At 48.3% G+C, this 115343-nt stretch carries 114 protein-coding genes and 3 riboswitches (2 of these 117 only partly in view); of the genes, 83 read left to right on the top strand and 31 right to left on the bottom strand.

Annotated features, from left to right (window positions below; all coding sequences use genetic code 11):
• Positions 1-188, top strand: the final stretch of a protein-coding gene (gene mgtE / locus N7U64_RS07315; RefSeq protein WP_012371611.1) for a magnesium transporter. It extends 1165 nt beyond the left edge of the window; 188 of the gene's 1353 nt are visible here — the last part of the coding sequence; its start codon lies off the left edge, out of view; the stop codon is at positions 186-188.
• Between the two features lie 87 nt (positions 189-275).
• On the opposite strand, the gene N7U64_RS07310 is transcribed toward mgtE, so the two are convergent.
• The 4 genes from N7U64_RS07310 to N7U64_RS07295 all read right to left on the bottom strand — a co-directional run bounded on the left by N7U64_RS07310 (position 276) and on the right by N7U64_RS07295 (position 3761).
• On the bottom strand, positions 276-908 hold the full coding sequence (locus N7U64_RS07310; RefSeq protein ID WP_012371610.1) for a hypothetical protein: 633 nt from the start codon (positions 906-908) through the stop codon (positions 276-278).
• A 14-nt stretch (positions 909-922) separates the two neighbouring features.
• Positions 923-1249, bottom strand: a complete 327-nt coding sequence (locus N7U64_RS07305; protein WP_290828485.1) for a potassium channel family protein — start codon at positions 1247-1249, stop codon at positions 923-925.
• Positions 1246-2829 (bottom strand): diguanylate cyclase domain-containing protein, encoded by a 1584-nt coding sequence (locus tag N7U64_RS07300; protein WP_318929082.1) that lies wholly within the window; start codon positions 2827-2829, stop codon positions 1246-1248. The genes N7U64_RS07305 and N7U64_RS07300 overlap by 4 nt, the downstream gene beginning before the upstream one ends.
• 92 nt (positions 2830-2921) lie before the next feature.
• Complete coding sequence (locus N7U64_RS07295) at positions 2922-3761, bottom strand: SDR family NAD(P)-dependent oxidoreductase (protein ID WP_318929081.1); 840 nt, start codon at positions 3759-3761, stop codon at positions 2922-2924.
• A gap of 131 nt (positions 3762-3892) precedes the next feature.
• Here N7U64_RS07295 and N7U64_RS07290 point away from each other — a divergent pair, with 131 nt between their 5' ends.
• Genes N7U64_RS07290 through N7U64_RS07280 form a run of 3 tightly spaced genes read left to right on the top strand, consistent with a single transcriptional unit; the run spans position 3893 to position 6152 of the window.
• Positions 3893-4654: a DeoR/GlpR family DNA-binding transcription regulator gene (locus tag N7U64_RS07290; RefSeq protein ID WP_318929080.1), complete on the top strand. Its 762-nt coding sequence runs from the start codon at positions 3893-3895 to the stop codon at positions 4652-4654.
• Positions 4651-5691: a Gfo/Idh/MocA family oxidoreductase gene (locus N7U64_RS07285; RefSeq protein WP_318929079.1), complete on the top strand. Its 1041-nt coding sequence runs from the start codon at positions 4651-4653 to the stop codon at positions 5689-5691. Before N7U64_RS07290 ends, N7U64_RS07285 begins: the two co-directional genes overlap by 4 nt.
• Entirely contained in the window at positions 5688-6152 is a 465-nt protein-coding gene (locus tag N7U64_RS07280; protein ID WP_318929078.1) for a heme-degrading domain-containing protein, read from the top strand. The genes N7U64_RS07285 and N7U64_RS07280 overlap by 4 nt, the downstream gene beginning before the upstream one ends.
• A gap of 251 nt (positions 6153-6403) precedes the next feature.
• On the opposite strand, the gene N7U64_RS07275 is transcribed toward N7U64_RS07280, so the two are convergent.
• From N7U64_RS07275 to N7U64_RS07260, 4 genes are all read right to left on the bottom strand, one after another.
• On the bottom strand, positions 6404-6883 hold the full coding sequence (locus N7U64_RS07275) for a DMT family transporter (RefSeq protein WP_012371603.1): 480 nt from the start codon (positions 6881-6883) through the stop codon (positions 6404-6406).
• A gap of 15 nt (positions 6884-6898) precedes the next feature.
• Positions 6899-7327, bottom strand: a complete 429-nt coding sequence (locus tag N7U64_RS07270; RefSeq protein ID WP_188004808.1) for a DMT family transporter — start codon at positions 7325-7327, stop codon at positions 6899-6901.
• A 70-nt stretch (positions 7328-7397) separates the two neighbouring features.
• A complete protein-coding gene (locus N7U64_RS07265; RefSeq protein ID WP_012371601.1) occupies positions 7398-7715 on the bottom strand; it encodes an ArsR/SmtB family transcription factor in 318 nt (105 codons plus the stop codon).
• 36 nt (positions 7716-7751) lie between these two features.
• Positions 7752-8201, bottom strand: a complete 450-nt coding sequence (locus N7U64_RS07260) for a GNAT family N-acetyltransferase (protein WP_012371600.1) — start codon at positions 8199-8201, stop codon at positions 7752-7754.
• Positions 8202-8371: 170 nt separating this feature from the next.
• Between N7U64_RS07260 and rpoE the strand changes: the two genes are divergently transcribed.
• Both rpoE and N7U64_RS07250 read left to right on the top strand, forming a co-directional pair.
• Positions 8372-8896 carry a DNA-directed RNA polymerase subunit delta gene (gene rpoE, locus N7U64_RS07255; RefSeq protein ID WP_012371599.1) on the top strand — a complete coding sequence of 175 codons (525 nt, stop codon included), beginning with the start codon at positions 8372-8374 and terminating at the stop codon, positions 8894-8896.
• A gap of 254 nt (positions 8897-9150) precedes the next feature.
• Entirely contained in the window at positions 9151-10746 is a 1596-nt protein-coding gene (locus N7U64_RS07250; protein WP_290828470.1) for a CTP synthase, read from the top strand.
• 79 nt (positions 10747-10825) lie between these two features.
• Here the strand turns inward: N7U64_RS07250 and N7U64_RS07245 are convergent, their stop codons facing one another.
• The gene (locus N7U64_RS07245) at positions 10826-11335 is read right to left on the bottom strand and encodes a DUF2529 family protein (RefSeq protein WP_318929074.1); all 510 of its coding nucleotides are present in this window, start codon (positions 11333-11335) and stop codon (positions 10826-10828) included.
• 93 nt (positions 11336-11428) lie between these two features.
• On the opposite strand from N7U64_RS07245, the gene N7U64_RS07240 reads away from it, so the two are divergent.
• From N7U64_RS07240 to glpX, 5 genes are all read left to right on the top strand, one after another.
• A complete protein-coding gene (locus N7U64_RS07240; RefSeq protein WP_214765439.1) occupies positions 11429-11803 on the top strand; it encodes a response regulator in 375 nt (124 codons plus the stop codon).
• 132 nt (positions 11804-11935) lie between these two features.
• A complete protein-coding gene (gene fba, locus N7U64_RS07235; protein ID WP_012371595.1) occupies positions 11936-12790 on the top strand; it encodes a class II fructose-1,6-bisphosphate aldolase in 855 nt (284 codons plus the stop codon).
• Between the two features lie 164 nt (positions 12791-12954).
• The gene (gene fsa, locus N7U64_RS07230; RefSeq protein ID WP_012371594.1) at positions 12955-13602 is read left to right on the top strand and encodes a fructose-6-phosphate aldolase; all 648 of its coding nucleotides are present in this window, start codon (positions 12955-12957) and stop codon (positions 13600-13602) included.
• A 27-nt stretch (positions 13603-13629) separates the two neighbouring features.
• Complete coding sequence (gene murA, locus N7U64_RS07225) at positions 13630-14877, top strand: UDP-N-acetylglucosamine 1-carboxyvinyltransferase (protein ID WP_318929068.1); 1248 nt, start codon at positions 13630-13632, stop codon at positions 14875-14877.
• 31 nt (positions 14878-14908) lie between these two features.
• Entirely contained in the window at positions 14909-15874 is a 966-nt protein-coding gene (glpX, locus tag N7U64_RS07220; protein ID WP_041261747.1) for a class II fructose-bisphosphatase, read from the top strand.
• Positions 15875-16111: 237 nt separating this feature from the next.
• Here the strand turns inward: glpX and N7U64_RS07215 are convergent, their stop codons facing one another.
• Both N7U64_RS07215 and N7U64_RS07210 read right to left on the bottom strand, forming a co-directional pair.
• On the bottom strand, positions 16112-16885 hold the full coding sequence (locus N7U64_RS07215; RefSeq protein WP_318929066.1) for an SDR family oxidoreductase: 774 nt from the start codon (positions 16883-16885) through the stop codon (positions 16112-16114).
• Positions 16886-16957: 72 nt separating this feature from the next.
• A complete protein-coding gene (locus N7U64_RS07210) occupies positions 16958-17641 on the bottom strand; it encodes a C40 family peptidase (protein ID WP_012371590.1) in 684 nt (227 codons plus the stop codon).
• A gap of 361 nt (positions 17642-18002) precedes the next feature.
• On the opposite strand from N7U64_RS07210, the gene rho reads away from it, so the two are divergent.
• Together rho and N7U64_RS07200 are read left to right on the top strand one after the other, a co-directional pair.
• Positions 18003-19367, top strand: coding sequence for a transcription termination factor Rho (gene rho, locus N7U64_RS07205; protein WP_012371589.1), 1365 nt, complete (start codon positions 18003-18005; stop codon positions 19365-19367).
• Between the two features lie 97 nt (positions 19368-19464).
• Positions 19465-19710: a type B 50S ribosomal protein L31 gene (locus N7U64_RS07200; protein WP_012371588.1), complete on the top strand. Its 246-nt coding sequence runs from the start codon at positions 19465-19467 to the stop codon at positions 19708-19710.
• A 35-nt stretch (positions 19711-19745) separates the two neighbouring features.
• On the opposite strand, the gene N7U64_RS07195 is transcribed toward N7U64_RS07200, so the two are convergent.
• Positions 19746-20396, bottom strand: a complete 651-nt coding sequence (locus N7U64_RS07195) for a DedA family protein (RefSeq protein WP_012371587.1) — start codon at positions 20394-20396, stop codon at positions 19746-19748.
• 177 nt (positions 20397-20573) lie between these two features.
• Here N7U64_RS07195 and N7U64_RS07190 point away from each other — a divergent pair, with 177 nt between their 5' ends.
• On the top strand, positions 20574-21194 hold the full coding sequence (locus N7U64_RS07190; protein ID WP_012371586.1) for a thymidine kinase: 621 nt from the start codon (positions 20574-20576) through the stop codon (positions 21192-21194).
• Between the two features lie 65 nt (positions 21195-21259).
• Here N7U64_RS07190 and N7U64_RS07185 read toward each other — a convergent pair whose 3' ends face one another.
• Complete coding sequence (locus N7U64_RS07185; protein ID WP_318929063.1) at positions 21260-22018, bottom strand: alpha/beta hydrolase; 759 nt, start codon at positions 22016-22018, stop codon at positions 21260-21262.
• A gap of 62 nt (positions 22019-22080) precedes the next feature.
• A riboswitch (SAM riboswitch) is annotated at positions 22081-22184 on the bottom strand.
• Between the two features lie 248 nt (positions 22185-22432).
• A riboswitch (SAM riboswitch) is annotated at positions 22433-22536 on the top strand.
• A gap of 86 nt (positions 22537-22622) precedes the next feature.
• Here N7U64_RS07185 and N7U64_RS07180 point away from each other — a divergent pair.
• The 9 genes from N7U64_RS07180 (at position 22623) to N7U64_RS07140 (ending at position 32908) form a co-directional block, all read left to right on the top strand.
• Entirely contained in the window at positions 22623-23654 is a 1032-nt protein-coding gene (locus N7U64_RS07180; RefSeq protein WP_318929061.1) for a methionine ABC transporter ATP-binding protein, read from the top strand.
• Entirely contained in the window at positions 23644-24294 is a 651-nt protein-coding gene (locus N7U64_RS07175; protein ID WP_214855871.1) for a methionine ABC transporter permease, read from the top strand. The genes N7U64_RS07180 and N7U64_RS07175 overlap by 11 nt, the downstream gene beginning before the upstream one ends.
• A 30-nt stretch (positions 24295-24324) precedes the next feature.
• Positions 24325-25146: a MetQ/NlpA family ABC transporter substrate-binding protein gene (locus N7U64_RS07170; RefSeq protein ID WP_034770134.1), complete on the top strand. Its 822-nt coding sequence runs from the start codon at positions 24325-24327 to the stop codon at positions 25144-25146.
• Positions 25147-25173: 27 nt separating this feature from the next.
• Entirely contained in the window at positions 25174-26385 is a 1212-nt protein-coding gene (locus tag N7U64_RS07165) for a M20 family metallopeptidase (RefSeq protein ID WP_318929058.1), read from the top strand.
• Between the two features lie 156 nt (positions 26386-26541).
• Positions 26542-26686: riboswitch (FMN riboswitch) on the top strand.
• Positions 26687-26841: 155 nt separating this feature from the next.
• A complete protein-coding gene (gene ribD, locus N7U64_RS07160) occupies positions 26842-27888 on the top strand; it encodes a bifunctional diaminohydroxyphosphoribosylaminopyrimidine deaminase/5-amino-6-(5-phosphoribosylamino)uracil reductase RibD (RefSeq protein WP_318929057.1) in 1047 nt (348 codons plus the stop codon).
• On the top strand, positions 27873-28502 hold the full coding sequence (gene ribE, locus N7U64_RS07155; protein WP_318929055.1) for a riboflavin synthase: 630 nt from the start codon (positions 27873-27875) through the stop codon (positions 28500-28502). The genes ribD and ribE (N7U64_RS07155) overlap by 16 nt, the downstream gene beginning before the upstream one ends.
• Positions 28499-29683, top strand: coding sequence for a 3,4-dihydroxy-2-butanone-4-phosphate synthase (gene ribB, locus N7U64_RS07150; protein ID WP_318929053.1), 1185 nt, complete (start codon positions 28499-28501; stop codon positions 29681-29683). The genes ribE (N7U64_RS07155) and ribB overlap by 4 nt, the downstream gene beginning before the upstream one ends.
• Before the next feature lies 1 nt (position 29684).
• Positions 29685-30143 (top strand): 6,7-dimethyl-8-ribityllumazine synthase, encoded by a 459-nt coding sequence (ribE, locus tag N7U64_RS07145; RefSeq protein ID WP_012371577.1) that lies wholly within the window; start codon positions 29685-29687, stop codon positions 30141-30143.
• Between the two features lie 128 nt (positions 30144-30271).
• Positions 30272-32908 (top strand): EAL domain-containing protein, encoded by a 2637-nt coding sequence (locus N7U64_RS07140; protein WP_318929051.1) that lies wholly within the window; start codon positions 30272-30274, stop codon positions 32906-32908.
• Between the two features lie 58 nt (positions 32909-32966).
• On the opposite strand, the gene N7U64_RS07135 is transcribed toward N7U64_RS07140, so the two are convergent.
• Positions 32967-33617, bottom strand: a complete 651-nt coding sequence (locus N7U64_RS07135; RefSeq protein WP_318929050.1) for a DUF4352 domain-containing protein — start codon at positions 33615-33617, stop codon at positions 32967-32969.
• An 11-nt stretch (positions 33618-33628) separates the two neighbouring features.
• The gene (locus N7U64_RS07130) at positions 33629-34987 is read right to left on the bottom strand and encodes an alkaline phosphatase (protein WP_318929049.1); all 1359 of its coding nucleotides are present in this window, start codon (positions 34985-34987) and stop codon (positions 33629-33631) included.
• 259 nt (positions 34988-35246) lie between these two features.
• Here N7U64_RS07130 and N7U64_RS07125 point away from each other — a divergent pair, with 259 nt between their 5' ends.
• Together N7U64_RS07125 and N7U64_RS07120 are read left to right on the top strand one after the other, a co-directional pair.
• Positions 35247-36056, top strand: a complete 810-nt coding sequence (locus N7U64_RS07125) for a DUF6612 family protein (RefSeq protein WP_318929046.1) — start codon at positions 35247-35249, stop codon at positions 36054-36056.
• A 191-nt stretch (positions 36057-36247) separates the two neighbouring features.
• Complete coding sequence (locus N7U64_RS07120) at positions 36248-37606, top strand: sodium:alanine symporter family protein (protein ID WP_318929045.1); 1359 nt, start codon at positions 36248-36250, stop codon at positions 37604-37606.
• A gap of 61 nt (positions 37607-37667) precedes the next feature.
• Here the strand turns inward: N7U64_RS07120 and treC are convergent, their stop codons facing one another.
• From treC to N7U64_RS07085, 7 genes are all read right to left on the bottom strand, one after another.
• On the bottom strand, positions 37668-39311 hold the full coding sequence (gene treC, locus N7U64_RS07115) for an alpha,alpha-phosphotrehalase (RefSeq protein ID WP_318929044.1): 1644 nt from the start codon (positions 39309-39311) through the stop codon (positions 37668-37670).
• Positions 39312-39334: 23 nt separating this feature from the next.
• Positions 39335-40774, bottom strand: coding sequence for a PTS system trehalose-specific EIIBC component (gene treP / locus N7U64_RS07110; protein ID WP_318929042.1), 1440 nt, complete (start codon positions 40772-40774; stop codon positions 39335-39337).
• A gap of 223 nt (positions 40775-40997) precedes the next feature.
• Positions 40998-43784, bottom strand: coding sequence for an EAL domain-containing protein (locus N7U64_RS07105; protein ID WP_318929040.1), 2787 nt, complete (start codon positions 43782-43784; stop codon positions 40998-41000).
• A gap of 167 nt (positions 43785-43951) precedes the next feature.
• Positions 43952-44662, bottom strand: coding sequence for a trehalose operon repressor (gene treR, locus N7U64_RS07100; protein ID WP_413230429.1), 711 nt, complete (start codon positions 44660-44662; stop codon positions 43952-43954).
• A 46-nt stretch (positions 44663-44708) separates the two neighbouring features.
• A complete protein-coding gene (locus tag N7U64_RS07095; protein WP_318929038.1) occupies positions 44709-45671 on the bottom strand; it encodes a hypothetical protein in 963 nt (320 codons plus the stop codon).
• A complete protein-coding gene (locus tag N7U64_RS07090) occupies positions 45664-46530 on the bottom strand; it encodes an ABC transporter ATP-binding protein (RefSeq protein ID WP_318929036.1) in 867 nt (288 codons plus the stop codon). Before N7U64_RS07090 ends, N7U64_RS07095 begins: the two co-directional genes overlap by 8 nt.
• The gene (locus tag N7U64_RS07085; RefSeq protein WP_318929034.1) at positions 46524-46892 is read right to left on the bottom strand and encodes a GntR family transcriptional regulator; all 369 of its coding nucleotides are present in this window, start codon (positions 46890-46892) and stop codon (positions 46524-46526) included. Before N7U64_RS07085 ends, N7U64_RS07090 begins: the two co-directional genes overlap by 7 nt.
• Before the next feature lie 187 nt (positions 46893-47079).
• Here N7U64_RS07085 and prfA point away from each other — a divergent pair, with 187 nt between their 5' ends.
• From prfA to wecB, 14 genes are all read left to right on the top strand, one after another.
• Complete coding sequence (gene prfA, locus N7U64_RS07080) at positions 47080-48138, top strand: peptide chain release factor 1 (RefSeq protein ID WP_214765406.1); 1059 nt, start codon at positions 47080-47082, stop codon at positions 48136-48138.
• Positions 48138-48986: a peptide chain release factor N(5)-glutamine methyltransferase gene (prmC, locus tag N7U64_RS07075; protein ID WP_318929030.1), complete on the top strand. Its 849-nt coding sequence runs from the start codon at positions 48138-48140 to the stop codon at positions 48984-48986. The genes prfA and prmC overlap by 1 nt, the downstream gene beginning before the upstream one ends.
• Entirely contained in the window at positions 48983-49981 is a 999-nt protein-coding gene (locus tag N7U64_RS07070) for an L-threonylcarbamoyladenylate synthase (protein ID WP_318929028.1), read from the top strand. The genes prmC and N7U64_RS07070 overlap by 4 nt, the downstream gene beginning before the upstream one ends.
• A gap of 17 nt (positions 49982-49998) precedes the next feature.
• Entirely contained in the window at positions 49999-50514 is a 516-nt protein-coding gene (locus tag N7U64_RS07065; RefSeq protein WP_012371560.1) for a low molecular weight protein arginine phosphatase, read from the top strand.
• Positions 50515-50519: 5 nt separating this feature from the next.
• Complete coding sequence (gene rpiB, locus N7U64_RS07060) at positions 50520-50960, top strand: ribose 5-phosphate isomerase B (RefSeq protein ID WP_012371559.1); 441 nt, start codon at positions 50520-50522, stop codon at positions 50958-50960.
• Complete coding sequence (locus N7U64_RS07055) at positions 50961-51500, top strand: TIGR01440 family protein (RefSeq protein WP_012371558.1); 540 nt, start codon at positions 50961-50963, stop codon at positions 51498-51500.
• 110 nt (positions 51501-51610) lie between these two features.
• Entirely contained in the window at positions 51611-52870 is a 1260-nt protein-coding gene (gene glyA, locus N7U64_RS07050) for a serine hydroxymethyltransferase (protein WP_290828410.1), read from the top strand.
• A 101-nt stretch (positions 52871-52971) separates the two neighbouring features.
• Positions 52972-53640, top strand: coding sequence for a response regulator transcription factor (locus N7U64_RS07045; protein ID WP_318929026.1), 669 nt, complete (start codon positions 52972-52974; stop codon positions 53638-53640).
• Positions 53637-55001, top strand: coding sequence for a HAMP domain-containing sensor histidine kinase (locus N7U64_RS07040; RefSeq protein ID WP_318929025.1), 1365 nt, complete (start codon positions 53637-53639; stop codon positions 54999-55001). Before N7U64_RS07045 ends, N7U64_RS07040 begins: the two co-directional genes overlap by 4 nt.
• Positions 55002-55077: 76 nt before the next feature.
• Positions 55078-56109, top strand: coding sequence for an ABC transporter permease (locus N7U64_RS07035; RefSeq protein ID WP_318929024.1), 1032 nt, complete (start codon positions 55078-55080; stop codon positions 56107-56109).
• A complete protein-coding gene (locus tag N7U64_RS07030) occupies positions 56106-56750 on the top strand; it encodes an ABC transporter ATP-binding protein (RefSeq protein ID WP_318929023.1) in 645 nt (214 codons plus the stop codon). Before N7U64_RS07035 ends, N7U64_RS07030 begins: the two co-directional genes overlap by 4 nt.
• Positions 56751-56857: 107 nt before the next feature.
• On the top strand, positions 56858-57829 hold the full coding sequence (locus tag N7U64_RS07025) for a hypothetical protein (protein ID WP_318929021.1): 972 nt from the start codon (positions 56858-56860) through the stop codon (positions 57827-57829).
• A gap of 82 nt (positions 57830-57911) precedes the next feature.
• The gene (gene upp, locus N7U64_RS07020; protein WP_012371551.1) at positions 57912-58541 is read left to right on the top strand and encodes a uracil phosphoribosyltransferase; all 630 of its coding nucleotides are present in this window, start codon (positions 57912-57914) and stop codon (positions 58539-58541) included.
• A gap of 128 nt (positions 58542-58669) precedes the next feature.
• Positions 58670-59806, top strand: coding sequence for a non-hydrolyzing UDP-N-acetylglucosamine 2-epimerase (wecB, locus tag N7U64_RS07015; protein WP_318929019.1), 1137 nt, complete (start codon positions 58670-58672; stop codon positions 59804-59806).
• A 357-nt stretch (positions 59807-60163) separates the two neighbouring features.
• On the opposite strand, the gene N7U64_RS07010 is transcribed toward wecB, so the two are convergent.
• The gene (locus tag N7U64_RS07010; RefSeq protein WP_318929017.1) at positions 60164-60955 is read right to left on the bottom strand and encodes a pentapeptide repeat-containing protein; all 792 of its coding nucleotides are present in this window, start codon (positions 60953-60955) and stop codon (positions 60164-60166) included.
• A 647-nt stretch (positions 60956-61602) separates the two neighbouring features.
• On the opposite strand from N7U64_RS07010, the gene N7U64_RS07005 reads away from it, so the two are divergent.
• The 13 genes from N7U64_RS07005 to mreB all read left to right on the top strand — a co-directional run bounded on the left by N7U64_RS07005 (position 61603) and on the right by mreB (position 72025).
• Entirely contained in the window at positions 61603-61821 is a 219-nt protein-coding gene (locus tag N7U64_RS07005) for an AtpZ/AtpI family protein (protein WP_012371548.1), read from the top strand.
• Positions 61818-62204, top strand: coding sequence for an ATP synthase subunit I (locus tag N7U64_RS07000; protein WP_012371547.1), 387 nt, complete (start codon positions 61818-61820; stop codon positions 62202-62204). Before N7U64_RS07005 ends, N7U64_RS07000 begins: the two co-directional genes overlap by 4 nt.
• Before the next feature lie 8 nt (positions 62205-62212).
• Entirely contained in the window at positions 62213-62956 is a 744-nt protein-coding gene (atpB, locus tag N7U64_RS06995; protein ID WP_026827347.1) for a F0F1 ATP synthase subunit A, read from the top strand.
• Between the two features lie 75 nt (positions 62957-63031).
• A complete protein-coding gene (atpE, locus tag N7U64_RS06990) occupies positions 63032-63244 on the top strand; it encodes a F0F1 ATP synthase subunit C (RefSeq protein WP_012371545.1) in 213 nt (70 codons plus the stop codon).
• Positions 63245-63381: 137 nt separating this feature from the next.
• On the top strand, positions 63382-63915 hold the full coding sequence (atpF, locus tag N7U64_RS06985; RefSeq protein ID WP_131972087.1) for a F0F1 ATP synthase subunit B: 534 nt from the start codon (positions 63382-63384) through the stop codon (positions 63913-63915).
• Positions 63915-64448 carry a F0F1 ATP synthase subunit delta gene (locus N7U64_RS06980; RefSeq protein ID WP_114597334.1) on the top strand — a complete coding sequence of 178 codons (534 nt, stop codon included), beginning with the start codon at positions 63915-63917 and terminating at the stop codon, positions 64446-64448. The genes atpF and N7U64_RS06980 overlap by 1 nt, the downstream gene beginning before the upstream one ends.
• A 19-nt stretch (positions 64449-64467) precedes the next feature.
• Positions 64468-65976: a F0F1 ATP synthase subunit alpha gene (gene atpA / locus N7U64_RS06975; RefSeq protein ID WP_012371542.1), complete on the top strand. Its 1509-nt coding sequence runs from the start codon at positions 64468-64470 to the stop codon at positions 65974-65976.
• Between the two features lie 57 nt (positions 65977-66033).
• On the top strand, positions 66034-66885 hold the full coding sequence (gene atpG / locus N7U64_RS06970) for an ATP synthase F1 subunit gamma (RefSeq protein ID WP_012371541.1): 852 nt from the start codon (positions 66034-66036) through the stop codon (positions 66883-66885).
• A 35-nt stretch (positions 66886-66920) separates the two neighbouring features.
• Positions 66921-68339 carry a F0F1 ATP synthase subunit beta gene (atpD, locus tag N7U64_RS06965; RefSeq protein ID WP_012371540.1) on the top strand — a complete coding sequence of 473 codons (1419 nt, stop codon included), beginning with the start codon at positions 66921-66923 and terminating at the stop codon, positions 68337-68339.
• A 26-nt stretch (positions 68340-68365) separates the two neighbouring features.
• Positions 68366-68779, top strand: coding sequence for a F0F1 ATP synthase subunit epsilon (locus N7U64_RS06960; RefSeq protein ID WP_318929005.1), 414 nt, complete (start codon positions 68366-68368; stop codon positions 68777-68779).
• 319 nt (positions 68780-69098) lie between these two features.
• A complete protein-coding gene (locus tag N7U64_RS06955; RefSeq protein WP_012371538.1) occupies positions 69099-69332 on the top strand; it encodes a DUF1146 family protein in 234 nt (77 codons plus the stop codon).
• A gap of 235 nt (positions 69333-69567) precedes the next feature.
• Positions 69568-70872: a UDP-N-acetylglucosamine 1-carboxyvinyltransferase gene (gene murA, locus N7U64_RS06950; RefSeq protein ID WP_318929003.1), complete on the top strand. Its 1305-nt coding sequence runs from the start codon at positions 69568-69570 to the stop codon at positions 70870-70872.
• A gap of 169 nt (positions 70873-71041) precedes the next feature.
• On the top strand, positions 71042-72025 hold the full coding sequence (mreB, locus tag N7U64_RS06945; protein WP_318092253.1) for a rod shape-determining protein MreB: 984 nt from the start codon (positions 71042-71044) through the stop codon (positions 72023-72025).
• A gap of 278 nt (positions 72026-72303) precedes the next feature.
• Here mreB and N7U64_RS06940 read toward each other — a convergent pair whose 3' ends face one another.
• Positions 72304-73173, bottom strand: coding sequence for a hypothetical protein (locus N7U64_RS06940; protein ID WP_318928998.1), 870 nt, complete (start codon positions 73171-73173; stop codon positions 72304-72306).
• Between the two features lie 180 nt (positions 73174-73353).
• On the opposite strand from N7U64_RS06940, the gene N7U64_RS06935 reads away from it, so the two are divergent.
• Entirely contained in the window at positions 73354-74550 is a 1197-nt protein-coding gene (locus tag N7U64_RS06935; RefSeq protein ID WP_318928995.1) for a multidrug efflux MFS transporter, read from the top strand.
• Between the two features lie 58 nt (positions 74551-74608).
• On the opposite strand, the gene N7U64_RS06930 is transcribed toward N7U64_RS06935, so the two are convergent.
• The gene (locus tag N7U64_RS06930; protein WP_318928993.1) at positions 74609-77113 is read right to left on the bottom strand and encodes an EAL domain-containing protein; all 2505 of its coding nucleotides are present in this window, start codon (positions 77111-77113) and stop codon (positions 74609-74611) included.
• A 230-nt stretch (positions 77114-77343) separates the two neighbouring features.
• On the opposite strand from N7U64_RS06930, the gene N7U64_RS06925 reads away from it, so the two are divergent.
• A complete protein-coding gene (locus N7U64_RS06925; RefSeq protein ID WP_318928990.1) occupies positions 77344-78132 on the top strand; it encodes a flagellar hook-basal body protein in 789 nt (262 codons plus the stop codon).
• Positions 78133-78147: 15 nt separating this feature from the next.
• Positions 78148-78930: a flagellar hook-basal body protein gene (locus tag N7U64_RS06920; RefSeq protein ID WP_290828375.1), complete on the top strand. Its 783-nt coding sequence runs from the start codon at positions 78148-78150 to the stop codon at positions 78928-78930.
• A gap of 695 nt (positions 78931-79625) precedes the next feature.
• Here the strand turns inward: N7U64_RS06920 and N7U64_RS06915 are convergent.
• Positions 79626-80489 (bottom strand): NAD(P)-dependent oxidoreductase, encoded by an 864-nt coding sequence (locus tag N7U64_RS06915; RefSeq protein ID WP_318928987.1) that lies wholly within the window; start codon positions 80487-80489, stop codon positions 79626-79628.
• A 107-nt stretch (positions 80490-80596) separates the two neighbouring features.
• Complete coding sequence (locus N7U64_RS06910) at positions 80597-83140, bottom strand: ATP-binding protein (RefSeq protein ID WP_318928986.1); 2544 nt, start codon at positions 83138-83140, stop codon at positions 80597-80599.
• A 282-nt stretch (positions 83141-83422) separates the two neighbouring features.
• Here N7U64_RS06910 and N7U64_RS06905 point away from each other — a divergent pair, with 282 nt between their 5' ends.
• The 3 genes from N7U64_RS06905 to N7U64_RS06895 all read left to right on the top strand — a co-directional run bounded on the left by N7U64_RS06905 (position 83423) and on the right by N7U64_RS06895 (position 85706).
• Positions 83423-84580 (top strand): AI-2E family transporter, encoded by a 1158-nt coding sequence (locus N7U64_RS06905; RefSeq protein ID WP_290828369.1) that lies wholly within the window; start codon positions 83423-83425, stop codon positions 84578-84580.
• 73 nt (positions 84581-84653) lie between these two features.
• Positions 84654-84977 carry a winged helix-turn-helix transcriptional regulator gene (locus N7U64_RS06900; RefSeq protein WP_290828367.1) on the top strand — a complete coding sequence of 108 codons (324 nt, stop codon included), beginning with the start codon at positions 84654-84656 and terminating at the stop codon, positions 84975-84977.
• A 132-nt stretch (positions 84978-85109) separates the two neighbouring features.
• Complete coding sequence (locus tag N7U64_RS06895) at positions 85110-85706, top strand: hypothetical protein (protein ID WP_318928983.1); 597 nt, start codon at positions 85110-85112, stop codon at positions 85704-85706.
• 33 nt (positions 85707-85739) lie between these two features.
• On the opposite strand, the gene N7U64_RS06890 is transcribed toward N7U64_RS06895, so the two are convergent.
• Both N7U64_RS06890 and N7U64_RS06885 read right to left on the bottom strand, forming a co-directional pair.
• Positions 85740-86672, bottom strand: coding sequence for a class F sortase (locus N7U64_RS06890; RefSeq protein WP_318928982.1), 933 nt, complete (start codon positions 86670-86672; stop codon positions 85740-85742).
• 86 nt (positions 86673-86758) lie between these two features.
• On the bottom strand, positions 86759-88129 hold the full coding sequence (locus tag N7U64_RS06885) for a copper amine oxidase (RefSeq protein WP_188005036.1): 1371 nt from the start codon (positions 88127-88129) through the stop codon (positions 86759-86761).
• 307 nt (positions 88130-88436) lie between these two features.
• Between N7U64_RS06885 and N7U64_RS06880 the strand changes: the two genes are divergently transcribed.
• From N7U64_RS06880 to N7U64_RS06850, 7 genes are all read left to right on the top strand, one after another.
• Positions 88437-88733 (top strand): DNA-directed RNA polymerase subunit beta, encoded by a 297-nt coding sequence (locus tag N7U64_RS06880; protein ID WP_290828359.1) that lies wholly within the window; start codon positions 88437-88439, stop codon positions 88731-88733.
• Between the two features lie 27 nt (positions 88734-88760).
• Positions 88761-89183, top strand: a complete 423-nt coding sequence (fabZ, locus tag N7U64_RS06875) for a 3-hydroxyacyl-ACP dehydratase FabZ (RefSeq protein WP_012371522.1) — start codon at positions 88761-88763, stop codon at positions 89181-89183.
• A gap of 7 nt (positions 89184-89190) precedes the next feature.
• A complete protein-coding gene (locus tag N7U64_RS06870) occupies positions 89191-89613 on the top strand; it encodes a hypothetical protein (RefSeq protein ID WP_012371521.1) in 423 nt (140 codons plus the stop codon).
• A gap of 133 nt (positions 89614-89746) precedes the next feature.
• Complete coding sequence (locus N7U64_RS06865) at positions 89747-90070, top strand: four-helix bundle copper-binding protein (protein WP_290828355.1); 324 nt, start codon at positions 89747-89749, stop codon at positions 90068-90070.
• Between the two features lie 149 nt (positions 90071-90219).
• The gene (locus N7U64_RS06860) at positions 90220-91734 is read left to right on the top strand and encodes an SdrD B-like domain-containing protein (protein ID WP_318928980.1); all 1515 of its coding nucleotides are present in this window, start codon (positions 90220-90222) and stop codon (positions 91732-91734) included.
• A 118-nt stretch (positions 91735-91852) separates the two neighbouring features.
• Positions 91853-92284, top strand: a complete 432-nt coding sequence (locus N7U64_RS06855; RefSeq protein ID WP_012371518.1) for a helix-turn-helix domain-containing protein — start codon at positions 91853-91855, stop codon at positions 92282-92284.
• Between the two features lie 132 nt (positions 92285-92416).
• Positions 92417-93265: a pirin family protein gene (locus N7U64_RS06850; RefSeq protein ID WP_318928976.1), complete on the top strand. Its 849-nt coding sequence runs from the start codon at positions 92417-92419 to the stop codon at positions 93263-93265.
• A 67-nt stretch (positions 93266-93332) separates the two neighbouring features.
• On the opposite strand, the gene N7U64_RS06845 is transcribed toward N7U64_RS06850, so the two are convergent.
• Positions 93333-93578 (bottom strand): hypothetical protein, encoded by a 246-nt coding sequence (locus N7U64_RS06845; protein WP_376778098.1) that lies wholly within the window; start codon positions 93576-93578, stop codon positions 93333-93335.
• 165 nt (positions 93579-93743) lie between these two features.
• Between N7U64_RS06845 and N7U64_RS06840 the strand changes: the two genes are divergently transcribed.
• The 8 genes from N7U64_RS06840 (at position 93744) to N7U64_RS06805 (ending at position 104774) form a co-directional block, all read left to right on the top strand.
• Positions 93744-94157 carry a hypothetical protein gene (locus tag N7U64_RS06840; protein ID WP_290828347.1) on the top strand — a complete coding sequence of 138 codons (414 nt, stop codon included), beginning with the start codon at positions 93744-93746 and terminating at the stop codon, positions 94155-94157.
• Between the two features lie 533 nt (positions 94158-94690).
• A complete protein-coding gene (locus N7U64_RS06835) occupies positions 94691-97990 on the top strand; it encodes a hypothetical protein (protein ID WP_290828345.1) in 3300 nt (1099 codons plus the stop codon).
• Between the two features lie 163 nt (positions 97991-98153).
• Positions 98154-99764, top strand: coding sequence for a S8 family peptidase (locus N7U64_RS06830; RefSeq protein WP_318928972.1), 1611 nt, complete (start codon positions 98154-98156; stop codon positions 99762-99764).
• Between the two features lie 156 nt (positions 99765-99920).
• Positions 99921-101489, top strand: coding sequence for a S8 family peptidase (locus N7U64_RS06825; protein WP_318928970.1), 1569 nt, complete (start codon positions 99921-99923; stop codon positions 101487-101489).
• 16 nt (positions 101490-101505) lie between these two features.
• Positions 101506-102207: a hypothetical protein gene (locus N7U64_RS06820; RefSeq protein ID WP_318928969.1), complete on the top strand. Its 702-nt coding sequence runs from the start codon at positions 101506-101508 to the stop codon at positions 102205-102207.
• Positions 102208-102223: 16 nt separating this feature from the next.
• Positions 102224-102943 (top strand): hypothetical protein, encoded by a 720-nt coding sequence (locus tag N7U64_RS06815; protein ID WP_290828336.1) that lies wholly within the window; start codon positions 102224-102226, stop codon positions 102941-102943.
• 33 nt (positions 102944-102976) lie between these two features.
• The gene (locus N7U64_RS06810) at positions 102977-103666 is read left to right on the top strand and encodes a hypothetical protein (RefSeq protein WP_318928966.1); all 690 of its coding nucleotides are present in this window, start codon (positions 102977-102979) and stop codon (positions 103664-103666) included.
• 181 nt (positions 103667-103847) lie between these two features.
• Positions 103848-104774 carry an LCP family protein gene (locus N7U64_RS06805; protein WP_318928964.1) on the top strand — a complete coding sequence of 309 codons (927 nt, stop codon included), beginning with the start codon at positions 103848-103850 and terminating at the stop codon, positions 104772-104774.
• 49 nt (positions 104775-104823) lie between these two features.
• On the opposite strand, the gene N7U64_RS06800 is transcribed toward N7U64_RS06805, so the two are convergent.
• Positions 104824-105978 carry a hypothetical protein gene (locus N7U64_RS06800; protein WP_318928962.1) on the bottom strand — a complete coding sequence of 385 codons (1155 nt, stop codon included), beginning with the start codon at positions 105976-105978 and terminating at the stop codon, positions 104824-104826.
• Between the two features lie 198 nt (positions 105979-106176).
• Here N7U64_RS06800 and N7U64_RS06795 point away from each other — a divergent pair, with 198 nt between their 5' ends.
• The 10 genes from N7U64_RS06795 to N7U64_RS06750 all read left to right on the top strand — a co-directional run.
• Positions 106177-106908 (top strand): YveK family protein, encoded by a 732-nt coding sequence (locus N7U64_RS06795; protein WP_114597488.1) that lies wholly within the window; start codon positions 106177-106179, stop codon positions 106906-106908.
• Positions 106901-107596, top strand: coding sequence for a CpsD/CapB family tyrosine-protein kinase (locus N7U64_RS06790; protein WP_026830246.1), 696 nt, complete (start codon positions 106901-106903; stop codon positions 107594-107596). Before N7U64_RS06795 ends, N7U64_RS06790 begins: the two co-directional genes overlap by 8 nt.
• 11 nt (positions 107597-107607) lie before the next feature.
• Positions 107608-108372 carry a tyrosine-protein phosphatase gene (locus tag N7U64_RS06785; RefSeq protein ID WP_318928958.1) on the top strand — a complete coding sequence of 255 codons (765 nt, stop codon included), beginning with the start codon at positions 107608-107610 and terminating at the stop codon, positions 108370-108372.
• A gap of 190 nt (positions 108373-108562) precedes the next feature.
• On the top strand, positions 108563-109456 hold the full coding sequence (galU, locus tag N7U64_RS06780) for a UTP--glucose-1-phosphate uridylyltransferase GalU (protein WP_318928957.1): 894 nt from the start codon (positions 108563-108565) through the stop codon (positions 109454-109456).
• Positions 109457-109495: 39 nt separating this feature from the next.
• Complete coding sequence (locus N7U64_RS06775) at positions 109496-111346, top strand: nucleoside-diphosphate sugar epimerase/dehydratase (RefSeq protein ID WP_318928956.1); 1851 nt, start codon at positions 109496-109498, stop codon at positions 111344-111346.
• Between the two features lie 30 nt (positions 111347-111376).
• Positions 111377-112009 (top strand): sugar transferase, encoded by a 633-nt coding sequence (locus tag N7U64_RS06770; protein WP_318928955.1) that lies wholly within the window; start codon positions 111377-111379, stop codon positions 112007-112009.
• A complete protein-coding gene (locus N7U64_RS06765; protein WP_318928954.1) occupies positions 112009-112869 on the top strand; it encodes an NAD-dependent epimerase/dehydratase family protein in 861 nt (286 codons plus the stop codon). Before N7U64_RS06770 ends, N7U64_RS06765 begins: the two co-directional genes overlap by 1 nt.
• Positions 112870-112874: 5 nt before the next feature.
• Positions 112875-113975, top strand: coding sequence for a glycosyltransferase family 4 protein (locus N7U64_RS06760; RefSeq protein WP_318929158.1), 1101 nt, complete (start codon positions 112875-112877; stop codon positions 113973-113975).
• Positions 113976-113980: 5 nt separating this feature from the next.
• On the top strand, positions 113981-114868 hold the full coding sequence (locus N7U64_RS06755; protein WP_318928953.1) for an ATP-grasp fold amidoligase family protein: 888 nt from the start codon (positions 113981-113983) through the stop codon (positions 114866-114868).
• A gap of 26 nt (positions 114869-114894) precedes the next feature.
• On the top strand, positions 114895-115343 hold the 5' end (the start) of the coding sequence (locus N7U64_RS06750) for a glycosyltransferase family 4 protein (protein WP_318928952.1). Its footprint extends 724 nt past the window's final position; only the first 449 of its 1173 coding nucleotides appear in the window; it begins with the start codon at positions 114895-114897; the stop codon falls past the right edge of the window.

Below are 115343 nucleotides of genomic sequence, written 5' to 3'. Positions count from 1 at the left end.
TCGGCAGTTCACTGATCATTACATTGATTTTTGGAACATTAGCCGGAACGATTATTCCATTGATCCTGCACCGTCTGAATATCGACCCGGCCATCGCATCCGGCCCGCTCATCACGACGCTGAACGATATCCTGTCGCTGCTCGTCTATTTCGGGATTGCGACGGCCTTCATCAGCCGTTTGATGTAACACAAAAAAGTATCGTTCTGCCGAATCTGTCGATATCCGGTAAAACGATACTTTTTTTGACTTTCATTTAGAAAAGAAGTTCTCGGTTCAGCGGATCCAGACGGCAAGTGGTCCAATATCATCGAAGCCGGCTTCAAGTGCCGTGATCAATTGATCGCCATACTCATAGCCGACGAGAGGCTGTCCCGGGAAGTGAGCCGAACTGAGCCGGATGATATCATCCCAGAGTCGTTCATCGAGATAATCGGACGTCAAATGCGACAGTCCGGTCGTTTGACCGTTGGAATAGGCGATAAATCCGGTCTGCTGCGCATCCGAAAAGAACAGCCGGACATCGGTTCGTTCGAACAACGTATCCGGCAAGTCGTGCGTCTCGATGAAGGCGAAGAAACGTGCTGCTTCCTCGGAAGTCGTCACGACAGTCCAGTCTGGCGGGAGCGCACGCCGGTCGAGAATCGGCGGACGGACAATCCATTCCGCCGTGAACAGGTGTGTCAGACCGGCAAGTGAAAAATCATAGCTGGCGGTGCAATCCTTGATACTGTTGACACCGGTCAGATCGAGTTGCTGTTGATGCGCCCGGACCATCATTTCCGGATAGAGCGGCGGGACGTCGCCGGTCGCTTTCCAGTGATCCTCTGTTTCCGTGACGGTACATCCGTTCAGCTCGCAAATCAGACGACACCAGTCGAAGTTATTTTGAATGGCTGCTTGCCGCATGAAGGCATCTCCTTTCAGTCTTCCTGTTCCTTAATCAAGACATAGGCGAGTGTAGCAATCAATGTAAGGAACAAACCGCATCCGATCGTAATATAGGCCATCGTGAAGACTTTGCCGAGTGTCGTGACGGGAGCGAACGTCGGATGCCCGACCGTGCTCAGCGTCGTGATACAGAAATACAGCGCGTCGACGATGGTTAAGTTTTCTTGCGTGCTGTAAAAAATCGTTCCGGACAGCAGGGTCAACAGACACAGCATCAAGAGACCACGGAAGTAGGATAACTGAAAAGCATGGCGTAACCCTTTAAATAATCGTGAAAAAATCGCAAGCATGGAAATCATCGTGTGCCTCCTTCGGACGGTCGTTGAATCGAGTCGAGTGTATCATGAATCCGGTATCCGTTTTTACCATTGTATTTGATGTGATACATGGCCTGATCGGCATGATGAATCAATGTATCCAAGCTGATGCAGTGATCGGGTGAATAACTCAGTCCAATGCTCGTTCGAATCTCGATCAACTCTTCTGCGAGTATAAACGGATTGTCCTGGAAGGTCTCTAAGAGCGAAGCTGCGAACTGGTGCAACTGGTCCGGTGTCTGATTCGGCAACAGTAAAAAGAATTCATCGCCGCCGACCCGGGCAGCGAAACCGGGCGGCTTAACGGTCCGTTCAAGCAGCTGAGCCAAGTGAATCAAAAAAGCATCGCCGATTTGATGACCGTACGTATCGTTGATGCTTTTAAAGCCGTCGAGGTCAACGACGACGACCGTGACACTGTCCTGCTCGAGAATGGCTTGCCCGGCTCGTTCGTAAAAGTTACGCCGGTTGGGGATTTTCGTTAACGGGTCATGATAGGCGAAAAAGCGGATCGTCTGCTCGGCTTCCTTAAAGGACTGGATATCCCGAATCAGCAACATCCCGTGTAACTCCTGTTCGATGAAGACAAAGTCGGCGTCCATGACGACATACCGTTCCTGTTGTTCGAGCGTCAGGACCTTTGTTTCGTATTCGTTGAATTTACGTTGAGAAGCAAAGTGGACCTCATAATGCTGAAGCCAACCCTGTTGTTTTTTCTCCGGCAGGTAGTCGGCGAACGGCTGACCGGACAGTTTGTGTTCTTTCAACAATGTATGAGCCGCGGGATTCGCACTCTCGATTCGGCCGTGACGGTCGAGCAACAGAATCGCCGAAGGATTCAGATTGTACAGCGTCGCAAACCGTTTCTGGTAAGAGGCGAGATAATCAAACCGGCGCATGGCGATCGTCAGAGCACCGGCCCAAAACAGTCCGCCGTACATATAGGCGTAGGGCGGCATGACACCGTAGAACGAGTTGTATCCGAAGACGATATCCCAGACGAGAACAAGGAGCGCAACACTCAACAGGACATTGATGATTCCCCGGCGCGCATCCCGCAACTGGGTCCGTGCATAAAACAGTAAACCGATCACGAGAAGGTGGAAGACGTTCCCGACAGTCATCGTGATTAAGTACGAGGCATTGAACTCCGGATAGATGAAGGCGCCGATCCGTTCAAATTGCTGACTGTTGATGACGTTCGTCTGAAAGGTATACGTAATCAGAACGATGATCATTGGTACATAAAAGATGCCCGGGTAAAGGAGCCGCGGCATCTTTTTCCACAGATTCGAGACACGGAAGATAAAGTGGAGCGATGTACTGAAGACGAGTAGTCCGGCATTCCCAAACCAATACGTCACGAAAGCTGGACTCATCGAGACGGGCGCAGCGTTTCGGAAAAATTCACCGAGAAACAACATTCCGTAGGCGAAAGTAAAAAGACTCAGCAGCCGGTGTTGCGAACGTTTTGGATTGCGTAACAGGATATCGACGGCCATATAGAACATGATGAACGTCGGAATCAAATAGACGGCCGTATACAAAAATAAGGGAGTCATGAAAAACCGTCCTTCTGAATGAATTTAAAGTGTTTCTTTCATTATAGAAAGAAGAAAAGGACGAATCTGATATGTTTTGAACAAAAGGGGAATCAGTCTAAATTTAGTGTCAGTTGCCGGGTTTTGAGTGTCCCGACGAGACCGGACGGATCGTTTGCCGTTTTATGGGCGACGAAGGCTTCGTCTTCCGGAGCTGTCCGGACACGCAACGGCTTCTCATCGGCATGGACGAGTTCAAAGATCAACTCGGCGATCGTTTCCGGCGACTGGCGCTCGGCGTGCCGGACGCGGTACGTCCGTAAATAACTTTCGATGATCGGTTTGAAATCATCTTCGTGCAATCCGCCTGTCTGCTCGAGACGGTCGAGGACGCTTGCTGTGAAGTTCGTCTCGACGGCAGCCGGTTCGATCAACGTGACATCGATCGAGAAAAACGGTTTGTAATAAGTAGCTAAGCTTTCGAACAGTCCTTCAAGCGCAAACTTGCTGGCACAATAGATTTCGTTCATCGGCTGACCGACCAGTCCGCTGATGCTCGAGGTGGCTAATAAATGACTGCCGTTCGGAGCGGCTTTCAAAAGCGGCAGACAACATTCAATCGTCCGCATGACACCAAACACGTTGATATCAAACAGCTGAGTGATTTCATAACTCGTCGCTTGTCCGAGTGCGCGTAACAAGCCTTGTCCGGCGTTGCAGAATAAAGTATTCAAATGACCAACTTCTTGCTCAATGACGGAGACGGCCTGTTTTAAACTCATCAGGTCCGTGACATCGACTTCAAGGAAATGCAAATGCGGTAAGGCGGCTTGTTGAAGTGCCGGAGTCAGTTCACGGGTTCCGGCATATACCGTCCATCCTTCTTCAGCAAAACGTGTCGCCGTCGCGAGACCGATCCCGGACGAAGCACCGGTGATGAAAATCGTACGCATGCGTCATTCCTCCTCTTGAATTCCAGGCTATACCATTCTTTACCCGAATTTAGCGAAGTTATTTTAAGTAAAAATTGCATCATGTAATGTAAAAACTTAAAATGAAGAAAAAGAGCAGGAGGAAAAGGAAGATGGCTCAACAGAATCGACTTCAACAAATGCGTGAATGGATCAAGACGACACCTGAAATTTCACTTGATCAGCTGATGGAAGAGTACCGGATTTCCAGGGACACAGCCCGGCGTGATTTGATTCAGCTCGAGCGGGAAGGGAAAATCATCCGGGTCAAAAACGGTTTGATCCGTGTCGGGACAAATACGACCGTTCAGTATGACCGGCGGACCGAACAGCCGGAAAAGAACCGGATTGCGAAACACGCCGTCCGGTACGTTCAGCCGGACCAAACAATCATCCTCGATGCAGCTTCGACGGTCGCCCGGATGACGGTTCATCTGCCGGCGCAACCAATCCAAATCATTACGAATGCACTAGCTGTCGTCGAACAACTGGAGGCCCGTCCGGAAATTGATTTGTATGTGACCGGAGGAAAATGGGACCGGCATGCACGCAGTTTAGTCGGGATTAAGACAGCGGATGATATTTTGAATTATCAGGTCGACCGTGTATTTCTTGGAGCGTGTGGACTGACGGAACAGGGGGTATTCGCGGAAAATCTGGAAGAAGCCATCGTGAAAAAGGCGATGATCCGTAGTAGCGCGGAAGTGATCGTACTGGCGGACCATACGAAGTTCGAGAAACGTTTTTTGCACAAAGTATGTGATCTGGATCAGATCGATGTCCTGATTACGGATGAACACCCGACCGAACAATGGCAAAAGTGGCTGCAAGAAGCCCATATCTTGCTCGAAACAGCAGAGGAGGAACAAACATGACGACGATTCAAACGACATTAGTCGGATTCGGATTTTCAGCCGTAACGTTTCACGCCCCATTGATTCAAGCGTTGCCCGAATATACGGTCCGGCAAGTCGTATCTAGCCAAGCCGATAAAGTGGCAGCTGTTTTCCCGGAAGCCGATGTGATTGAAACACTCGAAGAGGCCTTACAGGATGAACAGACGGAACTTGTCATCATTACGACACCGACAGCTTTACATTTTGAGATGGCGAAACAAGCCATCGAAGCTAAAAAACATGTCCTGCTCGAAAAACCGGCCGTCGTGACGATGGAAGAGGCAATCGAACTGCAACGTCTCGCAATGCAACACGGCGTCTCTGTCGCCGTCTATCAAAACCGCCGTTACGACGGTGATTTCCTGACGGTCGAACAGTTGGTCGAGATGAATGAAATCGGAGATTGGCAATTGTTCGAATCACGGTTTGATCGCTATCGTCCGGTTGTACGGGATCGCTGGCGGGAAAAAGCAGGACCGGGTTCCGGTATTTTATTTGACCTCGGTTCACACTTGATCGATCAGGCGCTCGCTTTGTTCGGGGAACCGGATGCAGTCGTCGGGGATGTTTTATCCCAGCGCGAAGGAGCGGAGACGGATGATGGATTCCACATTACGTTATTTTACGGAAAGCGTCGCGTCATCCTGCGGTCCAATTCCTTTATCCAAGGGGCAACGCCGCGGTTTGAATTGCATGCGACACGCGGAAGTTATCTCAAATACGGAATGGATCCGCAGGAAACGCGCCTTGCGTCCGGACAAACAATTGATGCCGCAATTGGTCAGGAGGAAGCCGTGAATTACGGATATCTGCAACTTGCGGATCATCCGGCAGAACGATTGGCGACACTTCCGGGGAATTACCTTGGTTTTTACAAAGCACTTGCTGAAGGTTTGAAGACGGGTGACGTGCCGGTCGATTTGACGGATGCACTCAAGACGATGCAAATCATCGAAGCCGTTCGTTTGAGCAGCGAGAAGGGACGGAAGATTTTCCGGAAGGAGTGGGAGCAATGAATCTGACGGAATTGTTGGTACAGGAAGAAACGCTGACGTTACGTCAGTTTACGAATCACGATGCCCTGCGTGCCGGACGATATGTCATCGACCGGGCAATCGAGGAGCAACTCAGCGTCGCCGTCGAGCTGAAACGGAACGGACAACGGCTGTTTTATGCGGCCCTCGACGGAACGGCACCGGATCAGGAAGAGTGGATCCGGCGGAAATCGAACGTCGTCCTCCGTCACGGACACAGCTCGCTCTACATGCGACTGTATAACGAAAGTAAAAACCGGTCCTACCACACGATGTATGCGGTCAATCCGGCCGACTATGCCGACGCCGGCGGATCGTTTCCGGTCCGGGTCGCGGGTGTCGGTGTCATCGGAACGATTACCGTATCGGGCTTATCGCAGGAAGCGGATCATCAGCTCGCGGTGGAAGCGCTGACGTATTTAAACGAAAGCAGGGCGGACTGAAAAGTGGATGTTATACAAATCAGGGGGTGACAGATTTCAAGTCTGTCACCCCCATGGGCGTGTTCAAAAGGAATCACTCTTTCATGCGACTCCTACAGGAAAAAGCGCAGGTTGTCTTGCGCTGTCAGAGACAGACAAGACCCACTTTCACGCCTCATTGAGGCGGAGAAGTTGGCTTGTGTCTCGCCTGAGGAAAGCGCGTGAAAGGAGTAGTGATTCCTTTTAGATCAGTCATGTTTTGGATATCATAATCAAGAAGCCATCGAGTCGGAAGCAGGCGCTTCGACCCGTCGTTTGTTCCCGCGGTAAATAAAGAACAAGGCGGCTAACATAAACAACAGACCGGCAAAACGTTTCAAATCAAACGCGACTTCGACGCCGCCGAATGTTCCGAAGTGGTCAAGCACCATTCCGGCGGACAACTGTCCGATGACGGTTGCGATACTGGCTGCCGTCACCCCGATTTTCGGGACGGAGAGAATGGTCAGAAACAGATAACTGACACCGAACCAGACGGCACTGAGCTGCCACCGGGGTGCATCAAGAATTAACAGGACATCTCCTTGTCCGAAAAAGAGGACGGCGAGTGCAAGCAGGAGCATGCCGGTGAAAAAAGTTAAAAATGTACTTTCCAGTGCGCCGGCTTTTTGACCGAAGGCACCGTTGATTGAAGACTGGGCACTGAGGAGAATTCCTCCGAGCAGTGTCATGCCGAGTAATGCGATATTCATCAAGTTTCCTCCTTCTTAGAAAATCAAAAATAGCGCGATGACCATCAGGCCGGATGCGATTAATTTGTCTTTGTTGATGGCAACGCGGGGACTTCCGAGCCATCCTTTATGTTCAATGACCATGCTGGCGATCATCTGACCGATGATGACGCTGATCATGGCGAGACCGACACCGACGAGCGGGATGCTGATGATCAGAATCGTCAAATAAATACTTCCGAGTAATCCGCCGAGCAACGTCCATTTCGGAGCTTTGAATGTATAGCCAAGCGAACCTTTTCCAAAGAAAAGGGTGATGATGCCGATGATGATCGTACCGGCAAAGAAATTATAAAAGCTGCTTTCGAGTTTACCGATACTGTTACCAAGCTCCCCGTAGATGGCGCCTTCAATACTGAGCGCAATCCCGGCAAGTAAAGCCAACAGGTAATAAATGAATTTCACAATCCGTTCCTTCTTTCTTTTCCGAATCTACATATCGAGAATTGTCGATATATGAACAAAGGAAAACCCCTTAGAGTTCTCCTTTTAGATACTCTGCCAACTCGTTAATCTTTTCTTCATTTCGACGGTAATACGTCCACTTGCCGTGACGTTCGGATTCGAGCAATCCGACTTTTTGTAACATCGCCAAGTACTGGGATACCGTGGATTGGGACAGGTTGGCCTTCTCCTGGATATCACCGACACAGACGCCTCCTTTTTCAGCGAGATTCGTTGACAAGTGAGCAGCCGGTTTGTTGAAATGAGTCTCTGGATCCTTGAGCCAGCGTAAGATGTCGAGACGGACTTCGTTCGACAACGCTTTAAAAAGATCTACTTGTTGTGTCATGCCATCAATCTAATCGATACTTTCCGATATGTCAATTCATCGGTTTGAGTCGGCAAAAGCGGTTTTATCCAAAGTGTGCGTGATTTTTTCACCGGAAACGAGTTGAAATCCGAGACCTTGATAAAACGGATCGGCCTGTTCGCTGTATAAGACGAGTCGGTCATACGTCAAAAAGGCTTCAGACATGATTTTTTCAAGCAATGCCGTCCCGATTCCATGTGACCGGGCTTCCGGCAAGACATAGACATGACGGATCCGGCCGGTTCGGGCTTGACCGGATTGTTTCATATATCCGCCGCACGCGAGGACTTGATTGGTTGTCGACAGGGCGACGAACATCGCTTCCCCGTCTTCTTGAAACGATTCCTCCCGACGGTTGCGTAACATTCGCTCGACGAGTTGGAATCCTTCCTGCGAACTTTTAGCGAGCAACGGAAGCCAGTTGTATCCATCAAAGTCGTTTACCCGTTCAATTGTCACATCCATCCGTGATTCCTCCTTCTTTTCTCTTGGATTATTCCTTTTTCAGGCCCCTCAAAAACCCAATTTTCTTTTTCGATGAATCTTTTTTTACGAGAGACTGGATTTTTAAAAGCCCTTTTGCGTATAATGAGAAGTAATGGATTGAACGCAAATGAAAGGAAGTGGCCGTCACAATGAGCCTCAGCCGTTTAAGTAAAGAAGAAATTACTGATCTTTCACTGATTAACTTCGTCAATGAAATGCTGCAAGAAGCGGGCGAACAGCCTATTACTTTCGATGACATCACAAAAGAAATCGAAAAATATCATACGTTTAAAAATGAAGAGGATAAGTTCGAGAAACTTGCCCAACTTTATACGGACATGAACATCGACGGAAACTTCGTTAACGTCGGAGCTAACCGTTGGTCGCTTCGTGCATGGTATCCGTTCGATAAATCGGACGAGGACTTGGTCATCGAAGCGCGTCAACGCGGTGAACTCGATGAGTTCGAAGAAGAGTTTAACTACGATGCAGAAGAAGATGAGTTCGAGACAATCGAAGATGATCTCGATACATTCGCGAAAACTGCTGATTATGATGCAGCAGATGACAGCGAAGAAGATACATTCAAAAAAGTTGCGGTCATTGATGACCTCGAAGACGATTTGGATGAAGAAGACCTCGAAGATTTCGAGGAAGATGACGAAGAAGTTTAACAACCGCAACCTGCCATTTTTGAACATGAAAATGGTAGTTTTTTCGTTGACGGCTGACACAGGTACGTGTGATTTTTGTCTTTAAAAAATCTGCTTGACGAAGTTTTCGGAATGACGTAAGTTAGTCATGGGCTTCTTTAAGCAACGTGCTTAATTTCAGCAAAAGTGTCTCCTGTGAATGGGGGCACTTTTGCTTTTTTATTTTTTAACGACCTCTGACAGATTTCTGGACTCGAGAAGGGAGCAATTTAATCATGACAAAGTATATTTTCGTAACCGGTGGGGTAGTATCTTCGCTCGGTAAAGGGATCACGGCAGCATCACTCGCTCGTCTCTTGAAAAACCGTGGCCTGAACGTCACGATCCAAAAATTCGACCCGTACATCAACATCGACCCGGGAACGATGAGCCCGTACCAGCACGGCGAAGTGTTCGTCACGGATGACGGTGCTGAAACGGACCTTGACCTTGGTCACTACGAACGGTTCATCGACATTAACCTTAGCCAAAATGCAAACGTGACATCCGGCCGGATCTACTCGACGGTTCTGAAAAAAGAACGTCGCGGGGATTACAACGGTGGAACGGTTCAGGTCATTCCGCACATCACGAATGAAATCAAAGACCGTGTCTTCCGTGCCGGAAAAGAAACGGGCGCAGATGTCGTCATAACAGAGATTGGTGGAACAGTAGGGGATATCGAATCGCTTCCGTTCATCGAAGCCATTCGTCAGGTGAAAAACGATATTGGGAAAGAAAACGTCATGTACGTTCACTGTACACTCGTTCCGTATCTTGCCGCTGCAGGCGAGCTGAAGACGAAACCGACACAACACAGTGTTAAAGAACTCCGCAGCTACGGAATTCAGCCGGATATCATCGTTCTTCGTGCAGAACATGATGTACCGCAAGAAATGAAAGATAAAATTGCCCTCTTCTGTGACACACGTCCGGAAGCGGTCATTGAAGCAAAAGATGCGTCGACACTTTACGAAGTGCCGCTTAATCTGCAACGTCAAGGCATGGACCAACTCGTCTGTGACTACTTCAAATTCGATACACCGGCTGCTGACATGACTGCTTGGAAGCAACTTGTCCACACAGTGACACACCTCGAGAAGAAAACGAAAATCGCTCTCGTCGGGAAATATGTCGAACTCCGTGATGCGTACATCTCGGTTGCAGAAGCTTTGAAACACGCCGGTTTTGCCTTTAACAGCGACATCGAAATCGACTGGATCAATGCAGAAGACGTCACGCGTGACAACGTTCAGGAATTACTCGGTTCAGCAAATGGAATCCTTGTCCCGGGCGGATTCGGAGAACGTGGAATCGAAGGGAAAATCGAAGCGACACGTTTTGCCCGTGAAAACAACGTCCCGTTCTTCGGAATTTGCCTCGGTATGCAACTGGCTACAGTTGAGTTCGCCCGTAACGTCTTGAATCTTGAAGGTGCCCACTCGGCGGAAATCGATCCGGCGACACCGTATCCGATCATCGACTTGCTGCCGGAACAAAAAGACATCGAAGACCTCGGCGGAACACTTCGTCTTGGTCTGTATCCGTGTAAGCTTGAAGACGGTACGAAAGCACATGCTGCGTACTCAAGCGAGCTTGTCTACGAACGTCACCGTCACCGTTATGAGTTCGGCAACGAATTCCGTGAGCAGTTCGAAGCGAACGGTATGGTCTTCTCAGGTACGAGCCCGGATGGCCGTCTTGTTGAAATCATCGAGATCCCGGAACACAAATGGTTCGTCGCTTGTCAGTTCCACCCGGAATTGATTTCGCGTCCGGAACGTCCGCAAGCCTTGTTCCATGACTTCATCCAGGCATCACTTGGTGAGTAAGAATTAAAGTGAACGACCAACAACCCTGTTTCCAAATCGGAGACAGGGTTGTTTAGTTTATTACTATAGAAGAAAAGCGTCATTCCCACTCTTCCGTCATCTCTTGTAACTGTGTCAAAATATGCGTCAACAGGAAGGCACCCAGTGCCAGACTCGGCAAACCGTGACGGGAACCGTCCTCAGCCGGAAGCAATCCTTTATCGAATTTCAGAGCGAGCGGTGCAATCGACCGTTCGAGTGTTTCCGTCACATCAGCAAGTGTGATGATTGAATAGGGCGTATGCCATGCATCATAGCGGGCAAGTGACGCGAGTAGATCGGACCGTTCCGTATCCGGTGTGAAAATCAACACCCGGTCGACGGCATGCAACGTTTTATGATCCTTAATTTTCGTGACACGCTTCATCTGGTCCGGACCGTCGGACAGCATCGGATACAGTCCTTCAAACTCGCCGTAGGCATCGAGATAGACTTTTCCTTGACCGACGAGTGCCTGCGCAAGCAGACGGACGACATCGAATAATTCGTCTTCCTGTTTTGTAAGCGTTTGTAGTTTTCCGTTGAATTGTGTCGCTAAAATTTTCAGCATTTCTAACATCCTTTCTAAATTTCTCTCACACACAGTATATAGCAAGTTTTGCTTTCATGTAGAATGGAAATAACTAGAGGAGGAGTGTGGGAGATGAAAGGAAGATTACTCATCGCGGAAGATGAACCGGGGATTCGGAATTTACTGGCACAATTGTTTCGGGCGCAAGGATATACGACCGATGTCGCCGTCGATGGTCTTGAGACGATTGAACGGCTCAAGGAGACGGAATACGATTTGTTATTGATGGATGTCAACATGCCGGGGCGGACCGGTCTTGAAGTCCTGCGTCATCAGGATGAGGTCGGACGACGGATCCGCACGATTCTGATGACCGCTTTAGACGAAAAAGAAGCGATGGATGAAGCGAAACGACTCGGTGTCGTTGCCTTCTTCGGCAAGCCGTTCGACATCTTTGAATTAAAAAAAGAAGTGACTGTGCAAATTTCGAACGATGTAAGCGGTTAATCCTTCACGTCGTCGTCACAATCCTAAATTCGGAGTGAAATGCTGTACGTTCCGGTGAATCAGTGTGTTATAATCAGTCTGAAAATGCACGTTTACGTGTAAGTAGCGATCAAAACAGAGGAGGATGTCATTATGCCATTAGTATCTATGACAGACATGTTAAACAAAGCTCTCGAAGGTAAGTACGCAGTAGGTCAATTCAACATCAACAACCTCGAGTGGACTCAAGCAGTACTCGGTGCGGCTCAAGAAGAGCAGTCACCAGTTATTCTTGGAGTATCTGAAGGTGCAGCACGTCACATGGGCGGATTCTACACTGTTGTTAAAATGGTAGAAGGTCTCGTTCACGACATGAAAGTAACAGTTCCTGTTGCAATCCACCTCGACCACGGTTCGAGCGTTGAAAAATGTAAAGAAGCGATCGACGCTGGATTTACATCTGTAATGATCGACGATTCACATAGCCCGATCGACACAAACATCGAAACAACAAAAGCTGTTGTTGAGTATGCGCATTCGAAAGGTGTTTCAGTAGAAGCGGAAGTTGGTACAGTTGGCGGACAAGAAGACGACGTCATCGGTGATGTCATGTACGCGAAACTTGACGACTGCGTTCGTATCGTCAAAGAAACTGGAATCGACACGCTTGCTCCTGCACTCGGTTCTGTTCACGGACCATACAAAGGTGAACCAAACCTTGGTTTCACTGAAATGGAAGAAATCCGTAACGCAACAAACCTTCCACTCGTTCTTCACGGTGGAACAGGAATCCCGACACACGATATCGAAAAAGCAATTTCGCTTGGTACTTCGAAAATCAACGTCAACACGGAAAACCAAATTTCGTTCGCGAAAGTGGTTCGTGAAGTCTTGGCTGAGAAACCAGAAGCATATGACCCACGCGTATTCATCGCACCAGGTCGCGAAGCAATCAAACAAACTGTCATCGGTAAGATGCGTGAGTTCGGTTCAAGCAACAAAGCTTAATTTTCCATGCCTAAAGCACGGTAGACACTCGTCTATCGTGCTTTTTTTCATCTAAATCAGCAGATTGTTTTGGAAAACGTTAGGACTTCTCACCGAAAAAATTTATAATGGAGGAGTAAGCGATTTCAAGGGATACTTTAAGGGATGAAAGGGGAAAGAGAGAGATGAGATTTTTTATCGACACAGCAAACGTAGAGGATATTAAAAAAGCACATAAAATGGGGATTTTAGATGGGGTTACGACAAACCCGTCACTCGTCGCAAAAGAAGGCGTCGATTTCCATACACGACTGCGCGAAATCTGTGAGATCGTCGGAGACGTCTCAGTCAGCGCTGAAGTCATTGCCCTCGATGCAGAAGGAATGATTCGCGAAGGGAAGGAACTTGCTCAGATTGCACCGAACATTACGGTAAAGGTTCCGATGACACCGGCAGGACTTGAGGCTGTTGCAGCACTTTCAAAAGAAAACATCACGACGAACGTCACGTTGATCTTCAATCCGAACCAGGCCTTGCTTGCGGCACGTGCCGGCGCGACATACGTATCGCCGTTCCTCGGTCGTCTGGATGATATCGGGCAAGACGGAATGGGGCTTGTCGAAACGATTGCCCAAATCTTCGTCATTCATGATATTCCGACACAAATCATCGCGGCTTCTGTTCGTAATCCGGTTCACGTCACGAATGCGGCGCTCGCTGGAGCAGACATTGCGACGATTCCGCTTAATGTCATTGAATCACTGACGCAACACCCGTTAACGACGCAGGGAATCGAACGTTTCCTGGCTGACTGGGAAAAAGCGCAGCAATAACAGATTGTAGAGAAAGGTTGATGGAATGTGGACATTTTGCATATCGTAGGACAACAACGTCTTGAAGGAACCGTCATGATCAGTGGATCGAAACAGAGTGCGATTCCGTGTCTCGCGGCAGCACTGCTGACCAATCAACAGGTCATTCTTGAGGGGGTACCGGACATTGGCGATGTCGCGACGATGATCCAAATCATTGAGATGCTTGGAGCCGTCGTAACACGTCAAGGCGATATGGTGACGATTGACCCGAGTCATGTCGAACCGATGCCGCTCACAGGGACGGATACACGGAAATTACGTGGATCCATTTACCTGATGAGTGTTCTCGCGGCGCGATTCAAACAGGGGGTCGTCGGTCTGCCCGGTGGTTATGCCATCGGTCCTCGACCGATTGATTTACACATCAAGGCACTGGAACGACTTGGTGTCGAGATGCGAAATGAACAAGGGGTTTACTACATGAACGTCGAAGAGTTGAAGGGAAACCGGATTTATCTGGACCTTCCTTCATTCGGTGCGACCATCAGTGCCTTGCTGGTCGCTGTCATGGCGGAAGGAACGACGGTCATTGAAAATGCAGCGTGTGATCCGGAAGTCATCGACGTGAGTACGATGTTGACGAACATGGGTGCGAGTGTCAAAGGTGCAGGGACCGATGAGATTCGAATCAAAGGTGTCAAGACGCTTCAAGGATGCCGTCATACGTTAATTCCGGACCGGATGGAAGCAGGGACGTTCCTGGCAATGGGAGCCGTCCTCGGCCGCGTGACGGTTGATAACGTCATTCCGTTACATCTTGAAAGCATCATTCAAAAGTTGGAACGGTTCGGGGCTAAAATCGAGTTAGCGGATGATTCGGTCACAGCGTCCATCGATATGGCGAAACCGATTGATATTCGTGTCTTTCATTACGGAGGATTTCCGAGTGATCTGCAACCGGTCATTTCGGCTGTACTGTTGAAACCGAAAGGCGCAAGTGTCGTCGTCGACAAGCTGTATCCGCAACGTTTCCGGCATGTCCAGGAAATGCGGCGCCTGAATGCACGGATTACCCACGAAGACGCTTCAATCATCATCCGCGGCGGTGAAGCATTGCGCGGCACTGAAATTGAAGCCCATGATCCACGTGGTGCCGCGGCACTCGTGTTAAGTGGAATGCTTGCTTCCGGTGAAACATTATTACACCATGCAGAAGTACTTGATCAAAGCTACGAACGGTTTGACGAGAAGTTAAAAGAACTCGGCGCTCTTGTTTGGCGCGAAACGGTTTAAGGTTTTCAGTTAGGGAGAGGGGATTATACACATGGAGAGAAGTTTATCAATGGAACTCGTACGCGTAACAGAGGCAGCAGCACTGGCTTCGGCACGCTGGATGGGGAAGGGCTTGAAAAACGAGGCGGATGATGCAGCAACCAGCGCCATGCGTGATGTATTTGATACGATCCCGATGAAAGGAACAGTCGTCATCGGCGAAGGGGAAATGGATGAGGCACCGATGCTCTATATCGGTGAGAAACTCGGAAATGGATACGGACCGCGTCTTGATGTCGCAGTTGATCCGCTTGAGGGGACGAACATCGTCGCCAAAGGAACATGGGGTGCACTCGCAGTTCTTGCAGTCGCAGATGCCGGTGATTTGTTACACGCACCGGATATGTACATGGATAAAATTGCGGTTGGACCGGAAGCAGCAGGACATATCAGCTTAGATGCGACAATCGAAGAAAACATCGCTGCAGTCGCAAAAGCGAAAAACAAAGAAATCGAAGACGTCGTCGTCTCGATTCTTGACCGGGAACGCCATGAAGAAATCATTCAACGTATTCGCGCAACAGGGGCCCGGATTCGTTTGATTGGTGACGGAGATGTCGCGGCAGCCATCAATACAGCTTTCCCGCACACCGGGATTGATATTCTGCTCGGTTCAGGCGGGGCGCCGGAAGGTGTTCTTGCAGCCGTTGCCTTAAAATGTCTCGGCGGAGAACTTCAAGGCCGTCTCTTGCCGGCGGATGAAGCGGAAGTCGCACGATGCAAGAAGATGGGCATCGAAGATCCGTCGAAAATCCTCATGATGGACGATCTTGTCACGGGAGATGACTGCATCTTCGCAGCAACCGGTGTCACAGACAGCGAGTTGATGAAAGGTGTTCAGTTCACGGCACAAGGCGGTCAAACGCACTCGGTCGTCATGCGGGCGAAGTCGGGAACGGTTCGTTTCGTTGAAGGTATTCACTCGTTCAAGAAAAAACCGAAGCTTGTGATCAAGTAATACGATTTTTATATGCAAATAATAAAGACGGATCCGACTTTTATCGGATCCGTCTTTATTGTGGAATGAAGTCTTGTGGACTATACTCGACTCCTTCAGGAAAAGCGCGGGTTTATCGCGCGTCAGAAACAAACGAGACCCGGCTACTTGTCCGTTTCAGGACACAGAAGCCGCGGCTCGTGTTTCGCCTGAGGAAAGCGAGTATAGGAAGGAGCAAGACTATTCTATAAAACGGTATTAGAGACGGTCTGTCGGAGCCTGTAACTGATGTGTCATCTGAACGAGTTTCCGGCGGGAGAAGAATCGTGTCATAAAGACATAGACCGCATTACTGCGACCCGGAATGACAAGTGTTTTTCCGTTCATGTATCCGTCGAAGGAAAGTTGCGCGACGGTTGGCGCGTCCATGATGCCGGGACGCTTAAACAATCCGGACGTTGCTAAATCGGCCGTTTTGGCGAAATCCGTATGAGTCGCTCCCGGACAAACCGCTGTCACTTGAATGTTGTAGGGGGCGAGCTCGTCTGCCAAAGCTTCCGAAAAACTGAGGACGTACGCTTTTGTCGCATAATAGACGCTCATCAAAGGACCGCCGTGAAAAGACGAGGTCGAAGCAATCTGAATGATCCGTCCGCCACCCTGTATTTTCATTCGCCGGGCAAAAGCTTTCGTCAAATGTGTCAGTGCCCGGATATTGACGTCAATCATATTGAGTTCGCGTGCTAAATCCGTCTCGATGAATTCCCCGTACAGACCAAACCCGGCATTGTTGATTAAAATATCGACCGGAGTGTTCTCTGTCGCACGTAACAGGGCTTTAATTTGAAGCGATTGCCCGATATCATATGGAAGCACGACGGCAGATCCACCGCGTTGTTCGACGAAGTGTTTTGTTTCGAAAAGTTGTTCGGCGTTCCGTCCGACCAGTAACAGATGATCTCCCTGTTCCGCATGCAGATAAGCCAGTTCGCGACCGATTCCGGCAGATGCGCCGGTGATTAATACGTTCATGAGATGTCCTCCTTCGATAATCGGGTAGAAAAAAAGCGATCGAGCCGATGCTCAACCGCTTGGTAATTTCAATTATAGGTATGAACCCGCGCCGACAAGGCGTGAACCCCAGTAACCTGATTTGAAGCTTGAGTATTTAACGCCGCCTGTTTCTGAGTTAACCATGCTTGTTTTGCTTGTTGCCATACCGACGTGCTGAATGCCGCTACCGTGTGAGAAGAAAACAAGATCTCCAGGTTGAACGTTTGAAACACTTACTTTTCTAGAAGAAGCGTATTGTGAAGAAGACGTACGTGGCAATGTTTTGCCTGCTGCTTTTTTGTAAACGTAGCTTGTGAAACCAGAGCAGTCAAATCCACGAGTTGTCGTTCCGCCCCATACATAAGGAGTTCCTTTATGTTTTGCTGCTTCGCTGAGAAGGCGTGTACGTGTAGAAGATGAAGTTGTTGATTTTTTAGCCGTTGAAGTAGAAGACTTATATGTTTTCGTATACTGTGTCGAAACGTAACGTGTTTTTCCACCGTATGAAATTTTAGTCCAGCTGCCTGATTTACCTTTGTATGTAAATGTTTGGCCTGCGTTTACTTTACCAACGATGCTTGCTTTTGTAGAAGGGCCCGTACGAACACGTAATCCGCTGTCTGTGATCTTAACTTTCGTTACTGTAGAAGCTGCTTCAACCTTACCTGTTCCCACTGATGCAAATCCTGAAACCACTAATGCTGCTGTCGCGACCGATGCTAGAAAACGTTTCATATGTGAAATCCTCCATGTCATTTTAAAGTAGTTTTGAAAACCGAGTTATATGATGTATCTCATTAAGTGTTTGTTTAAGCAGTATGCCTTACAACTGTGTAAGTTTTTCTCTGCACGATTATCTTAGCATGCGGATACATGAAAACGTTTTTTCAGTTCCGCTACAAAACATGACGTTTTTGTAACATAACTGCAATAATATACTCGAATATTACAAAGAAGAAATTCCCATTTCTTAAATCACGACGAAATGGATGAAATGTGATACCTTTAATTCACGAAGAATCTACAACATGATCCTTTACACCATGAAGACGAAATCCTTTGCTCCTGAATTTATACGAAGAATAGGTGAATGCATATGCCAACTGAAAAAACTGACAAACCAGAACGTTCCTATACACTTGCTCAACTCAGTAACCTGACATTAAAAGATTTATATGAGATCGCTAAAACAAAAAACGTACCGCAGTACCGTGAGGCTCGTAAGCGCGAATTAATGTTCAAGATTCTTAAAGCGCAGGCAGAATCCACCGGTCTTTATTTCCTCGAGGGGGTACTCGAAGTCATCCCCGGAAACCCACAAATGCAAAATGACGGCGGCTTCGGCTTCCTTCGTCCTATCAACTACTCGCAATCCTCTGAAGACATCTATATCGCCGCTTCACAAATCCGCCGCTTTAATCTCCGTAACGGAGACGTCGTGACTGGGAAAGTTCGTCCGCCAAAAGAAAATGAACGGTTCCAAGGCTTATTAAGTGTGGAAGCCGTCAATGGAGAAGCGCCGGATACAGCCCGGAACCGTCTGTTCTTCCCGGCACTGACACCAATCTATCCCGACCGTCTGATGCGCCTTGAGACGGAACCCCGCCATTTGTCGGTCCGGGTGATGGATATGATTGCGCCGGTCGGATTTGGTCAGCGCGGTCTGATCGTTGCGCCGCCAAAAGCAGGTAAAACTTCTCTATTAAAAGAAATCGCGAACTCAATCCAAGTCAATCATCCGGATGTTGAACTGATTATTCTATTGATCGACGAACGGCCGGAAGAAGTGACGGATATCGAACGTTCCGTACCGGGCGCAGATGTTGTCAGTTCGACATTTGACGAAACACCGGACAACCACGTCCGGATTTCAGAACTTGTGTTGGAACGGGCAATGCGTCTCGTCGAACATAAAAAAGATGTCGTTATTTTAATGGATTCGATTACGCGTTTGACACGGGCTTATAACCTGACTGTGCCGCAAAGCGGACGAACATTGTCCGGCGGGATTGATCCGGCAGCTTTCCACAAGCCGAAACGCTTTTTCGGTGCCGCACGGAACATCGAACACGGCGGCAGCCTGACGATTCTTGCGACTGCTCTTGTCGAGACCGGTTCACGGATGGATGATGTCATCTATGAAGAGTTTAAAGGGACGGGGAACATGGAACTGCATCTGGACCGAAAATTATCCGAGCGTCGGATTTTCCCGGCCATCGATATCCGGAAATCCGGAACACGGAAAGAAGAGTTGCTGTTACCGAAGGAACAACTGGATGCCTTATGGACGATCCGCCGGACGATGAACGAGTCCAATGAGTTCGTCGACAGCTTCTTACGCAAGATCCGGGATACAAAAAATAACGAAGAATTTTTCGTTGAACTGGAGAAAGAAAAGAAGAAACCCGTCCGGCGTGCGCCTGTGAAGCCACGTGTGACGAAAACCGACACAACGACTTGAAAATAGGTATTGCGGGGCATGAAAAAATCGTTTAGTATAGGAAGGTAACTTACTCTGGCTCAGCAAATGAACCAGGGCGGAAGGAGAGAAAACAACCATGAAACAAGGAATTCACCCAAACTACAACAAAGTTGTATTTATGGACTCAACTACTGAGTACAAATTCTTGACTGGTTCTACACGTTCTTCGAACGAGACAATCACTTGGGAAGATGGAAACGAGTACCCACTCATCCGTGTGGATGTGTCTTCGGACTCGCACCCATTCTACACTGGTCGTCAAAAGTTCAACGCTGCAGACGGTCGTGTCGATCGCTTCAACAAAAAATACGGCCGCAAGTAATTGCGACTTCAGTATTAAAAAACAGCCTGTCTCCATCACTGGAGCAGGCTGTTTTTGTATAGGCTGAATTTGGCACGATACGTCAGGTACGTTTTCAGAACGAAAGACAGGCCGATTGCACCGGCAGCACCGACCAGGTAAGGGAGTGTATCCGGATTGTTCGCGAAATGTTCGAGCAGTAGACTGAAGGAAAAATGACGCCCTAAAAAATATCCGGCTCCTAAAAAAACACTGATCCAAATGAGAGCACCTGTATACGCATAGGTGGCGAAGATCCGGAACGGCATTTTCGAGACACCGGCAAAAAAGGCGGACAACTGCCGAAGACCCGGTATGTAGTAACCGATGATTAGGACGGTTTTTCCGTAACGTAAAAATCCGGCTTCGGCTTTAAAGATATGTTTTTCAGAAATCCGTAATTTCGGAGCCATTCGATGCAGTAACGGCATTCCGAGCTTCAAACCGAGAACGTAGCTGATCGTCATACCGATGCAACTGCCGGCATAGGCGGCAAGAATCGTTCCGACGAGCGGTAAATCACCGTGATGCATCCAAAATCCTGACATGACGAGTAACGTCTCGTCCGGAACCGGAAGACCGACGATTCCACCGGCCAGAAGAATTGCGAGTCCGAACGCTCCATATTGGTGGAGGACTTCGTGTAATATGTGATGAATCGGAGTCACCTTCCTTCAAAGAAACTTCTCTTTCAGTGTACAGGAAATACATACCAGTTGAAATGAGAAGATGAAGAAAGTGGCGAATTTGGCAAGGGTTTTTGATTTTTAGAAGTCAATCCTTTTTCTCAATTTAGATTCGGGCTATACTCGTTAAAGTGACTAATTTAGAGGACGGTGTTTACGATGATGCATGTGATCAATCAATATGGTTGGATTGAAGTGATTTGCGGAAGTATGTTTTCCGGCAAGTCGGAAGAACTGATCCGTCGTGTCAGACGGGCACAGTATGGAAAGTTACCGGTTCAAGTGTTCAAGCCGGCAATCGATGACCGGTATCATGAGGAACACGTCGTGTCGCACGTCGGCAATTCGGTCATCGCGATTCCGATGGCGACGAGCCGTGATGTCTATGCAGCAGTGGCGGAAGAGACGCAAATCGTCGCAATTGACGAAGTTCAATTTTTTGACGATGAGATTGTCGCCGTCATCGAAGCACTGGCTCAAGATGGCAAACGCGTCATTTGCGCAGGCCTCGATCAAGATTTTCGGGCAGAACCATTCGGCAAGATGCCTGAATTATTGGCACGCGCAGAATTCGTGACAAAACTTCAGGCGATTTGTCTGTCGTGCGGCGATCCGGCATCGCGGACCCAACGATTGATTGACGGAAAACCGGCCAACTACAATGATCCGATCATTCTGGTCGGGGCATCTGAGTCCTATGAACCACGTTGCCGCCATTGCCATCAAGTACCGGGAAAACCACAACCGTTGCAGGAATGGAAAAAGCAGCAGCACAATTAAGAAATGTAAAAAAGCGAACGATTCCCGGCAGTCAGACCGAAGAATCGTTCGCTTTTTTTTTGAAATCAACCGGTCTGTGTCAACCGGCTGAACTGTTCGACGAACTGAAGTGTTTCGCGGACAATCGTCTTTTGGTCGTGATCAAGCGTTGCGACGTGATAGGAGTCAAGCAGACAGTAACTGCGCTTATCCGCCGCACCGATCGTCCGGTACAAATAATCGGAACAGACCGGCGGCACGACATGATCCTCGGCAGAATATAAAATAAGTGTCGGAATTTGAATTGCCGCAAGGGCTGACCGTGTCTCCTTAATCAGTCGTAACAGTTCCGAAGCGCAGACAGCGGGGACGAAATCATAGATGATTTCAAAAGCCGACTGTTTAATATCAGGCGCACTTTCCGGCAGATAGACCGGACAATCGGTGAACGATAAGGCTTCATAGGCAGGGACGGACAAGGCGGCATTGATGGTGATGATTCCTGCGACCGGGAGACCTTCAGCGGCAAGTGACAGGGCAAGTGTTGCCCCCATCGATTGGCCGACGATGAAGACGGATTCGCATCGTCCCGCCAATTGTTCAAAGCCGTCCCGGACGCTCTGCTTCCAGTCATCGGCCGTCGCCGCTTCGAATTCTCGCAGATCCGTCCCATGCCCGTGCAGGCGTGGCGCATGGACGGAAAAACCGTGTGCGGCGAACTGTTCTCCTACAGCCCGAACACTTTGCGGCGTTGCATTAAAACCATGACAGAGCAAAATGCCGACGGATCCGCGTCCTAAGGAAAAGGCTTCGGCACCCGGTATAACAGGATAAACCATACTCATCATCTCGTCCTCCATTTCAAAAATAAAAACCCGTTTGGCTTTGGACGCAAACGAGTTTCTCGTGTGTATCATCCAAAGCAGCTGCTTTGCTGGTCGGAGCACCTTGCCGATCGGCAGGTTGCCGTGGAGTCCTAGAGCCAGGTCTCTCGTCCACTCTTGATATATCGTATAGGAATTGTCGGATTAATCATTGAGAAGATGATAGCATTGACGGAAAGGGATTGTCAAACTCTCTTTAATGGCATCAAAACTTATGCAAGGATCCGGTTTGTCCCGGGACAGCAATCGATATGGGTCATATGGTTTATTTTTGAAAATATGGTTGACCTTTAAAAGATCTTTCTGTAGTGTAAAAATTAGTTTTACGACATAAGTTCAACCGGCAACAACACACATACGAATTTCATACCGCAACACTTATCCAGAGAGGTGGAGGGACTGGCCCTACGAAACCTCGGCAACAGACTCATTATGAGCACTGTGCCAATTCCATCAGACAATTGTCTGAGAGATGAGTCGAGTGGATTCTGCCATTGTGCGGATCCAGGTCTCTTCTTGTTTCTTAAGAAGAGACCTTTTTTGTATTTTGAAGGGGGAAAAAGTGGTGATTACATTCAAAAATGTAAAAAAAATCTATGAAACAAATGATCAATCGATCGCTGCGCTGAATGGCGTGGATCTTGAAATCCGAAAAGGCGAAATCTTCGGCGTCATCGGTTTCAGCGGAGCCGGGAAAAGTTCCTTATTACGTTGCGTCAACCTGCTTGAACGGCCGACATCCGGCAGTGTGACGGTCGATGGACAAGATTTGACGACACTGTCGGCGAAGCAATTACGGGAAGCGAAGCAACACATCGGGATGATCTTTCAGCACTTCAACCTGCTGGATTCGAATACAGTGTTTGCGAATGTCGCAAAACCCCTTGTCTTAAAAGGTGTCAAAAAAGATGAGGTCCAGCGGCGGGTCACGGAACTGCTCGAGTTCGTCGACCTGGCAGATAAAGCCGATCATTATCCGGATCAGTTATCGGGCGGGCAGAAACAACGGGTCGGCATCGCCCGGGCACTCGCCACCCAGCCGTCGGTCCTGTTGTGTGACGAAGCGACTTCCGCCCTCGATCCGCAGACGACCCAACACATACTGCGTCTGCTGAAGCAAATCAATCAGGAATACGGCATCACAATTTTACTGATTACCCATGAGATGGGGGTCATCCGCGAGATTTGTGACCGGGTCGCCGTCATCGAAGCCGGTCAGCTGATTGAATCGGGGACCGTGTTCGACGTCTTCTCAAATCCGCAGACGGCGACGGCGAAAAACTTCGTCCGCTCTGTCATGCAGGATGAGATTCCGGCCTCGGTTCAAAAAGTCATCGACCAACGGGATGCCGGCCATCACATCTACAAAATCAACTTCCTCGGGGCAGGGACGGGACAACCGCTCTTATCGCAGGTCGCGAAACGCTTTGATGTCGATCTCAACATCCTGCACGGCAGCATCACGGAACTGCAAAACATCCCGTTCGGCAGTCTGCTCGTTGAACTGATTGGCGATGCGGCAGAAATCAAGCGGGCACTACAATATATCGATCAATCGGATGTCATCGTCGAGGAGGTGCTCGCAGATGCTAGTTAATTACACGGACATCTGGACTGCTTTTCTGCAGACGTTGACGATGGTCGGACTGTCATTACTCTTCTCGACATTGATTGGTTTACCACTCGGGATTCTGCTTGTCGTGACACGCAAAGGAGCGTTGCTCGAACAAATTCCGTTCTTCAATGTCTTAAGCGGCATCGTCAACATCTTCCGGTCCGTTCCGTTCATCATTCTGCTCGTGGCAATCATTCCGCTGACACGTTTGATTGTCGGCTCGTCGATCGGAACGCAGGCGGCAATCGTCCCGCTCGTCTTTTATGCGGCACCGTACATTGCCCGCCTGATTGAAAGTTCATTGCTTGAAGTCGATACCGGTGTCCTCGAGGCGGCGGAAGCGATGGGGGCAACACCGTTGCAGACGATTTTCCGTTTTCTGTTGCCGGAAGCTCTCAGCTCGCTTGTTCTGAACCTGACGATTGCGACGATCGGTTTGATCGGCGCGTCAGCGATGGCCGGGGCGATCGGCGGCGGCGGACTTGGTGACTTGGCGATTACCTACGGTTACCAACGGTTTGATACGACGGTCATGATCATCACGGTCGGAATTCTCGTCATCTTGGTTCAAGGACTACAGACGACAGGCAATCTGTTGGCACGAAAAATTCGGAGACACTAAAAAAAGAGAGAAAAAAGGGAGAGATGGATGATGAAAAAAGGTTTAGCGATTGGTGCAGCATTAACGACGGTATTGTTTGCGGGATGTGCCGCTTCCGGAGAAGAAGATCAAAAGACAGTCAAGCTCGGAGTCAGCGGTTCTGATACACAAGTCTGGGAATACGTCGCGAAAAAAGCGAAGAAAGAGGGCATCACGATTGAACTCGTCAAGTTCTCCGACTACGTCCAGCCGAACCTCGCCCTGGCGGAAGGGGAGATTGATGCGAACTCGTTCCAGACCGTCTCTTACTTTAACGCCTTCAAAAAAGAACATAAGTTAAAACTGTCGCCGATTGCGACGACGGTCATCGCGCCGATGGGGATTTATTCGGATAAGGTCAAAGACGTCAAAGACATTCCGGTCGGCGGAAAGATTGCCGTTCCGAACGAAGCGACGAACATGGGTCGGGCATTGCTGCTGTTGCAGGAAGCCGGCTTGATTAAATTGCCGGACGACTTTGACGGTAACGGCTCCGTTGATAAAATCGTCGAGAATCCGAAAAAACTGAAGATTGTCCCGGTCGTGGCCGGTCAGACACCACGCGTGCTGCCGGATGTCTCGGCCTCGATCATCAATAACGGAATTGCCGTCGATGCCGGCTTCAACCCGATCAAGGACTCGATTCTCCATGAAAACGAGACGGCAAAACCATACATCAACATCATCGCGACCCGGACGGAAGACAAAGACAAAAAGACGCTCAAGAAAATCGCCTCGCTGTACCAGCAGGATGACGTCGCCGCCTTCATCAAAAAAGAGTACAAAGGCAGCACGATCCCAACGTTCGTCCCTCTCAGCGATATCGGAGAATAACCAAAAACCAAAAGGAGCGTGACCCAAATGACGATTCAGACGATACGGGAAAACCTGACACAAACGATTGAACAGGATATTGAACAAAAACGCGAGTCGTACCTCGAGACAAGCCACCGGATTCATGCGACACCCGAGATTGGAAATGAAGAATATTTTGCGTCACGTCATCATGCGGAACGGCTGACGGCGGAAGGATTTACAGTCGAACTTGGTGTCGCGGGACATGAGACGGCATTCCTCGCCCGGAAAGTCTCGGATAAACCGGGAGCGACCATCGCTTTTCTCGCTGAATATGACGCGTTACCGGGGATTGGTCATGCCTGCGGGCACAACATCATCGGCACGACGAGTGTCGCGGCAGCGATCGCGCTCAGCAAGGTCATCGATGAAGTCGGAGGAAGTGTCGTCGTCCTCGGGACACCGGCGGAAGAAGGCGGACCAAACGGAAGTGCGAAAGGCAGTTTCGTCAAACATAATCTGCTGACAGGGATTGACGCGGCTTTGATGGTTCATCCATCCGGACAGACCCGGATCACCGGTTCGTCGCTTGCCGTCGATCCGCTCGATTTTGCCTTCACCGGCAAACCGGCACACGCGGCGGCTTCACCGGAAGAAGGGATCAATGCGCTTGACGCCGTCATTCAATTGTTTAACGGGATCAACGCGTTACGGCAACAGTTGCCGAGTGATATCCGGATTCACGGCATCATTACGGATGGCGGAGATGCGCCGAACATCATTCCCGAGTACGCGAAGGCCCGCTTCTTTATCCGGGCGACGACACGCGAACGGCTGAACGCGGTGACGAAGAAAGTCAAAGCGGTTGCCGAAGGGGCGGCCCTTGCGACCGGAGCGACGCTTGAGGTCATTGCCTTCCAAAATGAGGTCGATAACCTCCTGTTCAACCGGACGTTTGACGAGATTTTCCGGGAAGAAGCGACGGCACTTGGTGAAGACGTCAAGACGGACGAACGGCCGGGACTCGGTTCGACCGATGCCGGAAATATCAGTCAAGTCCTGCCGACGATCCATCCGTACATCAAGATCGGAGCCGATGATTTAGTGGCCCATACCGAAAGTTTCCGGGAGGCGGCAAAATCGGAACAGGGCGACGAAGCCTTGATTACGGGAGCCAAAATTCTGGCGCGGACGGGATTACGTCTGCTGACGGATGATTCGTTGCTTGGCACGGTCAAACAGGAGTTTCACGACCGGAAAAACGGATACTTGGCGTAACCGGAACAGATAGAAGTATGGACTTCCCCACCGGATCTTTTCATGATGACAGGTCGGGGAATCCATACTTTTTTTCCGGCCTCGCGAAAAAGAATACAAATTCTTTTTTGTATTTTAAAATAACCTGTGCTAGTCTTGACCTGTACAACTGAATAACCAGTTCTTCGGGGTAGGGTGAAAATCCCAACCGGCGGTGATGCGATTTTTAAATCGACGAGCCCGCGACCCATAGTGTACGCACTATGGCTGACTTGGTGTGATTCCAGGGCCGACGGTAAAGTCCGGATGGGAGAAGAACGAAAAAATGTGCTTGAAACCATTTTCTGAAAAAATCTGTTCGGAAAAAGGTCTATTTCTGTATGCTTTTAACAGAAAACAAGACGTTTCTTTCGTGACCCTTCAATCATGACGCCCTGCAAATGCAGCGGCGTCTTTTTTTTTGAAAGGAGCGAAAATATGAATAATCGAATGCATCAGGCGATGCAATTGGCACGGATGTTAAACGGACAAACCAGTCCGAATCCGAGTGTCGGTTGTGTCATTACGAAACATGGAAAAGTGCTTGGCTTCGGCGCCCACCGGTTTGCGGGTGGACCGCATGCGGAAGTCGAAGCGTTAAACATGGCAGGAGAGGCGGCGCGTGGTGCCGATCTCTACGTGACGCTCGAGCCGTGTAACCATCACGGCAAGACACCACCCTGTACGGAAGCGATTTTAGCTGCCGGCATCAAGCGGGTGTTCGTCGCGACCGAAGACCGTCATGCGATCGTCGCCGGACAAGGCATCAAGCGCCTGCGCGACGCGGGACTGACGGTCGAAGTTGGACTGCTCGAAGACGAAGCCGTTCGCTTTTATACACCGTTTTGGCAAAGTCTCAAGCGTAACCGCCCTAACGTCACCGTTAAAGTCGCACAAAGTTTAAACGGAATCGTCACGACAGGTGAACAACGCTTTATCACGTCAGTTGCAGCACGAGAAGTTGGACGCGAGCTGCGGGCGACACACGATGCCATTCTCGTCGGAAGTGAGACGGTATTGGTCGATGATCCCGCGTTGACATTACGGACGGAAGCAGGACCGGAACCGATCCGGATCGTCGTCGACCGGCGCGGACGTTTGCCGGAAACGGCCCAAATTTTCCGCGACGGCCTCAATACGACATACTGGCTGACGGAACAACCGCGTGTCTCCGCTCAATCGAACGTCACGGTTCTCGTCGGCACGTATGCGACGCCAGAGCAGATTTTAGAGACGCTCTATGGACAAGGCATTCGCAGTGTATTGATCGAAGGCGGACCGACGATTCAGTCGGCGTTTTTAGAAGCCGACCTTGTCGACCGTCTTGAGGTCTATCAAGCGCCATCCGTTCTAAAGGGAATGCCGGGATTAGCAAGTGCTGTCGAAATTGAAGACCGGTTTGATTTAACGGCTGTCGCACCAATCGGACAGGATGTCCACCTGCGCTACGCGCGGAAAGGAGACGGATCATGTTCACAGGATTGATTGAAGAAGTCGGAACGCTCAAACGAAAAGTTCCGCGACCGAATGGTCTGGCGCTTGAAATTGAAGCGCGGCATGTACTCGAAGGAACGAAAATCGGTGACAGTATCGCGGTTGACGGGATTTGTTTGACGGTCACGGCGATGACGGAGACGGGCTTTACGGCGGACGCCGTGCACGAAACGATTCGGGCGACGTCTCTTCAGACCTTACGGGTCGGCACACCGGTTCAACTCGAACGGGCGATGCCGGCAGACGGCCGGTTTGGCGGTCATTTCGTCAGCGGACATATCGATGGAACGGCTCGGTTCTTAAGCCGGCGCCCGGACGGTGAAGCGATGGAATACCGGTTTGAGACCGGTGACTGGCGTAAGTATTGTATTCCGAAAGGTTCGATTGCGATTAACGGAACGAGCCTGACGATTCAGCACATCGAGACAAACAGTCTGACCATCTCGTTGATTCCGCATTCGCGGCAGGTGACGACGTTCGACCGGTTGCAAAGCGGATCGCTCGTCAATATCGAGTGTGATTTAATGGCAAAACATCTGTATCACTTTACGCAGCAGGAACAAAAGACGGATTGGTCGGCATTTTTAGGAGGCGGAGCAGGATGAACGGATTTGATCTTGTAGAAGAAGCGGTGGAAGACTTAAAACACGGACGTCCGATCATCGTCTGTGATGATGAAAATCGGGAAAATGAAGGAGATCTGATTCTCCTCGCGGAACATGCGACACCGGAACAGATCAACTTCATGATCACGTACGGGAAAGGACTTGTCTGTGTTCCGGTCAGCCCGCAACTTGCAGCACGCCTTGAGCTGAACCCGATGACGGATGTCAATACCGATCCGCACGGGACGGCATTTACGATCAGCATTGATCATGAAGACGCGAAGACCGGCATCAGTGCCGCGGAACGTGCTTTGACGATTCAACGGATGCTGACGGACGGGCCTAAACAATTCAAACGTCCCGGTCATATCTTCCCTTTGATTGCAAAAGAGGGCGGCGTTCGCGAACGACGCGGTCATACGGAAGCCGGTGTCGATTTGGCACGGCTTGCGGGAAGTGCTGAAGCAGCCGTCATTTGCGAAATTATTCTCGAGGACGGAACGATGGCCCGTGTGGATGATTTGCTGACGTATAAAGAAGTCCATGGATTGAAGATGATTACGATTGATGCGCTTGTTGCCTATCTTGAACGTCCGGTCCGACGGGAAGCGGACGTCCTGCTTCCGGCGGTGCATGGCGCATTCCGGATGCTCGGTTATACGACGCCCGATCAAAAAGAGCATGTGACCGTTTTATCAGGAGAGACGGAAGACGGGATGCTCGTTCGGCTGCATTCCGAGTGTCTGACGGGAGATGTCTTCGGTTCGAAACGGTGTGATTGCGGTCCGCAACTCGACGCGGCACTGGAACGGATTGGTCAGGAAGGCGGAGCCGTTCTTTACTTGCGGCAGGAAGGACGCGGGATCGGTTTGATGGCAAAACTGAAAGCCTATGAGTTGCAGGAACAGGGGCTCGATACGGTCGAAGCAAATCATGCGCTCGGCTATGCGACAGACTTACGCGATTATTCCGTTGCCGCCGCTATGTTGCACGATTTGGGAGTCACGAAAATCCGTCTGATGACAAATAATCCTGAAAAACAGCAGACGCTCGAAAACGAAGGGATCACAGTGCTTGAACGGGTTCCGCTTGAAATTGCGCCGATTCCGGAAAACAAACAGTATCTGCAGACGAAACAAACGAAACTCGGGCATTTGCTCGACATCCAAGGAGGAAACTAACATGGTATTCGAAGGATTTTTAACAGGTGAAGGACTGCGCGTCGCGATCGTCGCAGCACGATTCAATGAATTGATCACATCAAAATTAGTCGGTGGAGCGAACGATGCGTTCCGTCGCCATGGCGTCGCGGCGGACGCTGTCGACACGGCGTGGGTACCGGGAGCGTTCGAGATTCCACTCGTCGCGGAAAAGCTTGCGAAAAGCGGGAACTATGACGCTGTCATCACACTCGGGGCCGTCATCCGCGGAGCCACTTCGCATTATGATTATGTCTGCAACGAAGTCGCGAAAGGGGTCGCCGGCGCCTCACGGGAAACAGGCGTGCCGATTATCTTTGGTGTTCTGACGACGGATTCGATCGAGCAGGCTGTCGAACGGGCGGGAACAAAAGCCGGTAACAAAGGATATGAAGCGGCGGTTTCTGCGATTGAAATGGCCAACTTACTGCGCACCATTTAATGAGATAACTGAGTCTTGAGACCTGTTTCTTCACGGAACAGGTCTCTTTTTTCTTGATGGCGCAGGACTTCGCTGACATCATCCCTAATCAAAAGAGAAAGACTGTTCGCAAAGGGAGGAAACGATCCATGGGTGGCGTGAATAAATCGTATTATCTGCCTGGAATCGTCGGATTCATTGCGGGATATTATATTTGGCTCCTTGTTTTTAATCAGCAATCAGAATGGGTGTCTTGGGGAAGTAACTTATTCTCGATTTTCGGCTGTCTGTTCGCGACCATCCTGCTGGTTCGGGCGCAACGGAATCCGAATCAGCAGGAAGGGCGGTTTTTTCTGTACCTGGCCTTTGGAATCGGCAGCTATCTGATTGCGGAAATCATCTGGTTGACCTATGAAAACATCTTAAAAGTTGAGGTGCCGTTTCCCGGAGTGTCCGACATATTTTATGTTCTCCAGTCGGTCTTCTTTTTAGTAGCGTTCTTGCACTTAATTCACCGGCACGTTACGAAAAATCGGTTGCTCAGCTTCATTTTTGATATTGCCATCGTCATGACGGTAGCGGTCACCTATAGTTGGTATTTCTTGATCCGGCCGTTATTTGATACACCGTTTACATCACACGCCGAAGTGATTTTAGCTTTTGCTTATCCGTTGTGCGACATCGTTTTGTTATTTTGTATGATCAGTATTTATTATCTGTTCGAGAAAAAAGAGTGGTACGAACGGCGGCGCATGTTTCAGTTTCTATTTGCCGGACTGTTACTTCAGGTTGGGGCGGACACGTTATTTGTCTATATGACGACGGTCAGTGGAGACAGTGCGATCCGGTTAATTGACCCGTTATTTATCCTCGGATTACTGATGGTCGGTGTCTCGGGGCATATCGTTAGTCCGGTAGATTCAAAAGAAGACAGACAGTCGAAACAACGGATAAAAGTGCAGGTCGGAAAGTTATTTTTACCATATTTACTGGTTATTCTGCTGTTTTTGACGATGGCCTTCTATGCGCGTCGGGACGAAGCCTTAAACGGGTTGATGATTGGTTGTGCTGTCACGATTCTTCTGATTTTAGTCCGCCAGATTCTAATGATTTTAAGTCACCAGGAACTGATTCAGGAAATTCATGAAAAGGCGGATGAGCTGGAAGTCAGTGAAGAACGCTACAAGTCGTTGTTCACGTACCATCCGGATGCCGTCTATTCCCTTGATCTGAAAGGACGGATTGAGAGCGCGAATCCGTCTTTTGAAAAATTAACGGAGCAGCATGCGGAAGAGTTAGTCGGTAAAACGTATCGTCAGTTCACGACATGGCAACAGACGTCGACAGACAAGGCGACAGCACAGCAATTTGAAACTGTTTTCCAAAAATCCGGCGGTCCGGATGTGTTGCTGAACGTAACCAACATTCCGATTCGCGTCCGGGACCGGTTCGTCGGAATGTACGGGATTGGTCAGGATATCACGACAATTAGGGAAAATGAATTAAAGATTCGCCGGCTTGCCTATTATGATCATTTGACCGGTGCCATCAACCGGACGTACTTTGAAGAAGTATTACACCATTTAATTGAAACGGAACAAGCCGATGAGACGATCGTCCTCTGTTTCATTGATCTCGACGACTTTAAACTCGTCAATGATTCGTTTGGTCACCATGTCGGGGATCAGTTACTGATTCAAGTGGCAAAACGCCTCCAAGAAGCCGTCGAACCGGACGATCTCGTTGCCCGGCAAGGAGGAGACGAGTTTACTGTCATCCTGCGGAATGTCACGTCGGATGATCAGGCGAGATGCCGTACGGCTCGTCTGCTGGATGATTTAAAACGAACATATGCGATTGAAGGAATCGAATTGATTTCCAATCCGAGTATTGGAGCGGTCAGCTGCCGGCGGACGTCGGGAAAACATGTCGTGACGTTATTGAAGCAGGCCGATCTTGCGATGTATCAGGCGAAAACGGGTGGCGGCAAATCTATTATCTTCTTTGAAGATATTGCCGAAAAAGCGTCCTACCGCTTGCGACTCGAGTCGGAGCTGCCGATTGCTATTGAAACCAATCAGTTGATTTTACATTATCAGCCGCAAGTCGATACGGTCACGTACAAGATGGTCGGCGTTGAAGGACTGATCCGCTGGAATCATCCGGAACTCGGAATGATTACACCAAACGATTTTATTCCGATGGCGGAAGAAGCCGGCATGATTATCCGGCTCGGGGAATGGGTGTTACGCGAAGGATTTTTACAGGCAAAACAGTGGCAGGATGACGGTCTGAACTTAAAAGTCGGACTCAATGTTTCGATGCAACAGTTTCATCATCCGACGTTCGTCCTGACGTTGATTCGGCTGGTCGAAGAAACAAAAGTCGATCCGACCCGGATTGATCTTGAAATCACGGAAGTCTCAGCCGCTGAAGACATCGAAGAGACCGTCTTGACGATGAATCGTCTGAAGGACCTCGGCTTCACGATTTCGATTGATGATTTCGGAACCGGTTACTCGTCCTTATCGCGGTTGGCGGATTTCCCGATCGACACACTAAAGATTCCGCGTGAGTTCGTCGAAAAAATCCAGCCGGCAACGACCGGTTACTCGATGATTTCGTCCATCATTCACTTAGCGAAGTCGCTTCATCTTGAAGTCATCGCCGAAGGTGTCGAGACACTTGAACAGGTCAACGTCCTGAACCGGTTGGAATGCTCGCGGATGCAAGGGTATTACTTTGGCCGGCCGATGCCGGCAGAACAAATCCCGGCTCTTTACTAAAAAAGAAGACGATCCTTTCCGGTAAAACAGGAAGGGATCGTCTTTTGGTCTTTTAGCATTATAAGCGCAAAGAAAGGGACGAACCTTTTCCAAGGACATCACGTTTCGCGCTGAGGACATCACTCGTCAACAACTCGACTGATGTGAGCGGTTGTTCGATGATGAAGCCGAAGTTTCCGCGTCGTGTCTCGCCGGGAGCGTATGTCGCAGCAAGCGACTCGAGGTAGACATCGTCCTGCAGTGTCTTCTCGGTTGTCGCATCGAGCTTAAAGTGAGCGACCGGGTTAAACGTAACCGGCTCGGCGCCTCCGTTCGTGATCGTCACACGCGTCTTGACGAGATCAAAGGATTCGTCATGGGTGAAGCCGTGGAAGAAATCAATCATCCCGTAACTCGGCCGGGCATGGAACACTTTCACTTCTTCGACTTTCATCGTGATCGGTCCGATCGTGCGTGTAATGCCTGGGCGGACAAACTGTTTTAACGTCAATTCGCCTTTAGCGTCGGTAACCGATGCATCGACTTTCGTCAGTTTCCGGTCATCCGGCAGTTGCGGGTTCGGAACATATGCGGCAGACTTCTCGATCGATACCGGTGTCTCCTGTTTCGGGGCCGACTTTTCTGACGACTTCTCTTGGACGGTGTCTGGCATAGTGCCGCAACCCGAAAGAATCGTCCCGAGCATCAAGGCAGCAAGTATCTGTTTCATGGAAAGTCTCCTTATTTCTTCGACTTCAGTAAATCGAAGATGATTTTGGCATGATCCGTATTATCGACTTGTCCGGCAAACCGTTCTTTCGCTGGACCAAACGCATAGACAGGAACGTCTTCACCCGTATGTCCGCATGTCGTCCAACCGGTGTGCGAACGTTCATTGAAAATGGCTTCGATTGCATTATCGACATCAAGCAGTTTCTTCGATTCCGCAGCACGTGTAACGGACTCGATTTCGTCTTCCGTCAAGGCAAGTTTCTTTTGATCGATATAGGTCGTCAACGTTTTTTTGACATCGGCACCTTCGATGATTTTTGCTGCCATGAAGTCCGGTGTCTTCTTCGCCGCCTTGATCGGCTCGGCGAACCAGTTATAGATACCATCCGCTCCAATCGAGTAACCGCCGGTCGAATGGTCGGCCGTCGCCACGACAAGCGTGTGCTTGTCTTTTTTGGCAAAGGCGATTGCCGCTTTGAAGGCACGTTCGAAGTCTTCCATCTCGCTCATGGCACCGACGATGTCATTGTCATGACCGGCCCAGTCGATTTGACTTCCTTCCACCATCAGGAAGAAGCCTTTTTTGTTTGAATCAAGTCGTTTGATGGCGGAATTCGTCATCTGTTCGAGTGACGGAACGGATGATTCCCGGTCGATGCGTTTCGGCAGACCACCGTCCGCAAACAGACCGAGGACCTGTTTGTTTTTATCCGCCTGCATTTGATCCAGATTCGTGACGTAGCTGTAACCGTCTTTCTTAAACGCTTTCGTCAAATCGGTATCCGGACGGACGAAGTTTGATTTCCCGCCTCCGAGCAGGACGTCGATCTTATGTTTACCGTTGACCCGCTCCTTGAAGTAGTCGTCCGCAATCGCATTCATGTTTTTCCGGTTCTCATCGTGCGCGCCGAATGAAGCCGGTGTCGCGTGTGTAATTTCGGATGTCGCAACAAGTCCCGTCGATTTTCCGCGTTCTTTCGCTGCTTCAAGGACCGTCTTGACCTCTGATTTATCATTGTCGACGGCAATCGCGGCATTATATGTTTTGACACCGGACGACATCGCCGTCGCGGCGGATGCGGAATCCGTGATGTTTTGCTCCGGGTCTTCCGGATAGGTCATCTGTTGTCCGACGAGATATTGATCAAATGCCGTTTTTTCCGCGACCGGCGTCGAAGGATCATTTTTTAAGTACCGGTGGGCTGACGTATACGAGACACCCATCCCGTCCCCGATCAGGAAGATGACATTCCGGATTTCCGGTGATTTTGCATGTTTCGTCTTAGCCTCAGCGTCGTTCATCGAGACCATCGTACTTAAGGAAAGGGTCGACAAGGCAAGAATGGGAATGATTCGTTTTAACTTCATGGATTGTTCCTCCTTCAGGAAAATAAATAAATAGTTTAGTATCGGATCAGATCTACAGGACTAACTTTAGCGGTAGAGTGTAAAACGAACATTTGAGGGATGTAAAGTTTTGTTAAGAATCAAACAGAAAACTTTACGTCGGACAGGAAGGTCGATGAGTAAAAAACAGTCAGAACGGTAATAAGATAAGAAATGGTTTTGAAACATTTTTCAGTGACAGCTCGTAAAGAAAGATAATCAATTTCAAGGAGGAATGACGATGAAGAAGACAAGGTGGATGACAGTCGGTCTCCTCACGGCAACAATTGGGCTGGCAGGGTGTAATGACCAGACGATAGAAGATGGTCAAGGAGAGAACGGATCGAAACAGCTTTCGAATACGGAGTTGCTGAAAAAAGCATCCAGTGCCCAAGAGAACATCAAGTCGTTTCATATGGACAGTGACATGACGTCTGAAATTGGCGGAATGCCGATGAGTCAGAAGGTTTCGGCAGACATTATCCAAAAACCAATGACGATGCATCAGAAAATGACGATGAAAAATGCGGAAGATGGCACTGACGTAGACACAGAATTGTATTTAGTCGATGACAAAATGTATATATCACAAGCTGGGCAATGGTTAGTTCAAGATACGGCAGAACTAGGGGATATGTTGAAAAACATGGAGACATCAGCCTCAACTGAACAAAGTCTGAAGCTGCTTAAAAAATATAAAGATAATTGGACGATGAAAAAAGAGGGCGATGTCTATCAAATTGATGTTGATCTAAAGGGCGATCAACTAAAAGCATTCATGAAGGATTCGCTCGAACAGTCGGGACAACTCGCGCAGATGAAAGATGTCATGGATCAAGTCGATTATAAAAAGATGGAATACTCGATGACGTATGATGCCAAAACGTATTATCCAAAAACACTGGATATGGAAATGGCGTTTGAGATTCAAGAAGGAACAGAATTTACGATGAAAAACGAATCCGTATTCTCGAAATTTAATGAGATCCAGTCGATTGAGTTGCCGAAAGAAGCTAAAAATGCACAGGAATTGCCGAACGGTAATCAATAAAAAAGCTGATTTACCTAAAGAAGCAATCGTCTCCGGGATTACTCCGGACGGATGATTGCTTTTTAATGAGCAATAAAAAAATATAAGAATATAAGGGGACAATCGTCTGCGCAAAAAATTAATCATTGACAGTTATCTGTAAATTCTGAAAAGATAGAAAAGTGCATAGCAAATCGAAGGAGGGGATTGGAATGGGAACATCGTTCAGTGAATGGATTAGCACGGTATCGGATTTCGTCTGGGGTCCACCGTTGCTTATCTTTTTGGTCGGTACGGGGATTTACTTGACGATACGACTTGGATTCATTCAGATCATCAAACTTCCGTATGCCTTGAAACTGGCATTCACGAAACATCAGGACGATACGTCGGAAGGGGATATCAGTCATTTTCAAGCTTTAATGACGGCACTGGCAGCGACGGTCGGTACGGGAAACATCGTCGGAGTTGCGACAGCCGTCGTCCTCGGGGGACCGGGCGCGATTGTCTGGATGTGGTTGTCCGGGTTGTTCGGGATGGCGACGAAGTATGCCGAGGCGATTCTCGCCGTCAAGTACCGTGTTGTCGATGAGAAGGGACAGATGGCCGGGGGGCCGATGTACTATCTCGAGCGGGGATTAAAACAAAAATGGCTCGGTGTGTTGTTTGCTGCGTTTGCATCGCTCGCCGCTTTCGGAATCGGAAACGGTGTGCAGACGAACTCTGTTGCACTCGCAATGAAATCGACGTTTGACGTGCCGTTGTATGTAACGGGGATTGTCCTGATGGTGGCGACGGGGGTTGTCATTCTCGGTGGGGTCAAATCAATCGGGAGAGTCGTCAGTTACTTTGTACCGTTCATGATTTTCTTTTATGTCGGAAGCGGACTCCTCATCATGGTCATGAACTTTGATCTGATTCCGGGAGCACTCGCGACGATTTTCAGCAGTACGTTCTCGAACGAAGCGATTACGGGTGGTGCCATTGGTGCCGCGATTCGTTACGGGGTCGCGCGCGGAGTCTTCTCGAATGAAGCAGGTCTCGGTTCTGCACCGATTGCCGCCGCTGCTGCGAAAACGGATTTCCCGGGACGGCAGGCACTCGTCTCGATGACACAGGTTTTCCTTGATACACTTGTCGTCTGTTCGATGACCGGATTGACGCTTGTCATGGGTGGCCAGCTCGATAAAAAGCTCGAAGGGGTCGAATTGACGACCGCCAGCTTTGAAGTCTTCCTTGGACCGGCCGGGAAGTATATCGTGACGATTGGTCTTGTCATGTTCGCCTTCTCGACCGTCCTCGGATGGTCCTACTACGGAGAAAAATCGATCTATTACCTGTTTGGTCAAAAGTCGATTTTACCGTACCGGGTTCTGTTTGTTCTCGTCGCGGGACTTGGGGCGATGACGACGAACTTGAATATGGTCTGGGCGATTTCCGATGTTTTCAACGGACTGATGGCCATTCCGAACTTGATCGGTTTGATTGGTCTGTCCGGTGTCGTCATTGCGGAAACAAGGCTGTTCCGGGAACAGCTGAAACGGGAGCAAGCTAACCGGCGGGTGTCCTAGAGATCACTTCATCTAAACAAAACCCCGCATTCTCAGTTGGAGAGTGCGGGGTTTTGTATGTTCAAACCGTCCGGTACAGCATGACGGATTCGTATGGTCGTAAGACAAGCTGTCCGGATTTCTCTGAAACATCCGGATAGTTCTGAATCAATACCTGATGATCGAGCCACTCGTCCGGTAACGTGAACGGACGGTCCGTGCCGTAAAAGTTAGACAGGACGAGAACTTGTTCGTCGTCGGTCGTCCGTTCGTACGCCCAAAGTGAGAGATCGTCAGGTGTCAGAAGCCGGTAACTTCCGTTCGTCAAGACGTCATATTGTTTGCGTAGTTGAATCAGCTTTTTGTAATGATAGAAGACCGAGTCCGGGTCGGCGAGGGCCGCTTCGACATTGATCGAGGTATGGTTTTCAGGAACCGGAATCCACGGTGTCGCCGTCGAGAAACCGGCGTGTGGTGAAGCATCCCACTGCATTGGTGTCCGGGCATTATCGCGGGATTTCTGACGGATGGCTGCCAAAATGTCTGCTTCCGTTTCCCCAAGCGCCGCTTTTTCGGTATACGCGTTCAGTGTCTCGACATCCCGGTAATCGGTCAGGTCCGTGAAGTCCGGATTCGGTGTACCGATTTCCTCGCCCTGATAGATGTACGGTGTTCCTTGCAAACCGTGCAACGTCGTCGCGAGCATCTTCGCACTTTCGATCCGGTAGACGGTATCGTCACCGAACCGGCTGACGACACGGGGCTGATCATGATTACACCAGAAAATCGCATTCCAGGCATTTCCCTGCATTCCGACCTGCCAGTCGGAGATAATCCGTTTCAGCTCCAGGAAATCGAACGGCGCCGCCGTCCATTTCTCCCCGTTCGGATAATCGACTTTCAGATGATGGAAGTTGAACGTCATCTTCAGCTCCTGCTCATTCAGATTCGAATAACGGAGGCAATGATCAAGTGTCGTCGATGACATCTCACCGACGGTCATCAAGTCGTGACCGGCAAAGACACGTTGATTCATCTCCTGCAGATAGTCGTGGACACGCGGACCGTCCGTGTAGTGTTTCCGTCCGTCACCGGTCGGGTCATTGGCGAAACTGTCGTCTTTTGAAATCAAGTTGATGACATCGAGCCGGAAACCGCGGACACCTTTATCACGCCAGAAGCACATCATCTGATAGACAGCTTCCCGGAGTGCCGGGTTTTCCCAGTTGAGATCGGCCTGAGTTTCGTCAAACAGATGCAGGTAATATTTGCCGGCCACCTCGTCAAACGACCAGGCAGGTCCGCCGAATTTCGATACCCAATCCGTCGGTTCGTCCCGCCAGATGAAGTAGTCGTGGTAGGGGCTATCCGGATGTCGTCCTTGCCGGAACCACTCGTGATCGGTCGAACAGTGATTGACGACGATATCCATCATGACGGATAACTGGCGTTTACCGGCTTCCGCAATCAATTGATCGAAGTCTGTCATCGTGCCGTAAGACGGATCAATCGCATAATAGTCACTGACGTCATAGCCGTTGTCGCGTTGTGGTGACGCGTAGACCGGTGTCAGCCAAAGATAATCGACGCCGAGCTCTGCCAAGTAATCGAGTTTTGCGGTCACGCCGCGTAAAGTGCCGGTCGGTTTGCCTTCCGGACTGTAAAAACTTTTCGGGTAGATTTGATAGACGGCGGATTTACGCCAGTCAGTTGTCGTAAGGGTCATATCAGGTCACACCTTTCTAAAACTTAAGCTGCCTCTTTGAGTGCCGCTTTGCGGGCACGTTTGGTCGAGACATAATGGAACAGGAACGTACAGACGATCGGAACGATGATCGCGATAACCATTCCGATGATGAACGACAGAATCGATCCCGGAACAATCGAGATGAACGCCGGAAGACCACCGACACCGATGGCCGGTGCGAGTACACCGCTGACCGCAATGAAGGAAGACGCGATCGCTGATCCGACAAGTGCCGCGTAAAACGGATACTTGAACCGGAGATTGACCCCGAACATGGCAGGTTCGGTGATACCGAAGTAAGCCGAGATGGCCGAAGTCGATGCCATGTTTTTATCATTGACGTTTTTCGCAAGGAACAGCATCGCAAGTGTCGCTGACCCTTGGGCGATATTCGAGATGGCAATCATCGGCCAGATGAATGTTGTCCCGCTTTGACCGATCAATTGTAGATCGACCGCGATGAACATATGGTGCATCCCCGTAATGACGAGTGGGGCGTAAAGCGCACCAAACAATAGAGCGCCGAGCAATGGAACAGCTTCAAATGTATTAACGACGCCGATCGTAATCCAGTCCCCGATTTGGCGCGTGAAAGGACCGATGACGGCAAGGGCAAGAAACCCTGTTAACGTAATCGTCGTAATCGGAACGACAAGGAGTTGAATCGCATTTGGAACACGATTTTTCAACCAACGTTCGATTGTACTTAAGACGTAAGCGGCAGCGAGGACAGGTAAAATCTGTCCTTGATAGCCGACTTTTTCGATTTCGAATAAGCCGAGGATATTGAATGTCGGAATGTCGCCTTTGAGGGCACTTTGTCCATAATTCCAGGCATTGAGAAGATCCGGATGGACGAGCATCAGTCCCATGACAATCCCGAGGATTTCACTGCCGCCAAAGCGTTTCGTAGCGGACCAGCCGACCAGGGCCGGCAGGAAGACGAAGGCTGTGTTCGCCATCATGTTGATGAGATCCCATAAGCCCTGCAGGTTCGGATACCGTTCGATCATCGTCTTGCCGCCAAACTCGATGCCGAACAGATTGTTGATTCCCATTAACAGTCCGGCGACGATGATGGCCGGGATGATTGGCATGAAGACATCAGAAAAGACTTTAATCAATTTTTGGAACGGATTCATCTTGGAGGCGCCGGACGATTTAACGTCGGCGATCGTCGTTGCCTGTAAGCCGGTCAATTGAATGAATTCAGCGTACACACGGTCGACGTCACCTGCGCCGATGACGATTTGATAGACACCCGCATTGAGGAAAGCGCCTTTGACGAGCGGGACTTCGAGTAAAGCTTCTTGCTCGACGAGACTTTGATCTTTCAGTGTTAAACGAAGGCGGGTGACACAGTGGGCTGCCTGCTCGACGTTGTCTTTGCCACCGATTCGTTCGATGATTTGTTCTGCAATTTGCCGGTAGTTGGGTTTCATCTCACATTCTCCTTTTGGATTGAACTGAAGACTTCTTTTGAAATGAAAACGTTTTCTTATATGCGCACAATCATCTTAACTTATCTATATAAGTTAAGTCAACAACTTATATAGATAAGTTTGAGAGCGGTTTAATTCCATTAAAAAAGACCGACTCAAAAGCCGGTCCTTTTTAATCATATGATTTTGCAGCTTAACAGTAAGATTGTCGGTAACAGTGTCTTTAGAAAGATTGCAACGCCTCAAAGACGAAATGGGACTGCTTCATATCCAGGTATTGGCATTCATACTCGATCAGCCCATTGTCCAGTTCAATCGCCTGAAGCGGTCGGACGGGAATCGACTGCTGATTTAGAATCAACACCAGTTCAATTCCTTCATGAACCGGCAGATGGAGAGACGAATAGAAGGAGACACTATGCATCGTGCCTTTGGAGACTGCAATGTTTGTCCGACCAACGTGGATATCCTGTCCGTTCAACCGTTGAATCGTAATCGAAGCATCGATTGTCCGGGTGCTGATCGGAGAAGTCATCGCTTCCGTCGCTGCAATTTGCCGCCTACGCATCGCCTGTTCGAAATCTGCTTTTGGCAGGGGTTTACTGAACAGGTAGCCTTGAATAGTCGTACATTCGAGTCCCCGTAGGAAGTGAAGTTGTCCCATCGTCTCGACGCCTTCTGCGACGACATCCATTCCGAATTCCTTGGCCATGAAGAGGACACTCCGGACGACGGATTGCGTTTTTTTATCTTGGACCAACGTCGTCGCGAACTGCCGGTCAATCTTAATCGTGTCGATTGGATACTGTTGCAGATAAGAAATCGACGAGTATCCTTTTCCGAAGTCATCGAGGGCGATCTTGATCCCCATTTGGCTGAGCATCTGAAGCGACTGTTGAATTTTACTGTTATCAAACAGGACATCGGTCTCGAGAATCTCGATTTCAAGCATGCTTGGGGAAACACCGAAGCGTTGGAGTGTCTCCTGGCAGGTCTCGGCAAAGTTTCCGTGAATCAGACGTTTGGGAGAAACATTGATTGAGACCGGAACGATCGGTAAGTCGGCAAGAATCCATTGGTTGATGTTCCGGCATGTTTCTTCGAGCACCCAGTCGGCGATCAGGATATGCATCTCGCTTTCCTCGGACAACGGGATGAAATCGTTTGGCGGAATCCGGCCCCAGTCTGGATGTTGCCAGCGGATCAATGCCTCGGCTCCGACGATCGTTCCGGACCAGGCGTTAACCTTCGGCTGGTACTCGAGGAACAGTTCATTCCGGCGGATAGCTGTCCGGATACTTTTTTGAAGCTGATGACGCCGGTAAGTCTCGATATTGAACGTCGAGGAATAGACGCTGTATTCATTCACACGGGCCCGGCCGAGAGCGATGCTTGCTGCTTTGACAAGGTCTTCCGCCGAATCCGCATCTTCCGGGAACCGGCTGACGCCAATGCCGATGGCCGGATACCATTCGTAGGAATCGATGACGATTTTTTGTTTGGACAATTCAATCAATTGTTCACAAATTTTGTTGATCGAACATTCCGAGACGACGTTCGGGAACAGGACGATGTATTCGTCTCCGTACAGATGACCGAAGTAAGAAGCGCCGGGCAGTTGGTGCAGTAACTGGGTCGCCGTTTTAGACAGCCATTTATCGCCGATTGCATAACCAAAATCATGATTGATGTCCTGGAGCGTATTGTAACTGACAGTCAAGACACTGAACGTCGGATACGTCTTGATCCATTGAGCGATTTTCTCGAGGACGAGCGTCCGGTTCGGCAGACCGGTCACGCGGTCATGCATGGCCAGCTGAAAGATTTTCTCTTCTTGCTGTTTTAACCGGGTGATGTCCTGAATGACACTTTGAAAGGCGGAAACGATACCTTTTGGGTTGCAGATCGGCGTCCGGTTTTCTAACACCCAGTACAATATTCCATCGTGTTGGATCCGGTACGAGAGTTCGATTTCATGGTTGGCGAGGATACGCTGATGACTCGCTTCGACTTTCGAACGGTCTTCTTCCAAAATCAAATCCGTTTCCCAGATTCCTTCCGTGCCTTCATAGTGGTGAAGGATGCCGGCAAAAATCTTCTCGAAGCCGCGTGTATGGAAGATGATTGTCTTTTCCGTAAAATCGTAACGGTAGATGGCACTGGTCGAGACTTGTTGGAACGTCAGTAACTTTTCCTTTTCATCATGAAGTTGTTTATCAAGCAATTTATGCTCGGACAAGTTGTAGATGACGCATGTCAGTTCCGCTTGTTCGTCCGCACCGGTCTGACGGAAGGCGCACCGGCAAAAGACATCCTGAAAGCCATGTTGCGGATGAATGACACGGGTTTCAATATCGAGCGAAGGAAGAAGACGGTTGCCTTTCAGCAAATCGAGAAATTCCCGGAACTCCTGCTGATGAGCGGGATCAATCCGTTGAAACAGTTCCTGTTTGGAAAGCGTCTTAATCTGGTCCGGCGAAACACCAAACAGTTCGGCGAATGAATCGGACGCACGTAACAAACAGCCGTCTTCGTTAAAAGCGGCAATGGCGATACCGGGAAGCGTCTCGACCAATTGTTGATCGAACTGAACCGCATCCATCTGCTGTTTCATGATACGACTTGTCGTCAAATCACGGATGATTCCGTAAGCCCCGACAATCAAATTGTTTGAAAAAATCGGGATGTTGACAATCTGCATCTCAAGATACTGTCCGTTGACGTGGCGGACGCGGATTGCGTAAGTCTCGCTGCTCCCGGACATGACTTTTTGAAAATGTTGCAGCGTCGTTTCCTGATCCTCCGGATGAACAAAAAAACTGAAGTGGTTCATTAAATCCTGTCCTGTATATCCGAGCAGGGAAGAGGTTTTATCGTTCAGACGTGTCACACGTCCGGTCGGGTCAAGGGTGAAGATCGCATCTGGATGGTTTTCCATGAAATGTTCGTCGATGACGGAGACATCCTGCCCGCGTTTTAGTAAAGTATGTAGTCCTTTCTTAAATGGCACAGGTAAAACCTCCAGTTAAAAAATATATGGAAAAACCTAAAAAATGGTTTCTTTTTTTATAATATAACATTCAAATGGAAGAGTGAACGATTCCTTTTAAAAAAAAGAGAGAACGGAATTTAAATCCGTTCTCCCATGGTTCTGTTCAAAAGCATATTGCTTTTTGCTTAACGGCGTGCGATATCCGTGAATTGAAACTTATCCAGCCGGTGACGCGACTGCGTCCGTTCGAAATGCTGTCCCTCATAAAAATACGTGTCATTCGTAATGACAATGACGTGGGAGGTGCCTTCGAGGTCAAGATACTGTTGATCTTCTACCGTCGCCGGTTGGGCTTCGATTTTTCGTTTCGCATAACTGATCTGCCGTCCGAGTGTCTGTTCGATGTACGCATAGATCGACGCGCCGGCAATTTCTTTCGTCAGACCGGGGACGAGAGACGTCACGAACAGATTGATATCAAAGATGACCCGTTCCCCGTCAATCGTCCGGACCCGTTTGACCTGCGTTAGTGATGTGCCGGGAACGACATGAAACAAATGTGCCAGTTCCTCGGTTGCTTCAATCAGGTCACAGGAGATGACATCCGTCGTGACGTCGTGTCCAGTCATTTGCCGGTTGGCTTCCGAAAAGCTGACGATGCCGTTGAATTGAAAGGCAATCGCGTCCTGGCTGAGCACGAAGACGCCTTTACCCTGGTGTTTACGGACGAAGCCTTTGTCCTGCAAGGCATCAATTGCTTTTCGGACCGTTCCGCGACTGGCACCAAATTCCTGCATCAGTTCCGTTTCGGAAGGGAGTTTTGTTTCGGCCGGTAACGTTCCATCCTGGATCCGGTCGACCAATTGTTGATAAATCTGAAGATATTTGGGCATGATCGATTCCGTCCTTTTTTACAAGTGTTGGGGATAGTGTAGCACGGAATTAACGTTTCCACCCAATCATCCGGCGATAGGAACTGAAAGCGGGCCAGGCGAGAATCGCGACGGCAAGCCAGTAGAGAAATTGATTTTCAGACGAGATGATGCCGATGATGGCAGCCAGTAAAATGGTCGTATAGACAGAAAAGATGATGATCAACAACGGATGAATCTTCGGGAAAACCGTGAAACGACCAAGACGTTCGTTTTCGCTTTTGACATAAAGTAGACTGCCGCAACTGATTAAGATGACCAGTAAGACCAGGTTGAATATCAAAGCGCTGATCAACTGTTCGTCCTGGAACAACAAGGTGAACGGGGAAGCCGTCGTTGTCAGGAAATCAAACGACGAATTTCCCTCTTCTGCGAGACCGAATCCGAGCGTCGTGATGGCAACGACCGCAAAAAAGGTCAGGTAGTTTAAAAACAGGAAGAACAGACCGAGCAGCAACTGCCCGATGATATCACCGGCAATCGTTCCCGCGAGCAAAAAGATGCTGAAGACGACGAGGTCGAACAGGAAATAGGACACGAAGTCGAGTGCCAGGTCGGACAATTTGACATAGTCAAAAGGATTGATTCCGCCGATTCCTTGTAAAATCAGCCAGCTGAAGAAGAAACCGATGATCGGCAGAATCAGCAGGACGGCGACACCAAGACTCCACTTGATCCAGTAGAGCGTTTTTTTATTGACCGGCAGTGCATGAAGCATTAAACTCCGACCACTTCCACGTTCTTTACCGAGGAGCAGGATTGCGAAAACAGCGATTAAAATCGCGCCGAACCCGGCAAAACTCGGACTGACGAGAACGGATTGGATGATTTCGGACTCTGCTCCGCCGTATGTACCGAAGTTATCGATGACCGTATAACTGCCGAAGCCGTAACTGAAAACGGCGAGCAGGAACAACGAGGCGAGCGGCCAGATGCCCTGTTTGATGTGATAACGGATCAGTTGTTTATACATGTTGATCGCCTCCGAACGTTCCTAAAAAGTAATCTTCGAGTTGGATAGGTAAGGCATCTTTCAATAACGGATTCGTCTTGTCGACGTAAGCAGCGCCGGTCTCCGAACGGACGATCAGCGTGACGACCCGTCCGGTTTGGGACAGGACGTGGACGTCGTGGTGTTGGAATTCCGGAACGGTCTCATAGGCGAGCTGCCATTTCTGCATACTCGATTTCGCATCTTCGAGTGTTTGCGGTTCTTTGACGAGATGTTGTTCGATCGTCATGATCCGGTCGGCCAGTGAATCGAGTTCCTCCAACTGATGTGACGCGATCAGGACGGCGGTTTGACGTTCGGCAAGCAGGGTCACGAGCTGTTTTAAGTAATTCCGTTTATTGATCCGGTCCAGTCCGTCCGTCGGTTCGTCAAGTAACAGGACCGGTGCATTCGTCGCAAACGCCAGCTGCAGTAAAAACAGTTGGGCCTGACCTTTAGAGAGCGAAGTGACACGCCGTCCGCGATCGAGGTTCAAGGACCGGCAGTAGTTTTCGATGAAGGTCCGTTCAAAATTCGGATAAAAGGCATTATAAAAGCCGATCAGTTCTCCGAGTGTCATCTGACGGTAGACCCCGAGCGAATCCGGGACTAAAAACAGATGCTGCCGTGCTGCCGGAACGTGATGGATCGACTGTTGGTTCCATTCGACTTTTCCGCGCGACGGCTCCAGTGCTCCGACGAGTGTCTTCATTAATGTCGTCTTCCCGGCACCGTTTCGTCCGATCAGTGCCGTGATTGTTCCGGCCGGTAACGTGAACGAGGCATTTTCGTAAATCATTTTGGAATCAATCTGTTTGGTCAGGTGAGACACGGTCAACATGATGAATCCTCCCTTGTTTGAATAAGTAGTTGATACAGATCGGCACTGGATATCGATAATTCATCGGCTACAGCGCACAGTGTCTGCACATGCGGCTGAATCGCGGCCTGTTTGACCCGTTCAATCGGCAGGTCGGAAATGAACGACCCTTTGCCGCGCATCGTGACGATGAAGTTCTGACTTTCGAGTTCCTGATAGGCACGGGAAACGGTATTCGGATTGACGAGTAACGTGCTCGCCAGTTCGCGGACGGACGGCATCTGTTCGCCGGACCGAAGCAATCCACGGGCAATCGCACGGATGATTTGGGCGACCAGCTGCTCATAAATCGGCAACGAACTTTTAGGGTCAACCGTAAACATTCGATGACCTCCTTAAGTGTATTAATTCAATTAGTACACTAATTATAGGGAATTCTATCCAGTCCGTCAATAGGTGAGGAATTAAGAAGGAACACTTCTAAAAGGAAGAAATGTTTCTTCAGCGTAACGTATCTTTAAATATTTGCTATACTGACGACAGAAGAATCATCAGGAAGGATGACCGAAAATGTTAGAGCGATTAAGTGCGTTAGAGGACCGCTACGAAAAATTAAATGACCTGCTGGCGGATCCAGCCATCATTAAAGATACGAATCAATTGCGTGAGGTGTCGAAGGAGCAGTCGCAACTGGCACCGACTGTCGAAGTGTACCGTGTCTACCGCGACAAGATGGAGGCGTATCAGGAAGCGCGTCAGATGCTGACCGACCCGGAGATGCGCGATCTTGCCAAAGAAGAAGTCGCCGTGCTGGAACCGGAGATCAAGGAACTCGAGACGAAGCTGAAAGCACTGCTCCTGCCGAAAGATCCGAACGACGACAAAAACGTCATCGTCGAAATCCGCGGCGCGGCAGGCGGCGACGAAGCGGCGTTATTTGCCGGTGACCTCTTTAAGATGTACTCGAAGTTTGCCGAAAAACAGAACTGGAAAATCGAGATCATCGATGCCAGTTATACGGAGCTCGGCGGCTACAAGGAAATCATCTTCATCGTCAAAGGAACGGGAGCCTACTCGAAACTGAAATACGAGAATGGCGCCCACCGCGTCCAGCGTGTTCCGTCAACGGAGTCAGGCGGACGGATTCATACGTCAACGGCGACCGTCGCCGTCTTGCCGGAAGCGGAAGATGTCGAGGTCGAGATTCATGACAAGGATGTCCGTGTCGATACATTCACGTCGAGCGGACCGGGCGGGCAATCGGTCAATACGACCCAGTCGGCGGTTCGCGTGACGCACGTCCCGACCGGCATCGTCGCCAGCTGTCAGGATGAGAAGTCACAAATCAAAAATAAAGAAAAAGCGATGAAGGTATTACGGGCCCGTGTTTACGACAAGATTCAACGCGAGCAGCAGGCCGAGTACGATGAAAAACGGAAATCGGCGGTCGGCACGGGTGACCGGTCGGAGCGGATCCGGACGTATAACTTCGCCCAAAACCGTGTCACCGACCACCGGATCGGTCTGACGATTCAAAAACTCGACCGGATTCTCCAAGGCGAGATGGATGAAGTCATCGATACCCTCGTGATGGAGTACCAGGCCCGGGCATCGGAGGCGGCGAACTGATGCGGATCGCAAAACGTCTCAATCAGGCACAAACGATGCTCGTGACGGCAGGACGCGAGGCCTCGAGTGCCGAATGGTTACTTATGCATGTTTTACAGGTCGACCGGACCGGATTGTTGATCCGCTTGTCGGACGAACTCGAGCCGGAACAGGACCTGTTGTTCAGCGAATATTTATTGGCGCATTTAAATGGTGTCCCGGTCCAGCATTTGATCGGCTACCAGCCGTTTTACGGACGGGATTTCCGTGTGTCGCCGGCCGTTCTCATTCCGCGCCCGGAGACGGAGGAATTGATTGAATTCATGACGGGACGCCTGCAGGGCGAAACGTTCCAACCGGGGGAAATCGTCGATATCGGTACCGGCAGCGGAGCGATTTGTCTGACGCTTGCGCTTGAACTCGGACAACCGGTCACGACGGTCGATATTTCACCGGAAGCCATTGCGGTGGCCAAAGAAAATCAACAGACGCTTGGAGGAGAGGTCACCTTTTTGGAAGGTGATTTACTGGCACCGCTTGCTGACCATTCGGTCCGAGTGTTAGTCTCAAATCCCCCTTATATTGAAGAAGATGAATTGCTCAGTGACGTCGTGTTTGATCATGAACCGCATCTTGCTTTATTTGGCGGAAAAGACGGACTTGTGTTCTACCGCCGCCTGATAGAAGACAGCGCGCGTGTCTTACGCGATGATTTTCGTTTGATTGCGTTCGAAATCGGACACAATCAGGGGCAAGAAGTGCAAATGATGTTAAAAAAACGTTATCCAACTGTAGAAACGGGTATTTTAAAAGATATAAACGGTAAAGACCGTATCGTGTATGCGGAACGAAAGGATTGTCCAGAGTGAAGACGGAAATGATTCAGCAAAAGACATTAAATGAAGCGGTACGACTATTACAGGAAGGTGAGGTCGTCGCGATTCCGACGGAGACCGTCTATGGTCTTGCGGGAGATGCGACGAGCGAAACGGCCGTTCGGCGAATTTTCGCCGCGAAGGGTCGACCTTCCGACAATCCGTTGATTGTCCATGTCGCATCCGTCGAACAGGCAAAGCAGTTCGTCACTCATATTCCGGATGTCGCGGCGCAATTGATGGATACGTTTTGGCCGGGTGCCTTGACGATCATTTTAGAATCAAACGGGCGCGCATCCTCACTCGTCACCGCAGGACTGGATACGATCGGATTACGGATGCCGGACCATCCGCTGGCGCTTCAGTTGATTGAAGCAACCGGACTGGGTCTGGCAGCACCAAGTGCCAACCGTTCCGGAAAACCCTCACCGACGTCATCTGCGCACGTCGCACATGACCTCTCGGGCCGCATCGCCGCAATCGTCGATGGTGGGGAGACCGGAATTGGTGTGGAATCGACGGTCATCGACTGTACCACGAATCCACCGGTGATTTTACGACCGGGCGGCGTGACGCGGGAACAGATCGAATCGGTCATCGGGGACACGGCACTTGATCCTGCCTTATCGATGAAGGATCAGACACCGAAGGCACCAGGGATGAAGTACACGCACTATGCACCGGAAGCCACTTTATCCGTTGTTGCGGGCGACCTCTCATTCCTGCAGCAACTCATCGATGAAGCACGCCAAAATGGACAAAAGACAGGCGTCATTCTCTTTGACGGAGAAGACATCGAAGCCGATGTCCGTTGTTTCCTCGGAACGACGATGGAGACAGCTGCGCAACGTCTTTACGATTGTTTACGGCGATTTGATCAGACGACAGTAGATCAGATTTTTGTACGGGACCTATCAGAAGAAGGGGTTGGGCTAGCAGTCCGGAATCGGCTCCACAAGGCAGCAGGTGGTCGGATCATTCGCCCGTAAAGAAGGAGGATACTGAGATGAGCACACGTCGTGTATTGTTTATCTGTACAGGAAACACATGCCGCAGCCCGATGGCGATGGCATTATTACGCTCAAAAGTGGCCGACCAGGAATTCGATGTCCGCTCCGCCGGTCTGCGTTCGATGCAAGGGTTTGATGCTTCCGAAAACGCATTACAGGTCTTACGGGAGCGCGGAATCGAACTCGAGCACTATACGCAGGTCTTTGACGACGTCCTCGGGCGTTGGTCGGATATCATCCTGACGATGACACGCAGTCATAAACAGGAAGTCGGCGAACGGTACCCGGAACTGAAAGACCGGACGTTTACGCTGTACGAGTATGTGACCGGTCTGGAACGGGATATCAACGATCCGTACGGCGGATCGATGAACGTCTATCGCCAGGTCCGGAATGAACTCGAACCCCTCGTCAACCGTCTTGTGTTAAAATTGACGCAGAACGGAAACGGAAGAAAAGCACCGGACAACCGGAAACTTCCGAAAAAACAACCTAAACAAACGGGGGAATAGTCACGATGAAAGTAGCAATTGGAGCAGACCATGGTGGTTTTAAGTTAAAAGCAGAACTGAATGAACTCTTACAGGAGCTCGGAATTGATTATACGGACTTCGGCACGTATTCATCCGAATCAATCGATTATCCGGACGTCGCGATTCCGGTCGCGGAAGCAGTTGCGAACGGTGAATTCGACCGCGGGATTTTAATTTGCGGGACCGGCATCGGAATCGGAATCGCGGCGAACAAAGTCAAAGGCATCCGCGCGGCGCTCGTCCATGATACGTTTAGCGCAAAAGCGACACGTCAGCATAACAACTCGAACATCCTGACGATGGGCGAACGTGTCATCGGACCGGGCCTTGCGCGTGACATCGCGAAAATCTGGCTCGAGACGGAATTCGAAGGCGGACGTCACGAAAACCGTGTCTGCAAAATCTCAGATTATGAGGTGAAGTAAATGGATTTGGAACAAATCAAACAGGATCTCGAAGCCTCGTTGACGGAATTGAATGAACGTTTCCCGTTAAAAGGAAAGTTGCTTGTCATCGGCTGTTCGACAAGTGAAGTCATCGGGAAACAAATCGGGAAAGCGGGTTCACCCGAAGTCGCAGAAGCGTTGTTCGATGTCTTTGATACGTTCCGCCGTTCGCATCAGGTCGATCTGGCGTTTCAAGGCTGTGAGCACATCAACCGTGCTTTGACTTTGGAGCGGCAGATCGTCGAACGGCTCGGTCTCGAAGCCGTGACGGTTGTCCCGGTTCCGGAAGCCGGCGGTTCGATGGCGAGCGTCGCGTATCAGCGTTTTTCGGCACCGGTCGTCGTCGAAGCGATCCAGGCCGATGCCGGCATCGATATCGGCGATACGTTCATCGGGATGCACTTGAAACATGTTGCGATTCCCGTCCGTCTGCCGCACCGCGAAATCGGTGAGGCACATGTGACGGCTGCCGTGACGCGACCGAAACTGATTGGTGGCGCACGCGCTAAATACGAATGATTTGCGCAAGGGGTTGCACTCCCCTTGCTTTTTTAATGGATTTTTAGAGGGTGCCCGCAAGAGATTATTCGTGTTAAGATAGGTTTATCGAAATGAATGGGGGAATTCAGATGGAACAAACACCACTAACGTATCTGAAACAGCAAGATGAGGAACTCTTTTCGGCTATGCGCAAGGAACTAGGACGTCAACGCGATAACATCGAGTTGATTGCGTCAGAAAACTTTGTCTCACAAGCGGTCATGGAAGCTCAAGGCAGCGTGCTGACGAACAAATACGCAGAAGGTTACCCGGGTCGTCGTTATTACGGCGGTTGTGAGTTCGTCGATTTAGCAGAAAACTTGGCACGTGACCGTGCGAAGGCCATCTTTGGAGCAGAACACGTCAATGTTCAGCCACACTCAGGTGCCCAGGCCAACATGGCAGTCTACTTCACGATTCTCAATCAAGGCGACACGGTCCTCGGGATGAACCTCTCCCATGGTGGTCACTTGACACACGGCAGTCCTGTGAATTTCTCCGGTGTTCAATACAACTTCGTCGAGTACGGCGTCGATCCAGAAACAGAGATGATCGATTATGATGTCGTCGCGAAGCTTGCGGAAGAACACAAACCAAAACTGATCGTTGCGGGAGCATCGGCTTATCCGCGCGTGATTGACTTCAAACGATTCCGTGAAATCGCGGACAGTGTCGGTGCCTACTTGATGGTCGACATGGCCCACATCGCGGGACTCGTTGCAGCAGGTCTGCACCCGAACCCGGTCGAACATGCCCACTTCGTCACAACGACGACGCACAAGACGCTTCGCGGACCGCGCGGTGGAATGATTCTTTGTAAGGAAGAGCATGCCAAAGCGATCGATAAATCGATTTTCCCGGGTATTCAAGGCGGACCGCTTATGCACGTCATCGCAGCGAAAGCCGTTGCCTTTGCGGAAGCATTAGCACCTGAATTCAAAGATTACATCGAGCAAGTCGTAGCGAATGCGAAAGTCCTCGGTGAAGAATTGACGGCACGCGGACTGCGGATTGTCTCCGGCGGTACCGACAACCACTTGTTGCTCGTCGACCTGCAGCCGCTCGGCATCACAGGGAAACTGGCAGAGCATGCGCTGGACGAAGCCGGTATCACGGTCAACAAAAACACGATTCCATTTGACCCGGCAAGCCCGTTCGTCACGAGCGGAATCCGGATCGGAACAGCAGCGATGACATCACGTGGTTTCAAAGAAGCCGAGATGAAACAAATCGCAGAACTGATCGAACTCGTTCTGAAGAATCCGGAAGATCAAGAAACACTGACAAGTGCCCATAAGCAAGTCTTGGCTTTGACAGGCCGTTTCCCGCTTTACCCGGAACGCGGTTAAGAGTTACCCGTAAGAGCACCACCTCGACCTTTTCGATTGATGAGAAGTGTGGGGTGGTTTTTTGATGATCTGTAGGCAGAACAAAAAGGATGTGAGAGGAAATGAAGATTTTAGTCGTCGAAGATGATTTGCATATTCAGCGACTGATCCGCGAGACACTCGAGGCGGACGGGCACCGGGTGACAGCGACCGCCGACGGGAACGAAGCGGCCGCTTGGATCGACCGACAACTGTTTGAGGCAGCCGTTCTTGATGTGATGGTGCCGGGACGAAGCGGTTTTGAGTTATGCGCCTTGTTGCGGGCGAATCAGGAAATTCCGATTCTGATGCTGACGGCACTCGGGGAACTGACCGATAAGCGTGACGGTTTTTCAGCGGGAGCCGACGATTACATCACAAAACCGTTTGATCCGGAAGAATTGGTTTTCCGGCTGCACGCGGTCGCCCGGCGGTATCAAAAAGCCGCTGTACCGGCGATGCAGTTCGGTGACGTCACGATTGATAAACGGAGCCAGCAGCTGACGATTGGAACGACACGGTTGACGATTCCCCGCCGTGAATTTGAATTGTTACATCAACTGGCGAGTTTCCCGGGACGGGTCTTCAGCCGCGAAGAACTGATTGAACACGTCTGGGGACGCGACTTCATGGGTGACGATCGTACGGTCGACGTCCATATTAAACGGTTGCGAACCCGGTTACACCAGACGGAAGCAATCACGATCGAGACCGTCCGTGGTCTCGGATACCGGTTGGAGGTAAAATCATGAAGTCGTTATATGTCAAAATCGTCGGTCTTGTCTGCCTGGTCCTGCTTGTGTCCGCATTGATCGCCCTGTTGATCAGTAACGTCCTGTATTACACGGTCTGGCAAGCGTCCTACAGTCAAAAGGTCGAAGAGGCGGTCGAGACGTCTTTTGCGTATTACGAACGGCACGGGGACCGGCGGGTCGATTCATTTTACGAGATGCTCAGTGCGACCGGTTTTCAGCTTTATGTCGTTTCGGAATCTGGACAAGTCAAACGGTTCGGGAATACGTTTCGGGATGAAACCCTCGCACCCGAAGTCATTCAAGCCGTGCAGGACGGGAAGGTCTATCAGGGCATGCGGGACTATCCGTTTCATCTGTTCCTGCTCGGGTTGTTCGATAACGAAGTCATCAATACGTATGGGACGTCTCTGCAAACCGACACCGGAACGGATGCCGTCTTCATTCGTCCGGACTTAAGCCGGCAGATTCGTGAGCTGCACCTGTTCGTCGGAGCATTCCTGGCGTTACTCGTCCTGCTGAGTTTCCTGCTGCTCGTCTTTTCGATCCGTTATCTCGTCCGTCCGATTAAACGTTTGACGACGGCGACGGAACGGATGACGGCAGGCGATTATTCAATCTCGGTCGCGACAACCGGACAGGACGAAATCGGGGAACTGTCACGCCGGTTCGACGAGATGGCGCAAGCCGTCGCCAAATCGGACGCGGAACGAAAAGCATTTGTTGCCAATGTCTCACATGAATTCCAGTCACCGCTGACGACGATCCGGGGATACGCGGAGCAGCTCGAACGGTCTGCTGAAACGGAAGAGCGTCTGAAGTTACGGACGATCGGACAGGAAGCGAAACGGATGGCCGAGTTGACGCGTCAATTGCTGACCTTGGCCCGGCTTGACGAAGGACGGCCGCTTCGACGCCAGCCGATTCCGCTCGTCCAGTCGATTCAGACGACTCTTGAGACACTGAGTTATCAGTTGGATGAACGCGGAGTCGCCGTCGCCCTGGAAGCCTCGGACGATCCGGTGATTCTGGCGGATGAGTTGGCACTGGAACAGATTTTTCAAAACCTGATTCGGAATGCCTTACATGTCTCGGCGGAAGGTGATTTGATTACGATTCAAGTCGACACCGCAGCCGATTCCGTCATCGTTCGGATCAAGGATCAAGGTCCTGGCATGACGGAGCACGTCATTGCTCATGCATTCGAACGTTTTTATCAAGGGGATGCCTCACGCGGGACAAGCGGGACAGGTCTTGGACTCGCAATCGTCAAGGAGACGATGGATCAGTTGGAAGGACAGATTCGGATCGAGTCGATTCCCGGTACGGGGACGACGATGGTCCTGACTTTTTTTAAGTAAGACGGAGCCGTTCATATTCCGTTCATCTTCGCCCGCTACAATCAAACCTGTAACGAACAAACAGGAGGGATAAAAGATGAAAATGGGATGGCGTGAATTGATTCGGATGCGACAACGCTTTTTCTTGATGGCAGTCGTGACGACATTGATCGTCTTGTTGATTTTGATGATTTCCGGACTTGCGGACGGACTGGCCTATGACAATGGAGCAGTCGTCCGTAACTTGCCGATCGAGCAGGTTGCCTTAAGCAAAGATGCGGAAGGGCAGCTGACGCGATCGTTTTTAGACCGGACGGATCAACCGGCGGCGACGGAAGCATTAGGTGTACAAAACATGGTGCTCGAAAAACAGAATGGAACGAAAGAAGATGTCACGGTGTTCGCTTCGCCGGGTGATACGCGGTACGGACCTCATCAACTGGCGGAGTTAAAAGACGGACAAGTCCTGGTCGATACACAGTACGCGAAACAGAACGGGACGAAAGTCGGTGATTCGTTTACGGACTTCCGGACGAAGCAGACGTTTGAAATCGTCGGAACGGTGAATGATGGACGCTACAGTCATGCGCCGGTCGTCTGGATGACGCTTTCGACATGGGACGGCTGGCAAAAAAAGATGGACTCGCGTTATGTCTCGGCATTCATCAGCGGAGAACCGATTAAAACAACGCTTGCGACGTATACGAAACAACAAATTGTCGAACAAGTACCGGGTTACGCGGCGGAACAAAATTCATTCCAAATGATGCGTCTTGCTCTGATCGTCATCGGGTCGTTGATTCTGACTGCCTTTTTCTACATCCTGACGATGCAAAAGATGAAACAGCTCGGCATCTTAAAAGCGATCGGGATTCGGACACGGACGATCGGACAAGGACTTGTCCTGCAAGTATTCTTGCTGACAGTCGTCTCGTTTTCAGTCAGTCTGCTGGCGACATGGACGATCGGCCAATTTTTGCCGGACGATTTACCGTTCCGCTTTGAATGGACGACCAGTCTGCTGTACGGCGGATTGATCATCGTGACGGCGTTGCTCGGCGGACTGATTCCGTTACGTGCCTTGAAAAAACTGGAACCGGCGGATGCGATGGGAGGAATGACGGGATGATTAAGCTGACAGAGGTCGAACAAACGTATGGCGCAATGAAAGTGCTGGAACACGTTTCGTTTGAAGCAAAAGAAGGAGAGTTGATTGCACTCGTCGGACCAAGCGGCAGCGGAAAAAGTACGTTACTCCAGTTGCTTGGTCTGTTGCAGACACCGTCCGGGGGGCGGATTCAGTTTGATGACCGGCTCCTGCAGGACACGTCGGACGAACAAAGACGACGGATGCGGTTACTTGAGATCGGATTCATCTTTCAGGAATCTCATCTCGTGCCTTTCTTAACGGCGGCGGAACAGTTGGAGCTCGTCGCGGAAGAAGCCGGTCAGACCATCGATGCGGCAATGCATCTTGAAACGTTTGGCTTACGTGACCGGACCGATCATCTTCCGCAAGCCTTATCCGGCGGGGAGCGGCAACGGGTCGCGATTGCCCGGGCCCTTGTCAATGATCCGCGTCTCGTCTTAGCGGACGAACCAACCGCGAGTCTTGACTATACGAATGCCCGACAGGTGATGGAGTTGTTGCAACGACAGGCACATGAGCACGGCAAGACGGTCATCGTCATCACCCATGACGAACGGATGCTGACGTATTGTGACCGTGTCTTACGGATGGAAGATGGACAGATTCAAGAAATGAATTAAAACAGGATACTGCTCTGACTTTTGTTTTCGTACTAAAAAATAAAAGTTGGAGTAGTATTTTTGATATACTGAACTGAATACGAATAATTTAAGGGTGGATTTAAACGATGGACTTATCTAAATTCATACGGTCTGAACTAGAGACGATTAATACGACACACATTACGAAATGGTTGGAAGATAAAAGTTTATCAAAACGTGACTATAAACGATTGGTTGAAGATTTTAAAGCCATTGTCATCATGGAACAAGCCGGTTTTTATGAACAGGCCGATGCACGGTTCATGCAGTGGAAACCTCTTCCGTTACCGGCGGAGATTTACCGTTACCGATTGGCGATTGCAGGAAAAATCGGTGGGAAACGATTGGCCCGAAAACGTTTTTCGGCATATCCTTCTGTTGTACAAAATCATTCGCAACTGAAGTCATGGAAAAAAAATCTTCGGAGTAATCCGTTGTGGTTAGGTGGACTAGTCGTAGCCGGCCTATTAGCAGTCGGAATTACGCAAGTTGATTTTTCCGAGGAAGCACCTCCTAAAAAAACTTCCGAACAAACGAACGTTGAACAAAAGCTTGCGTCTTTAGAAAAAGAAGTCGAACAGCTGAAACAAAAAAATGAGAAGCTGACGGCATCTGAAGACAAAAAAACGGAAATCAAAAAGCCTAAAGCTGGCCAATCGAAAGAGACGGAAACAGAGGAGCGGAAGGAGTCAACGAAGGATCCTGAGCAAGCCCTTCAGGAGGCAGTTTCTTCCGTTCAGTCCAAAGAGTATGAAACGGCGAACCGATTGTTGACCGGAAATGTCCTGACGAATAAAGAGACAGCCGGTATGGCGCGTTTCTACAAATTGATTGCAGCCGGAAAGCTGAAGGAAACGAAACAAAGTGACTACCTGGCGTACCGGAATGATTTCCCGGAATCCGGTTACATGAGTGATGTCTTATGGATGCAGGCTGTTTACGAACAAAAAAATAAAGTCGGTAATTACAAAACTACATTACAGGAATTAGCGAAACAACCGGACAACGAATGGTCATATGCTGCGAAGGCAATCCTGGAAGGGAAGAGTACGCTGTGAGATTGATTCAAAGAAAACAGTTCCCAAGCAGTCGCTTTTTGGAGTACAATGCGAAAAGAGAATGGAGAGGAGATGCAAAACAATGAGTAAAGTACATGTATTTGATCACCCATTGATTCAGCACAAGATGACGATCATGCGTAAAGTCGAAACAGGAACGAAACAATTCCGGGAGCTTGTCGACGAAGTGGCTTCATTGATGGCATATGAACTCACGCGTGACCTTCCACTTACTGACGTTGAAATCGAGACACCGGTCACGAAAACGACGCAAAAAATGATCGAGGGCAAGAAACTGGGAATCGTTCCGATTCTTCGTGCAGGTCTTGGGATGGTGGACGGCATGCTTCGCATGATGCCGAACGTCAAAGTAGGACATATCGGTCTTTACCGTGATCCGGAAACACTTGAGCCGACGGAATACTATCTCAAATTACCGACAGACGTCGCAGAACGTGATTTCGTCGTCGTCGATCCAATGCTTGCGACCGGCGGTTCTGCTGCTGACGCAATCTCCTCTTTGAAAAAACAGGGTGCACAAAGCATTAAGCTGGCTTGCCTCTGTGCGGCACCTGAAGGCGTCAAACGCATTCAGGAAGAACATCCGGATGTCGACATTTATCTCGCGGCACTTGATGAGAAATTGAATGACCATGGTTACATCGTTCCTGGACTCGGGGATGCGGGTGACCGTCTGTTTGGTACGAAATAACCAGCAGACTGAAAGGCGCTTCCTGTGAAGGGAGCGCCTTTTTTTGTACGAGTTGCCACAAGTGTGAACTGCGCACGTGACATGGAATATGTTTTAATAGGAGCAGAAGCAAGAAGGAGGAAGTCTGTATGCCCATCAAAGTCATGCCGATTTTCGGCACGCGACCGGAAGCCATCAAAATGGCACCGCTCGTCAACGTCTTAAAGAACAATCCTGCGTTTGACGTCCATGTCACGATTACGGCCCAACACCGGGAGATGCTCGATCAAGTATTGGAGCTGTTCGAGATTACACCGGATCACGACTTGAACATCATGAAAGCGCGGCAGACCTTGGTCGATATCACGACACGCGGTCTCGAGGGACTCGATGCTGTCATGAAGGAAGTCAAACCGGATCTCGTCCTTGTCCATGGCGACACGACGACGACGTTCGTCGGCAGTCTCGCTGCCTACTACAATCAAATCGCCGTGGGACATGTCGAAGCCGGACTCCGTACATACAATAAGTACTCACCGTTCCCGGAAGAAGTGAACCGGCAACTGACCTCGACGCTAGCCGATCTGCATTTTGCACCGACCGAGCAGGCGGCAGCGAATCTGGCGTCGGAAAACAGACACGCGGGCGTTTTCGTGACCGGGAATACGGCGATCGATGCCCTGCAAACGACGGTCCAGACAGATTATGTGCATCCCGTTCTCGAAAAGATCGGTTCGAAGCGACTTGTCCTGATGACGGCGCACCGGCGGGAAAATTTAGGTGCGAAGATGCACCAGATGTTCCGGGCGATCCGGCGTCTTGTCGACGACCATCCGGACATTCATGTCGTGTATCCGGTTCACTTGAATCCTGTCGTCCAGGAGGCGGCGAGTGACGTGTTCGGAGGACACGACCGCATCACCTTGATTCCGCCGCTCGACGTCTTTGACTTCCATAACTTTGCGAGCCGGGCGCACCTTATCTTGACGGATTCCGGCGGCGTCCAGGAAGAAGCTCCGTCACTCGGTGTGCCGGTTCTCGTCTTACGCGATACGACCGAACGTCCGGAAGGCGTTAAAGCGGGAACGCTGAAGCTGGCCGGAACGGATGAAGAAACAATCTATCGTCTCGCGAGTGAGTTGCTCGAGGACGAAGCAGCGTATAACAAGATGGCCCAGGCTTCAAATCCTTACGGAGATGGTCATGCTTCCGAACGGATTGCGGCGGCGATTCTGGAACATTTTAATCAGGATGCGGAGTTTGAGCCGTTTAAAGTCGAAAACTGACGAAAGTTTAGACATACAGCAAAGGACCGATGTCCCCGTCAAAAACGGAGGCACCGGTCCTTTTATGGAATCCAAAAGATCATCTGTTCCAAAGATGGACGTACGAACGATGTGTCAACAGTCCGAGTGAACGTCCTCGTTTCATGCGACTCCTGCAGGAAAAAGCGCTTTTTTTGCGCTGTCAGAGACAAACAAGACCCGGTTTCCTGACCACAGGTGCAGGAAAGCTGGCTTGTGTCTCGCCTGCGGAAAGCGAATGAGGAAGAGGGCGGAACACCTGTCACGATAGAATGACGCATTATCTTTGGGAAAGAGACGGCACTTCTTTTGGACAATAATTAATACCCCATTGTTCCCTTACGCCCAGTGCGACGGGCGGAGCAACCGTTCCGGAAGACGTGTCTTCGCATTGCCTTGCGCCGCATTGACCTGCGCTTGCGTCAAAAACAGCGCGTCGGTCAGATCGGCTCCTGCCAACTGACAGTCACGCAGGTCGGCACCGAGGAAGTTGACGCCACGCAACCGGCTGTTCGATAAGTTCGTCGCGAGCAAAAACTGTCCGCGGACACTTATGCCGGAAAAGTCCTGTCCTGCAAGATTTTTCCCAATCCAGTCGCGGGGAAGTGGGCGTCTGCTCGTCCCTGAAAACGGTGTTTGAACCAGTCCTTCGATTTTTGCAAGGAGCGGTAGCAATGTTGCCCGTACCTGATCGAGATCGAGTGCCGCAAGCTCGTCTGGAGAAGAACCGGTCATTGCATCCAGTTCAGCCAGCTTATTTTCTAGCAGATGATGAATCGAGCGGGTTGCTGGCCGGATGCCGTCTGTCAGGTACCACATCATTTCCTGCAGATGGACCATCTTCGGATACAGGGCGTACATGACCGGTTTTGTCGTCTCATCGTACACGCCGGAAAATGTCACTTGCGAAATCTGTTGTCCGGCACCAAAGCAGTCATAAACGGTACATCCTTTATACCCGCTCGGGCGCAAACGGTCATGAATCCCGCAACGGTAATCAGCATCTAAATTCCGGCATGGTGTCGCTTCCGGTTTGTTGTGACCAAAATCGCTTGAGGCGGAAAAAGCGAGTGCCGTACAACACAATCCGAAGCAGTCCCCGCACTGAACTCGAAAGCGTTCGGTTTCCATTCTCTTCACATCCTTTTGATTTGTTCATGTCACTTCTTTTTACCATATGTAGACAATCATTTTCAAATCACAATCAACGAGTAAACGAGCAGTGGCTCCACTCAAATGGAAGAACTAAATATATGATTTTTGTAAAAAAACAGCTGCACCATGACCTTGAAAGTAGCAAATCATCCGTGAATTTTTAAGCTGTGACAAGGCACACACGAAACGAATTGGAAATCGTCTGCGGGCTTTGTTACAAACAGATGTCAGAGGGGTTTTCGTGTCCCGTAACGGAAGCGTTTACAATTGTGAAGAAAAAATGTTTTTTCACAAAATCGACACAAATCAAATTTAGACGACTTGTTTCTCATTACGAAAGACGATATAACGTTACTGTTCAATGGTTTTGTTCACCTAGTGAACCATCTCGATAAACGTTGATAGTACTACATATTTTCTTCACATCTTCGTGAAAAGAGTGCCGGGGGAGACCTCTGTGAAAACCTTATCAATTGTTGATATACAATGGTTTCGACGGTCCATTTTAATTGTGAATTCATTTGACTATGAAATGGTTCTCATTGTATTCTTGACTAGTATGAAAATCCGCAAATTGTGGGAAAGAAAAAGAACTCACAACTGGGAAAAGGGGGTCGTCTCTAGTGCGCCAAAAAGGGCTCGCGACGAGTATGGTCATGGCCTCGCAAATTTCGACGGCACTAGCCGCACCGATCGTCATCGGCTTTCTTGTTGGGAACTATGGGGAACAGCAGGACTGGTGGCAAAAGATGGGCGCGACGTTTGCAGTGTTCATCGGGATTTTCATCGGAATTCTCTGCATGATCGCAATGATCAGGCACTTGTTAGGAGACAAGACATGAATATCATCCTTCAAGATGCGTTGTATCGTGCGTACTTACGATGGTTTGGACTCTACTATGGAATCCTTGCCGTTCTGTTACTTGTCGGTTATCCGAGTGATCCGGTGATTTATGGACTGGCGCTGGGTGGGGCAGGTAGCTTCATGATCTTGACGCTGCAACGATTAAGCGTCGATCGAATGTATCGTGTAATCGAGCGTGGGCGCAAGCCGATGTCTCGAGGGACCGTATCACGCATGGCGGTCGCGGTACTCTGTGTGATGATCGGCTTGAAGTATGAAGCCGAATTGTCATTAACTGCGGTGGTAATAGGCCTTCTCGCCGGCCACGTCATACAATTTTGTGAGTATTTTACTCACGAACTTAAGCGGGAAAAGAGGTGAATAATCAAATGAACCACGAAATGCCACTTTACGAAATCCCACTCTGGGGCGACTTCGTTCTGTACGGTAGCTGGACAAACTTGATCACAGTGCTGATTGCAGCTGCTCTCGTTTTCCTGATTGCCGTGGCCGGTACGCGACGTCTTGTGATGAAGCCGACCGGTGCTCAAAACGTGATGGAGATGTTCCTCGAGTTCGTTCGCGGAATCATCAGCAGCACGATGGACTGGAAAACAGGGGGTCGCTTCCTAACTTTCGGAATGACACTGTTCCTGTTCATCATCGTGTCCAACTTAATGGGTCTTCCCTTTAACGTTGTGACGGGTCACTACATTTGGTTCAACTCACCAACTGCAGATCCGTATGTGACACTTGCACTTTCATCTATGGTAGTGGTCATGAGCCATTATTACGGTGTGAAAATGCGCGGCTTCGGCTCGTATGCGAAAACGTTTATGACGCCGATGTTTATTATTACCATCATCGAAGAATTCGCAAACACGTTGACACTTGGTCTTCGTCTTTACGGTAACATCTTCGCGGGTGAAATCATGATTGGTATCATTCTCTCGATCGGTATCATCTCTGGAACGAACGATTTCCAATTCCTCGGACCAGTCGGTGTCATCCTGTCAGCGATCCCAATGTTGATCTGGCAAGGATTCTCACTCTTCATCGGAGCAATCCAAGCGTATATCTTCCTTATCTTAACGATGGTTTACATCGGGCATAAGGCAGCGCACGACCATTAATTCGAAGGTAAAGCATCTGCTTTTCCGATAATCGCACGACCAAATTTCGAACACAATCTAGGGAGGCAATTCATAATGGAACTTATTGCAACAGCGATCATCATCGGACTCGGCGCACTCGGCGCAGGTATCGGTAACGGTCTTATCGTAAACGGTACAGTATTAGGACAAGCACGTCAGCCAGAACTCAAAAACGAACTTCGTCAAACAATGTTCATCGGTATCGGTCTCGTTGAGGCACTTCCAATCATCGGTGTAGCGGTCGGTTTCCTTCTCCTCAACTCTTAATCCGTATTTAATTTTACGTACCAAGAACTGAGCTACATAGGGCGTTATTCGTTCCACTAGAGTGAACCGTCATGGGGGCTGCGGCTCCCTTATGTAGATATTAGAAGTAGGACCAACCACGAGGGGAGTGTAATCGAATGAATCTCACGTATCTTGCGGCAGAAGCAGGCGGCGAAAGTAGTCACCTCTTACTTGCTAACATGATCGTCACGATCGTCGTTTTCCTCTTGCTCCTCATCCTCTTGAAGAAATTCGCATGGGGCCCGCTCGTCAACATGATGAAAGCGCGGGAAGAGCATGTGGCTAGCGAGATCAATTCGGCTGAAAAAAGCCGGAAAGACGCTGAAGTCTACGTAGAACAACAACAAGCAGAACTCAACAAGGCACGTACGGAAGCACGTGACCTGTTAGAAGCATCACGCCGTCAAGCTGAGGCGGAACAAGCACGTGCGATGGAGCAGGCACGTGTCGAAACAGAATTGAGCAAGGAAGAAGCTCGCCGTGCAATCGAACGTGAACGCGCTGAAGCACAAGCTGCTTTGAAGAACGATGTTGCTCTTCAAGCAATCGCTGCAGCACGCCACGTCATGAAAACACAGCTTGCGACAGACGAAGCGGCACAACGTGCACTCGTCGACCAATTCCTCGCTGACACTAAGGGCACGAACTAATGCGTGACCACGTAGCGGGACGCTACGCAAAAGCGCTCTTCGATCTTGCACTTGAGCACCATGTGCTCGAACAAGCAGAAGCTGATGTGCGAACGCTCGGCGAAGTGCTCCACGCAACACCAGAGCTCGCATCGGTTTTAGGAAACCCGTCGATTTCTGCAGAAGAGCTGAAGCAAGTCCTTCATACGAGCTTCACAGGCTTCAATACGATTGTCTTAAATACGATCCTCGTCATGGTCGAAAACGACCGGGCATCGGAAGTATTGTCATTGCCGGAGCATTTCATCGCGTTGTTGAATGAGCACCGTAACGTTGCAACAGCAATCGTGACAAGTGCATACAAACTGTCGGACGAAGAACTCACGAACGTGAAGGAAACGTTTGGCCAAAAATCAGGAAAAACGCTTGAAGTAGAAAATGTTGTTGATACGAACGTAATCGGCGGACTTCGTGTTCAAATCGGTTACACGACATATGATGGCACGATCGAAACGAAACTAACGCGACTTGAGCGTGAGCTGTTAAAAGCGTAAGAAAATAGGGGTGAAACGCATGAGCATTAGAGCTGAAGAAATCAGCGCCCTGCTTAAAGCGCGTATCGCGCAGTACGGTTCTACGATGGAAGTGAACGAGACAGGTACAGTCATCCAAATCGGTGATGGTATCGCTCGTGCACACGGACTCGACAACGTCATGTCGGGAGAGCTCGTAGAATTCGCTAACGGCACAATGGGCTTGGCGCAAAACTTAGAAGAAGGCAACGTCGGTATCATCATTCTTGGTGACTATCTTGAAATCAAAGAAGGCGACTCTGTTCGCCGTACGGGCCGCATCATGGAAGTACCAACAGGAGACGCACTCCTCGGACGTGTCGTCAACCCGCTTGGTATGCCAATCGATGGTCTTGGTCCAATCGAAACAGAACACTATAACCCGATCGAGCGTAAAGCTTCTGGTGTTATGGCACGTAAATCGGTTCACGAACCACTTCAGACGGGAATCAAGGCAATCGATGCCCTCGTTCCAATCGGTCGTGGACAACGTGAGTTGATCATCGGTGACCGTCAGACGGGTAAAACGTCAATCGCCATCGATACGATCATCAACCAAAAAGAAGAAAACATGATCTGTATCTACGTCGCAATCGGACAAAAAGAATCAACAGTCCGTGGTGTTGTTGAAACACTCCGTAAAAACGGTGCACTTGATTACACAATCGTCGTTTCGGCAGCAGCTTCACAGCCGGCGCCACTTCTTTACCTCGCACCATTCGCTGGTGTAGCGATGGGTGAACACTTCATGGATCTCGGCAAGCACGTTCTTGTCATCTATGATGATCTTTCAAAACAAGCAGCGGCATACCGTGAGCTTTCGCTTCTTCTGAAGCGTCCACCAGGCCGCGAAGCCTACCCGGGTGATGTCTTCTACCTTCACTCACGTCTCCTTGAGCGTGCAGCGAAATTGAACGACGGACTTGGTGCAGGTAGCTTAACAGCTCTTCCATTCATCGAGACACAAGCGTCGGATATCTCGGCTTACATCCCGACAAACGTTATCTCGATCACGGATGGTCAAATCTTCCTTCAATCGGATCTCTTCTTCTCAGGTGTCCGTCCAGCGATCAACCCGGGTCTCTCGGTATCGCGTGTAGGTGGTTCGGCTCAAGTGAAAGCGATGAAGAAGGTAGCGGGTACGCTCCGTCTTGACCTCGCTTCTTACCGTGAGCTCGAAGCCTTTTCACAGTTCGGATCTGACCTTGATAAAGCGACACAATCGAAGCTTAACCGTGGTGAGCGGACAGTAGAGGTTCTGAAACAGGACCTTAACCAACCGTTGACTGTCGATAAGCAAGTCATCATCATCTATGCCTTGACTCGTGGTCACCTTGATGATGTTGCCGTTTCAGATATTCGTCGTTTTGAAAAGGAACTCAACCTCTGGCTCGATCAAAACCGCAAACAACTTTGCGACGAGATCCGTAAAACAGGTAACCTTCCAGCTGACGAAGAAATCGTTACTGCAATCTCAGAATTTAAGAAAACGTTCCAACCGACTGTCTAAGGGATTTCTCTTAGACTCGGCGGAACACTCTTGATACTAACAAGGTGGTGAATCGAAATGGCATCGTTGCGCGAGATACAAATGCGGATCAACTCGACGAAAAGTACGAAACAGATCACGAAAGCGATGAACATGGTTTCGGCGTCGAAACTGAACCGTGCTCAAGCACATAGCGCGAAGTTCCAGCCTTACATGCTGAAAATGCAGGAAGTGCTCGGAACCATTGCGAATGGCACGACAGGTGCTAGCCATCCGATGCTCGAAAAACGTCCTGTCAAAAAGACAGGCTATATCGTCATCACATCGGATCGCGGCTTAGCTGGTGCATATAACGCCAACGTGCTGCGTGAAGTCTACCGGGAAATCAATGAAAAGCATACTACGGACAGTTACGTCTTGTTCGTGGTCGGTAAAGTCGGTGTCCAGTTCTTCCGTTCACGCGGAATCACGGTCACGGATGCGATCACAGGACTAAACGATTCTCCTTCGTATGTCGATGTCGCAGAAATCGTGAAGCGCACAGTGAGTGCGTTCACGCTCGGCGAAATCGACGAACTCAAGCTGTGCTACAACCACTTCATGTCTGTCATCAGCCAGGAAGTGAAAGTCGAAACCCTTCTCCCGCTCGGAGAAATCGAAGCTTCGTCTTCGACGACTTATGAGTACGAGCCAAGCGAGGAACAAATCCTGGCTGAACTCCTTCCGCGTTATGCGGAGAGCTTGATTTTCGGTGCGCTTCTTGACGCGAAAGTAGCAGAACATGCGTCACGTATGACAGCAATGCAAAGTGCGACAGATAACGCAGATGACTTGATCGGTCGATTGACTCTCGTCTACAACCGGGCTCGACAAGCTGCAATCACGCAAGAAATCACAGAGATCGTCAGTGGAGCCGCTGCTCAGCAGTAAACCACTCGGCGTAATGATAGCTAGGAGGAAACACGATGAACGAACTCGGTTTAAAAGGCCGCGTCGTCGCGGTCATGGGACCTGTCATCGACGTTAAGTTCGACGGACACTTGCCGAACATCTACAACGCGCTTCGTATTCAATATACGCCGCAAACAGTAGAAGAAGTGGCTATCGACTTGACGCTTGAGGTCGCCTTGCACCTTGGTGACGACGTCGTCCGTACCATTGCGATGGATTCTACGGATGGTGTACGCCGCGGAGTGGAAGTACTGGACACTGGTGCACCAATCTCGGTACCTGTCGGAGAAGCAACGCTTGGTCGCGTCTTCAACGTACTCGGTAACCCAATTGATGAAAAAGAACTCGATGCAAGCGTGGAACGTCTTCCGATCCACAAAAAAGCACCGACGTTTGATAACCTTTCAACAAAAGTTGAAATCCTCGAAACAGGAATTAAAGTCGTTGACTTACTCGCTCCTTACATCAAGGGTGGTAAGATTGGTCTCTTCGGTGGTGCCGGTGTAGGTAAGACCGTCCTCATCCAGGAATTGATCAACAACATCGCCCAAGAGCACAGCGGTATCTCGGTATTCGCAGGTGTTGGTGAGCGGACGCGTGAAGGTAATGACTTGTACCACGAGATGACGGATTCAGGCGTTATCAAACAAACAGCGATGGTCTTCGGTCAGATGAACGAGCCGCCGGGCGCACGTCTTCGTGTTGCCTTGACTGGTTTGACAATGGCAGAATACTTCCGTGATGAGCAGGGACAAGACGTTCTTCTCTTCGTTGATAACATCTTCCGTTACACTCAAGCAGGTTCAGAAGTATCGGCCCTTCTCGGCCGTATGCCATCTGCCGTTGGTTACCAGCCGACACTTGCGACAGAGATGGGTATGCTTCAAGAGCGTATCACGTCAACAAACAAAGGTTCGGTTACATCAATCCAAGCGGTTTATGTACCAGCCGATGACTATACTGACCCGGCTCCTGCAACGACGTTTGCTCACTTAGATGCAACGACGAACCTTGAGCGCCGTCTCTCTGAGATGGGTATCTATCCTGCCGTGGATCCACTTGCTTCGACTTCACGTGCTCTTTCACCGGAAATCGTCGGCGAAGAGCATTACGGCGTAGCACGTCAAGTTCAGGAAACACTTCAGCGTTACAAAGAACTTCAAGATATCATCGCGATCCTCGGTATGGACGAGTTGTCTGAAGAAGACAAATTGACTGTACACCGTGCGCGTCGTATCCAGTTCTTCTTGTCGCAGAACTTCCACGTAGCTGAGCAGTTCACAGGACAAAAAGGATCGTACGTCCCAGTTAAGGACACGATCCGCGGCTTCAAAGAAATCCTCGGTGGGAAACACGATGATTTGACGGAAGAAGCATTCCGTCTCGTCGGTCCGATCGAAGATGCGATTGAAAAAGCGAAGACGCTTGTCTAAGTGACAAAGCATAAGGGGGACTTGAGATGAACACACTTCATGTCAATATCGTCACCCCGGATGGCGAAGTGTATGATGGCGATGTCCGTATGGTCGTTGCGAAAACGATATCTGGTGAAATCGGGGTTCTCCCGCACCACGTACCGCTCGTAACACCACTCGACATCAGCATCTTGAAGTTGCGCCACGAAGATGGCGGACGCACGTTGATCGCTATCAGCGGTGGCTTTATGGAAGTGCGCCAGGATACAGTGACAGTTCTTGCTGAAACGGCTGAGCAGGCAGATAAGGTCGATTACGATCGGGCTTCTGCTGCGAAAGTCCGGGCAGAACGTCGCCTCCAGGACACGAAATTATCAGATCTTGAGTTCAAACGCGCTGAGCTTTCATTGAAACGCGCAATCAACCGTCTCAACCTAAAAGAATACGGTCGCGATTGATTCAAGTGAAAGACCCGGTTTCCGTCATGGAAGCCGGGTCTTTTTTTGAGGACAGGTCAATGATTTCTTCCAGGGCAACCGTTTTCCCAAATCCATCCCGTGATTCAGGTTTAACAACGCTAAAAAAAGTAAAAGTACATATATGTGACCTCTTCACACATTTTTCAATCTTATTATGTGGAATTTTCCATAATCATCTTTTCATAATATATTTTATACGATAAAATAAATTATCTTGTGCCTTTTTGTTTGCGCAATCATTCATTGTATGAAATCATGGTAAGGTTGGAAAAACCTTAACAGAAGAGGTGCAGTAGCAGTGACGTCAATCGGTTTAAGTGCACTAATCAGTATGCTTGTTTATTTAACGGCGATTGTCTTCGCCTGGTGGGCACTCCTTCCGGTCAAATGGGAGAAGTTCCTGCAACATCCGAAAGGACCGCAGGCTGTTGTCCTGCGTGTGTTGCTTGCCGTGGCGCTCGGTTCGCTGATCGCCCGCTTTTTGCTTGATTATTCGGGATTCGCACAGCGTCTCCAATTCTTAGTCGGGTGAACTTGTAACTTCGTTGTAAACCCTAAATCATCAATCTGATTTAGTATGGAACAGGATAGTATTCTTATAATGAAGAAACGTAACCATTGTGAAGCTGAAAAGTCGTGTTGGATTTGGAATGAGAGATCAACTATAGGGTGTTTCTCTTCTATCATGCGTTGGTTTTCAACTATGATGCACACCAATCGCGAATTGAACATAATAGAACAGAAACGAAAGCAGAGGAGTATGAGTAATGGAAAAAATCGTTGTCCGTGGCGGACGTAAATTAGCTGGAACGGTAAAAGTAGAAGGTGCAAAAAACGCAGTCTTGAAAACATTGGTCGCAACATTGCTTGCTTCAGAAGGTACATCGGTCCTTCAAAACGTTCCCCGTTTGGCAGACGTATACACAATCAACAACGTCTTACGGAACCTGAACGCAGAAGTGACATTTGATGCAGAAGCAAACACGGTCTCGGTCAATGCCGAAGCAGAATTGAAAGACGAAGCACCGCTTGAATACGTCCGCAAGATGCGTGCGTCGATTCTTGTCATGGGACCACTTCTTGCACGTCTCGGTCGTGCGCGTGTCGCGATGCCGGGTGGCTGTGCAATCGGTTCACGTCCGATTGATCTTCACTTAAAAGGATTCGAAGCGATGGGTGCGAAAACAATCATCGGTAACGGATTCGTTGAAGCGCACGTCGACGGTCGTCTGCAAGGTGCGAAAATCTACCTCGACTTCCCGTCAGTCGGTGCGACAGAAAACATCATGATGGCAGCTACGCTTGCTGAAGGTACGACAGTCATCGAAAACGTTGCGAAAGAACCTGAAATCGTCGATCTCGCTAACTTCCTCAACGCAATGGGCGCTAAAGTCCGCGGTGCCGGAACAGAGACGATTCGTGTTGAAGGTGTTGAAAAACTTCACGGCGGCAACCACTATGTCATTCCGGACCGTATCGAAGCCGGTACATTCATGATTGCAGCTGCAATCACGGAAGGTGACGTTGAAGTCATCGGTGCTGAGCGTGAACATCTCCGTCCATTGATCTCAAAAATGGAAGAGATGGGTGTTAAGATCTCGGATACAGAAGATGGCCTTCGTGTCGTCGGACCGAAGAAACTTGTTGCAATCGACGTCAAGACGATGCCACACCCTGGTTTCCCGACAGACGTTCAAGCACAAATGATGGCGTTGGTCTTAAAAGCAGAAGGCACATCAGTCATCACGGAAACAGTCTTTGAAAACCGCTTCATGCACGTCGAAGAATTCCGTCGCATGAACGCTGACATCAAGATCGAAGGACGTTCATCAATCATCACGGGCGGTGTACAACTTCAAGGAGCAGAAGTTCTTTCAACAGACCTTCGTTCTGGAGCAGCACTTGTCACGGCTGGATTGATTGCAGAAGGCGAAACACGTGTCGGTGCACTGCATCACATCGATCGCGGATATGTTGATTTCCACCTTAAATTACAAGCACTCGGCGCAGATGTCGAGCGTGTCACGGAAGAAACAGTTGCCATCGAAGAGACGGCAGCGGCGAAGCTTTAAGCTATCATTTCATTCCATCATATTCTTGACGACTTTCTTTAAAAGAAAGTCGTCTCTTTTTGTTTCCCTGTGCTAGAATTGAAAGGTATGTATACATAAATGGGTTAGACGTCCAAACGACGTACTATATTTTGGAAGAATAGCCAGTGGATAAAGGAGATCACGCGAGATGTTTTTGACAAAGGATATCGGAATTGACCTGGGGACGGCAAATGTCGTCATTCACGTAAAAGGTAAGGGAATTGTACTCGACGAGCCATCGGTCGTCGCGATTGATAAAGCAACAGGAAAAATCCATGCAGTCGGAACGGAAGCTCACCAGATGGTTGGCCGGACACCGGGAAACATCGTCGCGATCCGTCCGTTACGCGATGGTGTAATCGCTGATTTTGAAATGACGGAAGCGATGTTACGTCACTTCATCGATAAAATCGAAGTGAGAAGTATGTTCGGTGGCGTCCGGATGTTGATTTGTACACCGGCGAGCATCACGACGGTCGAAGCGAAAGCGATTCGTCAAGCCGGTGAAAAATCAGGTGCGAAAACTGTTTTTCTGGAAGTCGAACCAAAAGTCGCAGCTGTCGGAGCAGGGATGGACATCTGGATGCCAGCCGGCCACATGGTCATTGATATCGGTGGCGGAACGACGGATGTGGCGGTCCTGTCGATGGGCGATATCGTCTGCGGCGAAACAATCAAAGTAGCAGGGGATCGGTTTGACCAGGACATCATCCGTGCAATCAAGGATAATCATAAACTAATCATCGGGGAACGGACGGCTCAAAACGTCAAGATGACGGTCGCAACTGTCTCCGACGAGGGGCGTCAGGAAGAGATGGACATTCGGGGTCGTAATCTCGTGACAGGACTCCCGGACAACATCACGATTTCATCGCAGGAAATGCATGAAGCGTTGGCGGAAGCGGCAATGGAAATCGTCGAAGCAACAAAACGTGTTCTCGAGAAAACACCGCCGGAACTGGCAGCGGATATCATCGACCGCGGCATCATCCTGACAGGCGGCGGAGCACTACTTGACGGCATCGATCAATTGCTGGCAAAAGAACTCGGACTTCCGGTCTTGATCGCGGAAGATCCGATGTTATGTGTCGCACGTGGAACAGGCATCATGCTTGATCATTTAGGGAAATAAGACAAATCAAAAGGTGCTGACTCAAATGTCAGTCTCTCCAAAGATCAGGGTGGCAGAATGATAATCTGCCACCCTGATCTCGTAAAAAAAGAATCACTCGCTTCACGCCACTCCTACAGGAAAAAGCGCATTTTGCGCTGTCAGAGACAAACAAGCCAGTTTCCCTGCCTGAATGAGGCAGGGAAACTGGCTTGTGTCTCGCCTGAGGAAAGGGCGTGAGAAGACGAGTGATTCTTTTTTGAGTCAGCCACTTTTTTAAAATTAAACGGAAAGTAAAATCACTGCGTACTGCGCATGAAATCCTGGTAGGCATCAAAATCATGATAGACGATGGCGCTTGGCGGCAGGGAGCTGTTCATCGTTTGATTGACGAGCTGATTGAGCGCAGTCCGTGTCTTTCCGTAAAAGGTGATGCTTGGTGTTTCCGGAAGTTCCGTGAATTCCAGGGCGTACGACAAACGATGTTGATGACTGGCGGCGTAGAGCGCATCAGTCATCGTAATCGCAGCAAGTCCGTTTCCACCGCTGTAGACAGTCCGGTAACTCATCAATGTGACTTCATCTGCCAACTCCATCGCCCATTCGCTGAGCGGTTGTCCGGAAGCATCCGGCACGGTATGGAACCAAAACGGCAGGAACAGTTGCAACGGGAGCTGTTGTGCTGTGCTGACATCGTGAAAAGCTGTCAGCAGACGTTGATAAGAGGAGATGACGGCTGACTGATCCGTTTCCCAGGCCGGTAAGGCATAAGGCTCGAGATCGACACTAATGCCATCGGGACGTTCCATCGTTTCTTGAAGATAGACATTGATCCAGGCTAACGGATCTTCGACGTTCGGCCGATTCGTCGTCCCTTCATTCGTAATCCATGCAGGCTGACCGAACAAGAAATAGACTTCGATGCCGGCAAGATGGGCTTTTTCAACGAAGGTGCGGTAGAGAGTTCGGTCACCCTCAACAGCGACATGCAGGTAGACACGTTTCATCTGTCTGTTTGCCAGCTGTGTGACTTTCGTTGAAATTTGTTTCGCTTCAGGAATGGACCACATCACGGTATGACGCGTGACGGCGACGGCTGCTTCGGTTCTAACAGGTAGAAGCGTCGCAGCCATCGTAAGACAAATCAAACTGAGGATGAAGCGTTTCATATCGTTCACTCCCTATATTAAGTTATCTTATTATCGGTCGTCCAGCGTGACTTGAATATAAGCCAATAGTCCGGGAGTCCTTTGAATCAGTTCAAATCCTAGACATTTTACTTTGTGAAGTGTATATTAGAAGTTGTTGAATTAAATAGGAATTACCAATAAAAAGGAAGTGATGCCACAATGCCATTGTGGAAACGAAATTTAGTCGTTGTTTGGATCGGTAGTTTTTTAACTGCTGCCGCGTTAAGTTTAGTCTTACCGTTTTTGCCCTTATTCATTGAAGAACTTGGTGTCCATGGACGCCAGGAAATCACGACCTGGTCCGGCGTAGCATTTGGTGCGACCTTCCTCGTCGCAGCGATCGTGTCACCGATTTGGGGACGTTTGGCCGATAAAAAAGGACGGAAGTTGATGTTACTGCGGGCAAGCCTCGGGATGTCGATTGTCATGTTCCTGATCAGCTTCGTACAGGATGTCTATCAACTCGTCTTCTTACGACTTGTCATGGGTGCCGTCTCCGGATTCATCTCTGCCGGAATCACCATGATTGCCTCACAAACCCCGAAAGAGAAAAGTGGCTGGGCGCTCGGTACATTATCAACCGGTGGGATTGCCGGCGGATTACTTGGACCTCTGATTGGAGGATTCCTTGCCGATATGGTTGGGCTTCGACCCGTTTTTCTCTTTACGAGCATTCCGCTCTTCCTGACGTTCCTCGTCACGTATTTCTTCGTCAAAGAGGACTTTGTTCCCTTACAAACGAAGAAAATGGCGTCAGCCAAAGAAATCATCCAGTCGTTACGTCATCCTGAACTGATTTTAAGTCTGTTCCTGACAACGTTCCTGATTCAATTCGCGGCACAATCGATCAGTCCGATCCTATCCCTGTACGTCCGGGAACTCAGTCCCGGTACGGAACGATTGGCCTTGCTGTCCGGTATCGTCGCGTCGGCTCCCGGGATTGCGGCCTTGATTGCCGCCCAGCGGCTCGGTCGGTTATCGGATAAAATCGGGGCGGAACGTGTTCTGTTCTTCGCCTTGCTGATTTTCGCCGCGTTCCTCATTCCGCAGGCGTTCGTGACGGATACAAGCCAATTGATCATCTTACGGATGGGCATCGGCTTTGCGACCGCCGCTCTGATGCCGTCAGTCCAGACGCTTCTCCGGAAACATACGCCGGCGAATGCCTCCGGGCGGATCTTCGGTTACAACCAGTCGGCCCAGTTCATGGGGAATTTCCTTGGGCCACTGGCGGGTGGTCAGATTGCCGGTCACTTCGGTTTTGAAGCATTGTTCCTGTTCACCGGTCTGATCGTCATCACGAATGCGGTGCTCGAACGGACACAAACGGCTGTCCTCAGTAAAAAACATTCATGATGCATACGAAAAAGGCTGTTTCGATTTTTATCGGAACAGCCTTTTTGATGTAGCAACGTCAGGATAACATAAAGAATTCATCGAGCTTCAGCTGCTCGGATGTCTCGAGCGCCTTCATGATTTGTCCCGACTGAGCGCGGACTTTATAGTCGGCCGAATAATGGAACAATCCGTTATCGAGTTCGGTCACGGCGAGCGGCTCGATCAGTGTTTTCGGATGGATAATATCCGTCAATTGAAGCGACAGTTCAATTTGATGGTCGACCGGCAAGCGGATTGACGCATAAAAATGAACGGACCGGTTCGTACTGCGGGTGATGAGGATCGGGGAAGCCCCGACGTTGACATCCTTTCCGTTCAACCGGGTGATCGAGATGAGACCGTGCAGAGACGGCAATGGTTTTTTCGGTGACTTCTTCAACGATTCGACCGGCTGCAGGACACCCTGTTTCAAAAGCGGACGTAACGCTTCGATACCGACGGGACGGCTGAACAGGTACCCTTGAACGGCGTGGCATTCCAAGTCCCGAAACTGATCGAGCTGGTGCAGTGTCTCGATGCCCTCGGCGACGACAGACAGTTGAAACTCTTTTGCCAGATAGACGATGCTTTTGATGAGCGGAACCGGACGGTCGTCTTCTTCGAGGCGGGCGACGAACGACCGGTCGAGTTTCAGACTGCTGATCGGATGCGTTTGAAGACTGCTCAAAGAAGAGACGCCGCTTCCATAACCGTCGAGAATCAGCTGGATGCCTAACTGATGCAGCTGCTGCAACGTCTCTTTGACGAACTCACTTTCATGCAACAAGGCGTTTTCTTGAAGCTCGAGTTGCAGGTACCGGGCCGGGACGTGATAGCGGTGCAGACACGTTCGAACCGTGTCGACGAAATCACGATGCAGCAGTTGCTTCGAAGACAGATTGATTGAAAGCGGGACGACCGGACTTTGCTGTTGCAAAAGGGACTGGATTGTCCGGCAGACCGTCTCGAGCACCCATTCACCAATCGGCAGATAACAATGCCCTTCCTCTGACAACGGGATGAAGTCTTGCGGCGGAATCCGTCCCCACTCGGGATGGTCCCAGCGAATTAAAGCTTCACAGGCTAAAATCTGCCCGCTCCAAATATCGACCTTGGGTTGGTATTCGAGAAACAGCTCATCCTGCTGGATCGCATTCCGCAGACTCTGTTCCAGCTGATGACGGCGGTAGATTTCAAGATCAAGCTGGGACGTATAAAATTCGTAAGCGGGTTGTGCTTTCAATTTGGCGCGGGACAAAGCCCGACTGGCAGTATGCAACAGCTCGGTAGCCGTTGTCTCGTCATGTTGAAACGGACTGAGACCAATCGCGAGATCGGCCGCCAGTTCATAGCCTTCGATTTGAATCCGGGTCGTGTTCAACGACAGCAACTCGAGACACATCGCTTTCAGGGCGACTTCGTCAAACGGTTGTGTCGACAAGGCGGCGTAATGGTCACCGGTCAGCCGGGCACAGTAAAGGTCCGGTAATGTTTCCGTTAAGTAGCGGCTCGTCTGCCGCAACCATTGATCGCCGATATCGTAGCCGATTTGTTCATTGATGCGATGCAACTGATTGAAATCAAGCGATAAAATCGTAAAGGAATGGTCGGTCCGGATCAGATGCTCGACTTCTTCGAGGAATAACGTCCGGTTCGGCAGTCCCGTCACTTGATCGTACAAAGACAGTTTCCGGATATCTTCCTGTTGCTCGAGACTGGTCCGGTCGGACGTACGCTCCATTTCCATTTTACCAGTCGGTTTTACGACAGACTGAAAGAGAAAACTGAACAGCTCCTCGGAACCTTCTTCGGAGCGGAGTCCGTGACAGGACACTTCTTGTGAATAGTCGCGTGTCTGATTCATTCGCAAGGTACAGACGGCAGTCGGTTCTCCGGCCTGAAGGGATGTCAGCTGTTGCTTGAAGCGTGACCGGTCATCAGGATGGATTTCAAGTAAAAATTCATCGTAATCAAGTGAAGCGAGCCGATGTTGCGAGATGTCCAGTAACGTGGCGAAATGAGCCGATAAATTCAGCCGGTCCCGTGTCGCTTCGTATTCCAAAAAAGCCAGACCCGGAAGTGATGCCGTCAGCTGTTCTTTCGCCGACAGCCGGTTATGCTGAAGTCGCAGCTGAATATGCTGGGTGATGTCCCGGGCAATTCCGTAGACACCGATGATGACGTGGTTTTGATAGATAGGAATGTTCGTGACATTCATTGTCAGGCGATGACCGTCGTGATGGGCGACTTCTGCCGTGAAGTGGACAGTTTCGCCGCTTAAAGCCCGCTGTTTGATCGGAGCGATTCGCTTTGCTTCAGCCGATGTGATGAACTCACTGAAGTGCTGGTGCTGAAGTTTTTTCCCACCGTAGCCGAGCAACAGGGACAGTTTTTGATTGTAGGAGACGATTTGTCCTTCTAAATTCAAAGTATAGACTGCATCGGGATGATTTTCGAGAAAGTGGGTCGCGTCGACCAGTTGTTTAAAATCCAGGGAACCGTTGATGAAGGATTCTGTGTTCTTCTTTTTGAAGAAGGGCATGATCTCACCTCATTTAGTGTCATTATAGCTTGATTATAACAATTTATGGTATTTAGACATATCGTGTCTGTTGAAAAATAAGCAAATGTTTTTGAACGAATGGGGTAGGCCTTTCGATTCATCTACGCGATTCATTACCTTATTTTGAAAAAAACATCGAATTTCTGAAAAATTGACCGATATACTTAAGGAATAGAATTGAACAATAAGTCAATGAGGAGCCAACACATATGTTACGAGGAATGTATACGGCGTCTGGTGCGATGCAGGCGTTACAACGGCAGCAAGAGATGTTAAGCAATAACCTGGCCAACGCCCGGACGCCGGGCTTCCGGGCCGATCAGGCGTCCCTCCGGACCTTTCCTGAGATGATGATTCAGCAGTCGGGCGTCAATGAACAATCCGGTGTCCGCTCCCGCGGAACAGTCGGGAAGCTCGCGACGGGTGTGTTCATGCAGGCGGCGACACCGAACTTCGCTCTCGGTTCGATCACAGAGACGGGGAACGCGACCGATCTGCAAATCAGCTCGCTTGAAGGAGCAGCCCTGTTTACGATTCGGCATGCAGATCCCGCGACCGGCGAAGAGGAAACACTCTATACGACGAATGGTCAATTCGCCGTCGGACAGGACGGTCTGCTCCGGACGACGGAAAATGATCTTGTCCTTGGTGACGACGGTCAGCCGCTGAACGTCGTTAATGAAGATTTCGTCGTCAGTGCGGACGGTGCCGTCACGGACGGAAACGGTCAAGCCATCGGCAACCTCGGTCTGGTCGTCACGAATCAGCCGGAAACGCTTGAGCGGACCGGAAATGGTTTGTTCCGGTCACCGGACGCCTTGAATGCCGGTGCCGTCAAAGTCGACCAAGGGGTACTTGAACTCGGGAATGTCGAAGTCGAACAGACGATGACGGAGATGAACGCCGGTCTCCGCCAGTTCGAAGCCAATCAGAAAGTCATCCAGGCCTATGACCGGACAGCTGAAAAAGCAGTCTCGGAAATCGGACGCGTCCGTTAATCAAGGAGGAAGTTCATGCAATCACTTTATACATCCGCCAGTACGATGGCTCAGCTCCAAAAGCAGCTCGATACGACCGGACATAACTTGGCGAATGCCAATACGAACGGCTACAAACGGCGGGATTCCCAGTTCAATGAACTGCTCGTCCGTAACCTGAACAATCAACCGGCAGGACTGACGACGGGACCGCTGACGACACCTGCTGGCCTGCGCCTCGGCGTCGGCGGATACGTCGCGAATGAAGCGACACGTTTCGCAACCGGGACGTTCCAAAATACCGGACGGAAGCTTGACGCAGCCCTCAGCAATCCACACCATTTCTTTGGTGTGATTGATGCGGACGGCGTGACGAAGTTTACACGTGACGGTAATTTTGAATTGTCCCCGCAAGCGAACGGTCAAGTCCTGTTGACGGATGATGCCGGACGATCGGTCATCAATCAGGCGAACGAACCAATTACATTCCCGGACAATGCGACGTCCATCGAACTGAACAAAGATGGCAACATCACCGGCGTCCTGAACGGGGAACGACGTGTTCTCGCCCGGATCGGTGTCGCCGATATTCCGAACCATGGTGAATTGACCGATGTCGGAGGCGGTCTCTATACGACGGCAGGACAATATCAGAATGCGACGGGAAATCCGTTGACGGTTGGAACGCTTGAGACCTCGAATGTTGATATGGCGACGGAGATGACGAACCTGACGCAGATTCAGCGGGCGTACCAGTTTAATTCAAAAGCCTTGACGACATCGGATCAGATGATGGGAATCGTGACGTCACTGAAATAATGTTGAATGGTGATCTATGAACAGGATTTCTAGAAAGAGCGGACAGAAGCGATGAAAATCGGATGCTGTCCGCTCTTTTTGACGTATGCTGCAGGAGTCAAAAGAAGGGACGAGTTGTTTGATCTTCGATATTAGAAGATCAAACAGGGTAATAGTTATTAAATAGGAATATGTCATGTACTAGTTTTTTTGAATATTCACTATTCGAGTTGGATAAGTGAATGGAAGGGCGGCACATATGATTACTCATGAGAGAGCCTTATTCGTTCGTCAGTGTGTCTTCGATTATTACCAGCGGCTTGAAATCGACTGTCAAGTGACCATCTTTACGGAACAACCATTACAGTTATTATTGGATTTCGATTCAAGAAGAGAAGAATTATTTACGCCCCGGCGCCGAAGTCATTCCTGCCGAGACATTCGTTCGCATCTTTCATCGACCTTCGATGAGTCGTATACGCATATATATATGACGAAAGCTCCATTTTCATCCATGACGCGCTATTGTCTGTTAATTGTTTGATGAATGTGTTAATGATGACTCCATGCCCTCTTAGATGCGTGAGACGAGTCAAACATTGCTTCGTCAGTTGATTTAATGGATAAAAGTGATGGCTTACCCCACCAGGAATAGGCGAGACTACTTCCGTTATAAGAACCGGGAATAGTCTCGCCTGATTTTGGTTGCTCCAGGGTTACCGCTGCTTTAATGATAGATACACAGCTGCCATGTCTTCGTCGCCGTGGCCACTTTCCAAGGCATGCTGATACTGCGTCTGTGCTGTCGCTGCCAGTGGCAGGTCGAGCGTCAATCGTTTCGCTTCTTCCGTGATCAAACCGAGATCCTTTGCCATCAAGCGGAGCGGAAACGCAGGCGGGAACTGTTCGTCCCGGTACATCGTCTGTTTCCCTTGGAAGAGCGGTGTGTTCATTCCGGATGCTCCGATCAGCTGAATCAGCTTCTCTTTGTCGAGTCCGGCCCGTTCGCCGAGCAACAGCGTCTCGGCAACACCTTCCCCGACAAGTGCGAGCAGGAGGTTGATGGCAAGTTTGGCCGAACTCCCTGTTCCGTGAGCACCGAAATGAATGCTTTCCTTACCGAGAATTTCGAAGTAGGGACGACAGGCGGCAATCGTCTGTTCGTCTCCGCCGAGCAGCAGGACGAGTTGACCGGCTTCCGCGACCCCGACGGATCCGGAGACAGGTGCTTCGAGATACGTTGCGCCGGCCTGTTCGATCCGTTCCGCAAAGGACACCGATTGTTCCGGTGAAATCGTACTCAAGTTGACGAGGGTTTTCTCCGACAGCTTACTTGCCAGCAGACCGTTTTCCTGTTCGAAGACGGCCGTGATGGCAGGACCATCCGCGAGCATCAGAAAGATGATGTCCGATTGTTCGACGACGGCGCGGGGCGATTCGAGCGCGACAGCCCCTTCTTTGACGAGAGACTCCGTCTTCTCGACCGTCCGGTTATACACGTTGATCGGATGCCCGGCTCGTCTGAGACGTAACGCCATCGGCACTCCCATATGACCTAATCCAATCCAACCTAATGCCATGTCTAAAACTCCCTTCGTTTTTCAGCTCTTCTCCTAATACCCGTCCTGCCGTAGTCCGTAACCTGACAAAAAAACGTGCCCTTGTCGAATGACAAAGGCACGTCAGTTTATTCTTCATACGTGAGGATGGTCGAGATGACCGCAATCGGGAAGCGGATCGTAAACGTCGATCCGTCACCGATCGTCGACTCGACATCAATCGTCCCGTTATGGTGCTTGACGATTTCCTTACAAATCGACAGGCCAAGTCCGGTTCCGCCGATTTTCCGCGTCTCCGAATTGTCGACCCGGTAAAACTTATCGAACAACTTCGACATCGCTTCTTGGGGAATCCCGATTCCCTGGTCACGAATCGTGATTTCCGCAAAGCCGTCGTGGTTTTCGATGCGAATCGCGACGTTCCCGCCATCCGGTGAATACTTGATCGCATTGCTGAGAAGGTTGTTCAGCAACTGTTTGATTTTTTCCGCATCTGCATCAATCATGATCGGTCCGACAGCTTCAAACGACAATTCGTGCGTCGTATGGGAAGCGTCATGGAAGTCAATCAATTCTGCCGCCAGCTGAACGACATCAAACGTTGCCATCTGATAACGCTGTTCACTGGATTCCATCCGCTGGACATCGAGGAAATCGTTGACGAGTGTCGTCAGACGTCCCGTTTCCGAGTGGATCGTCGTCAAGTACTTGCGTTGTTTCGGCGGATCGATTTCCCGGTTCAGCATCAGTTCCGTAAAGCCGTAAATCGAGGATAACGGTGTCCGCAGTTCATGCGAGACCGTCGAGACGAACTCTTCTTTCATCCGGTCCGCTTCCGTCTCTTTCGTGACGTCGCGCAAGACGAGCATCGTACCGACCCAGACCTGATTGATCTGGATTTTTTCCGCGTAAATCTGGATGTAGGCACTGTGTGAACGGATCGAGACGAGAAGACTGTCTTTCGGCAGGTTCTGTTCGACGATTTGTTCGATATACTGTTCAAACGGTTCCGGTTCATCGATGATGGCGGAGAGTGCCGACATCGCCTGGCGGAACGAGGACAGATTACTGTCGTCCTGGTACTCCGTCTGGACTTCCGGGAACAGTTTCATCAACGGTTCGTTGACAAGCAGTTCGTCGGATTCGTGTTCGATGTAGACGACGGCTTCCCGGATCGAGTTCAGGAGTTGGCCGGTCTTATTTTTCTCGTGCATCATTTTTTCATAAATTCCCATCCGCATCAGTGAGAGGGACAACTGGTGCGAGAACGACAGAATGTCACCCATCTGTTCCGGTGTGAAGGCATCCCGGTACCGGACGAGGTAGACGCAGGCGATGATCTGTTCTTCGTTCGGATCAAGGATCGGAACGGCAACCTCATACATATAGTACGGATACGGCAACGGACTGTCATGAGCAACTTGTTTTGACGAATGGACCGGTCGTTTTAAGACGCGGGCCCGGTGGAACAACGATTGATCGTCCTTGACGAGCTGACCGACCATCTCTTCCGTCATCCCGTACTCAATCGTCGAGCGGACGTCATGCTGGTCGAGGAACAGCAGGGCACCGATTTCCGAGTGGGTGATGGCGACGAGTTTTTCGATGATTTCCGGATACGCCGTCAGCGTCTCGCGTGACGCGAGTGTCTCCGTCAGTTCATTGCGGTATTTCAGATGCTGTTCGCTGCGCAACGTGATTTCGAGTGCTTCTTCGAGCTCCTCCTGTTGCGCCTGCAACTCTTCTTGCTGGGCGACGAGCTCTTCCTGTTGCGCTTGTAACTCTTCGTTTTTCGCCAGCATATGGACTTTATTGTCGGCGATCGAAGTCGCCATCCGGTTAAAGGATGTCGTTAAGATATACAGCTCATCCTGACGTTTCGGTAATGGAATCGTGTTGATGTCCTCTCCGCTTGCGAGCAGGGCACTGTCACGGGATAACGTGTTAACCTGCTTCGTCACCCGGCTGATGAACGGTCGCACGAGCAGTAACAGGATGATAATCAGGACGACGAGATTGGACAGCCAAATGAACTGAGCGACCCGCATCTCACCGAGCAGGTTCGTTTTCGCTTCCGTCTCTTTGTTTTGAATCAAGTTTAAGTAATTGTTCAGCAATGTATCGATGCCGGCAGCATCCGTATCTGTCGTCAGTTGGCTGTTGGAGCCTTTTAACGTGCCGTTCTCATTAAACAAATCATCGCCGTTTGATAAGGAAGCAAGGGTTTTTGGAACAAGGAATGTCTCGTCGATTGATCCGTCGTTCTTACCGGCGACATACTCCGTCAACAGCGGAAGGGCGGTCCCGAAGTAATCGTCATAAAGCGTCCGGGTCGCGACCGCATATTCCTTTCCTTGTTCGTAAATGGCATTTTTTTCGAACCAGGTCGTCAAACGATTGATTTCCCGCTGATTCGCTTTGATCGTATCGAGTATTTCTGGTGTACCGAACAGCACATACGATTTCACATTGCTCTGCACAAGTGTCCATTCGTTGGCTAATGTATTGGCATTCGTCCGGCGTTCCCGTAAATCATCGAATGTGGCATTCGTCTGGTCAATCTTTCGTTCCGTATAAGTATAGACGATCGCTGACGTCAGACTGAGCGCGATGAAAACCATATAAAAGGCAAACATCAACTGGCGACCGATTTTTTGATTAATCCATTTCACTTGTTTATCCTCCGTATGTTATTTTCTAAGGTTCAAAGAATTAATCCAGTATTTTTATCTTACTTAATAAAACAGGCATTCATCAAACTTTAACACGCAAAGATGCAAAAAAGATATTTTAATTACTGGATTTAAAGAATGAATACAACACAAGCGACATTTTATGAAGGAATCGAATAAACAATCCTTCAACTATTTTTTGAAAATAAGGATTAGAAGCATCGGGATAAAGGGAATCTAATGAAGGAGAAGTCCTCATTTTAATCATAAGGAAGTGACAAGATGCAAAAGATGTTCGAAAACAAATGGTACCGCGGTGCCTGGTGGATCATGACGCTGCTGATTATCGTCTGGATCGGTAATCATGTGACGTTCTTGTTCCGGCCGATTGCGATTTTACTGCAGATGGTCGTTCCGCCGCTCGCAATTGCCGGTATTCTGTATTATGTCCTGCTACCGATTGTCGAGCTGCTCGAGAAGAAGATGAAACGGCGCCCGGCCGTCATTCTCGTTTTGCTCGGACTCGTCAGTATCCTGACGGCGCTCGGGTTCATCTTCGGTCCGATGCTATCGGATCAGATTACGGAATTCGTCAATTCGATTCCGACACTCGCTTCCCAGTTCCAGCGTCAGCTGATTGATGTCCGGGATCAACTTGAAAACAGTGCCTTCTTCTCCCGGTTCCTCAGCGGACAGGATGATCTGTTTAATAAGTTTTCCGGGAATGTTTCGGAGTATGCCTCGACCTTCCTGAAAAACATCGGAACCGGTGTCGGCGGGTTCGTCAGTGTCATCACGACGACGGTCGTGACGATCGTCATCATTCCGATCATGTTGATCTACATGTTGCTTGACGGGGATAAGCTGAAAGGCAATCTCGTTAAGATGATGCCGTTTGAGTACCATAAAGAAACGAAAAAAATTCTGCATGACGTCCACTTGACGATCATGAGTTACATCCGCGGCCAGGTCATCGTCAGTATCGGGGTCGGCATCATCGCTTATATCGGTTACTTGATCATCGGTATCGATTACGCGCTGTTACTCGCTTTGTTTGCGACGTTGACGAACATCATCCCGTTCCTCGGTCCGGTCATCGGCGTCGTACCCGCCTTGATCGTCGGGTTCATCCAGGATCCGATTCTTGCGATCTATGCGGTCATCGTCATGACGGTCGCGCAACAGATTGATTCGCACATCATGTCACCGCTCGTTCAAGGGAAGACGCTTGATGTCCATCCGCTCACGATCATCATCGTCCTGCTCGTCGCCGGAAACATCGCCGGATTCTTTGGTGTACTGCTCGGTGTTCCGTTCTACGCCGTCATGAAGGTCGTCATCCTGAACATCCGTCGTCTGTATCACCTGCGGTCGCAAAAGAAGATGGTCATCGCAGAAGACGATAAGACATTTAATACGATCGTGACGACAAAAGACTGACTTTTGAATTTTGCCGGCAATTCCGTCATACTGAGAACGTAGTCGATTGTGTCACGAAAGGGGTATGTGTCAGATGGATCAACGTCACGTAGAAGAACAGGCTGATTTATTGGCCCTCCAAAAGTTTCAGCACAATTTCGAAAATAGTCTCAAGTCGAGTGTCATCTATATCCTGCGGGATGGAGCATTGACAATCGGGGAGATTGAACAGCGCATCGATCAGTCACACGGTCAGATTCTTGAGCAGTTGCAGGAACTGATTGAAGACGGACTCGTCTTACAGCAGATGTCGGAAAAAGTCCACGGACTCGCGTATTCCTTGACGGGACCGGCGGAAGAACTCGTCCGGCAATTCAAGGAATCGATTGCTTGGAGTAAACAACATATCACTTATTAAGGAAGTTACCCCTGAGCAATGGCTCAGGGGTTTTTCGTTATTACAATTGTGAAAAAATGTATAATTATTGAATCGAAACCGACATAATGAAAGCAACAGCATTGACGTCAGAGTAGGAGAGAAGGAATCGGAGTGAAAAAAACAATCCTATTGTATGTCCTGATACCGGTATGCGTCATTTTTGTCATCGTCAAGTGGGTTATTCCCGTCGTCGGGTGGGAACAGGACTCTGAACCGATCGAGCCCAATCCGATTCCAGTCATGCAAAAATGGGATGAAGGTCAATTGAAACAATTTGATCGGGAAAACCGGGTCGGAATTCAGTATACACTCGGTGGACTGGAAGTCGAAACGTTAGCGATGCAACAGCGGGAGACAGTCCGGACGACACCCTTGTTACGAGTGCTGGTCTCAAAAGAAAAACTGGTCCAAGTCGGAACAGGGGCAGATCGATTACTGGCTTTGACTGTAACGATTCAAAATCAATCGGACGATTCGATTGAAATATCGAACAAACTCGGAGAGTATGAAACGAACAGTAAAAGAACTGCCATTTTGCATGAGAAACACCCGCTTGTCGGCACGTACCGTGCAGGAGAAGAACGGACAGGCGTCTTATTCATCAAGACAGAACAGAAAGAACTGACAACGGGACATCTTGATTTACTGTACAAAACACAATCAGGTGAAAAACAACTGCGTGTTTCGTTGAATCAACAAAAAAACTGACCGGCTCCTATGTACTGGAGTCGGTCAGTCGGATTATTTTTGAACGGCACTGAACGCTTCTTCGGATTCAATCCCGGCTTTGTTGACAGCCGTGATGATGAAACGTCCGGTTGTATCTTGCGGTAACGGGAAGGCTTTTCGTTCGATTGATTCCGTCGAACCAAGTTTTTTCCGTTTTCCGTCTTGTTCCTGATAGATGTTATACGTGACGACCTCATCATCAGTCGAGGCATACCAGTTCACGAATCCACCTGAGACACGGACATTCGTCGCTGGTTTTGGCGGCGTTTTGACCGGGTCGGATGCCTTTTGATCCAGTTCGGTGAAGACGACGAGACGGTTGTCGTACGTGCCTTCATTTTCATCATACGTCCCGATACATGTGATCAAGTTCAGGTTTCGCTGATCAGAAGCACCAAAGATTTTTTCGAGCGGTGCATCAAGGTGACCGTACTCGACCAGTTTTTTAACGCGGAAGACAAGGTTTCGTCCTGATTCATCCTTGATGTTGATTTTATCGCCTTTTTTGAGTTCGTGTAGCTGATAAAAGACAGCGGGACCGGTCTTGGTATCCGTATGCCCATCGATGACGGCGTTTCCGACATCACCCGGACGGGGACCGAACTTATACCACCCGACTTGTTGTTCATTTTTCGGCGTCCCCATGGCACCTTTTTTATCAAGACCGACTTGTTCGATGTTCGTTTTGACCTTGAGTGGATCAATCGTCAATGTTTTCGGCAATTCGACCTGGTTCGTCGACAGACTCTTGAATTCTTTTTTAAAGATTTCAGATGGTTTGAGTGGGTCTTCCTTTGTCTCGGAAGATGCCGCAGACTCAGTTTTGACATCGCCTTGCGTGATATTCGTTTTCGGTTCCTTCGTGTTTCCGATCAGTAGAAAAATTAACGTACCGATTGAAACGAGCATCAACAGGATGCTGACCGGTAATAACCATTTTTTCAAGACACGTCACTCCTTTCCGAGACAAAGCCTCTTACACAGAAAAAGGATAGTGCCGAGGCGCTATCCTTTTTAGTATACCCGAATTCTTATGCGTTTTGACGTTTGCGTGCGAGCACGATTCCAGCTGCGCCGAGTGCGAGACCGAAGAGTGCGATCGCACCAGTCGTTCCAGCTGTGTTGTTGTCGCTCATGCCGCCGTTACCTGTGTTCGGCATTGAACCTGGTGTACCATCCATGAATTTCTCAGGTGATTGTTTGACGATCGCTTCACCGAGGTTTTCACCGACGCCGTACATGTAAGCATACGACTCACGGAATGTGTCAGCTGATCCTTTGTAGTCGCCTTCGACATACTGCATGAACGTATCTTGGACGTATGTCTCATGACCAGAGACTGCTTCTTGTGCTGCTTTTGTCGGAAGATTCTCTTCTGTTGCCGCTCCGAGGAACGCACCGAAGTCATTCGAGAACATTTTGAGCATGTCTTGTGCATCACCCATCAATTTCTTGTCGTCGTTGATGGCTGCTGTGACGAGGTTCGCTTGTGCTTCGATGTGGTTTTTCGTCCAAACTTGCTCGAATTGATCCGCCCCCGCTTGGCCGTAGACCGATTTCATAGCCGCTTTGAAGTCAGCTGTGTGCATGTCTTCTGCCCAGTTTGCTGCATCGTAGTCTTTCGCTTGATCGACACCAGCTGTCATGCTGATGTTGGCAAGTGCCACGTGCTCAGCTGCAAGGCTGTTGAGTGTTGACCGGAGGTCAGCTGCTTTTGTATCAGCTTTCGTGTTGTCGAACTTCTCAGGCATCTGTGTTGTAATCGCAACAGAGAGTGCTTTTGAAATATCATACATGCGGCTGTAACCTTCACGGAACGTGTTGTACGATCCTTCGTAGTCACCAGCTGCATATTGTTGGAATGTTTTATAGACGTCTGCTTCATGGGCACGGAGAACTTCTTCCGCTGCTGCCTTCGGCAGTTTACCTTCTGTTGCAGTGTCGAGGAAGCTCGAGAGATCTTGAACGAACTCTTCTGTTTCTGCTTTCGAAGCATTGATGCCGTCTTGATCGTCCGCTTTTACGGCTTTGACGAGATCCGTTGTGTATTTGTTGTGGTCAACGAAGATTTTTTCGAATTGTTTTGCGCCTTCGTCGCCGTAGACAGAAGCGATCGCCGGTGTCATGTCGAGTGCGTTCTGTTTAAGTGCTGCTTCATAATATTTTGCATCTTTTGATCCGTCATATTGTTTTTTCATGTCCATGACGGCAAGCACGAAGTGCTCAGAGAGTAACTGATCGAGTGTTGCACGGAGGTCAGCGGCTTTTGTTTTGACCGTGACGTTCTTCGCGCTCTCCTCATGTTTCATGTCGTCTCCGCCACCGGAAGCGAATGCTGCCGTTCCTGGTAATACGAGTGCTGCTGCCATTGCTGTTGCTGCGAATTTTTTCGTGTTTTTCATCTTGTCTCATCCTCTCAAATTTGGGTGTTATCTACTTTGTATCTGGTAGTTGTTGTCTGTATCGTTCTGAACAGCATACGCACCCGGATTTAAATTGGATTGAAAAATCGAAAAAGATTTTTAAAAAAAGACCGGACTGTTCTGTTTCTTCTATATATACAAAATGTAAAACTTTTTTTACAAGTTCATCGTTTGTGCATGTTACACTTAAAAAAAGAACCGTTTTGTAGCTGAACTGCAACTATTTAATACCAGGTACTAATATGCTATACTGTTCTTTAGACTGAACCAATGAAAGGTGATCAAGATGGTACAAAATCAAGCCGGAACGGACCAACCGACCCGTGAACGTCTGAAACGTAATCAACAGGTCAAGAACGAACAGCCGCAAGAACAGGAACCGAAGCAACGTAAAAAATTACGTCAGTATTCTTCACGTCGCGTTCCGATTATTGTTCGTTTGTTGATCATTGTTCTTCTTATTGTCGTTGCGTTAGTGATCGGCGCAATGGTTGGATATGCGACACTTGGTGGTGGCGAAGCGATGGATGTCCTCAAGCTCGACACTTGGACCCGCATCACCGATTTTTGGACACAATCTTAAATTAACCAGTGATTGGAGCTGCGCTATATGTATACGATCGAACAAATCAAGGAAGTCATTCCACACCGTTATCCTTTTTTGCTCGTCGACCGGATTCTCGAAGTCGAGGAAGGAAAGCGGGCCGTCGGCATTAAAAATGTCACGGCGAATGAAGAATTTTTTAACGGCCATTTCCCGGATTACAACGTCATGCCCGGTGTGTTGATTGTCGAGGCGTTGGCGCAAGTGGGTGCCTTTGCTGTTCTGAAGATGGAACAAAATCAAGGTAAACTGGCCTTTTTTGCCGGAATCGAGAATTGTCGTTTCAAGCGTCAGGTCGTTCCCGGTGACCAGCTCCGACTGGAAGTCGAACTGACGAAACTGCGTGGACCGATCGGTAAAGGGCGTGCCACAGCAACAGTCGATGGGGAAGTCGCCTGTACTGCTGAACTGACTTTCGCAATCAAGTGAATCTGTGATGAAGCGTTTGCTGATTCCCTTGGCAATCTCGCTGCTTGTCATTCCCGGTTGTCAGCGTGCTGACGAGGTGGAGACTGCTTCCCCGACGGTCATCATCGATCCTGTCACACGTGCTGGACAAACGGAAAACATCTCGGCTCAGATTTCAGCAACGGACAACGATCGAATGCGTCTGACGATTCGGACAGCAAACGACATCCGGCTTGATGACCAACAGGTCGATATTCGACTGGATGTCGCCAATCAGTCGATTCCGTTCCCCTTCGTTTCGTTTACGGCGAAAAAGATGGGGGAAATCAGAACGTACACGTCGGATACGACGATTGAAAAAGAAGTTTTCGATGAAAACCGCTTGCCGGTCCTCATCATCGATGCCGGCGCCGGACGTGGAATTGAAATTCCGCTTGAAGTCGTCCGTTAATGGAAAAGAACCATACGATAACCAGTTGTTCCCCGGTTATCGTATGGTTCTTTTTTTGTTTTTAAGAGAGGGTAACAGGGGAAAAAGAATAATATCGTTTACGTAGTCATCACTTTAAAGGGGGAACTATAATATGCATGAAGCACACCAGGAAGCTTTAAAGACACTCGAAGCCTGTATCGTCGCCTGTAACACTTGCTTTGACGCCTGTCTGAATGAATCCCACGTTACTCATATGACGGATTGTATCCGTCTTGACCGGGACTGCGCCGACATTTGCAGCCTGCTCAGCCAGGCAATCGTCCGAAACAGTCCAAACGTCGCCGTGCTTGCGACGGCCTGTAAGGAAATCTGTTTAGCCTGTGCCGAAGAATGCTCGAAACATGATCATGATCACTGTCAAAAATGTGCTGCAGCCTGTGAAGCGTGTGCGAAAGCCTGTGATTCACTTGTGTAATCTCACGACTGACCCTTTTTGAGGGACAGTCGTCTTTTTTCTTGAACAAATTTCGGAAATCAGGTGGTTTATTTTCCCTTTATTGTTTAAAATCTAGGTAACACATATTTTAGATTGGAGCGAAAACAAACATAATGCGAAAAATTGGAATGTACATAGTAGCGTGTCTGCTTGTCTTTGGTATCATCACACCAGCTCATGCAGAAACGATCTCTGCATGGGATGTCACCGGAACGGGAACGAATCCGTATACGCTGACGTTCACGGGAGAAGGAACAGTCAATCTTGAATCTGAAACGGAATTGGTTTTTGAAGGCGGATTGACGGGAGAAGCGATTGATATCGCCAAAAACCCGACCGTCACATTTACAGCGGAAACGGCACCTGTCGTGAAAGTCACATCGACGGATCAGGCGAAGACGATTTTGATTCAATTCGGCCGTGAAGTCAAAGCGGAGCCGACACCGGAAGAACCCGTGACAACGGAACCAACACCGGAAGAAAAACCGACACCGGAGGAGCCGGCGACGGAAGAACCAATCAAAGAAGAACCCGTGAAAGAAGAACCGGTCAAGGAAGAACCGAAGCCGGAAACGGAACCCGTCAAGGAAGAGCCGGTAAAGGCGACGACGGGAATCATCAACGGAATCATCTGGTTTGACGAAAATGAAGACGGGATCCGTCAGGAAAAAGAAACACGGATCAGTGACGTCCCGGTGTACCTCTTAAATAAAAACTATGATGTCGTCGAGGAAGTTTACACGAAAGACGGATTCTATACGTTCAAGGACATCAAACCGGGCACGTATTACATTGAAGTGTATGGCATGGACATCGGGTACTATTACACGTCTCCTCAACACGAAGGAACAGATCCGACGATCGATTCGGATCTTGACGAAGAGGACATGGCAAAAGTGAAGCTGCAAGCAGGGGACATCGTTCAGGTTGATGCCGGTCTCTACGGTCTCGAAGACGAAGAAGTGGACATGGCGAATCTTCTGATCGTCACGAATTTCCTCGATGCCAATAACGATCAGATTCCGGGTTACACGGAGCAGACGATTCCTGCGACCTATACGATTACGGATGCCATCACGGGGAAAGACGTCTACACGGAAGAAGTCGGAAAAGACGATGCCTTGTCGATCGAGTTGACACCGGGTACATACACAGTGAAAACGGAAGTCGCTGCCGGGTACACAGTCGAAGCGATGCACCACGTCTCGCTTGATGACATGATGGATTCGTTCGAATTGACGAAAGCCGGAGCGGAAGCACTTGCTGTCGGTATGGCGGATGAAGACGAAGAAGAATTCCCGGGATACGATGAACTCCTCAAACTGTTCAAACGAAAAGCAACGACGGATTCGGTCACGTTGACGGATGAGACGATGGGGTATTTCCTGCTTGCTGAAATCAAGAAGGCGAAACCGGTCGTGGAACCGAAACCAACGCCGCAACCGACGAAGACATCGACTACACCGGCGCAAGCACCGGTTACGGAAGTCAAAGCAGACAATCCGGAGACAAGCACAAGCAATAGCAATGCGTCCGGTGAACGACTCCCGCAAGCAGGGGAAGAGAAACCGTTCCCGTACGCAGCGACAGGAGCAGGACTGGCAGTCGTCGGACTCTGGTTATTGTTACGACGCGCAGGATAAGGACAACCCTCTGGACCACACCGGTTCGGAGGGCTTTTTTGATGTGTGTATTGATTGACACACACGCACACACGTGTGTATAGTAAGGGTATCAAATGAATGGGAAAGAGGGATTACGATGTTAACGACAAAACAGATCAGTGAATTGTTACGCGTATCGGAAGAGACGGTCCGCCGCTGGATCCGCACAGGCGAATTACATGCGGAACAGGACGGTAAAGGGTATTTGGTCGACGAGCTGGCACTCAAACGTCTGGTTGACGAGAAGTCACAGATCCCGGGCAACGCGATGAATAAAGTTTTGCCGATCATCAACGACCTGTTTGGTCCGGAAGCGGCGAAGTTTGCCAAGTCAAACCTGTTTGATCCGCTCCGTCAGTCGATGGATCAGTCAGCACCACCACGTCCGGAAGCGTCACCGGAGTCGGTCGCAGAAGAACTGAGCCAACTGAAACGGAAAAAACGTCGCCTCGAACTCGAACATGAACTGAAGCTGCTAGAAATCGAAGAGAAGATTGCCGTCCTCGAACAAAAGGCGTCACGTCTTTAATCGAAGTGCTGAAACGATTCCGTCAACCGGAGTCGTTTTTCTTTTGGATGGAAACTCTGACGAGCAAACGAGTACGGCTTCCGCAACAGGCTATGCGACAATGAAAGCATCATAAGTGGAGGAGTTGGAAAAATGTTCGAACGTGATATCAAGAATCATTGGCAAGTGACGTATCAACAAAACGGTTATCCCCATGTCCAGCAAGGCTGGGTGTTGTCACCGGACCGCAAAGACGAGTTTGATCCGTTTATCCTGATGGCGGAGGACTGGTTCAAACGCGGGACATTTTCCGATCATCCGCACCGCGGCTTTCAGACAATCACGTATGTCATCGACGGCCGGCTCGAACATATCGATAACCATGGCGGGCACTCGATTTTAGATGCCGGAGACATCCAGTACATGAATGCAGGCTGGGCGGCTCGGCATGCAGAAGAAGCGGTCGATGACGATTTGATTCATACGTTGCAACTATGGCTTAATCTACCGAAGCGTTTGAAAGAGACGACGACATCGTATCAAAACGTGTTGCTTGAACAAGCCCCAGTCGTGACGTTTGACGGCGGACACGTCCGCGTCTATTCCGGTGAGATTGCCGGCGTGACGGGACCGCTCGACAGTCTTGTCCCGATTACGATGAGTGAGATCTTCCTGGAACCGGGTACGACGTATGAGCACCTCTTACCGACGAACCATAATGCCTTTTTGTATGTCTTAGCCGGCGAACTGGAAGTCGGGACAAGCAAAACCCGACTTTCGAAGACGATGGCCGCGACATTGACGTTTGACGAACAGGCAGCAGGGGACAGTTCACTTGCGCTGACGGCGGTCAGCCGGACGAAGGTCCTGATTTACTCCGGCCAACCGATCCGGGAGGAGACGATTGCCTACGGACCGTTCGTCATGAACACGGAAGACGAGATCCGTCACGCATACCGCGATTACCATGACGGAAAATTCGGACCACCGGCCGTCCTGTAACGACAAAAAAACCAGTTCCGTTGATCGGACTGGTCTTGTGTGATCGATAGGCGGACACCGCTCGACCTCAATTTGAGGCAGAACCGGTCGTCCGTTTTTTCTTGCGGCGCCAAAACCAGTAACCGAGCCCGAGTGCAATCGGGATCGCGGCCAGGTAAGGGTTCGCTTCTAAATAACTGATGATCTCAAACAGCGCGAACCATCCACTGAGTAAACCGAGGATGAGTAAGATCGTCCGAATCGCTTCGGGAAGCTTGCGGATACGATATGCGAAGAGACATACGAGGCAAAAGATGATAATCGCCACGAGCATTCCTCCCATTCCCGTATTCAGTATAGCGTATTCGAAAAGCTTTTTCGATGTTGAATGATGTGTTTTTTATCAGCAGGATTTTCGAACAATCCAACTTCCTGACCTGTCATGTAAGGTGAGTCCATCAAGGATTCATCCTATTTTTTATGGAAAAGGAGAAGAAGGATGAAAATCGATTACTTCAGCGTCATGCCGAGTGGTCCGAAAGGCGCACTGGAAACACATTGTCTGACAAACGGAAACTGGTACGAACGGATCAGTGAGGAGTGGGAACGGGCGATCCATTACGGAGCGGGTCTGATCCGGATCAAGGACAAGGGGGCTGAATTGCGGATTCCAATCGAGTTCGGACTCGGTTATGTCCTGCAATACTTACGGCAGTTCACGGCAGCAGAACGACATACGGTCGACCGGGCGAGACGGCATCTCCAGCAACAACTCGAATGGATCGGGCGGGGTCTGCCGATTCAATTGCGTCGCCTCGGGGACATGATCGAACTGACGGCGGACGCGGATCACCGGTTTCAACGGGAAACATTTTTAGAGGCAGTTGAGCAAGCGAATCAGAGTATATCTTGATAATGAAGCCGTCACGAACAATTCGTGACGGCTTCATTATATTTCAGAAAAACATTAAGTAGTGTGAAATTCGATAAAAATGTAAGCGTTTTTTTAAAAAGGTATGACCATTTTCTCAATTTCCATATACGACCTGTAAATATATTTTACTAGTTACTACTATTCACCTAATTTTTACAAAAAACCTATTGTCGTTAGTTTCTGAATTTTGTATATTTGAGCTGTAGCTGAGTGATTCACTGATTTCAAAGTGAGGCTTGGTACGAACCTATGACATACCGAATGCCTTACCTGTAAGGCGTTCGACAGCATGTTCCTGTTCATCCCAAACTGGATACATAATGGATCACTGACGATCGTCTACTGAATAGGCGATGGATCGGCGTGTGAAACAGAACGTATTCCTCCGAAGAAGGCAGGGACTTTGTTGAATGGATTAAAGTAAAATATTTGTAAATATTTACTTTAAGTGTAGGTTATCTGGTTGGGGTTGTCGCATTTAGTTTTGAAAGACAAGAGGAGGAATTGTAAACATGGCTTACACGAAAAAATCAAACAAATTGTACGCTGCTGCAGCTGCACTCGCAGTCACTGCATCTGTCGTCGCACCGGTTGCTGCTGACGCGGCTTCGAAGGTCTCTGTTAAATACATCGCTCCAATTTTGATGAAACATGCAGGCGGTGACAAGTACGCTGTTAAGAAATTGACGTTGCCTAAAAAGGTCAAAGTCAAGCTCACAAACGGCAAGTACGAAATGCGTTCAGTGAAGTGGAACGGTACCGTGAAGTTTGAGAAGAAATACATCAACAAGTTCCAAGTCTTGTACGGCACAGTTGCCGGTACTTCTAAAAAAGCAGTCCTCAAAGTAGAACTTCAGAACTATCCGGTTGATGTCCTCGAACCAGTCCTCGAACCAGTTGCAGTCGGAGGGAAAGTTGTTCTTCCAAGCACAATCAGCATTCGTTATAAATCGGGTATCATCGTCAAACGTCCGATCAGCAAGTTCAACCTGAAAACACCGGATACTTCAAAAGCCGGCAAATATAAACTTGCTTATTCATACAAAGGTGCGAACTCTGTCATGACAGGTTCAATCAAATATGAAGTCAAAGCAGCGAACATCATGAACGTCATGGGAAGCGTCGACGATCAGACACTTTCTGTTAAGGCGGACGTCATGTACGCAGCGGCAGGCGCAATGGCAGAACTCTTAATCTACCCGGGTAAAGATATGTCAAAAGCACCGATCGTCGTCAAAGGATCGCTTTCGAACGGGAAATTCATGGCTTCGAAAGGCGGAATCCCTGAAGGCACACACAGCTATGTCGTCAAAGTCGGCGATGTGAAATCAGCAGCAATGGACTTCACAGTAGCGAACACGATGCTGACATCAGCAAAAGCAATCGGCAACAAAAAAGTCGAAGTTTCGTTCTCACGTGCCGTTGACAGCGCATCAGTCGAAAACTTCAAAATCGCAGGCGGAACAGTTACAGCTGTTACCCTCAGCCCGGACAAAAAATCAGCACTCCTCGACGTGTCAGGCCTTGAGTACGATAAAGACTACGCAGTGGAAGCGAAAGGCATCATGATCGGCGGCGTCGCTCGTGACCTCGGTTCAATCAGCTTCATGACACAAGGCGTTGAAAACCTCTGGATGCTGGAAGTTTCACCGAAAGCATCGACAATCGTCGCAAACGGAGCCGACAACACAGAAGTGACGTTCTTGCTCAAGGACAAAGCAACGGGTGAAGTCGACAAAAACGCAGACGATATCGTCTTGAAATTATCAACATCATTCGGTGCTCTTGCAAAAGACCGCGTGACAATCCAAGACGGAAAAGCAACGGTACTGCTTACTTCAGAGTTCAGCAACACGGACCTCGAAGCCATGATCCGTGCAGAAATCATCGAAACGGCAGCAGGCGACTACAAAAACCTCATCGGTAAGATTTCAGGAGAGACGAAAGTCAAGTTCAGCACAATCGCTGTGACTCCGGCTCCGATCGAGATGATCAACGTTCTTGCAGCTGAATCGAACCAGGCAGATCGCGTGACGGTCTTCCTTGATAAAGCCGTTTCACGTGAACTCTTACTCAAATCATTCGGACTTGATAAAGTCATGCAAGGTCTTCACGAAGAAGATTACCTCGCAAACGACAACATCCAGATTGAACAATTTGACGGTATGAAACGTGTCATCGGTGTGAAAGCGATTCCTTCGAATCCGAAAGCATTCGAATTGATCCTGGACAAAGAAACACCACTCCAAGACAATGCAGTCGTTAAGCTCGTCGCCAAAATCACGAGCAGCACGGATACAGAAGTGAAATCAAAAGCAAGCTTCAAGTTGACGGATGCTCGTCCTGCTGAAGTCACATCTGTTAAAGCAGTCGGTCTGAATCAACTCGAAGTGAAATTCTCTGAAGCGGTCGATTCTGCGAAATTCAAAATCGACGGTCAATACGGAGAGAAGTACTTCAAAGTCATCCATTACGGATTTGACAACAAAACTGGTGTCGATCGCCGTGATACAGTCCGTATCATGCTCGATGACAACTATCCAGGTGTCAAAGAAGGTTACTTCGCTGCAGGTAAACACTCGCTTCAAGTCTGGGATACAATGGACTTCGCAGCACTTTCAGATGAAAGCAACATCGGAACGACACAAAACCTCGACTTCACGGTTGCGGCAGATACAGTCAAACCGACAGCCGGCGTCGTCGTTGAGTCACCTGAGCAATTCCGCGTGATGTTCAGCAAAGGCCTCAAAAATGCGAATATCCTTGCACTGCTTGATAACGAACTGAAGTTTGAGCGTTACAACTCGAACACGAAGAAATACGAAGACTTCAGCAAGTATGTCAATGTCACGTCTTATAACAAAGAGACGGGCGAAGCTGTCATCGAGTTGATGAAAGATTGGACAGAAATCTACGATACAGTCAACACGAAAGAAAACTACTATAACGATAAGTTCCGCATCACGCTCGAAAAAGGTGCTATCCAGGCCGAAGCGAACGGTGAGAAGAACGACGCGTTAGTCCTTGACCTTAACTATGAAGGATCGCCGCTCAACACGCCGGACCTGAAGAGTGCTGAGATCAACACAATCGACCGCGTACCAATGACAAACGACTTCGTTGTCATGATGAGCGAGCCGGTGAAAATCCGTGACCTCGATGAGTACAACACGCCACTCATCAATGCGGACGGTATCGTCTTGCCTCCGAAAACGACAGTTGAATTCATCGGTAAGAACAAAGATGGAAAAATCGTTACGATTGACGGGTCTGTCGTCAAGTACACGGATACAACGGACAAAAATTTCCAAGTCAAAGCAAACGAGAGCCTGCAAAAACTCGTCGACATGGAAGGGTACGGCGAAGACTGGAAAGTCGTCGTCAAATCATTGTCTGATGATGTCGGTAACACGGTTGCAACAGCGACACATGACTTCAAACTCATGAAAACGCCTGTTAAACCAGTCTTGACACCGTTCGAAATCGTTAAAGTATCAGCGAACGAGAAAAACGAGAAAGACGTCATCCGCGTCAAGTTCACAGAGGGTGTTCAATACTCTGGTATGTACGATGCGACAAGCACAGCGAACTATATCCTGAACGGAAAAGCACTTCCGGTCGGAACAAGCATTTCGCTTGCTGACTCGGATGACAATGTATCAAATGGACTGGATATCGTTAAGATCAAAGTCCCGGCTGGTACACTCAAAACGTTGTCGAACGTCATCGTCGTCAACAAAGATCTTCAGTCATACGACAACTCAGTCTTGACTGGCGGTTACGAGAAAGCAGTTCTTCTCGGATTAAACTAATCTCCTCGAACACCTTTCGTCCAGGAATGGATGAAAGGTGTTTTTTGTATTTTCCTTCTATATAAATAAACGAATGAGGTAAATGATTTGCAATATCCCACATTATTCCAAAAATAATGGGTATATAGGTGTATGGACCTAAGACAATTGAAGGAGTGAAGGAATGGAAAAAATCATTACAGGAAGTCTCTTAGCCGGTTTGTTGATGGGATTCAGCATTAACGGGGAAGCAGTTGATCAACAAAAAACCGTCAGTCCAACACAGAAAACCGTCAGTACAAAACAAATTAAACAAGCAAAAGCCTTGCCGACATTTCATGGTAGTTATGCAGGAACACCGATGAAAGGACGATTTGATGAAGACGGATTTGATATCTGGTACATGGATGCAAAAGACTTTGTTCAGGACGGGACCCATCTTGAATTTGATTTGGATTGGGATGTCTATGGCACGATGTTCACAAGTAAAACCGATATTGATGCCGGACGTGTCTACAGTCGATATTTCCAGCGCAATGACGAGACGATGTATTTCCCGCTCAGCTGGAGTGGCCGGCAGTACTTGGTGTTGGAAGGATATCCGGGCGATACATATTCCGTCCCGTTCAGTGTGTCGCGGTACGAACCGATTGATCTGACCGGCAGTTCCTCTGTTAAAGAAAAAGCGAGTACGGCAACGGCCCTCATCGTCCAAACGAAAGCCGGTATGGTACGTGGTAGCAGTATCGGTGCCAAGTCGGTCCAAGCGGTCGCTCCGGAATTACGTCTGGAAAAGTTAACGTATCGTTCAGCGGCGGAAGCAAAAGTAGCGAAACAGAAGTTTGAGCAGTCGAGTACGACGGCGTACGTCGAATACGATACACCGATTCAAGCGTTCGGAGCCGATGCTTTTAAGAAACACCAATGGTCCTTGTTGAACACCGGTCAGAAAAAAGGTCTCAAAGGAGCGGATATCGGTCTGACGGCGATGCAAAAACGGATCGCGAAGAAGAAACAGTCGACGACGCTCGTTGCGGTCATCGATTCCGGTGTCAATCCGAGTTATGCGGATTTCGCCGGGAAAGTCCGGATGGATCTCGGTTACGATTTCGTCAACCGTTCAAAAACCGCATGGGATGATTACGGTCACGGCTCGCATGTCGCCGGTATCATTGCAGCGGGTACGGACAATACGTACGGCATGACAGGCATTAACGCGAAAGCCGCGATTATTCCAATCAAAGTGCTTGATGAGAACGGTGCCGGTTATACATCGGACTTGGTCAGTGGCATCAATTATGCGGTCAAAAAAGGCGCCAAAGTCATCAATCTCAGTCTTGGTGGCGATACATCTTCGAAAGCGGTCGAGTCGGCACTGTCTTATGCGAAAAGTAAAAATGTGTTGATCGTCGCGGCTTCCGGTAATGCCGGCAAAAAAGCATTATCGTATCCGGCCCGTTCGAAATATGTCCTCTCGGTCGGTGCAACAGGCCGGACGGATAAGCGGGCTTCGTTCTCGAACTACGGAACAGGACTTGATCTCGTCGCACCCGGCGTTTCGATTCCAAGTTATCTCGCCGATGGAGAGTTGGCTTTTGCGAGTGGGACGTCAATGGCAGCGCCACACGTCGCAGCAGTCGCCAGCGTCTTGTACAGTCTCAAACCAAGCATCAAGGCAACGGACGTGGAGAATATCCTCAAGAAATCAGCGAAAGACCTGGGTTCGAAAGGATATGATACGACGTATGGTTCCGGGCGTCTGAATGCCGACCAGGCAGCGAGCTATATCAAATGAAACTAAAAGTGGATCCAGTTGATACTGGGTTCGCTTTTTTATTTCGTGGTTAAAAAGCAGAAAAAAATTGCTTTGAACGTAAAAATTAGGTGTTTAGCGTAAAATTTTCCATTATACTGGTTGTATAGGTCAAAAGATGGATGAGGGAGCGGGAAAATGAAAAAATGGATGGCAGGACTGACAGTAGTAGGTCTCCTTGGGACGATGATCCCGATGCAAATAGATGCAGCAGGTACCGGCGCAAAAAAATTACCGACGCTGGACACGAAAACAAAGAAAGCCTACATCAAAGGAAAGTTTGACAGTAAAGGAAAAGCGTTGTTCTACTTTGACACGAAAACCTACCTGACAGGCGGAACCCATCTGAAATTTGCTGCCGACGAGACGGAAGCGGTCACCGTGTATAAGTCACAATCCGATTACAAACGGCAACTCGTCTACGGCCGGTACGATCAAATCACGGATCAGTCACTAGTCTTCCCGCTCAGTTGGAGCGGTCGTCAATACATAGAAATCGAAGGGAAGAAAAATACGTCGTTTGTCGTGCCGTTTAAGCTCGAACGGTTGCAACCGCTTCGGGAGTCGCTTGGTCAATCGAGAACGGTCGCGAAGTCACGCAGCCTCGTCGTCAAGATGACGGGTACGAGCAGCCAAAAACAACAACTGTCCGAGAAGACAGCAGCCGTCAAACACGAAACGATTGACGCCGGTCTCGGACTGGAGAAGTTCACGTACCGGACGGTCATGCAGGCACTGGCGGCGAAACAGCAACTCGCGAAAGCGAGTGGGGTTGCGTACGTCGAGCTCGACAGTCAGATGCACGGACTCGGAGGCGACGTCTTTAAATCGTATCAGTGGTCACTAAACAATACAGGGCAACGCGGTGGCGTCAAAGGCGCCGATATCAACTTCGATGCGATGAAGAAACGGACCGCCGTTAAAAAACAATCGACGGTGCTCGTCGCGGTCATCGATACCGGGATCAATCCGACGTACGCGGACTTTGCCGGACGTGTCCGGATGGACCTCGGTTACGATTTCGTCAACCGCCGTCAACTCGCGATTGATGATCACGGGCACGGCTCGCATGTCGCCGGTATCATTGCGGCGAACAGTAACAATACGTACGGTATGTCCGGCATCAATGCCAAGGCTTCGATCATTCCGATCAAAGTGCTGGGGGAAGACAACTACGGGTTGAACTCGGATATTGCGAAAGGCATTTTACATGCCGTCAAACAAAAAGCCAAAGTCATCAATATCAGCATCGGCGGTGGTTTCTCATCCCGGGCAATTGAAGACGCCCTCGCCTATGCGAAGAAAAAAGGGGTTCTCGTCATTGTCGCTTCCGGGAACGAAGGGCAAAGTAAATTGTCGTATCCGGCCCGGTCCCAGTATGCGTTTTCGGTCGGATCGACGAACCGGTTCGATAAACGGTCGTCCTTCTCAAACTATGGCAAGGGACTGGATTTAGTCGCTCCGGGACAAGACATCCCGAGTTATCTCAGTGACGGCGAATCCGCTTTTTGGAGCGGGACTTCGATGGCAGCCCCTCACGTCGTCGGTGTCGCGAGTCTCCTCTACAGTCTGAAGCCGACGATCAAAGCATCAGAAGTGGAAGCGATTCTCAAAAAATCAGCACAGGATCTTGGTGCCAAAGGATATGATCCGTCATACGGATACGGGCGACTCGATGCGGATAAAGCTGTGCGGTTACTGAAATGAAGAGAGTAGGGACAGTATGAGAGTTTTGAAACAACTGGTGTTGATGCTGGTCATCGGTGTTCTCTGCTTAAGCGGGACACTCGATGGACAAGCGGCATCCAAGGAAGAGCAAAGTGTATTAAAAGACTACCGGTCGTTTAAATTTGGTCTGACACTGACGCAGGTCGCCAAAGTCATGTACGGTCCATCTTACAAACAACATTTGAAACAGACGAATGGAGCGACGGTCTTTAAGAAAAAAGCAGATTGGGCTAAGAATGAACAAGGTCATCGGTCACGGCAATATTCGTTTTATGACCAATCAAAGACGTTATCCCAAGTGACGACGCTTAAATTTTACACAAAGAAGAACAAAACAACATACTACCTCACGGAAAAGACGCTGCAGTTTGTAGCAGATACGACTACTGGTTTACGTGAAAGTACTCGGATGCTCCGACATGTGACACATATTGAGGGAGAAGAAACGGAAGCAGAGCTCGATCAGCTTTTGTCCGGAAAAGGATTGGGCATGGTAGCGCTGCGTTGGTCTTGGAATTATCGTGCTGTTCAAACCAAACAGCAACAAAAAGAGCATGACTACCGGGGACAAGCTAAAATGTATGTCTTTAAAAGTTCGAATCCAAAGAAACAAATCAGTATGACGATGGGATTTGACGACCGAAGCAAGCAGTATAAGTTAGATAACTTTTCTATCTTCCCGATTGAAATGAAGTGAAAAGGAGCAGTCTTTCATGTTAAAAGGAATGTTGAAATACGCTGTCCTGGTGTCGCTCATGACATCAACTCTAGTAATCAATCCTGTCGAGGCGGCGACCAAACAGGAAAAACAAGTTACGACCGCCTTCACGAAATATAAGACAGGAATGACCATTACCGAGTTTGCAAAGCAACGATATGGTAAGACTTATAAAAATCAGTTGACGAAAAAGAACGGACGGACAGTTCTGAAGGAAAAGTCACCGAAGCAAGATACATCTGAGCAGATGGATTTCCTCTATTACATGATTTACGACAAGAAAACAGGTGATTCGAAAAACTATATGACGTTCTTCTTTACGGTCAAACCGAAGGGAAAGGTATACCGCTTAGCTTTAAAGTCACTTGATTTCCGTGGGGAAAATCCGATGGGCGTCCGGCAAAGCGACAAGCAACTGAAAAGAGGAAAACAAATTAAGAATGGTATGACGGAACAGCAACTCGATAAAGTGTTGATAGGAGAGGGACTTGGCGACTGGATGACCTGGTCAGTAGCCGATTTCAGTCATACGCTGTCCAAGCGGGACATGGAAAGAATGGGATTGGGTCAAGGGAAAGGACGAGGGAAAGTCTATCTTTTCCGGACCAATCATCCGAACGAGCGGTTGCGAATTGAGATGGCCTTTGATTTAGATAAAAAAAACTATCGCGTCAGTGGCGCTGAGACCTTCTCGAGTGATCAAGAACTAGACTAAACCTTAAATTAAAACAGAAAAGAGTGAACACACATGACGACAACATTTGGTAAACTCACAATCGCGGTATTAATCGCCGGATCAACACTGATCGCCGGAACAGCAGAAGCGGCAACGAAACAAGAAACAAAGGTAACGACACAATTCAAGACGTTGAAGAATGGGATGACGATTGAACAGGCAGCAAAAGTTCTTTACGGAAAAGACTATAAAAAACAATTAACGAAAAAGAACGGAATGACCGTCCTCAAGCAAAAAGCAGAGGCGACGAGCACGACACAAGGTCAAAAGACGACGATTTATAGTTTTTATGACAAAAAGGAAATCGTGCCTTCTGATATTACGACGCTGATGTTCATGACGAAGAAAAATAGTTCGGTTTATCGTTTGACATCGAAGTCGCTTGATCTGTTCCGTGACTCTTCGACAGGCGCGCGTGAAAGTAAGATGAAACTTGCAAAAGGCGCGAAAATTAAAACAGGAATGACTGAAAAACAATTGGATGGTGTATTGTCAGGAAAAGGATTGGGCGAATGGACAGGACTGGATTCAATTGATATGACATCTGTCCAAACTAAGCAGGAGATCGATTTAGGACTTGCGATTAAATCAGAGTTTAAAACATATGTCTTCCCGACTTCGACAAAACAGAAAAAATTTGTCATGCTCGAATACAATGCAAAAAAGAAAATGTACACTGTCTCAAGTCAAATGTCATATTAATACGGACGAAAGAGTCTGCCAACCGGTAGACTCTTTTTTTCATCTTTTCCCGTTTTTGACAATTCACCCGTAATTTTCAGTATACTCGACTGTAAGATCGTTTTTATTTGACCGATAGTAACGAGAACTCATGAAGTTACATAGGAAACAAGCAACGTATAATAGAAGGGAACGTGGGAAAGTGGAACGTGTCAAAAAAAGAAAGAAAGTCAAAAAGCGCTGGACGCCGTTAAAGGTTATGCTGTTAATCGCTCTAGTACTGGTCGTCGGAATCGGAGGGTTTATCGGCTACACGTATTATCAGGTTGATCAAACCGTCAAAAAGATTCAGTCGCCGGTCAAAAATACGGGTGACGAAGTCGTCGAAAAACAAAAACCGGTGTCGGTCTTGTTACTAGGAGTCGATCAACGTCCGGGGGAGCGGGGGCGGAGTGACTCAATCATGATTATGACGCTCAATCCGACACAAAACGAAAGTCGTTTGATCAGTATCCCACGCGATACGAAAGTTGATATCGTCGGTAAGGGGACAAATGATAAAATCAACCATGCCTATTCGTTCGGCGGACCGGAGATGGCAATCAAAACCGTCGAGAAGTTTCTCGATATTCCAATCAACTACTATGCGGAAATCAATATGGAAGGATTCACCTCACTGGTGGATGCTGTTGGCGGTGTCACTGTCAACAACGACTTGGATTTTAAAGTCGGCGATAAACAGTTCACGGTCGGAAAAATTAACTTAAACGGTGACGAAGCCTTGAAGTATACACGGATGCGTTATGAGGATCCGCGTGGTGACTTCGGTCGTCAAATGCGCCAACGCCAAGTCATTGAACAAGTCGTCGCCAAATTATCATCGGACGTTTCTGTCAGTAAATTCAATGCAATCATGGATGTCGTCGGTAAAAACGCTCAGACGAATGTATCGTTCAAACCGATGCGGACGCTTGCCTTTGATTATATGGATGCGTTTAAAAACCAAAAGAATTTAAAGCTTGAAGGAACAGGTGGAAAAGAAGCGGATGGCATTTATTACTGGCATCCGACTGATGATTCACTGGCCCGAACGAAAACCGCATTACGTTACTCGCTTGGTCTGGAGTAAACAAAAGGGACAATCCATTTTTCGGATTGTCCCTTTGCGTTTCATCATGTTATAAATTTTGTTCCGCCAAGCGCACTCGGCTGGTACTTGTTTCTGTTTGTTCAAACCGTTGCAGACGGTAAGAATTACTTGTGACAAGACCAGTCGTCTCCGTTTCCAGTTGAAGCGGCGCAAGGGTAGCCAATTCAGCATTTGTGATCGCTGTTTCCGACCAGTCAATCGCGATGACTTTATCGTTTTGGAGTGTAAAGAAATGATTACCGTAGAACAGGTAAGTGTTTACTTCATCAGAAAACGTCCGTTCCGGTGGACCATAAGCACTATTTAAATCTTCGGCAGATTTGCCGATAAGGTCAATGAGCGTCTCAGTAACGAAGCTTGTATCGAGATTATCACCGACCCATGTTAATAACGATTCGTCGGCAATTGCATCTTCTTTCAGTGATTTTGTCGTATCCACCGTTTTGATGTATCCGGTCAATTCGTCCGTCAATTCGATTTTGCTGACGGTATCCGTTGTTTCAAGAATCCGGTATCCATCACCAAAGTCGGCTTCGTAAAGAGTATCGGTTAGACCGGAGTCACTGTAAATGTTCGTGTTACGGGTTTTGACGTAAAGAACGTCAGGTTCTGCTTTCACAGCGGGTGTTTCTTCCTCAGTCTTTTCCTCGGATTTTTCAACCGTCACCGGTTGTTCGACGGATGATTTCGGTTTTGTGTCGGGAGACGCGATGTAATTCGAATAGACATACGTCCCACCGGCGCCGAGGAAGAAACAAAGAAGCAGTAAGGCAATCCATCCCCATGGAATTTTTCGTTTAGAGCGCGGTTCGGGTCTTGTTTTGATTTTCTTTCTGCGTGATGCTTCTGGTTCACGGTGCGTCCGCGATAAGGCTGGAGCAATTTCGATGTCCTCTTTAGGTTCGACAGGACCATCTTCCTCAAGAATCGGACGAGCCACGAGTGTTCCGTAAAAATCAGCTAACGCTTCATGATGTTTGCCGGCTAAAAAAGCTGACCATTCGTCGGCGGTTACTGTATCCTGCTTGAACGGAACAAGTGGTGTCTGGCCTGTCAAACGAATCATCGTATCCGTTAACGATTCTGTCGAAGCAAGGCTTAAACGAATCCGTTCATGAAGGCGACGGATGTCTTCTTCCGAGTGCGATGTATAGTATTGAAGGGCTTGTAGAGAGCGATGCATGAAGATCTTCCTCCTATGTTGATATCCGGAAATTCATGTAAAAAGAAACATGTCATTCTTTATTATACGCAACAAATTTCAAAAAACGTATGGTATTTCCTGAAATTTAATCAACCATTTCCCAATTTTTTGTTATACTGAGTTCTAGTTGATGAAAAAAGACACCGTATTAGACAAATAAAGGAGAATAATCAAACCATGAATGAAACGATCAGCTTACAAGAATTATTTTCAATTTTGAGAAAATCGCTTTGGCGGATTCTCGCACTGACCATCGTCGCAGCCGTCATCTCATTTGCCGTCAGTACCTTTTTAATCAAACCGACGTATCAAGCCGGTACACAGATTTTGGTCACACCGAAAAAACAGGAAAACGATGTGATTGATGCTTCGCAAGTCCAATCGTCCGTCACACTTGTCAATACATACCGTGTCATTATCAAGAGTCCCGCTATCTTGGAAAAAGTTCAAGCAGAAGTCGAAAACGCACCTGACAATATCGGTGCTTTGAACAATATGATTACTGTCGAGAGTGAACAAAATTCCCAGGTTATCAACGTCTCTGTCCAAAATACGGATGCCGCCCTTGCGTCAAACGTTGCAAACTCCGTTGCCAAAGTCTTCAGTGAAGACATCACGGACCTGATGAACGTCGATAACGTCAAAGTATTATCTGTTTCAGGCATTCCGACTGCTCCGGTCAGTCCAAATATCATCTTGAATACAGCAATCGCCGCAGTGGTTGGCTTCTTACTAGGTGTAGGACTTGCTTTCTTACGTGAAGTACTCGATCGTCGAATCCGCACAGAGGAACAAGTGCAACAAATTCTTGACTTGCCTGTTTTAGGAAGTATCCCGGATATTGACAGCAAAGTCTTCAAGTCATCAGCGAAAGCAACAAAGAGAGAGGCGGCAAAACAATATGGCTAAGAAAAATAAGATGAATAAAGATGCCCGTAATCTGATTACGGTCACTCAACCGAAGTCGCCAATTGCAGAGCAATACCGGACAATCCGGACAAATATCGAATTCATGGCAGTCGATAAAGAGATTCAGGTCATGCTTGTGACATCAGCGACACAAAGTGAAGGGAAGTCGACGACTTCTTCGAATCTCGCGGTCGCATATGCCCAGCAAGGAAAAAAGGTCCTGATCATCGATACCGATATGCGTCGTCCGACGGTTCATTATACGTTCCGGGTTGCCAATGGTCTGGGATTATCAAGTTTGCTGACACGACAAGCCGAGCTTGAAAAAGCCATTCTTCCGACAAAAGTCGAAAATTTATCGATCTTGACGGCAGGACCAATCCCGCCGAACCCGGCTGAATTATTATCGTCTAAGGCGATGGAAAACCTCATTTTGAAATTACGGGAAGAATATCATGTCATCATCCTGGATGCACCGCCATTACTTCAAGTCGCTGACAGTCGAATCACATCTAAATTGACAGATGGTGTCGTCCTTGTCGTCAGCTGTATGACATCGGATCGTCAACGTGTTTTGAAGGCCAAAGAACAACTCGAACTGGCCGAAGCGAAGATCCTCGGCGTTGTCTTGAACCGTCGTGAACTGACGGATGATTCAGCGTATCAATACTATTATTCCTATGAATAAGGGGTGCCATCATGGTTGATCTTCATTGTCATCTTTTACCGCTGGTCGATGACGGTCCGGCGAGTATCGAGCAAATGTTACAGCTGGCAGAGCAGGCAGCAAGTGAAGGGGTCACACGAATCATCGCGACACCGCACCTGTTTCATCCGCAGTTCGAGACGGAAGACGTCGATGTAAAACTGAACGTCGATGAACTAAACGTCCTGTTCCATCAGCGAAGTATTCCAATCACCGTATATCCGGGACATGAAATTCGTTTGACGGGTAATTTGATTGAAGAAGTTCAAAAGGGTATGGCGTTGCCACTTGCGGATTCACGTTATTTACTGATTGAATTTCCTTCGACCGGAATCCCGTCCTATGCGCGACAAGTGTTTGCCGAATTAATTTCTGACGGCTACGTTCCCGTCATCGCTCATCCGGAAAAAAACAAAGCGATCATTCAAAATCCAACGTTACTGTTTGACTTGATTTCAAATGGGGCGATCAGCCAGGTGACCTGTGCCAGTCTGATCGGGAAGTACGGCAAAGACGTCCAACGGTTTGCCGTTGCCTTACTCGAAAACGGACTGGCGCATCTTGTGGCGTCCGACGCCCACCATACTGAAAAACGTCCGTTCTATTGGGAACAATGCCGAAAGTATTTGGAGCATGAATTAGAAGACTGGTTGTACGAAGAAATTTATGAGAACAATGAAGCAGTTCTTCTAAATCAACTCGTGACGATAAATCCTCCAAATCCAGTCGAAAAGAACTGGAAGGGTCAGTGGGTATAAAGGGTTTAATGTGAAGAAAATGTAAAGAGAGTGAAAACACACTCTCTTTTTTCTATGTTAACGTTTACAATATCAAAAATTGGAAAACTTTATGGAATAAACAGCAATGGATGTGTTATCTTAATTTACATAAAGAATGCCAAATTGATTATATTATGGGAATCTGAAATTAGAACTGGGAGTGAACATCATGAAACGAGTAAAAAAAGCAGTCATCCCTGCAGCTGGGCTCGGCACACGTTTTTTACCGGCGACAAAAGCGATGCCGAAGGAAATGTTGCCGATCGTCGATAAGCCGACGATTCAATATATCATCGAAGAAGCGATCGAATCAGGAATTGAAGATATTTTAATCATTACTGGTAAAGGCAAGCGGGCCATCGAGGATCACTTTGATTCAGTTCCGGAACTGGAAGCAAACTTGATTGCGAAAAACAAATCGGAGTTGCTCCATCTCGTCGAAGCGACAACAAACATTAATATCCATTTCATTCGTCAATCAAAGCCAAAAGGTCTTGGAGACGCAATTCTGCAAGCGAAAGCGTTTATTGGAAACGAACCGTTTGTTGTCATGCTGGGTGACGATATTGTTCAAGCAGAGGTACCATGTACACGCCAATTAATCGAGCAGTATGAGGTTACGAACAGTTCAATCATCGGTGTACAACCGGTTGCGGATAAAGATACGCATCGTTACGGGATTGTCGATCCGAGCACAAGCATCTCAGAGAATTTACATAAGGTGAAATCATTCGTTGAAAAACCGGCTCCGGGAACAGCACCATCGAATTTAGCAATTTTAGGCCGCTATTTATTGACACCGGAAATTTTTAAATACTTAGAAACACAAAAAGTCGGATCGGGCGGTGAAATTCAATTGACCGATGCGATTACGCGACTCAATGAAATGCAACGGGTCTTTGCCTACGAATTCGACGGAAAGCGTTATGATGTCGGTGAAAAACTGGGTTTCATTCAAACGACACTCGAATTTGCCTTGAAACGCGATGATCTTGGAGACGATGTGGCCAAGATGATGGAAGAATTACTGGCAGAACGAGCAAAAGCATCTTCACTTGTCTAAGTACTTTTCACCAATCATAAACAGAAAGGAGACTGCTTTTTGAAATTCTACTATTATTACCGAACCCTGACGTTAGCTTGTATTGATGCCGTAGCTTTAGGAATCGCGATGGGGTTTACTTATTTTTTCTTATATCCTAAAGAATTGTTTGAACTCATTGATAGTCAGTTGTTATTGCAATCAGCTGCTGTCTTTGCTTTGTTGTTCGTCACATTGGCTTTCTTAATGAAGCTGTACCGTGTCAACTGGAAGTATGCAAGTATTCAGGAGGCACTGACTTTATCGTTGTCACTTGGTGCAAGTTCGATTGGCTTAATGGTCTATCAGAATTTGGTGTTTGGACAAGTGCTCGAACGGATCACAATTCTTAGTTTTTGTATTTCGCTATTGCTGCTTGGTGCGATTCGTGTGGCCTTACGCTTACTTGGAATTGGTCAACATTGGCGCAAATATGCATTACCTCGCCGGATGGTCAAGTCACGTAAACGCACGCTTGTCATTGGAGCTGGTCGAGCCGGACGTTCGTTAGTTCGACAATTGTACGCGTCACCGTTTCATGAGTTAAAGCCTGTTGCTTTTTTGGACGATGACCCTAAAAATATGCATTTCATTATTCAAGGGATTGAAGTTGTTGGAACAACAAAAAATTTAAAATCTGTCATTGAAAAACACCAGATTGAAGCGATTGTCCTTGCAATTCCATCATTAACACAACAACGACGGATTGAACTAATCACGGAAGCGAAAACGCTTTGTAAAAACGTCCAAACGTTGCCAATGATTGAGGAGTTGATTACAGGTAAGGTTTCTGTCAGTGCGATTCGTGATGTTTCCATTGAGGATTTGCTGGGTCGTGAGCCGGTCGAACTCGATATTTCAGGAATTAAATCAGAAATTGAAGGACGAACAGTCCTTGTGACCGGAGCGGGTGGATCGATTGGATCAGAAATTTGCCGACAAGTCATTCAATTTAATCCAACAACGATTTTACTACTTGGTCATGGAGAAAATAGTATTTACCTGATTGAACGAGAACTACGTGGACTTCAGTTTCCGATTAACTTAGTCCCCATCATTGCCGACGTTCAAGATCGAACGCGACTGGAAGAAGTGTTTGCGACACATAAGCCACAGGTTGTTTTCCATGCAGCGGCCCATAAGCATGTTCCGTTAATGGAAGCAAATCCGTACGAATCAGTCAAAAATAATGTATACGGAACAAAAAATGTCGCTGAAGTGGCTGATTTATTCGAAGCAGAACGCTTTGTCATGATCTCAACTGATAAAGCCGTGAACCCGACGAACGTCATGGGCTCAACAAAACGGATTGCCGAAATGGTTGTTCAGGAACTGGGACGTCGCAGTAAAACAAAATTTGCGGTCGTTCGTTTCGGAAATGTACTGGGTAGTCGTGGATCGGTTATTCCACTCTTCAAGTCACAAATTTTAGCAGGTGGACCGGTGACGGTCACTCATCCAGAGATGACACGTTTCTTCATGACAATCCCGGAAGCTAGCCGTTTAGTCATTCAAGCCGGTATCTTAGCGGATGGTGGAGAAGTGTTTGTCCTTGATATGGGTGAACCGGTCAAGATTGTGGATCTTGCGAAAAATATGATTGAACTGAGTGGTTTTACAGAAGACGAAATGCCAATTGTGTTCTCAGGGATTCGCCCGGGGGAAAAAATGTATGAAGAATTACTAAAAGACGGCGAAGTGGACCCGGAAGCAATTTATCCAAAAATCTTTGTCGGTCGAACGCGACAAAAAGAACCAGTTATGAATATTTTGAATGTAGTGGATCGCCATAAGAATGTACCACTGCAATTAAGAACGGTCTTACTTGATATTGCGAATGATGTGGTTGTGCGTGAAGAAAACTTAGTTTGATAAACCGTATATAAAAAGGAGGAATGAAATTTGAATTATTTAAAAATCAAACGTCCCCTGGGGTTTTCGATTGCCTTCGTTGCTTGTTTAGTATTAATTCCTGTTTTTATACTGATTATGGCTGCCATTAAGGTGGAGTCACGGGGTCCAGTATTCTTTAAGCAAAAACGAGTCGGTCTGAATAAAAATCATTTTAATATTTTAAAATTCCGGACGATGTATATTGAAACACCAAATGATACTCCAACTCATTTGCTAGCAGATCCAGATGTATATATTACGCGTGTCGGTAAGATCCTACGGAAAACTAGTCTCGATGAATTGCCACAGCTATTTAATATATTAAAAGGTGAGATGGCGTTTGTCGGACCACGTCCGGCGTTGTGGAATCAATACGATTTAATCGACGAGCGAGACAAATACCAAGCGAATGATACGTTACCCGGGTTGACAGGTTGGGCACAAATCAATGGTCGGGATGAGTTACCGATTGAGATCAAAGCCAAGCTAGATGGAGAGTATGTCAAGCGAATGGGAATCCTAATGGATACATGGTGCTTCATCGCAACAATCTTTAGTGTTTTAAAAAGCGATGGAGTAGTTGAAGGTGGTACCGGAAGAATTGCTGTGAAAGAAGTTGCAGCTAGTGAGATAAAAAAATAATGAAAAAAATTCTTATACTAGGGAAAAATAGTTATGTAGGAGAAAAACTATATTGTTATTTAAATAACAAGAAATGCGAATATCTAGTAGACAGTATCTCTTTAAGAAATGTGGATATTCAAAAATTGGATTTATCTAGCTATGATACAGTAATTTATTTAGTAGGAATAGCACATAAAAAAGAAACTAAACAAAATAAAGCATTATACTATGACATCAACTACAAGTTAACTTGTGATTTTGCGGAAGAGTGTAAAAAGCAACATGTAGAACATTTCTTGTTTATAAGTTCCATGAGTGTATTCGGAAGCGATGAAGGAATGATTGATCAATTTACCATACCAAAACCCAAAACTCACTATGGAAAATCAAAGCTACTTGCAGAAAATTATTTAGTGCAGAACTTAAGAGATAATAAATTTAATGTAACTATTGTTCGGCCTCCAATGATTTATGGATTTAAATCTATTGGTAACTACAGCAAATTATCATCTTTATCTAAAAAAACGCCTTTATTTTTAAATGTTAAAAATAAGAGAAGCATGATATATATTGAAAACTTACTTTTTTATATTGAGGAGATTCTAAAATTAGAAAATCCTAAGACATACTATCATCCTCAAAATAGCTATTACATGAACACTTCTTTAATGGTTAAAGAAATAGCTGGAATTCATCAAAAAAAAGTGAAATTTATAAATATAAATAAATTTTCACTTTCGTTTCTTTTAAAAATTAAAATACTTAATAAAATATTTGGAGATTTGTATTATAGTCATAATTTTTCCAGAGATAATAATATTAATTTCATCGAAAAAGATTTTCTCACATCAATACATAGATCGGAGCAAAAATATTGAAAAAAGTGATGATATTATCAAACGATCATGCATATACGTATAACTTTAGAAAAGAAGTCATACAAAGGCTTTTAGATGATGGTTACAAAGTTTGTGTTGTTCTTCCTTACGGAGAAAGTGTTGAAAAGCTTAAAGAAATGGGATGTGACTTTTACCATATTTCATTAAATCGACGCGGTAAAAATATTTTTCAAGATATTAACCTATTAATGAATTATTATAAAATTTTAAAAAAAGTTAAACCTTCTTTAGTTTTGACCTATACATTAAAACCAAACCTCTATGGTAGTATAGCTTGTCAAATAATGAAAGTACCACATATTAATAATATAACCGGATTAGGAAGCGCTTTTATAAAAGATAGTTGGGGTAGAAAATTTTTACTTTCAATTTATAAAATAGCTCTCAGAAAATCTACACATGTATTTTGTCAAAATAGCAGTGATTTAAATTTCTTGAAAAACAATAAAATTATTAATGAGAATTCCTCTTTGATTCCAGGATCAGGTGTAAATCTTTCAGAATTCATTTATTCAGAAATGGAGTCTTATGAAAATAAACGATTTCTATATATTGGTCGGATCATGAAGGATAAGGGGATTGATGAATATTTATTGGCAGCAAAAAATTTGAAGCTAAAGTATCCAAATGCTCAATTTGAAGTTGTCGGATACGTTGAGCCCTCGCAGTTAGAATATGAAGGAAAATTAAAGAGATTACATGAAGAGAGAATTATTAATTATATGGGTTATAGCAAAAACGTAAAGCCTATTATTCAAAATACTCAGTGTATCATCCAACCATCACATGGTGGAGAAGGCATTTCAAATGTATTATTGGAGTCAGGAGCTATGGGTAAGTTGTTAATTGCTTCAAATATACCTGGGTGTAAGGAAACTATTGATAATGGAAAAAACGGTTATATTTTCGAAGTCCAAAACCACATCCACTTGCAAGAACAGATTGAAAAGGTCATTAAACTAGACGTAGATAAGATAAAGACAATGGGTAGAAATTCCCGAATTAAAATGGAAAAAGAATTTGATAGAGAAATAGTGGTTAGCGAGTATAGTGAAAAGATAAACCAAATATTACTAAAAGGATGAAGGAAATGGATTACAAAAAAATAATTAAGAGTCAAAAAATGCGCTTTAAAATCTTGGATTTATTGAAAATTGTACCAGATGATATAATGATTAAAACTCAATATAAAATTAAATTAGGTAGAAAATTAAATTTAGAGCAGCCAAATAGATTTTCGGAAAAGCTTCAATGGTACAAGTTAAACTATCGTAATAATCTTTTGACTAAATGTGCAGATAAATATGCAGTCAGAGAATATATAAAAGAAAAAGGATTAGAAAATATCTTAGTTGAGAATTATGGAACTTTTGATAAGGCAGATGATATAGATTTCGATGTTCTACCAAACAAATTCATAATAAAAACAACAAATGGTAGTGCAACTAATTTTATTTGTAAAAACAAAGCTAAATTCAATAAAAATGAAGTACTTCAAACGCTCAATGAATGGTCTGGTAGAAATATTTTTGCTTCCGGACGAGAGTGGTCTTACAAGGGTATTGAGTCTAAAATTATTGTGGAAGAACTTTTAGAAGACAAATCAAATGGTTTTGACGGAATAAACGATTATAAAATTATGTGCTTTAACGGAAAAGCAGAATTTGTTGTACTTGATGTGGACAGAAATATAGGTCATAAACGTAATATTTATACGACTAAATGGGATCGTATAGATGTCAGTACAGATTATCCAAACATTAATCGTGAGATTGTAAAGCCTCAAGGCTTAGAGGAAATGATTAAAATTGCAGAAATTTTATCAGCAGATTTTCCTTTTGTAAGAGTAGATTTATATTGGGTAAATGAAAAAGTTTATTTTGGTGAACTAACTTTTTATCCTTGGACAGGCTATATTCAATTTCACCCAGATAGTTTTGATTACGAAATGGGAAAAAAATTTACTTATATTAATTAAGTGAAATGATAGATAGGAGAAGTAAAATGACAGTTTTGTTTTGCCATGATGGTCCAATAAGTAAAAATAAACAAGGAGAATATTTTGGTGTAGCTCATAACGATAAAACATTTTCACGTTATTATGCATTGTCAACACAATTAAAAGTGATGATGCGTGTCAAAAACATTGATACAGAAGAAACAGGAAATTACTCTAAAATTACTGTATCGCCTTTCTCAGTGGTTGAAACACCAAATATCTCAAGCTTAAAAGGTAATTTATTCCTTAAAAACGAATACAAAAATATAATAAAAGAAAACGTTAAAAATAGTGAAGTTATCGTAGCACGCTTACCTAGTATGTGTGGTTTCTATGCCATAGACTACGCTAAAAAATATAGTAAACCTTACATTATCGAGCTAGTAACATGTCCGTGGGATATGTCATGGAATCATAGCATTAAAGGAAAACTTGCAGCAGTTCCTCTATATTT

It is taken from the genome of Exiguobacterium sp. K1, from assembly GCF_033721435.1.
Taxonomy (GTDB): Bacteria; Bacillota; Bacilli; order Exiguobacteriales; family Exiguobacteriaceae; genus Exiguobacterium_A; species Exiguobacterium_A artemiae.
Note: the sequence above shows the minus strand (reverse complement) of the source record. Positions and strands in the feature narration are given on the sequence as shown.

Coding starts and splice junctions, on each gene's coding strand:
- N7U64_RS06930 (WP_318928993.1), bottom strand. CDS start 77,113: ATGCCCTTCTTCAAAAAGAAGAACACAGAATCCTTCATCAACGGTTCC.
- fsa (WP_012371594.1), top strand. CDS start 12,955: ATGAGATTTTTTATCGACACAGCAAACGTAGAGGATATTAAAAAAGCA.
- N7U64_RS07065 (WP_012371560.1), top strand. CDS start 49,999: ATGAGCACACGTCGTGTATTGTTTATCTGTACAGGAAACACATGCCGC.
- N7U64_RS06865 (WP_290828355.1), top strand. CDS start 89,747: ATGCATGAAGCACACCAGGAAGCTTTAAAGACACTCGAAGCCTGTATC.
- N7U64_RS06925 (WP_318928990.1), top strand. CDS start 77,344: ATGTTACGAGGAATGTATACGGCGTCTGGTGCGATGCAGGCGTTACAA.
- N7U64_RS07245 (WP_318929074.1), bottom strand. CDS start 11,335: ATGCTGAAAATTTTAGCGACACAATTCAACGGAAAACTACAAACGCTT.
- N7U64_RS06815 (WP_290828336.1), top strand. CDS start 102,224: ATGTTAAAAGGAATGTTGAAATACGCTGTCCTGGTGTCGCTCATGACA.
- N7U64_RS06900 (WP_290828367.1), top strand. CDS start 84,654: ATGGATCAACGTCACGTAGAAGAACAGGCTGATTTATTGGCCCTCCAA.
- treC (WP_318929044.1), bottom strand. CDS start 39,311: ATGACCCTTACGACAACTGACTGGCGTAAATCCGCCGTCTATCAAATC.
- N7U64_RS07285 (WP_318929079.1), top strand. CDS start 4,651: ATGACGACGATTCAAACGACATTAGTCGGATTCGGATTTTCAGCCGTA.
- N7U64_RS06960 (WP_318929005.1), top strand. CDS start 68,366: ATGAACACACTTCATGTCAATATCGTCACCCCGGATGGCGAAGTGTAT.
- N7U64_RS06885 (WP_188005036.1), bottom strand. CDS start 88,129: ATGAAAAACACGAAAAAATTCGCAGCAACAGCAATGGCAGCAGCACTC.
- N7U64_RS07310 (WP_012371610.1), bottom strand. CDS start 908: ATGCGGCAAGCAGCCATTCAAAATAACTTCGACTGGTGTCGTCTGATT.
- N7U64_RS07265 (WP_012371601.1), bottom strand. CDS start 7,715: ATGACACAACAAGTAGATCTTTTTAAAGCGTTGTCGAACGAAGTCCGT.
- atpF (WP_131972087.1), top strand. CDS start 63,382: ATGAATCTCACGTATCTTGCGGCAGAAGCAGGCGGCGAAAGTAGTCAC.
- N7U64_RS07175 (WP_214855871.1), top strand. CDS start 23,644: ATGCTAGTTAATTACACGGACATCTGGACTGCTTTTCTGCAGACGTTG.
- N7U64_RS06800 (WP_318928962.1), bottom strand. CDS start 105,978: ATGCATCGCTCTCTACAAGCCCTTCAATACTATACATCGCACTCGGAA.
- N7U64_RS06935 (WP_318928995.1), top strand. CDS start 73,354: ATGCCATTGTGGAAACGAAATTTAGTCGTTGTTTGGATCGGTAGTTTT.
- N7U64_RS06795 (WP_114597488.1), top strand. CDS start 106,177: ATGAATGAAACGATCAGCTTACAAGAATTATTTTCAATTTTGAGAAAA.
- N7U64_RS07260 (WP_012371600.1), bottom strand. CDS start 8,201: ATGGATGTGACAATTGAACGGGTAAACGACTTTGATGGATACAACTGG.
- N7U64_RS06810 (WP_318928966.1), top strand. CDS start 102,977: ATGACGACAACATTTGGTAAACTCACAATCGCGGTATTAATCGCCGGA.
- N7U64_RS07240 (WP_214765439.1), top strand. CDS start 11,429: ATGAAAGGAAGATTACTCATCGCGGAAGATGAACCGGGGATTCGGAAT.
- fabZ (WP_012371522.1), top strand. CDS start 88,761: ATGTATACGATCGAACAAATCAAGGAAGTCATTCCACACCGTTATCCT.
- N7U64_RS07280 (WP_318929078.1), top strand. CDS start 5,688: ATGAATCTGACGGAATTGTTGGTACAGGAAGAAACGCTGACGTTACGT.
- N7U64_RS07275 (WP_012371603.1), bottom strand. CDS start 6,883: ATGAATATCGCATTACTCGGCATGACACTGCTCGGAGGAATTCTCCTC.
- wecB (WP_318929019.1), top strand. CDS start 58,670: ATGCCCATCAAAGTCATGCCGATTTTCGGCACGCGACCGGAAGCCATC.
- rpoE (WP_012371599.1), top strand. CDS start 8,372: ATGAGCCTCAGCCGTTTAAGTAAAGAAGAAATTACTGATCTTTCACTG.
- N7U64_RS07025 (WP_318929021.1), top strand. CDS start 56,858: ATGGACTTATCTAAATTCATACGGTCTGAACTAGAGACGATTAATACG.
- N7U64_RS07085 (WP_318929034.1), bottom strand. CDS start 46,892: ATGTTTACGGTTGACCCTAAAAGTTCGTTGCCGATTTATGAGCAGCTG.
- N7U64_RS06940 (WP_318928998.1), bottom strand. CDS start 73,173: ATGAAACGCTTCATCCTCAGTTTGATTTGTCTTACGATGGCTGCGACG.
- N7U64_RS06870 (WP_012371521.1), top strand. CDS start 89,191: ATGAAGCGTTTGCTGATTCCCTTGGCAATCTCGCTGCTTGTCATTCCC.
- ribE (WP_012371577.1), top strand. CDS start 29,685: ATGGTATTCGAAGGATTTTTAACAGGTGAAGGACTGCGCGTCGCGATC.
- fba (WP_012371595.1), top strand. CDS start 11,936: ATGCCATTAGTATCTATGACAGACATGTTAAACAAAGCTCTCGAAGGT.
- N7U64_RS06860 (WP_318928980.1), top strand. CDS start 90,220: ATGTACATAGTAGCGTGTCTGCTTGTCTTTGGTATCATCACACCAGCT.
- murA (WP_318929003.1), top strand. CDS start 69,568: ATGGAAAAAATCGTTGTCCGTGGCGGACGTAAATTAGCTGGAACGGTA.
- N7U64_RS06765 (WP_318928954.1), top strand. CDS start 112,009: ATGAAAAAAATTCTTATACTAGGGAAAAATAGTTATGTAGGAGAAAAA.
- N7U64_RS06920 (WP_290828375.1), top strand. CDS start 78,148: ATGCAATCACTTTATACATCCGCCAGTACGATGGCTCAGCTCCAAAAG.
- upp (WP_012371551.1), top strand. CDS start 57,912: ATGAGTAAAGTACATGTATTTGATCACCCATTGATTCAGCACAAGATG.
- treP (WP_318929042.1), bottom strand. CDS start 40,774: ATGAAACCCAACTACCGGCAAATTGCAGAACAAATCATCGAACGAATC.
- N7U64_RS07000 (WP_012371547.1), top strand. CDS start 61,818: ATGAATATCATCCTTCAAGATGCGTTGTATCGTGCGTACTTACGATGG.
- atpE (WP_012371545.1), top strand. CDS start 63,032: ATGGAACTTATTGCAACAGCGATCATCATCGGACTCGGCGCACTCGGC.
- N7U64_RS07135 (WP_318929050.1), bottom strand. CDS start 33,617: ATGAAACAGATACTTGCTGCCTTGATGCTCGGGACGATTCTTTCGGGT.
- N7U64_RS07210 (WP_012371590.1), bottom strand. CDS start 17,641: ATGAAACGTTTTCTAGCATCGGTCGCGACAGCAGCATTAGTGGTTTCA.
- galU (WP_318928957.1), top strand. CDS start 108,563: ATGAAACGAGTAAAAAAAGCAGTCATCCCTGCAGCTGGGCTCGGCACA.
- N7U64_RS06755 (WP_318928953.1), top strand. CDS start 113,981: ATGGATTACAAAAAAATAATTAAGAGTCAAAAAATGCGCTTTAAAATC.
- glpX (WP_041261747.1), top strand. CDS start 14,909: ATGGAGAGAAGTTTATCAATGGAACTCGTACGCGTAACAGAGGCAGCA.
- atpA (WP_012371542.1), top strand. CDS start 64,468: ATGAGCATTAGAGCTGAAGAAATCAGCGCCCTGCTTAAAGCGCGTATC.
- N7U64_RS07125 (WP_318929046.1), top strand. CDS start 35,247: ATGAAGAAGACAAGGTGGATGACAGTCGGTCTCCTCACGGCAACAATT.
- atpB (WP_026827347.1), top strand. CDS start 62,213: ATGAACCACGAAATGCCACTTTACGAAATCCCACTCTGGGGCGACTTC.
- N7U64_RS06785 (WP_318928958.1), top strand. CDS start 107,608: ATGGTTGATCTTCATTGTCATCTTTTACCGCTGGTCGATGACGGTCCG.
- N7U64_RS06880 (WP_290828359.1), top strand. CDS start 88,437: ATGGTACAAAATCAAGCCGGAACGGACCAACCGACCCGTGAACGTCTG.
- rpiB (WP_012371559.1), top strand. CDS start 50,520: ATGAAAGTAGCAATTGGAGCAGACCATGGTGGTTTTAAGTTAAAAGCA.
- N7U64_RS06820 (WP_318928969.1), top strand. CDS start 101,506: ATGAGAGTTTTGAAACAACTGGTGTTGATGCTGGTCATCGGTGTTCTC.
- N7U64_RS06855 (WP_012371518.1), top strand. CDS start 91,853: ATGTTAACGACAAAACAGATCAGTGAATTGTTACGCGTATCGGAAGAG.
- N7U64_RS07185 (WP_318929063.1), bottom strand. CDS start 22,018: ATGAGTATGGTTTATCCTGTTATACCGGGTGCCGAAGCCTTTTCCTTA.
- N7U64_RS06825 (WP_318928970.1), top strand. CDS start 99,921: ATGAAAAAATGGATGGCAGGACTGACAGTAGTAGGTCTCCTTGGGACG.
- ribE (WP_318929055.1), top strand. CDS start 27,873: ATGTTCACAGGATTGATTGAAGAAGTCGGAACGCTCAAACGAAAAGTT.
- N7U64_RS07290 (WP_318929080.1), top strand. CDS start 3,893: ATGGCTCAACAGAATCGACTTCAACAAATGCGTGAATGGATCAAGACG.
- N7U64_RS07030 (WP_318929023.1), top strand. CDS start 56,106: ATGATTAAGCTGACAGAGGTCGAACAAACGTATGGCGCAATGAAAGTG.
- N7U64_RS07130 (WP_318929049.1), bottom strand. CDS start 34,987: ATGAAGTTAAAACGAATCATTCCCATTCTTGCCTTGTCGACCCTTTCC.
- N7U64_RS07035 (WP_318929024.1), top strand. CDS start 55,078: ATGAAAATGGGATGGCGTGAATTGATTCGGATGCGACAACGCTTTTTC.
- atpG (WP_012371541.1), top strand. CDS start 66,034: ATGGCATCGTTGCGCGAGATACAAATGCGGATCAACTCGACGAAAAGT.
- N7U64_RS07250 (WP_290828470.1), top strand. CDS start 9,151: ATGACAAAGTATATTTTCGTAACCGGTGGGGTAGTATCTTCGCTCGGT.
- N7U64_RS06905 (WP_290828369.1), top strand. CDS start 83,423: ATGCAAAAGATGTTCGAAAACAAATGGTACCGCGGTGCCTGGTGGATC.
- rho (WP_012371589.1), top strand. CDS start 18,003: ATGCCAACTGAAAAAACTGACAAACCAGAACGTTCCTATACACTTGCT.
- N7U64_RS06845 (WP_376778098.1), bottom strand. CDS start 93,578: ATGCTCGTGGCGATTATCATCTTTTGCCTCGTATGTCTCTTCGCATAT.
- mreB (WP_318092253.1), top strand. CDS start 71,042: ATGTTTTTGACAAAGGATATCGGAATTGACCTGGGGACGGCAAATGTC.
- N7U64_RS07165 (WP_318929058.1), top strand. CDS start 25,174: ATGACGATTCAGACGATACGGGAAAACCTGACACAAACGATTGAACAG.
- N7U64_RS06915 (WP_318928987.1), bottom strand. CDS start 80,489: ATGGCATTAGGTTGGATTGGATTAGGTCATATGGGAGTGCCGATGGCG.
- prmC (WP_318929030.1), top strand. CDS start 48,138: ATGCGGATCGCAAAACGTCTCAATCAGGCACAAACGATGCTCGTGACG.
- atpD (WP_012371540.1), top strand. CDS start 66,921: ATGAACGAACTCGGTTTAAAAGGCCGCGTCGTCGCGGTCATGGGACCT.
- N7U64_RS07200 (WP_012371588.1), top strand. CDS start 19,465: ATGAAACAAGGAATTCACCCAAACTACAACAAAGTTGTATTTATGGAC.
- N7U64_RS06980 (WP_114597334.1), top strand. CDS start 63,915: ATGCGTGACCACGTAGCGGGACGCTACGCAAAAGCGCTCTTCGATCTT.
- N7U64_RS06840 (WP_290828347.1), top strand. CDS start 93,744: ATGAAAATCGATTACTTCAGCGTCATGCCGAGTGGTCCGAAAGGCGCA.
- N7U64_RS07300 (WP_318929082.1), bottom strand. CDS start 2,829: ATGACTCCCTTATTTTTGTATACGGCCGTCTATTTGATTCCGACGTTC.
- glyA (WP_290828410.1), top strand. CDS start 51,611: ATGGAACAAACACCACTAACGTATCTGAAACAGCAAGATGAGGAACTC.
- N7U64_RS07215 (WP_318929066.1), bottom strand. CDS start 16,885: ATGAACGTATTAATCACCGGCGCATCTGCCGGAATCGGTCGCGAACTG.
- N7U64_RS07095 (WP_318929038.1), bottom strand. CDS start 45,671: ATGTATAAACAACTGATCCGTTATCACATCAAACAGGGCATCTGGCCG.
- N7U64_RS07295 (WP_318929081.1), bottom strand. CDS start 3,761: ATGCGTACGATTTTCATCACCGGTGCTTCGTCCGGGATCGGTCTCGCG.
- N7U64_RS07010 (WP_318929017.1), bottom strand. CDS start 60,955: ATGGAAACCGAACGCTTTCGAGTTCAGTGCGGGGACTGCTTCGGATTG.
- N7U64_RS06850 (WP_318928976.1), top strand. CDS start 92,417: ATGTTCGAACGTGATATCAAGAATCATTGGCAAGTGACGTATCAACAA.
- N7U64_RS06790 (WP_026830246.1), top strand. CDS start 106,901: ATGGCTAAGAAAAATAAGATGAATAAAGATGCCCGTAATCTGATTACG.
- prfA (WP_214765406.1), top strand. CDS start 47,080: ATGTTAGAGCGATTAAGTGCGTTAGAGGACCGCTACGAAAAATTAAAT.
- N7U64_RS07140 (WP_318929051.1), top strand. CDS start 30,272: ATGGGTGGCGTGAATAAATCGTATTATCTGCCTGGAATCGTCGGATTC.
- N7U64_RS07055 (WP_012371558.1), top strand. CDS start 50,961: ATGGATTTGGAACAAATCAAACAGGATCTCGAAGCCTCGTTGACGGAA.
- N7U64_RS07190 (WP_012371586.1), top strand. CDS start 20,574: ATGATGCATGTGATCAATCAATATGGTTGGATTGAAGTGATTTGCGGA.
- N7U64_RS07040 (WP_318929025.1), top strand. CDS start 53,637: ATGAAGTCGTTATATGTCAAAATCGTCGGTCTTGTCTGCCTGGTCCTG.
- ribD (WP_318929057.1), top strand. CDS start 26,842: ATGAATAATCGAATGCATCAGGCGATGCAATTGGCACGGATGTTAAAC.
- N7U64_RS07045 (WP_318929026.1), top strand. CDS start 52,972: ATGAAGATTTTAGTCGTCGAAGATGATTTGCATATTCAGCGACTGATC.
- N7U64_RS07090 (WP_318929036.1), bottom strand. CDS start 46,530: ATGTTGACCGTGTCTCACCTGACCAAACAGATTGATTCCAAAATGATT.
- ribB (WP_318929053.1), top strand. CDS start 28,499: ATGAACGGATTTGATCTTGTAGAAGAAGCGGTGGAAGACTTAAAACAC.
- N7U64_RS06830 (WP_318928972.1), top strand. CDS start 98,154: ATGGAAAAAATCATTACAGGAAGTCTCTTAGCCGGTTTGTTGATGGGA.
- N7U64_RS07170 (WP_034770134.1), top strand. CDS start 24,325: ATGAAAAAAGGTTTAGCGATTGGTGCAGCATTAACGACGGTATTGTTT.
- N7U64_RS06835 (WP_290828345.1), top strand. CDS start 94,691: ATGGCTTACACGAAAAAATCAAACAAATTGTACGCTGCTGCAGCTGCA.
- N7U64_RS07305 (WP_290828485.1), bottom strand. CDS start 1,249: ATGATTTCCATGCTTGCGATTTTTTCACGATTATTTAAAGGGTTACGC.
- N7U64_RS07120 (WP_318929045.1), top strand. CDS start 36,248: ATGGGAACATCGTTCAGTGAATGGATTAGCACGGTATCGGATTTCGTC.